This is a genomic window from Pseudomonas sp. H1h (assembly GCF_000633255.1).
In the GTDB taxonomy this organism is placed as follows: Bacteria; Pseudomonadota; Gammaproteobacteria; order Pseudomonadales; family Pseudomonadaceae; genus Aquipseudomonas.
Genome location: NZ_AYMJ01000015.1, coordinates 1 through 114,401 on the forward strand (window position 1 = coordinate 1; position 114,401 = coordinate 114,401).

Sequence of the window (114,401 nt, forward strand, 5' to 3'; positions counted from 1 at the left end):
GACGCACTGGGACGCCGCCTGCACAAAAACTCCCGCGCCCACTACAAACAGCGGCCTGAGGCAGGCTCTCTCTGGAACAGAAACGAGCACGTGCGCAAACAGCGCGAATTCGGCTGCGGCTTTACCTTGTACGGCTGGGATGGCGACAACCTCGCTTGGGAAAGCAGCCCGGCGCAGAGCGATGGCGAGCCGGGACGCACGGTGCACTATGTTTTCGAGCCGGGCACTTTTGTCCCAGTTGCGCAGGCTGTACGGCATGCGCCGATCAATCTGATTGGGCTACCGGATTACAGCGGTGAATACAGCCTCGATGAAGACCCGGTGTGGAATCACAAGGCAACGGCATTACCGTTTGATGCGTTGGTCTGGTATCAGTGTGATCACCTGGGAACGCCGCAGGAACTGACGGATTCGCAAGGCAACTTGGCCTGGACCGCGCAGTACAAGGCGTGGGGACAGATGACGGAGCAGCGTTCTGAATGGGCGCGGCAGCATTGCGTGATGAATCCGATACGGTTCCAGGGGCAGTATCACGATCATGAGACGGGGCTGCATTACAACCGGTATCGGTACTATGATCCGGGGGTTGGGCGGTTTGTTAGTAAGGACCCGATTAGCTATGCGGGGGGACTCAATCTTTATGCTTATGCCCCTAACCCGACAGGCTGGATCGATCCGCTCGGGTTAACTCCATCGTGCTCTCGACGTACTCAGTTACCAGGAGACCAAACATTTCCTTCAAAGAGAGCGGCACGAAGGGCTGCAATGCGTTCGAAAAACATTCCCACGTCTCAAAGTTATAACTCTAGAACTATCAAGGATCCAGAGGACACACGCAAAGGCATTCACCCTAGTGAGAGATATAAAGTTGAAACCCTCACCACTGGTGGTCAGAAATCTGGTGGTGAAACACCAATAGGCTCTGTAAAAATACACGACGCCGGGCACGAATTTAAGGATAATGACACATATGAACTCCCTCACTACCATGGTGTGAACGGAGAGCATTATTCATACGAGAATCAAAAACCTAAAGGATGCCCACGATGAAAGCTGTAGTTGATACCGGGTCAGTTTTTGCTTCGAAGGCTGCTGGATTTCGCTTTGATAATTCATGCGACTCGATATGGTATCTGGCTACAGGCTATGATTATGGATTGATTTTTGATTATTTGGCTCCCGTTTTCTTTCGGCATAATACATATGCTGTGCTTGCTGCCGAGCTCGATTCGAGTAGCACTATAGCGAAGAAACTAGGCCTGCATAAAAGAGCGTTTGGGAAGCTTGGTTTGGCCGCAGCGAACAAAAGAAGACACTTGGAATTAAACATAGACATTGAGGGGAAGCATAATTTCTGCGACCTCTCTATCCTCTCCAGCAGCGAAGAAATAAAGACCCTTTTGACGGCCATATACAAAGGATGGAATGCATTAATATTTTTATCAGAAAAAGAACTAAATGAAACTGATAAAAAAGAAATCCTCAGTGTAATTTCTGAAATGTATAGAGCCTCAGGCACAGATTTCTCTCAAGCCTCTTCGTTAAAGTTATTTCATAAAATAGCAGCAATACTGTTTTCAAAAAAATGTATTGTCGTCATGCTAGGCGAGGATCTCTCTGATACTCGAGCAATACTAATCTCAGGTCATCCCGAACAGATAATCGAGTTTTCAGAGCTTGCAAATACTTTGATTCAAACCGACTCCGATCCAACTCCAACACCGCTAACTCGAAACTTTACAATTAAAACCCCTTTCGCGAGAAGGCGTATGTTTGAGGTATAAATAATAATCGCAACAAAAAATGAGCTTTTTTATGTTTCTTATATGCCCAAATGACAAGCTTCACTCTTATAAGCAGGCTCAGATAACCCCTCGCAGACAGACCGTGTTGTTGAAGATCAATCAAACGATGTCTATATCAAATAAAATCGACACCCTGCCACTTGGTCATGATCCGCGCGCCGTCCAACTCGAACCGAGTAAAGTTCTTCACTGCTGGATAACGATCCCTTCTGGCATACAGACTTCAATACCTATAGATAATTAGAGAGTGAAATGACCGACCCATTTGTGAAGATTGATGTGTTTTTTCTGAAGATAAAAAGTACATATTCACACGCTGCTTTTTTAATTTTTAGTCGGTAACCATTGGCGATTTCGACCAAATCATCGTAGGAAAAACTCTGATTGGAGCCTTGGAAGATTTGGTTTTTCGACTCGGAGAATACAGATCAATTGATTGCGCGCCAGACAAGCTGGAGCAAACGTTTTCCGCACTTATAAACAGCAATATTAAACACCCCTGTTTACCTCTCGGAGTTGAAGCCTTCGATGGCGACATGGGTGCGTTTTTATTGTCTCGGGTGAAAGCTATATCGCTGTGAAGCCATAAATCAGAAACAACTCCTACTTAACACACTTATTATTCAAGGACTGAATATGAAACATACAACATCAACTCTCATCATCGCAAGCGTCATTGGCTTCCTCAATCCAGCACACGCTGAAGGCGTGGACCCTGCGGTCATTAAAAGCGTATATGACACTGGCCGCAATGGCAGCGGCCTGATTAATTACTGTGTCGATAAGGGCTTCCTCAAATCGGACAGTACTGAAAGCGCCAAGAAGATGAATACTTATCTAGCCGGTCTTCCGGGAGTTGATACACGCGATGGAGAGCAATACGAACGTTATGGACGCAAGGGTAAGATCAAGCAGAAAGATGGGAAGATCGAGCGTGTGGAGACTGCTCCCCAAGGCGTTGAAGCCTGGTGCAAAGGCGCCGATGAAGGCCTTCGTCGTGGGTTGAAATCAGTCGGTCTCTGAGTGAATCCAGCCTCACTCCACCTTAAGATAAACGCTCGCGGACTCGCGAGCGTTTCTGGACTGTGCACCGAGTTCCAAGCCTATTTCGAGTATCATCTGCGCCTTGCCCTCAAGACCTCAATGCAGGAAGCATACCCATGACCAACAAAGCAGTTATCGTATTCAGCGGCGGACAAGACTCAACCACCTGCTTGATCCACGCCCTGACCCACTACGATGAAGTCCACTGCATCACGTTCGACTATGGTCAACGTCATCACGCGGAAATTGAAGTGGCGCAGCAGCTGTCGAAAAAGCTCGGCGTGACCGTGCATAAAACGCTGGATGTGTCCTTGCTCAATGAGTTGGCCATCAGCAGCCTGACCCGCGATAACATTCCGGTTCCGACCGTGAACAGCTCCGGCGAGAGCTTGCCAAGCACCTTTGTTCCGGGGCGGAATATTCTGTTTCTGACCCTGGCCTCTATCTATGCCTATCAAGTCCAGGCCAAAACGGTCATTACCGGTGTTTGTGAAACCGACTTCTCGGGCTATCCCGATTGCCGGGATGAGTTCGTCAAGGCCTTGAATAAAGCCCTTGAATTGGGCATGGATTACAAGCTGCAACTGGACACGCCACTGATGTGGCTGAACAAGGCAGAGACCTGGGCCTTGGCTGATTACCACAATCAACTGGAGCTGGTTCGCGAAGAAACACTGACTTGCTACAACGGCATCAAAGGCGTTGGATGTTCCGATTGCGATGCCTGCAACCTTCGCGCAAAAGGCCTGAATGAGTTCCTGAATAACAAAGCGCAGGTGACCCAACGCTTGAAAGATAAACTTGGCTTAAAGTAAGCCACGACCAGAAGCGCTCACTCGAGCATGCCGAGTGAGCGCCCTCCTCTGCTTACTGCGTCTGTGCACCCGTCAGGTATTTCTTGAACAAAGACCTTGCCCCGTAGGCCGGCAAGATATTGAAGAAGGCAAACCCCACTTTGATTGCGATCTGAACGTAGATCATGCCCAGTATTGCGCTGTTTTCCATCGTCCCGTAAAAGGCGATGTAGCAGAAAAGAAAGCTGTCGATGATCACAGCAAACAAAGTGCTTAAAAACACTCGCAAAAACAGAAATCGGGAGCTCGTGAGCTCTTTAATCTTGCACAACAGATATGAATTTATATTCTCGGAAACCAGAAACGATACAGAAGACGCTACCAGGACCGCGGACAACTGACTGATAACATCATTGTAAGCCCCATCGAGTTTCCAACCCGGCAGCCCCGGAAGATGGGTAGTGATGGCGAGCAGAATGATGATCGCGGCGTTGCTGATGAACGCGAACAGGATCGCCTTTCGCGCGAGCCTCAGGCCGAACGTTTCATTGAGCAAGTCGACGATCAGAAATGTCAGCGGATAGAGGAAGGTGCCTGGCGTTACGACAATATCGAAATACTCCAGATAAATCGGCTTTGTCGCCGCAATGCTGGTAAAAATGTAAAGCGTGAACAGCATCAGGTTCAGGATGATGTAGATCATCCAGGAACTCTCATGACGGTCATTTATTTCGTAAGCCGTGAGAGCGCCGCCCTGCGAGTAAAATTTTTTATAGAGGTTTTTCACTTCGATTTTATTCAGATTATCCATAATCTCACTATTCAACACTTCACTTAACTTTATCTTAATTATTTTACCTGTCGCGATAACCATGATGACGGCCAGGCTTTTCCCATTCTCGAACCCCAGCAACTTGTACTTGCTGTTTTCCACTTCAACACTGCAATCCATTAAATCGTTCCTCGATTACCTCTCCGACCACGCACACACGATCCGTATCGAAGCTGCCTTCATGGCTTATAGATAACTTCATTGTCACTTTGTCATACACCAATTTTTCCCTGTCGCTGGTCGACGCTCCTTTCTGCACGATCAACAGATCGCCGGGTTCATTCATGCCACTTATTTCGTTTTCCAGAAGCACGCCAATCAGGTTGAAGGACGCGCCAAAGTAGTAAGTCAGTGGATAAATCGTGGCCAACTCACCAATTCTCTTATCCAGACTTTGCAGCAGCATACTTTCCTTGATGACAGGCACCGCCGCCGGGTTCATATTGCCCTGCGGAGAAATACTGCTTTCGATTATTTCCTTTTCTTCAAAATCAATCGTCTCTATTTCTTCATAAGACACGCCGAAGAAATCAGAAATCTTGCGAACAGTGGACTGTTGTACATTGACCACCTTGCCTTCAAGAATGTTATAGATGGTCGTTCGGGTCAAACCACTGGAGTGGCACAGGGATAACTGAGTCTCCCCGCGACTCTTTATCAGGTATTTGATGTTGTTCTTCAGATTCTCCGATCTTTCTCTTCTGTGCATCACATGCTTACCATCCGTTGTTAACTGCAATCAATGTCACGCCCCGAATGATCATTCCGGGCATACACAAGTGAGGTAGGAAATTGCAGTTTTATCCCTGTCAGTGCCGCGCAGGATCATAGCACTCTCCCTCCTTGGGTTCGGTATAAAAAGTCAGCTTTCACAGACCACTTCCTGCCAACTTGCAGGATCATTTCAGCCTCTGTACTGACTCGTTAGTTCCTGTTGCCTTTCACCCGGCGCCTGAAGATCAGCACCGGGCCATGACTGTTTTACACCCGCAACGACGACGAAAAGAATCATTTTCTTTGAAGAATGTTCATTTTTTTGATTAATTCTGTGGCGTTCCTCTCTGAAAAATCTATGATGCGTCAAACCGGCGCCTCATCACTCGAGAGTGAAAGAACGAAAGACCGGGGGGGCCTGTACAGGGTTTAGTTTTGCGCGCACAGCGGCCAGAACACGGATTCGCCTGTACAGATCTGGCAGCACGGACGTGCGCATATCACGCAAAACCAGGGAAGGAATCAAGCAATGGCAGTTATTACTGAACCGCTCCAGAACCAGGCTGACTTGTTGCGTCGTGGCCTGGCGGATCTGCGTACCGAAGATGCCGAACTGGCGGCCATTCTCGATGCTGAAGTCAGGCGCCAACAGCACACGCTTTCGTTGATCTCATCCTCTTGCGTCGTCCATCCACGTACCTTGGTGGCATCCGCTTCAGTGCTGGTCAACGTGACGGCTGAAGGCATGCCCGGCAAGCGCCACAACGCTGGGTGCGAGAATGTCGACTTGGTCGAATCGCTGGCCATCCGCAGGGCTCGGGAACTGTTCGCAGCGCAATACGCCAACGTGCAACCCCACTCGGCGTCGAACGCGGTTTATCAGGTGCTCACAGCCTTGCTTGAGCCTGGCGATACCTTGCTGGGCATGGCGGTGGAACACGGTGGTCATCTGACTCATGGCAGCCTCACCGCGTTTTCCGGCGCCTACTACAAGGCGATCCAGTACGGCACGACATCAGACGGCCTCATCGATTACGACAAGGTACGCCTGCTCGCACTCGCCCATCGCCCACGCATCATTCTCTGCGGCGCCACCGCTTATTCGCGGGCGGTGGACTTCAAGCGGTTTCGCGCAATTGCCGATGAAGCCGGCGCCATCTTGCTCGCCGACATTTCGCATATCGCCGGGCTTGTCGCCACCGGGCGACACCCAAGTCCGATCGACGCCGCACACGTCACCGTCACGTGCACGCACAAACAACTCGCCGGGCCTCGCGGCGGCCTGATCCTCAGTGGTGGCGATGCCAACACCAAGATTCCCGGTTTGAGAACCACCTTCAGTCGCCTGCTTGATCAAGCGGTTTATCCGCGAATGCAGGGCGCGCCCGCTGCCAACATGATCGCGGCAAAGGCTGCCGCGCTGGGTTACGCACTGTCCGCAGAATTCGATGCCTGCATGGCGCAGGTCCGCAGTACCGCGGATGAAATGACCAAAGCGTTTCAGGCCCGGGATTATGAAGTGGTCGGCGGCTGCAGTGAAAACCACACGGTTCTGGTTTGCTTGCGTGGCGGTATGACAGGCGCCATAGCACAGGCGGCGCTGGGGCATTGCGGGATCATCGTCAGCAAACATCGCGTACCCGGCGATCCCCGCTCTTCCCTTGTTACCAGCGGGCTGCGAATCGGCACAGGTGCTCTGGCGCAACGCCGGGTCGATGTCCACGGCAGCCGCCAGATCGTCGATTTGATAGACCGGATTCTCAGTACTGTGGCGCCGCTCGGCGAGCAGGATTACACACTGGAACCCATACTCCTCGCGCAGTTTCGTTCAGAGGTCGAAACCTTGTGCAGGGACTACCCTCTCGCGGACTGTCTATAGCCTCCGACTTACAGCATTTGTACCCATAAAAAACCCGGCACTCAGGCCGGGTTTTGTGTTTCTGCGTCAGCGCCTACTTGGCAGCACCTGCCGCGTGCACGGCCTGCTGCGCACCGCGCTTGTTCTTGATCACGTAGCAGACCCACATGAACACGACCCACACCGGAATCGCGTACACCGAGATCTGGATGCCCGGGATCAACAGCATCACGCAGAGGATGAACGCCACGAACGCCAGGCAGATGTAGTTGCCGTACGGGTACCACAGCGCCTTGAACAGCGGCGTCTGTTTCGTCTTGTTCATGTGCTGGCGGAACTTGAAGTGCGAGAAACTGATCATCGCCCAGTTGATCACCAGTGTCGCAACCACCAGCGACATCAGCAGTTCCAGCGCCTGTTGCGGCATCAGGTAGTTGAGCAGCACGGCCACCAGCGTGACCGCTGCGGACGCGAGGATCGAACGCACCGGCACGCCGCGCTTGTCGATCTTCGACAGCGCCTTCGGCGCATCGCCCTGCTCGGCCATGCCCAGCAGCATGCGGCTGTTGCAGTAGGTGCCGCTGTTGTACACCGACAGTGCCGCGGTCAGAACCACGAAGTTGAGGATATGCGCGGCGGTGTTGCTGCCGAGCATCGAGAACACCTGCACGAACGGGCTGCCGCTGTAAGAGTCACCGGATGCATTGAGAGTGGCCAGCAGGCTGTCCCATGGGGTCAGCGACAGCAGGATCACCAGTGCGCCGATGTAGAAAATCAGAATCCGGTAGATCACCTGATTGATCGCTTTCGGGATCACGGTCTTCGGCTTGTCGGCTTCGGCTGCGGTAAAACCGAGCATTTCCAGACCGCCGAAGGAGAACATGATGATCGCCATCGCCATCACCAGGCCACTGACGCCGTTGGGGAAGAACCCGCCGTGCGACCACAGGTTGCTCACCGAAGCTTGCGGGCCGCCATGGCCGCTGACCAGCAGGTAGCTGCCCAGCGCAATCATGCCGACGATGGCCACGACCTTGATGATCGCGAACCAGAACTCGGCTTCACCGAAGACTTTGACGTTGGCCAGGTTGATCGCGTTGATCAGGACGAAGAAGGCCGCTGCAGACACCCAGGTCGGAATGTCCGGCGCCCAGTAGTGAATGTACTTGCCGACTGCGGTCAGCTCCGACATGCCCACCAGAATGTACAGAATCCAGCAGTTCCAGCCCGACAGGAAGCCGGCGAAACCGCCCCAGTACTTGTGCGCAAAATGGCTGAAGGAACCGGCCACCGGCTCTTCGACGATCATCTCGCCGAGCTGGCGCATGATCATGAAGGCGATGAAGCCGCAGATGGCATAGCCGAGGATCATCGACGGGCCAGCGGATTTCAGGACCCCGGCAGACCCCAGGAACAATCCGGTACCGATCGCGCCACCGAGGGCGATCAGTTGAATATGGCGATTTTTCAGGCCGCGTTTCAGCTCGCCTGATTGCGAGTTTTGTCCACTCATGAAAAAGGTCTCACGCAAGGTTTGATGATGTTCAGTAGACGTTGCTGCAAGGTTGCGATTTCAAGCAGCCCCGATCAAACCCCAGCGCAGGCACCAGGAGTTCAGCGTTCTTACAACGGTCATGCGTCACCTGTTTGTTTTTATCTGTGACGAAATCGAACCCGACACGCTTGTGACGCGGCGGAGTGAACAAGGCGGATAGCCTTGAGGTTTGCGCGATTACGCAGGGAGTCACAGTAAAACGCGGCGCATTGTACACCGCTAACCCCCTGCTGCCAGACCCCGCTGGATCAGCGTGGCGCTTGCCGGGATTGCGTGGGTCCGCCTCGAGATAATCGGGCGACTGCAAAAAATGAGTCAGGCCTTTGCAGACCATCGACGGGGACGAGCGAAAAATCGCCCCACGGAGAGAAGTGAAGATCCATCACGGCGTTCATTGCGCCTCCTTCTTGTTATGCACCTGCACGACAGGCATGAGGCGCATCTCACCCTTCAAACGTTGCTGAAACAAGCGCGCCAGAGCCTCGCGCAGCGCCCGGCTGATCGGGCTCCGGCAGTTTTTCCTTACAGCGTCGAAAGCGTTGCTGATCCACTGGGTTTTAACGCGCATTTCGTAAATATTTCTTTACGAGCCGTAACGTAAATTTTCCATTTCAGAAAAATCCGTAGGACGTCTGCAAATTGACGGTAGCAAGCTTGCTAATGAAAGTGGCTGCTTAGTTTTTTGTTTTCAAATAAGAAAACGCTCGATAAAAAACAGAATAAAAAGTCTATTTAAATTTTAAATAAATAATTTTTTGCATTACAAAACACCCTGAACTAGGTTCTTCACGTCTTGCCGGCCACCTCGACCGGCCAGTCACAACCGTGAAAGTCATCTAGGAGATCGACCATGCAAGCACTGGAAAAAGACTTGGATACCGAACTGCAACTGGACGAATGGTTTGAAGCACCGACCCATGAGGCCGCCGTGGAAATGATGCAAGCCGACGCGGTGGTTCCGTTCGGCACGGCGATGTGGCCTCTGTAAGACATCCCGGGCAGGCACGCTCCGGCCGGTCGTGCCTGCCACTTTCTTCTCGGTCAGTCAGGGAGGACTCATGGATAAGCCCCGCGCGATCTCGCATTTCCTTTACTACCTCGAACATCACCCTGCCCTTGCCGGCCTTGAGTCCGCCAGGGTATTGCTCGGCCACACTGCCGATTATGAAGCGCTGACCGGCGCCATCACCGAACAGGCCGGCGATCATCCGCGTTTCAACTTCAGCGCCCGTCGGCTGGACCTGGAAAGCACCGCAGCGCTGGCGTCGGCGATTATTGACAGCGATCTGTACATTTTCTTCTACGACTCTTCCACGCTGCCCAACCCGCGTCCCGACGGACCGGAGTTTGTCCGTGCGCTGCAAGGCGTGATGGCGGAAAACTGGAAGAAGTCGCTGCTGTTCAAGGATTACGGCGACTATTTCTACGACACCTTCAGCGTCACCCCGCAACGCATCGCGGGGCTCAACAGCCACTTGATCCAGCGTATGTCCCAGGCCACGACATTGAGCTTCAAGGACGACCACGGCTCATGGTTCGAAACGCCGCTGAGCAGCATCAAGAAGTGGACCGACATCAACGGCGTCGGCAACTTCGACCTGGCCCCCGGCGAAATTGCCACCCACAGTGAAGCCATCAACGGTCATGTGAAATTCAAGGGCACGTTCCTCAGCACCATCCCGTTTGCGCGCAAGTACGGCGTGCTCGAATCGCCGCTGGAACTGTGGATCGAGAACTCGACCATCAGCCGCATCGCCACCGAGGTGCCGGGGCTGGAGCACGATTTCAACAAGTATCTGGACGCCAATCCGTCGAATCGGCGGATTGAGGAGTTGGGGATTGGCACCAACGAAGGCGTGAAGGATTTGTATGCGCGCAATGCCGGGTTCGAGGAGCGGCATTGTGGGTTGCATCTGGGCCTCGGCGGCGGGGCCAAGGGCAGTCATCATCTGGACCTGATTTTTTCCGGCGGGGTGTTGGCGCTGGATGACAAGCCGGTGTTCGATGGGCGGTTTGTGTTTTAGGCGACTGACGCCTTCGCGAGCAGGCTCGCTCCCACAGGGATTCATGTTCGACGCAATTCCAATGTGGGAGCGGGCTTGCTCGCGAAGGGGCCGGACCAGGCAGCCCCCATCTTCTTGCAGACGAAAAAAAACGCCAACCCTGCGGTTGGCGTTTTTCATTCAGGCACTCGAGCCGATCACTCAGGCTTCTTGCGCCCAAAACCCGGACGCTGGCCGGAACCGGCCGGTGCGCCGCGGCGCTTGCCCGATGGCTTGTCACCGTCGACCAGTTTGATCCCCGGACGCTTCGGCGCAGGCTTGGCCGGACGCTTGTTGGTGGTGTCCGCTGGACGATCCGCCACTGGCGTACCGCGACCGGCAGGGGCACCACGCTCGCCACGCTCAGTGCGACCGTTGGCTGGGCGCGGAGCGCGCTCGCCATCACGAGCAACCGGCTTGCGGCCCGGACGCTCGCCTTCGATCTGTGGCTCACGACTCGGGCGTGGGCCGGTCGGCGCGCCAGCCGCTGGACGCAGAGTGCGTACGCGCTCGGTCTTGGCCATCGGCCGCGACGATTTGCGCTGCATACGCTCAAGTTTGTCTTTGCTCTTGGCGTTCAGTTGCGGCATGGCCACAGGCGTCAGACCCACTTCGGAACTCAGCGTGTCGACTTCGTACTGGCTCATTTCGCGCCAGCGGCCCATCGGCAGGTCGGAGTTGAGGAACACCGGACCGAAACGCACGCGCTTCAGACGGCTGACCACCAGACCTTGCGATTCCCACAGACGACGAACCTCACGGTTACGACCTTCCATCACCACGCAGTGATACCAGTGGTTGAAGCCTTCGCCGCCCGGCGCCTGTTGAATGTCGGTGAAACGCGCAGGGCCGTCTTCCAGCACTACGCCAGCCTTCAGGCGTTCGATCATCTCGTCGTCGACTTCACCGCGTACACGCACGGCGTACTCACGGTCCATCTCGTAGGACGGGTGCATCAGGCGGTTGGCCAATTCACCGTCGGTGGTGAACATCAGCAGACCGGTGGTGTTGATGTCGAGACGACCGATGTTGATCCAGCGGCCTTCTTTCGGACGCGGCAGCTTGTCGAACACGGTCGGACGGCCTTCCGGGTCGTCACGGGTGCAGATCTCGCCATCGGGCTTGTTGTACATGATCACGCGGCGGACCGACTCGGCAGCCTCTTCGCGCTTGATCACCTTGCCATCGATGGTGATGGCGTCGTGCATGTCGACGCGCAGACCAAGGGTGGCGTCTTTGCCATTGACCTTGATCCGGCCCTGGCTGATCCAGGACTCCACGTCACGGCGCGAGCCGACGCCGATACGGGCGAGGACTTTCTGCAGCTTTTCGCCTGCTGGGCCGATTTCCTGGTCGTCTTTCTGATTGATGTCACTCATCTGGGCACCTCCCGGTGTGGTCTGTTCAGGCGGCGCCTGAAGCTTTGAAAACTGTTTTTCGGGCGAAGGGATCGCCGAAGGGTCGCGAATCATACGCGGATGTGCGCCATCGCGCATCAGAGACTAGCTGATCAATCGGCAGTTATTTCTTTTTCCGCCGACCGGCGCCACCCAGTTTGATCAGGCGCAGTGCGGCTTCGGCCAGTACGGTGCGCTTGTCGTCCTTGTCGAGTTTCTTCCAGGCGCGGATCTCGCGCTTGCTGCGGCCACAGCCGAGGCAGATGTCGTCGGTGAATTTGCAGAGGCTGATGCAGGGGTCTTTGGTGGAACTCATCGCCATCTCCCGGCGTGTACATAGATCCAAATGTGCGGGCTTGCTCGCGAAAGCGGTGTATCAGACACGAATGTATTGCCTGACACACCGCTTTCGCGAGCAAGCCCGCTCCCACAAGGGACTTTCAGTGTTCGTTGGATCGGGGTCAGCCCTCGAACTCGCGGCGTTCGGCTTCGATGGCTTCGGCCAGCGCTCGGGCTTCGGCCTCTTCTTCACTCAGTTCTGGTTCCGGCGCCGGCTGTTCGAGGGCGGCGACAGCAGCCAGGAGTTTTTCCCGAGCTTCGGCAACGCCAAGCACGTCTTCTTCCGGTTCGACTTCAGGCTCAATTTCAACTTCAATTGCCGGCTCGGCCATCTCGGCATCAGGCTCAGTCGATTGCGCTTCACCGTCCGCCGCATCACGCAACAAATCATCAAAGTCGGTCTTGATCCCCTCCTCCATGCTGTCCAGCTCAAGCAGCAAGGTGTGGAAACTGGTTTCTTCTTTCGGTTCTTCCGGCTCGGCACTGGCGTCGGCCAGCTCTTGCAGGCCCGCAGGCACCGGCGCGTCGTCGAAATCGAGCACCGGTTCGGCTTCCATCTCGCGCAGTTCGGCCAGCGGTGGCAGGTCTTCGAGGTTCTTCAGGTTGAAGTGATCGAGAAACGCCTTGGTGGTGGCGAACATCGCCGGTTTACCCGGGACGTCGCGGTAACCGACGATGCGGATCCACTCACGCTCGATCAATGTCTTGACGATGTTGGTGTTGACCGCCACACCCCGCACGTCTTCGATCTCGCCCCGGGTGATCGGCTGGCGATAGGCAATCAGCGCCATGGTTTCCAGCAGCGCACGGGAATAGCGCTGTGGGCGCTCTTCCCACAAACGACCGACCCACGGCGAATACTTCTCGCGGATCTGCAAGCGATAGCCGGAAGCAACTTCCTTGAGCTCGAACGCCCGCCCCTCGCAGGACTTGGCCAGCAAGCTCAGGGCTTTCTTGAAGACCGCAGGTTCGGGCCGTTCACCCTCTTCGAACAATTCGAACAGGCGTTCAAGCGATTGCGGTTTTCCCGAGGCCAACAGAAAGGCTTCAAGCAGGGGCGCCAGCTCGCGGGGTTCAGTCAGGTTCATGTTTCGACTCGTTATTCGGCTCGGGCTCGCACGTGGATCGCGGCGAACGGCTCATTCTGCACCAGCTCGACCAAGGATTCCTTGACCAGTTCAAGGATCGCCATAAAGGTCACCACCACGCCGAGGCGACCTTCCTCGGCGGTGAACAGCTCGACAAACGGCACAAAGCCGCCGCCCTTGAGCCGTTCCAGCACATCGCTCATGCGCTCGCGGGTCGACAGCGCCTCACGGCTGACCTGATGGCTCTCGAACATGTCGCCACGGCGCAGCACCTCGGCCATGGACATCAGAATCTCTTCCAGCGCGACATCCGGCAACAGCTTGCGCGCGCGGGCCTCAGGGGCGTCGAGCCTGGGCACCACCACGTCGCGGCCAACCCGGCTCAAGCCGTCGATGCCTTCGGCGGCAGCCTTGAAGCGTTCGTATTCCTGCAGGCGCCGGATCAGCTCGGCGCGCGGGTCGTCTTCCTCTTCTTCGACGGTTTCGGCTCGCGGCAGAAGCATGCGCGACTTGATCTCGGCCAGCATCGCGGCCATCACCAGGTACTCGGCGGCCAGCTCCAGGCGCACCGACTGCATCAGTTCGACATACCCCATGTACTGGCGAGTGATTTCCGCCACCGGAATGTCGAGGATGTTGATGTTCTGTTTGCGGATCAGGTACAGCAGCAGGTCGAGCGGGCCTTCGAAGGCATCAAGGAACACTTCCAGCGCATCCGGCGGGATGTACAGGTCCAGCGGCATTTCCATGACGGCCTGGCCATAGACCATGGCAAACGGCAGTTCCTGCTGGGCGCCGGCCTGGGGATCGACAACGGTTTCCACTGCGGACATTCAGGCCTCGACCATGAACGGCGCGGGGTCGCCGCAACCGACGCGGATCACTTCCGGGTCGTCGCCGGTCAGGTCGATCACGGTTGACGCTTTGATCCCGCCGAAACCGCCGTCGATGATCAAGTCCACCTGATGTTCAAGCAATTGGCGCATTTCGTACGGATCGCTCAACGGGTCTTCATCGCCGGGCATGATCAGGGTCACGCTCATCAGCGGCTCACCGAGCTCGGCCAGCAAGGCCAGCGCGATGGGATGACTCGGCACCCGCAGGCCGATGGTGCGCTTTTTCGGATGCAGCAGCAGGCGCGGCACTTCGCGAGTGGCGTTGAGAATAAAGGTGTAAGGCCCCGGCAGATGGGCCTTGAGAATGCGGAAGGTGCCGGTGTCGATCTTGGCATAGTTGCCCAGTTGCGACAGGTCGCTGCAGATCAGCGCAAAGTTGTGTTTTTCATCGAGCTGACGCAGGCGTCGTACACGCTCGATGGCCGTCTTGTCACCGATCTGGCAACCGATCGCGTAGGAAGAGTCCGTGGGATAAATCACCACCCCGCCTTTGCGGATGATCTCGACCGCCTGTTTGATCAGGCGCGCTTGCGGGTTTTCCGGATGGATCTGGAAAAATTGACTCACATTTTCTACCTGTTCAGACGGCGGCAATAACTGTGTCATGTTTGAACCGACCCCACAGGGGTGGAAGGTCCTCGGGAATCGGCCGGTACTGGCCGATCTCCGACCAGCCGCCCGGGCCATGAAAATCACTGCCGGCGCTGACCAGCAGACCGAACTCACGGGCAAGGATTGCCAGGCTGCCTACCTGTTCTGCGGGCTGAAAGCCATTGACCACTTCGATCGCATGCCCGCCCGCTTGAATATAGTCGGCAATCAGCTTTCGGCGCTTGCTGCGGGTGAAATCATAGTGCCAGGGATGCGCCAGGCTGACCCACGCCCCGGCGGCGCGCAGGGTGCCGACGGTGTCTTCGAGGGTTGGCCAGTGCAGTTTGACGTCACCCAGCTTGCCGGCGCCGAGCCATTTGCGGAACGCCTCGGCGCGATCCTTTACAAACCCTTCACGCACCATCCAGTCGGCGAAATGCGGACGGGCCGGGGCGTTGCCGCTGTCGCCCAGCTCCTGCTGGACTTGCCGGGCACCGTCGAGGGCACCGGGCATGCCCTTGAGGGCGAGCTTGCGGCTTATTTCTTCGGACCGCAGCCAGCGGCCATCGTGCAATTTGGCGATGGCCTCGACCAGCGGCGCGGCATTGACGTCAAACCCGTAACCCAGCACGTGAATGGTCGCCCCGCCCCAAGTGCAGGACAATTCGACGCCATTGACCAGTTGCATACCCAATTCGTTGGCGGCGGTGCGCGCTTCGGCGAGGCCTTCGAGGGTGTCGTGGTCGGTCAACGCCAGGACTCGCACGCCGTTCTCGAACGCACGCGCAACCAGAACCGCAGGCGCCAGGGCGCCATCGGAGGCCGTGCTATGGCAGTGCAAATCAACATTCACAGAGAGTTGTAACCTCAAATCAGCTGGCGCTATCGCGCGTCCATATGTTTGTTATTATGCCGCCACATCCAGCTTCTGGCTCTCACTGTGAAACAATTCATCGATTTCATTCCGCTTCTGCTGTTTTTCATCGTTTACAAACTTGATCCACGGGTCGTCGACATCGCTGGCCATGAAGTGACTGTAGGCGGTATTTACAGCGCCACCGCGATGCTCATCATCAGTTCCCTGGTGGTCTACGGCGCACTGTTCATCAAACAGCGCAAGCTGGAAAAGAGCCAATGGCTGACCCTGATCGCCTGCCTGGTGTTCGGCAGCCTGACGCTGGCCTTCCACAGCGAGACCTTCCTGAAATGGAAAGCCCCGGTGGTCAACTGGCTGTTCGCCCTGGCCTTCATCGGCAGCCACTTTATCGGTGACCGCCTGCTGATCAAACGCATCATGGGCCACGCGCTGACGCTGCCGGACCCGGTCTGGACCCGTCTGAACATTGCCTGGATCGCCTTTTTCCTGTTCTGCGGAGCCGCCAACCTGTTCGTGGCGTTCACCTTCCAGAGCATCTGGGTCGACTTCAAGGTGTTCGGCAGCCTGGGCATGACCGTGCTGTTCCTGGTCGGTCAGGGCATCTACCTGTCCCGTCATCTGCACGACGCCGAAACCACAACGCCAAAAACCGAGGACTGACATGCTCTACGCAATCATTGCCACCGACGTCGCCAACTCGCTCGAAGCCCGCCTCGCCGCGCGCCCGGCCCATCTGGAACGCCTGCAAGTGCTCAAGGGCGAAGGCCGCATCGTGCTGGCCGGCCCGCACCCGGCGGTCGACAGCAATGATCCGGGCGCTGCGGGTTTCACCGGCAGCCTGATCGTCGCCGAATTCGACTCCCTGAGCGCCGCCCAGGCCTGGGCCGATGCCGATCCGTACATCGCCGCCGGCGTGTACGCCAGCGTGATCGTCAAGCCGTTCAAGCAAGTCCTGCCATAAGGCTATCTCTCCCCTGTGGCGAGGGGGCTTGCCCCCTTTTGGTTGCGCAGCAACCCCAAAGCCATCCAGCGCGGTGTACCTGACGCACCGCGCACTGTTATCGACGACTGCCGCGCAGCCGAACGGGGGCAAGCTCCCTCACCACAAAAGCTCCTATGTCCGATACAAGTCTTTCTCCGCACTGAACCTTCCTGATTCTCGCCGCTCTCAATCGCTCATTATTCTCGTTTGCCTGCCGACAACCTGCCCACTATCCATTTGCTAGCAGGAGTCGCAATGCGCAAAGGTCCGTTGTGTCTGATGTGGGTCACGTTGTCGATCATGGCGCCCGCCCATGGTGAGGAAACCACCGAAAGCGGCAGCTCCACGCCATTGTCGTTGAGTGCCGGCAGCCAGATTACCGAGTTGCAGCAACGCCTGAAGGCCAGCGAGCAGCAGCGGGAAGAACTGAACAAACAACTGCAAAATGCCGACAACACCCGCGAAAGCGCCCAGCTTGCCCGGTTGCGTCAGGAGAACCAGCGCCTGAAGCTGCAACTCAAGGAAGCCCAGGCCAGCCCGCTGCCGCGTCTGTTGACCGAACAGCAGCAATGGTTCGTCACGGGCGCCGGGGTAGCGCTATTGGCGCTGCTCTGCGGTATCTTTGCCAGTGGAGCAAGCCGAAAACGTCGGCAATGGCTAAATTGAGTGAGTCATGAGCGAGCTGTTACTGATTGATGATGACCAGGAGTTGTGCGAACTCCTGAGTAGCTGGTTGAGCCAGGAAGGCTTCCAGGTGCGCGCCTGCCACGATGGCCAGAGCGCCCGCAAAGCCCTGGCCGAATCGGCCCCGGCGGCAGTGGTGCTGGACGTGATGCTGCCCGATGGCAGCGGCCTGGAACTGCTCAAGCAACTGCGCAGCGAACACGCTGATCTGCCGGTGCTGATGCTCTCGGCCCGTGGCGAACCGCTGGATCGCATCCTCGGCCTGGAGCTCGGTGCTGACGACTATCTGGCCAAGCCCTGCGATCCGCGTGAACTCACCGCCCGTCTGCGCGCCGTGCTGCGCCGCAGTCATCCGGCCGCCGTGTCGACCCAGCTCGAACTGGGCGACCTGAGCTTCAGCCCGATGCGCGGCGTGGTCAGTATCGACGAGAAAGAACTGACCCTCACCGTCTCTGAGAGCCGCCTGCTCGAAGCCCTGCTCAAGCAGCCCGGCGAGCCGCTGGACAAACAGGAACTGGCGCAACTGGCCCTCGGCCGCAAGCTGACCCTGTACGACCGCAGCCTCGACATGCACGTCAGCAACCTGCGCAAAAAGATCGGCCCGCACCCCGATGGCCGCCCGCGCATCGTCGCCCTGCGCAGCCGCGGTTACTACTACAGCCTATAAGCCTGCCACTGCAGGCCAAGGCCTGCATGGGTGCATTTGTCAGGTTGGCGCTCGAACGTCTTTACCCAAGCTTTACGCAGCGCTGACCGCCGCTGACCTTGATCTCCGTAATCTGTACTCATCCGGAACGTACCGGGAACGAGACAAGGAGATACACCATGCGCAAGACTCTTATCGCTCTGATGTTCGCTGCCGCTCTGCCAACCGTCGCCATGGCCATGCCGCAGGATGGCGGCCCGATGGGTGGCCCGATGGACGGTGCACGCCACGGCGGTCAGATGCACGGCATGCACGGCAAAGGCCCGTACAGCCAACTCGATCTGTCCCGCGAACAGCGCGATCAGATCCGCAAGATCATGGGCGAGCAGATGCACGAGCGTCGCCAGGTGGTCGAGAAGTACCTGGAAAAACTCTCGGCGGCTGACCAGAAAGCCATGAAGGACGAGATGGCGGCCAACCACAAGAAAGCCGAAGCCGACGTGCGTAACCTGCTGAAACCGGATCAACAGAAGAAATTCGACGAGATCCAGAAGAAACAGGCCGAACGCCGCGCCGAGTGGGCCGAGTTCAAGGCGTGGAAAGCGCAACAGCCGCAAAAAGCGCAATAATGCGATAACCCCGGACCCGACGGCTAAATGCCGTCGGGTCTGTTGCCACTCAATCCGAATGTGGGAGCGGGCTTGCTCTCGAATGCGGTGTATCAGACAAAGTAATGTTGACTGACACACCGCATTCGCGAGCAAGCCCGCTCCCACATTGTTGAGATTTATGTTTGATTGAGGAATTTCTGTGCGCTCATTGTTCTGGCGTATTCTCGCGAGCTTCTGGCTGGCCATTACACTGGTTGCCGGCTTATCCATTCTGCTCGGGCACATGCTCAACCAGGACGCGTGGATCCTCAGCCGCCATCCGGGCCTCAACACGCTGGCCGCCGAATGGACGCAAACCTACGAAGCGCAGGGCGAAGACGCCGCGCAGGACATCCTCGAACAGCGCAAACGCCAATATCACATCGACGTCCAGGTGCTGAACGAGAGCGGCGACCCGGTGGTGCGCGGCACCTTCCCGCGCCGCGCCGCCGCGTTCGAAGCCCGGCAGAACAACGATGACCGGCGCCTGCCATGGCGGCGCCTGACCGACGAGTTCACCAGCGAAAAAACCGGCGATACCTACCTGTTCATTTTCCGCATCCCGCACCCGGAACTCGACGCCTGGCACCGCGAAAGCCTGCTCTGGCCCCTGAGTGCGCTGGGCATCGCATTGGTGGTGCTGACCCTGTTCAGCCTGCTGGTGACCTTCTCCATCACCCGCCCGCTCAGCCGTTTGCGCGGCGCGGTGCATGATCTTGGGCAGACCACCTACCAGCAGAACAGCTTGGCGAAACTGGCCAACCGCCGCGATGAATTCGGCGTGCTCGCCACTGACTTCAACCGCATGGGCGCGCGCCTGCAAAGCCTGATCGGCAGCCAGCGCCAGTTGCTGCGCGATGTTTCCCACGAACTGCGCTCACCGCTGGCACGGCTGCGCATTGCGCTGGCACTGGCGGAACGTGCCAGCCCGCAAGAACGCGAAAAACTCTGGCCGCGCCTGACCCGTGAATGTGATCGCCTCGAAGCGCTGATCAGCGAAATCCTCGTACTGGCGCGGGTCGATGCCGACAACGCCAGCGCTGAAGCGGTGGATCTGAACTCATTGCTCGGCACCTTGCAGAAAGACGCGCAACTCGGCTCGCCGGAACAAACCGTGCGCCTGAACGCCGAGCCTCAGCTGAATCTGACCGGCTGGCCGACCATGATCGAGCGCGCCGTCGATAACCTGCTGCGCAACGCCCAACGCTTCAACCCCGAAGGGCAGACGATCGAAATGCAGGCCTTGCGTCAGGGCGAGCGGATTGTGGTAAGCGTGCGCGATCACGGGCCGGGCGTGCAGACCGAGCATCTGAGCCAGCTGGGCGAACCGTTCTACCGGGCGCCGGGGCAGACCGCGGCCGGGCATGGTCTGGGTCTGGCGATTGCCAAGCGCGCGGCGGAGCGGCATGGCGGGAGTCTGGTGCTGGCCAATCATCCCGACGGCGGGTTTGTGGCCAGTCTGGAATTGCCCTTGGTGCCGGGCGCCATTGTCCAGCCGTAAAAACCAATGTGGGAGGGGGCTTGCTCCCGAAAGCAGTGTGTCAGGCAACATTATCTTGTCCGATACGCCGCTTTCGGGAGCAAGCCCCCTCCCACATGGACATCAAAGTGTCAGGCCTTGGCGGGCCAGGCGCTGACGGGTTTGTGGCCAGTCTGGAATTGCCCTTGGTGCCAGGTGCCATTGTCCAGCCGTAAAAACCAATGTGGGAGGGGGCTTGCTCCCGAAGGCAGTGCGTCAGGCAACATCATTTTGTCTGATTCGCCGCTTTCGGGAGCAAGCCCCCTCCCACATGGACATCAAAGTGTCAGGCCTTGCCGGGCCAGCCGCTGACGGGTTTGTGGCCAGTCTGGAATTGCCCTTGGTGCCGGGCGCCATTGTCCAGCCGTAAAAACCAATGTGGGAGGGGGCTTGCTCCCGAAGGCAGTGCGTCAGGCAACATCATTTTGTCTGATTCGCCGCTTTCGGGAGCAAGCCCCCTCCCACATGGACATCAAAGTGTCAGGCCTTGCCGGGCCAGGCGCTGACGAATTCGGCCAGATCTGCCTTCTCGGCCACTCGCGGCTCTTTCTGCGGCGTGCCCAGGTACAGGAATGCAATGACTTCCTCGCCTTCCGCCAGACCCAGGCCTTGGGCGACGTGCTTCGAATACGCCAGATCACCCGTGCGCCACACCGCACCAATCCCCTGCGCGTACGCCGCCAGCAGGATCCCGTGGGCGGCACAGCCGGCCGCGAGCAATTGCTCGGACTTCGGATACTTGACGTGGTCCTGCAGTTTCGCGATCACCACCACCACCAGCGGCGCCCGCAGCGGACCGTTGCGCGCCTTGTCGATCATCGCTTCGGTGACTTCGCCGTCCTGCATCTGCGCCGCTTCGGCCAGTAACTCGCCCATCTGCTCGCGCGCCGCGCCTTCGACAGTCAGGAAACGATACGGCTGCAGGTGGCCGTGATCCGGTGCACGCAGGGCCGCACCGAACAGGGCTTCGCGCTGCTGCGCGGTGGGGGCCGGTTCGACCAGTCGTGGAACGGAAACACGGTTGAGCAACGCGTCGAGAGCCTGCATCGGCCACCTCCTGAGAAAAATGTGCGGCTATTCTAGCGGTATCTGCTCACCGGGTGCCGGTTTACATGCCTGCCTCCACGGGTAGAATGGCGCCCTTCTTACCTCAGCCCGAGCGGACTTCATGGCGTTGCCGACCTTACGGATCATTGGTTTCATCATCGGCATCTTCCTGATCACCCTGGCCATCGCCATGGTCGTGCCCATGGCCACCCTGGTGATTTTCGAGCGCACCGGCGATCTGCCGTCGTTCCTCTGGGCAAGCATGATCACCTTCCTTGCCGGCCTTGCCCTGGTGATCCCCGGGCGCCCCGAACACATCCACCTGCGCCCGCGCGACATGTACCTGCTGACCGTCAGCAGCTGGCTGGTGGTGTGCATTTTTGCCGCGCTGCCGTTCCTGCTGACCCAGCACATCAGCTACACCGATTCGTTCTTCGAAAGCATGTCCGGCATCACCGCCACCGGCTCGACCGTGCTCAGCGGGCTGGACACCATGTCGCCAGGAATCCTGATGTGGCGCTCGCTGCTGCACTGGCTGGGCGGTATCGGCTTCATCGGCATGGCGGTGGCGATTCTGCCACTGCTGCGCATCGGGGGCATGCGCCTGTTCCAGACCGAATCGTCCGACCGCTCGGAAAAGGTCATGCCGCGTTCGCACATGGTGGCGCGGCTGATCGTGGCGGCGTATGTCGGCATCACCATCCTCGGCAGCCTGGCGTTCTGGTGGGCCGGGATGAGTCCGTTCGATGCGATCAACCACGCGATGTCGGCGATTTCCACCGGCGGTTTCTCGACCTCCGACCAGTCGCTGGCGAAGTGGACACAACCAGCGGTGCACTGGGTGGCGGTGGTGATCATGATCCTCGGCAGCCTGCCGTTCACGCTGTATGTGGCGACCATGCGCGGCAACCGCAAGGCGCTGATCCGCGATCAGCAGGTGCAGGGTTTGCTCGGCATGTTGCTGGTGACCTGGCTGGTGCTCGGCACCTGGTACTGGTGGACCACCAATCTGCACTGGCTGGATGCACTGCGGCATGTGGCGCTAAACGTGACGTCGGTGGTCACCACCACCGGTTTTGCCCTCGGCGACTACAGCCTGTGGGGCAACTTCTCGCTGATGCTGTTTTTCTATCTGGGTTTTGTTGGCGGGTGCTCCGGCTCGACCGCGGGCGGGATCAAGATTTTCCGTTTCCAGGTTGCCTACATCCTGCTCAAGGCCAACCTTAACCAGTTGATTCACCCGCGCGCGGTGATCAAGCAGAAGTACAACGGCCACCGTCTCGACGAAGAGATCGTGCGTTCGATTCTGACCTTTTCGTTCTTCTTCGCCATCACCATCTGCGTGATCGCCCTGCTGCTGTCGCTGCTCGGCGTCGACTGGATGACTGCGCTCACCGGCGCCGCCAGCACCGTGTCCGGCGTCGGCCCGGGCCTGGGCGAGACCATCGGCCCGGCGGGCAACTTCGCCACCCTGCCGGATGCGGCCAAGTGGATCCTGTCGTTCGGCATGCTGCTCGGCCGACTGGAGATCATTACGGTGTTTGTACTGTGTATTCCGGCCTTTTGGCGTCACTGATCGGCGCTTGCAGCAGCCGCGCCCGGTAATCGCCGGGCGTGGTGTCGAACCAGCGGCGGAAGGCGCGGAAGAAGTTGCTCGGATCGGCAAACCCCAGCAGATAGGCAATCTCCAGCAGGGTCATGCCTGGCTGCGCCAGATACTGCTCGGCCAGCTCGCGGCGAGTGTCATCGAGCAACTGTTGAAAACTTGTGCCCTCCTCCTGTAATCGCCGCTGCAAGGTGCGCTGCGACAAATGCAGGGTCTGCGCCACGGTATCGCGCTTGGGTTCACCCTGAGGCAATAAACGACACAACACCTGCCGCGCCTTGTGGGTCACGCGACTTTCAGAGAACCGCGCCAGGTATTCCCCGGCAAACCGGTCGTGCAGCAGCGCCATGGCTTCGTTGGCGGTGGGCAGCGGTGCCTCCATATCGGCGCGCTCGAAGATCAACGCATCGTACGGCGCGTTGAACATCAGCGGCGCATGAAAGGCTTGTTTGTAGGGCTGCAGATCATCGGGCTCATCGCCCTGAAACAACACTTTGACCGGGTGCAGCGTGCGCCCGGTGAGCCAGCCGCACAGGCCCAGCGCACAGGCCAGCGAAGCTTCGGCGCTCTGTCGGGTCGGCGGCAGATGATCGCCATGCACCGTCAGAATCAGCGCATAACCTTCCTCGATCAGACGAAAACTCAGGTCGGCACTTTCAGCGATGATCCGCTGATAACGCACCAGGCGTTGAAAGCCTTCGGCCAGGGTGTTGCTCGACATCAGCGCGTAGCCGGCGACATGGAACGACGCCGGGCGCACCACCTTGCCCATGTTCAGGCCGATCGCCGGGTTGCCGGACAACTCGACTGCCCGCTGCCAGAGTCGGGTCATGGAATCTTGCGGGAAGCGCGCATCCGGATCGTCCAGGGCGGCGTAATCGAGCCCCAGCTGCTTGAACAGTACCCGGCAATCCAGGCCGTCCATCTCCAATGCTTTGACAATCCCCATCGCCCAGCTTGCAGAAGTCGTTCGTTCGCTCATGGCGTTATTCTTTTACATGATGGATCGCCTGTGACGACCCGATTTGCGAAGGATACTAAAGTGGCGCCCATTGTCACTGGCTGTTGTCAGTGTTCACTCTAGACTCAAATAAGCTACCCGCCGAACAACTTGCCGTCAGAACAATAACCACAGAGATCGCGGTCGTGGAAAACATCAAGCAATTCAATACCTTCGCTGAGTTCTATCCGTATTACCTCAGCGAACACAGCAACAGCACCTGCCGTCGGCTGCATTTCATTGGCACCACGCTGGTGATATTCATTCTGGCCATGACCATCGCCAAGGGCGCCTGGCTGCTGTTGCTCGCCTTGCCGCTGGCCGGTTACAGCTTTGCCTGGGTCGGGCATTTCTTCTTTGAAAAGAACCGCCCGGCGACCTTCCAGCATCCGCTGTACAGCCTGCTCGGCGACTTCGTCATGTACCGCGACATGATTCTTGGCCGCGTGGCGTTCTGAACCCCAAGACACCTGGAGGCTGGCCAATGAACGCCAATGCCCGTTTCACCCACATGCAGGATGGCACGCAGGAAGACTGGGCGATCATCGCCGCGGACTTCAGCGCCTACGCCCGGCAACTGCCGTCCCGGATCGTCGCGCACCTGAAGTTGCTCGAAGGCGATTTCGGCGGCTTCCCGGTGGATCGCCTGACCCACTCGCTGCAAACCGCGACCCGCGCCTATCGCGATGGGCGTGATGAGGAATACGTGGTGTGCGCGTTGCTGCATGACATCGGCGACACCCTAGGTTCCTACAACCATCCGGACATCGCTGCAGCGATACTCAAGCCGTTCGTCAGTGCCGAGAACCTGTGGATGGTCGAGAAGCACGGCATCTTCCAGGGCTACTACTTCTTTCATCACCTGGGCATGGATCGGCACCTGCGCGAGCAATTCGCCGCGCATCCGCAGTATCAGGCCACGGCGCAGTTCTGCGCCAAGTACGATGCAGCGGCGTTCGACCCGGCGTATGACACCCTGCCGCTGAGCTTCTTCGAGCCGATGATGGAGCGGCTGTTTGCGCAGCCCAGACATTCGATCTACAAGGCGGCAATGGAAGAACACAATCCGGCTTGATGACTGCCACCGTTGAAAAATGTGGGAGGGGGCTCGCTCCCGAAGACGGCGTGTCAGATAAACATGTAATGACTGATACATCGCCTTCGGGAGCAAGCCCCCTCCCACAGGGGATCTCTGGTGTCTAGGCGATCTCGGCCACTTTGGCAGCCTTGAGCTCTGCCTCCCGCGCCTGCGCATCCGCCAGTCGATACAACTCGATCGTGCCGTCCCAGTGCTCGATCAACGCCGTGCACGACTCCACCCAATCACCGCAGTTGAGGTAGTCCACCTCGCCGACCTTGCGGATCTCGGCATGGTGAATGTGCCCGCAGACTACGCCGTGCAGCTCGCGCTTGACGCATTCGTGGGCAATGGCTTCTTCGAAGTCGCTGATGAAGCTCACCGCAGTCTTGACCTTGTGCTTGAGGTACGCCGACAGCGACCAGTAACCGTAGCCATAGCGGGCGCGCCAGTGATTGAGCCAGCGATTGAGAGTCAGGGTGAATTCGTAGGCCGAATCGCCGAGAAACGCCAGCCAGCGGTGATAACGGGTGATGACGTCGAACTGGTCGCCGTGAATCACCAGCAGGTGCCGGCCATCCGCCGTGACGTGTACCGCCTCGTCGACCAACTGAATGTTGCCCAGGATCAGTTTCGAATAACGGCGCAGAAACTCGTCGTGGTTGCCGGTGACGTAGATCACCTCGGTGCCGCGTTTGCTCATGGTCAGCAGGCGGCGAATCACGTTGGTGTGCGCCTGCGGCCAGTACATGCCGCCGCGCAGCTTCCAGCCGTCGATGATGTCACCGACCAGGTAGATCTTGTCGGCGTGGTAGCCCTTGAGAAATTGCGACAAGTGCTCGGCCTGGCAATCCCGCGTGCCCAAATGCACGTCGGAAATCCACAGGGTACGCACCCGTTGTTTACGGCTGGGTCTGGCGAGCTCGGCGCTGGTCATGGGCAACCCTCTGCGATGTTTTCGCAAGAGTGCGCCCGCCGGGTTAATCGACCATGACAGGCGTGCGTCAGTCGTGTGACAGCGCGCAGGCCGGTGGCCCCGGTGTAGACTGGCGCTCACTTCGGAGACTTCTGCCATGCGCCCGATCCTTACCCTGCGCCAGTACACCCACGATCTGATCGTCCACAGCCACGACCACGCCCAGTTGGTATTCGGGTTGTCCGGCGCGCTGGATTTCGAAGTCGAGGGCCGTGGCAGTCAGGTGCGCCAGCAGAGTTTCGTGGTTATCCCGTCCGGCGCCCATCACGCCTGCGGCAGTCCGCAAGGCAGCCGTTGCCTGGTGTTGGACATCCCCGACGAGCAATGGCTGGCGGACTCGCTGGGCGAACATGCCGAGGCCAGCCGTCAGTTACTCGACCGCCCGGCCCGATTGGCACTGGATGCCGGGCAAAGTCAGCTGGTCAGCTGGCTGGCGAACAGCCCGGTCAGCGATCCGCTGATCGCCCGCCAGGGCGCGGTGTTGCTGCTGGCCAGCCTGAATCACGCCCGCCCTGCCGAACTCGGCGCCCGCCGCCTGCCTTACGCAGCCCTCGATGCCCACATCGAGCAATACGCCGCCTATCCCCTGCAAGTGGCGGATCTGGCCCGGATCGCCGGATTGTCCAGCGCCCGTCTGCATGCGCGCTTCATGGCCGAATGCGGACAAACGCCGATGGACTACATCCGCAGCCGGCGCCTGCACAAGGCCGTTGGCTTGCTGCGCGAGACCGCGTTACCGATCGGCGAAATCGCCAGTCGGGTCGGTTACAGTTCGCAAAGTGCTTTCGCTGCTGCAGTGCTGCGTGAGTTTGGTGCCTCGCCGGGCACACTGCGGCGCGAGGCTGGCGATAAAGGACGATAGTCTGGCGACAGACACCCGCCGGTGCACCTCTTTAAACTGCTGCGGTGATGGTGCTGACTTTCAAGGATTGCAATGACTCCGCGTACCGCCCTAGGCGCCCTGCATATCGGCGCTCTGATGTTCGGCCTGACCGGTGTGTTCGGCAAACTCGCTGCCGCGTCGCCGGCGGTAATCGTCTTTGGACGCGCCGCGTTTGCGGTACTCGCCCTGGCCTTTTTCGCCCGCTTCGCCAGCCTGAATGGCTGGCAGAAACTGCAAGCGGTCGATTGGCGGCGCCTGACGCTCAGCGGCGTGTTGCTGGCCGGGCACTGGGTGAGTTTTTTCATCGCAGTGAAGGTGGCCGGCGTGGCGATTGCGACGCTGGGCTTTGCCAGCTTCCCGGCCTTCACGGTGATTCTCGAAGGGTTGATCTTCCGCGAACGCATCCGCGCCAATGAAATTGTGCTGGTGGTATTGGTCAGCGTCGGCCTGGTGCTGGTAACCCCTGCATTCGATCTTGCCAGCGGCGCCACCACCGGGTTGCTCTGGGCGGTGCTGTCAGGCCTGTTGTTCGCCCTGCTCTCGCTGACCAATCGCGCCAGCTCCGGACGTATTCCGGCGGTGCAGGCAGCGCTGTGCCAGAACGTAGTGGTGGCGCTGTGTCTGCTGCCGGTCGCCGCCCCGCAATTAAGCACAGTGCGTGCCCTGGACTGGCTATGGATCGGCCTGCTCGGGGTGTTTTGTACCGGCGTCGCGCACAGTTTGTTCGTCGCCAGTCTGGCGGTGATCAAGGCACGCACCGCCGCCGTGGTGTTCGCCATGGAGCCGGTGTACGGCATCACCGTCGCCTGGCTATTGTTCGGCGAGAACCCGACCGTACGCATGTTGATCGGCGGCGCGCTGATCATCGTCGCCATCGTGGTCTCGGCGCGGATGTCAGGCAGCGCTGACAAGAAAACCGTCGCCGCCGAAGCCGCGTCTCACTGAGTGCGGTCGTTGTGGCCGAGGTCGCGGTCAGGGTCGATCTGATCGCGCACCCGCTGCTTGATCACCTTGGCCTCGGGAAAGCCGCCGTCCGCCTTGCGTTCCCAGATCTGTACGGCGCCGCAGCTGATATGAAACACCCCGCCGGTGCCGGGCACCAGCGAGACCTTGCCGAGGTCATCGCCGAAGGTGCTGAGCAGCTCCTGCGCCAGCCACGCGGCGCGCAGCAGCCACTGGCATTGGGTGCAATAGGTGATGACGACTTCGGCTTTTTCGACGGTCATGTTCGCTGAAACTCCTGAGACAGAGGGCGCCGCTATAATAGCCGGCTTTATCGCTTGCCCCGAGACTCACAATGCACCGTCTGCTGTTCTGCCTGCTGCTTGGTTTTCTTCCTTTGCTCGTCCACGCCAGTGAGGCATCGCGCCCGAAAGTCGGCCTGGTGCTGTCCGGCGGTGCCGCCCGTGGCTTGGCGCACATCGGCGTGCTCAAGGCACTTGAAGAACAAGGCATCAAGATCGACGCAATTGCCGGCACCAGCATGGGCGCGGTGGTCGGCGGCCTGTATGCCTCGGGCTACAAGATCGATGAGTTGGAAAAACTCGCGCTGAACATCGACTGGCAGCAGGCGCTGTCCGACGCTCCGCCACGGGAAGACGTGCCGTTTCGACGCAAGCAGGACGACCGCGATTTTCTGGTGAAACAGCAACTGAGCTTTCGCGATGACGGCAGCCTCGGCCTTCCTCTGGGGGTAATTCAGGGCCAAAACCTGGCGCTGATGCTCGAAAGCCTGCTGGCGCATACCAGCGACACCCGGGACTTCGACAAACTGCCGATCCCCTTTCGCGCTGTCGCCACTGATATCGCCAACGGCGAAAAGGTGGTGTTCCGCAAGGGCCATCTGCCCCAGGTGATCCGCGCCAGCATGTCGATCCCGGCGGTATTCGCTCCGGTCGAGCTGGACGGCCGACTGCTGGTGGACGGCGGCATGACCGACAACATCCCGCTCGACGTCGCGCGGGAAATGGGTGTCGACGTGGCCATCGTGGTCGACATCGGCACCCCGCTGCGCAACCGCAAGCAACTGACCACCGTGGTCGATGTGCTGAATCAGTCGATCACCCTGATGACCCGGCGCAACTCCGAAGAACAGCTGGCCGCCCTCAAGCCCTCCGATGTGTTGATCCAGCCGGCGCTGGCGGCGTTCGGTGTCACTGATTTCGGCAAGGCCCAGGAGATGATCGACGCCGGTTACCGCGCCACGAAGATTCTCGACGCGCGCCTCGCATTGCTTAAACCCCGCGAATCCCAGGACGCCGAACTCAATGCTGCCCGCGCCCCGGGTCAGCGCACGCCGATCATCACCGCGATCAAGGTCGAGAACGACTCGAAAGTCGGCGACGACGTGATCCGCTACTACATCCGCCAGCCCATCGGCGAGCCACTGGACCTGGGCCGACTGCACTCGGACATGGGCACGCTGTACGGCCTCGACTACTTCGAACAAGTGCAATACCGCGTCGTACACAAGGGCCAGGATCACACTCTGGTAATCAGTGCCCGAGGCAAGCGCAGCGGCACCGATTACCTGCGCGTCGGCCTGAACCTGTCGGACGACATGCGCGGTGACAGCGCCTTCAACCTCGGCGCCAGTTACCGCATCAACGGCATCAACCGCCTCGGCGCGGAGTGGCTGACCCGGGCACAGATCGGCGACAAACAGGAACTCTACACCGAGTTCTATCAGCCGCTGGACGTCGGCTCACGTTACTTTGTCGCCCCGTATGCGGCCTTTGAAGCGCAGAACGTCGATGCCGTGCTCGACAACGACCCGATCGCCCAATACCGCGTCGAACGCTACGGTTTCGGCCTCAACGTTGGCCGACAGATCGGCAACAACGGCGAAATCCGCTTCGGGGTCGGTGAAGCCTGGGGCAAGGCGGATGTGCGGATCGGCGATCAGGACCTGCCGAGCGAAAACTTCAAGGAAGGTTTTTATTCACTGAAGTATTCGTTCGACTCGCTGGACAACGTCTACTTCCCCCACGAGGGCAAGGACGTCAGCCTGACCCTGCAGCAATTCGAGCCGAGCCTGGGTTCGGACACGCGCTATCGCCAGTGGGAATTCAAACTCGACAAAGCCATGAGCCGTGGCCCGGACACATTGATTCTCGGCGGGCGCTATGCCCGCACGCTGGATGATGCCAACGTGGTGACCTCAAGCTTCCTGCTCGGGGGCGCGCGGCAGCTGTCGGGGTTCCGCGAGGACTCGATCTCCGGACAGAACATCAGCCTCATGCGGGCGGTGTATTACCGCCGGTTGACGCCGCGTTCGTATCTGCCGCTGGACTTCCCGCTGTATGCCGGTGCGTCGCTGGAACGTGGTCGGGCGTGGAACAACGACAATCAGTTCGACAGCGGCTATATCAATGCCGCCAGCGTGTTCATTGGTTTTGATACGCCGCTGGGGCCGTTGAATTTCACCTATGGCTTGAATGATGCGAATGAACAGGCGGTTTATCTGAATCTGGGGCAGACGTTCTGAGCACTCAGCGGGATTGATGTTGCCGGGCAGGCCGCCTTCGCGAGCAAGCCCGCTCCCACAGGAGAACGCATTCCAACGAGCCTGCTCGCGAATCCGTCAGGACAGGCACCGCATCAGTAGCAGACACACTGGTTAGCGAATCCCCGCCAGCAAAGTTCTGGCAGTTTGCTTAAGGGGTTCATCGCCTTCCTTGAGCAACTCATTGAGCAGCGCAATGGCGCTGTCGATGTCGCCGTCATCAATGCAGGTCTGCGCCTGCTCCAGTTTCCCTGATCCAGAGGCGGGTTCCGGTTCCTGCAACGTCAGTGGCTCCAGCCCCAGTGATGGCGGCGGATCGCCAAACTCATTGAGAAAGTCATCGTCCAGCGGCTGTGCGTCCGGTTCGGGAATCCATTCCAGCTCCGCCTCATCGTTCACTGCGGCTTCGGGCAATTCGAAGTCCGCCGGCAGCACTTCAAAACTGGACGCTGACACCGTGGGGTCTGCTGACGGCTGATCGGCTGCTGCACGGCCGTCCTCCAGATCCCAACTGGACGCCATCGACAGCTCGCCCAGGTTCAATTCGAAATCATCCTCAGGCGCCGGTTGCGCCGCAGCAATCGGTACGGCGACGGCCGGCATTACCGGTGCCATGGGTGCGGCACTGTTGAGCTTTGGATGACGCGCCCGGATCGCACCCAGTTGCTGAGGATCGACACCTGCCCCACGCAACTGGTTTTCCTGTTGTTCGTAAGCCGCGCTGTCGCCCTGGCGCCCCAGCACTTCGAGCAATTGCACGCCCAGATCGGTGCGCTCCGGCTCCTTGTCCAGGGCATTGCGCAGCAGGCCGGCGGCCTCGTTCAGGCGTCCATACGCCAGGTAGATCCCCACCGCTTCCAGCACATCGCCCGCGGCGGGTTCTTCACGGTGTTCGGTCGCTGCACTGATATTGGCCGGGGGTGCCGTTTGCGTGTCATCAAGCTCAGGTTGATGACCTTCTGAAGCAATAGGCAGCGGCGCAGCATCCTGGGCCAGTTGACGTCGACGGCGCACGAATAGCCCGCCACCCAACACTCCCAACAACAGCAGCAAGCCGCCGAGCAACGGCCCGTTGAGACCCTCGTCTTCGGCTGGCGGCGCTACGGTTGCAGGCGCCGGCACCGGCTGCGTAATGACCGCTGCCGGGGGCTTTTGCAGCTCGGTCAAACGCGTTTGCAAATCGCTGACCTGCTTTTTGCCATCGGCAATCTGAGCATCCTGCGCCTGCAGTTTCGCGTTCAACTCATCGACGGTCTTCTGCAGTTGCTGGTTCTGCAACACGCTGGCCGCCAATTGTTCGGTCAGTGCCGCGTTGGCCGGTGCAGCAGGTGCGGGTGGCGCTGAAGGTGCAACGTCGCGTTTGCCCTGGGCAGCCTGCGGTGGCGCCGTGGCCGGTTCGACGGTAGGGAATTCAGAAGATTGCGGACGTGGGTCGGGCTCATCCGTGGCCGGCACGATGCTCGGCGAACCCGGCGGATCGATCAGCACCGTGTACTCGCGCAACAAATGGCCATTGGGCTGATTGAGTTGCACCAGAAAATTCAGAAAAGGTTCTTTGACCGGTTTGCGCGAGGTCACCCGGATCATCTGGCGATTGCCATGCAGGATCGGAGTGAACCGCAGGTCATTGAGGAAAAACACCCGCTCGACCCCGGCGCGACCAAATTCATCCGCCGTGGCCAGACTGGCCGAGAGGTCGCTGGCGCTGAGGCCGCCGGCATCGACCAGCGCGATATCGGCCTTGAGCGGCTGATTGAGGCCTGAGTGAACAGTGATGTCACCCAGTCCCAGTGCCATCGACCAGGTCGAATAGCTGAATACGCCAGCGACCAGCAGCCATTTGGCGCCACCGCGCAGTACCACGTGCCGACTTGCGAGCATGAGCATCCCTTAAATAAGCAAAACCGACTTCTATGCGTTCGCACATCCGGTACGAACACGATATTGCCCAGTAGTTCTTATAGTCTGCTCTGCGCGATCCCTCAAAAAACCGGCGCGCGGTTATGCCTCAAGATTTTTCCAGATTGGCCAGAATGTGCCCGTGAACCCGCATGCACACCTTCATATCCGCTTCGTCGATACCGACGAACAGCTCACTGCGCAGTTGTGCGGCAATGGTTTCGATTTGTTCGATCAGCGGCAGCGCCGGGGCGCAGAGAACGATTTTTTTCGCCCGACGGTCTTCCATCACGGACTGGCGTTGCACCAGGCCCTGGCTTTCCAGGCTATCGAGCAAGCGGGCCAGGGTCGGCCCTTCGACGCCGACGCTTTGCGCCAGCTCGCGTTGGGTCGGTGCGTCTTCGAAACGCGCCAGATGCAGCAGCACCAGCCAGCGTGCCTGGGACAGACCCAGACCCGCCAGCCGGCGATCCAGTTCGGCACGCCAGCCACGGGACATCTGGGCCAGTTGCATGCCAAAGCGGTGTTGATCGGTTAACGGCATAAAACACTCATGAGTAGACTGACAAATAGAGAAAAACTAATTATTAGTCAGCTAAGCATGACATTTGGCTATAGGCAAGAGCCGACCTGTACTGAATCGTTACAACTGCCTGACGGTTGGCGCAAACGTCGTCTTACATTTCGAATTCAGATTGCAGCGCAGCCCTTACGCAATACAGCACGCCCTCCGGAACCCGCCCCGCAAACAGCTCGGCCACTTCAGCGACCGACGGCAATTCGCCCTCGCCATCGAGGAACGCGTCCTGCACTTCGCCCATCAGCTCTTCCGGCAGATCCAGCGCCTGCTCCAGCGACAATTGTTGTTTGCCGATGGCTTCGGCGAGCATGGTGTAGACGTTCTTTTCCGAGCATTGCAACTGCCCGGCGATCTGCATCGGAGTCATGCCGGCGCGGGCCAGAGTGATCAGTTCGTGGCGTACGTCGGCCACCGCTTTCGGCGCCTCGACTTCGCCGCCAAGCACTTCGAGGAAGGCCTCGCCGTAGCGCTCCAGCTTGCGTGCACCGACGCCGCTGACCGTGGCCATTTCCGCCAGCGAGGTCGGCTGGCTGCGAAGCATTTCCAGCAGCGTCGAGTCGGGGAAGATGACGTACGGCGGCACACCGTGTTCTTCGGCGAGTTTGCGCCGCAGCGCGCGCAGCGCTTCCCACTGTTCGCGCTCTTCGCCGCGCACCAGTTGGCTGGCCGGGCTCTTGCTGTTGCTCTTGGCGGCGACTTGCGGCTTGAGGTCGCGGCGCAGCTCCAGGCTCACTTCGCCCTTGAGTAATGGCCGGCAACTGTCATTCAGACGCAGACCGCCGTAACCTTCGTGATCGACATCGGCCAGACCACGGGCCACCAACTGGCGGAACAACGAGCGCCATTCGCTCTCGCTCAACGCTTTGCCGACGCCCCACACCGACAGGTGCTGATGGCCGAAACTGCGAATTTTTTCGTTGTCCTTGCCCAGCAGCACATCCACCAGATGGCCGACGCCATAACGCTGGCCAGTGCGGAAAATCGCCGATAACGCCTGACGTGCAGGCTCGGTGGCGTCCCAGGTCTGCACGCCGTCGACGCAGTTGTCGCAGTGGCCGCACGGCTCGGGCATGTCTTCGTCGAAATACGCCAGCAGGGTCTGGCGCCGGCAACGCGTCTCTTCGCAGAGCGAGAGCATGGCGTCGAGCTTGTGCTGCTCCAGACGCTTGTGCCGCTCGTCGCCTTCGGAGTTCTGCAGCATTTGCTTGAGCATCACCACGTCTTGCAGACCGTAGGCCATCCACGCGTCCGCCGGCAGGCCATCACGGCCGCCGCGACCGGTTTCCTGGTAATACGCTTCGAGGGATTTCGGCAGATCGAGGTGCGCGACAAAACGTACGTTGGGCTTGTCGATGCCCATGCCGAACGCCACGGTGGCGACCATGATCAGGCCTTCCTCGTTGAGGAAGCGTTTCTGGTTGAAGGCTCGCAGATCGTTGGGCAGGCCGGCGTGATATGGCAGTGCCGGGAAGCCCTGCTCACTGAGGAACGTCGCCACTTCCTCGACTTTCTTGCGCGACAGGCAGTAGACGATGCCCGCATCGCTGCGGCGCTCGGCGAGAAATGCCAGCAACTGCTTGCGCGGCTGCTCCTTGGGTACGATGCGGTAGAAAATGTTCGGGCGGTCGAAGCTCGACAGGAAGCGCTCGGCATTTTGCAGATGCAGGCGGGTGACGATTTCTTCGCGGGTACGTTTGTCTGCAGTGGCAGTCAGGGCGATACGCGGTACGTCGGGGAACATTTCCGCCAACTGGCCAAGTTGCAGGTATTCCGGACGAAAGTCGTGGCCCCATTGCGAGACGCAGTGCGCTTCATCGATGGCGAACAGGGCGATATTCAGCCCTTGCAGGAACGACAGCATGCGCGGCTGCACCAGACGCTCGGGCGCCAGATACAGCATTTTCACTTCGCCGCGCTTGATCCGCGCCGCCAGATCGCGCTGCTGTTCGGCACTCAGCGTGGAGTTCAGCGCCGCAGCGGCCACACCCAGCTCTTCGAGGGTGGCGACCTGATCGTCCATCAAGGCGATCAACGGCGACACCACCACTGCCAGGCCGTCGCGCAACAGCGCCGGCACCTGGAAGCACAGGGACTTGCCGCCACCGGTAGGCATCAGCACCAGCGCATCACCGCCGCTGGCCACGCGCTCAATGATTGCACCCTGACGGCCACGGAAACTGTCGTAGCCGAAGATGTCCTTGAGGACGCGTTGAACCTGTTCGAGCATAAAAACTCCAAAAATCTACCGAAACATCCCTGCACAGGCTGGTTCAGGACAGCCAGGGCTGCTTAAACAAAACGTAAGAGCGCATTGCCAGACCACCGCAATACGAGCAGGGAGCGAAAACGCGGCAGTATACCCGAGCCCTCCCCGGCAAGGGGTGCCGCTGAGAAGACACCGATTAATCTGCCACCATAACTCCCTGTAGGAGTGAGCCTGCTCGCGAAGGCGGCGTGCCAGTCAATACAAACGTGCCTGATACAGCGCATTCGCGAGCAAGCCCGCTCCCACAGGGTTATTCGTGTTGCCTGTAATTACGGCAAATCTGCCGTGCGGCTGGCTTGAGCGCGCAAGAAGGCCTAGAATTCCCGCATTGTTTATTCCCCCAAGGTAGCCCCGTAATGTCCTTCGCTGAGCAACTAACCCGCCTGCAAGTCTTTCTCGACGCCGACGAGCTGCACGAAGAGGCGCTGGATTACGTGGCCGCCCACGGTTACCTGACCGCATTGTCGATCTGTGCCGAAGACGTACCGGAGCGCGAATGGATCGACGCCCTGTTCGCCGAAGAGCCGCATTACAGCAGCGACGCGCAGCGCGAAGAGATCGAAGCCACCCTGATCGGCCTCAAGGCACACATCGCCCGCCAACTGGCGTCCGACGAGGAATTCGAACTGCCATGCGATCTGGACCTCGGTGACGAGCCGGACGATTCCGAACTGCGCGGCTGGTGCATCGGTTTCATGGAAGGCGTGTTCCTGCGTGAAGCCGCCTGGTTCGAGACCGCCGAAGAAGAAGTCAGCGAAATGCTCCTGCCGATCATGGTCGGTTCGGGCCTGTTCGACGAACAGCCAGAATTCGAAGACATCGCCAAGGACGCCAACCTGATGGACGACATGATCGTGCAGATCCCGGAAGCCCTGACCGCGCTGTACCTGCTCTGCCAGGCGCCAGACGAAAAACCGGCGATCCTCAAGCCACGTCACCACTAAGACCCGGCCTATGGACAACCCCATAGGCAACCGCCCCCTGATGCTGCGCTACATCCTGCTGGCCATCGGCTGGCTCAGCGTGGCATTGGGGGTGATCGGCATTTTCCTGCCGGTTCTGCCCACCACCCCTTTCCTTTTGCTCGCGGCGGCGTGTTTCGCCCGCAGCTCTCCGCGTTTCTATCGCTGGCTGGTCGAGCATCCGCGACTCGGGCCATGGATCCGCGACTACCTCGACGGCAACGGCATTCCGCTCAAAGGCAAGGTCTACGCGATCGGGCTGATGTGGGCGAGCATTCTGTTCTCGTGTTACCTGGTGCCGCTGCCGTGGGCGCGGGGGTTCATGCTGACCAGTGCGGTGTTGGTGACGGTTTATATCTTGCGGCAGAAGACGCTGCGCAAGTCTTGAAGTATTAATCGATCGCTCCCTGCTCGCGAAGCCCCATTCAGCAGCAACGCCTGCCTTCAAATAAAAACCGCCACCCGGCTCGACCAGGGTGGCGGTTTTGTCGTTGCAAATACAGCGTAACGACCGCTTGTCTTAAACCTGCCTGTCCCTGTCAGATCTGACAGTAGGCAGCCGCTGCTACCTGATGTGAGATGGGACACGTCCGTCTGGACAGACTCTTATCACTCCAAGGTGCACACCATGGATATTCAGTCGTCAACATTGAACGCAATCTTTGAGTTGGTTGCGGTTTTCGTACCAGGCTGGGTTTCGCCGATCAAACCACCTGCACGTGCCCATGGTGGTATCCCCAGATCGCTCTACGACGACAAACCCTCGGGCCTTCAAGTGGTGATTGATCCGTGGTCTGAACTGCAACGACGCAACCAAATCATGGAGGCGTACGATTCGGTGGCCCTGTATGTCAATGACGCCCCTACTTCAGTGGCCGGGGCAATCGTACAACCCGGCGACGAGCAAAAACGCATCTCGCTGAATGTACCCCACGGACACTTGATTCACGGCGTCAATCGCCTGCATTACAAGGTAACCCGGCTTAGCGGTAACGTTGAGTCTTCGCGCGACCTGCTCGTGCTCTATCATCTGCGCCCCCTGAGCAGTCTCGACCTGGTGATTCCACCCAATGTAGTCACCAACGGAGTCAGCGCCGCACTGGCGGCACTCGGGGTTGTATTCGGTTTCACCTACAACACCGCACACCCCTATGACCTCGTGCGCTTTCGGATTGGCAACGAGTCGTTCACCAAAGAAGTCACCGACCCACCGACGCCGCTGACCATCACGCTGTTTACCGCTGACTTCCTGAAAGTCGGTGACGGCAAGATCGTCGTCGACTTCGTGGTAACCGACCAATTGGGCAACTCTGCCACCTCGGGAACCAAGACCCTCGACGTACACGTCGCCCATATCGACCTGCAACCCCCGACCGTCATCGGCCAGACCGGCAACAACTTCAGCCCGACCCAAACGCAAATCCGCGTGTTGGTACCCACTGGCCCGCTATTGCCCACCGACCAATTCACTGTGACCTGGACCGGGGCGACTTCAACGGCTGCCGGCTCCTACACCAGCCCGCCGCAATCGGTCAGTGCCGGACTGGAAATCGCCGTACCGCGCTCGGTACTCGCCTACAGCCTGGGCAAAATCATCACAGTGACTTACACCCTCATCCGCAATGGCGTACCCAGCACCTCACTGGCACTGCTCTTGAACATTCTGGTGTTGCCGGCTGCGGCACTGATCACGCCGAAAATCATCGACGCCGATACCAGCAACGTGCTGGATTTAATCGCGCTCGGCAGCAAAGACGGGACCATCCACGGCTTGCTCTGGACGTTGATCGAAGTCGGTCAACAGGTGTGGCTGACGCTGGAGGGCAAGAAGGCCGATGGCAGCCCGCATACCCTGAATGTCTGGAATGGCGGAGCCAGCAAAGTCAATACGGCGTGGGTCAATCAGGGCTTTTGGCCCAAGACGGTTGCCAACAGCTACCTCAACCAACTGGGCGACGGGTCCACCCTGACGATCAAATTCAAGGCAGCACTGGATCAAAGCAACATCGAAGCCAATGCAGTGGTGTTTCCGGATCGCACCTACACCATCAGATCGGTTGCCTTGGTCGCCCCAACGATTACTTCGGTCAAAGGCTCGCCCAGCGGCGTGGAAATTCCGCAGGGTGGCAGCACAGTCGAAACAGCGGTCACCTTGACCGGGGCGGCCAGCAAAGGGCTGCAGGTCGAAGTCTTCGACGGTGCGGTCTCAAAAGGAAAGGCCACCGCTAATGCCTCGACCGGAATCTGGACGTTGACGGTCAGCGGGTTGGCTGTCGCTGAACATAGCCTGACGGCGAAAGCGCTGTATGGCAGTGGGCAGGTATCGGCGGCACGGACTTTAACGATAATTACTATGAGCTGGACGGAAAATTTTGATCTTTATCCTAGAACCGAATTATATCCAGGCAACCCCCTTAATACGCCTGACCTGTCAATCTCTGTAGTGATGTATGCTGGGAACGTAATAATCATGCAAAGCACTGCATTTATTCCTACGCCCCTGCCTGGAAAGTTTTCAGGAATGGTACTTATGCTCAGAAGTGATGATGGAACGCCTACCAGTATCAGATTCGAACTGAAGAAGAAATGTACGCGTATCAATTTCTGGCTCTATAACTATGGCAGCTATTCTTCAAGAAGCAGCATATTCATTTATGACTCAGACGGAAAACTAATAAAACAAGAGTCTCTTCCAGACTTTTATCCGGAAAGCACTCCTGAACAATACGACTTCGCCAGCTCTGACATCGCAAGTTTTGAAATCCACACCACAAACTTAATAACTGTTGATCACTGCTCTTTTTGGGGCTAGTAGACAGTGGGACAACTTCAAGCCTCCCCGAATCTCATAAGATATGTTTAGCTGACAGAGCACCCGTTGGAGACGCGGTCAACTGTGGGAGCGAGCCTGCTCGCGAAGGCTGTCTCACCGGCAACACATCGCTTCAGGCATAAAAAACCCGCCGTCCCGGTTAATCGGGACGGCGGGTTTTGTCGTTTCAGACCTCGCTACACCGTATCCACCTTCAACGAATGATCATTGAGCATGCCGCTGATGATCGTCGCCGTGTCGTGCCCGCTGGCGATCACCCCGCCCGCCCCCGGGGTCACGCCGTAGTGGCTGGCGAGGTTGACGCCGGCCAGGTCGATGGTCTGGTTCGGCGTGGCGCCGGCCAGGGCACTGACGTCGATGCTGGTGAGCACCGAAGCGCCGCTGCCGGTGACGGTGAAGTGCAGGTAATCGTCCAGCGACGCCGTGGTGCCGTTTTCACCTTGCAGCAGTTGCGACAGGTCGAGCTTGTCGGTGCCCGGGGTGAAGTCGGTGATGGTGTCGTGGCCCGTGTTGCCCTTCAGGTACTGGAAGGTATCGGCGCCCGGCCCGCCGGTCAGGGTGTTGTTGCCCATGCCGCCGATCAGCAGGTCGTCACCGCCGCCACCGTTGAGGATGTCGTTGCCCAGCCCGCCGTTGATCACGTTGTTATTGTTGTCGCCGGTCAGGGTGTCGTTGAAGTTCGAACCGACCAGGTTTTCGATATTGCTGAGGGTATCGGTGCCAGCGCCGATGGTGTTTTGCGCCCCCAGCAGACCGAGGTTGACCGTGACTCCGGCAGTGGCGTGGGCATAGCTGACCGTGTCGATGCCGGTGCCGCCATCGAGAATGTCATTGCCCGGGCCGCTGTAGAGCAAGTCGTTGCCCGCGCCGCCGTGCATTTCGTTGTTGCCGGAGCCGGCGGTCAGCACGTCGTTACCGTCGCCGCCATTGAGGATGTTGTTGCCGGTGCCGGCCACCAGAATGTCATCGCCTGCGGTACCAGTGAGGGTATGACCATCCTGATAGGTGATGCTGACGTTGGCCGTGTCGCTGCCGCCATGGTTGTCGTTGGCGGTGTAGGTGCCGTTGAAGTCCGGCGTCACGTCGTGCGCGCCGGCGTAGTTGACCGTCATGGTCAGTTGGTAGTTTTCCGCCGCAGTGGGGTTACTGCCGCTGGTGTTGCTGATGTTGGTCACGTGGATCTGATAGGTGCCATCAGCGCTGGCAGTGATGGTGCCGCCGTCGGCGATGCTGGTGAACGCACCACCGTTGACCGAGTACTCCATGGTGATGTGCCCGGCCGCCAGGTTGTGATCCAGGTTCAGCGTTTCGCCCTGTTTCAGTTTGACGGTGATCAGGTCCTCATCGTTGGCATTGGCGGTGGTTACCGCGCCGAGGTATCCGCTGACCACCAGCACAGCCGTCATCGCTGCCGTGTTGGCCGCGAACGCATTGCGCACGTCGGCCAGGTTCTGGTTGGCGGCGGTGTTACCGGTGCCGTTGAACGTGATGGCGCCGGTACCGCTGAAGTCAGCGCCCTTGGCTGCCCACCCGGTGTTGAAGGTGGTCGGCGAGGCGTTGAGCGGGTCGCCGTCCGGGTCGGTGTCGTTGGCCAGCAGCAGTTCGCCCGGCACCGTGACGCTGCTCGACAGCACGTTGGTGATGACGTGGTCGTCCATCGCCACCGGTGGCGAGTTGGGGATCACTTTCACCGTCAGCGTCGAGCTGGCAAGGTCGCCATCGTTATCGCTGAGGGTGAAGCCGATGTTCTCGGTGATCACCGTGGTGGTGGTTTTCTGCGAGGTGTAGCTGTAGTCGCCAGTATCGAGGTTGATCACCAGCGTGCCGCTGTTGTTGGTGGCGATGCTCAACGTGTTGTTCACCGTGTTGAACGTGCCGTGGTTGGTGCCACCGCTTGGGGTCAACGACCCCTGGCCGCTGTTGGCGCGCGGGTCATAGGTGTAGGTGGTGCCGTCGATCACGATGGATTTGATGAAACCGCCATCGGCACCGAACGTGCCACCCTCGCCCAGCAGCGAACCGGTGACCGGCGCACCTTCCACGGTGCCCGAGAGCACCGAGTTGAGCTGATTGAGATCGGTGACCACCACGGCGTTGGTGTTGGTGTGGCTGATGCCGTCATACGCCAGCGGGTCGAGGTTGGCGTTGCTCACGCCGCTGCCCAGGCCGATCGCGTAGTTCTTGATGTTGTTGGCGTCGAGGAACGCTTTGAGTGCGGTCTCGTCAGCGGTGCCGATTTCCTGGCCTGTGGTCGGTTTGCCGTCGGAGAAGAAGTAGCCGACGTTCTGCGCTCCGGTGAGTTTGCCCGAGGTGTTGAAGGCGGTTTGCATCGTCGCCACCGCCGCGTCGTAGTTGGTGCCGCCACCCGCCGTGAGGCCGGCGAGGAGCGATTTGGCGGTCGCCACGTCAACCCATACCGACGTTCTGTCGGTGGCGCTGCTGCTGAAGGTGACGAGTTGCACCTTCACGTCGCCGAGGTCGTCGTATTTGTCGAGCAAGGCACTGATCGCCTGTTTCGCCAGATCCAGCCGCGACAGCCCCGGCACGCCGGACGGATCGACCATGCTGCCGGAAATGTCGAGGACGATGAGGATGTTGGAATCGATCTCCACCGCTGCCACGGAGCGATCCGACGGCACCGCTTTCGGCACGTCATCGACGATGTTGACCACGATGGTGCTGGTGGTGCTGTTGCCCAGTGCATCGGTGGCTTTGTAGGTGAAACTTTCGCTCAGGGTATTCGCGCCGTCGTTGGCGTTCGGCGTGGTTTTCGGCGCCGAGGTCAGGGTGTAGGTGTAGGTGCCGTCAGCGTTGAGCTGGATCTGCCCGTAAGTGCCGGTGGCGCTGCCAACCAAGGTGTAAGTGATCGCCCCGCTGCCGCCAGTGACCGCGCCGACCAGCGTGCCGGTGGCAGTTTCGCCGGTATTGGTCGGATCGCTGCCGGTGACCGTACCCGGGGCCAGGTCCTGGCCGTCCTTGGTCAGGTCGAGGGCTTTTTCATAGACCGTCACGTCCTGATCGACCGAGGCCACCAGTTTGCTGTCGGCGACGTTGATAGTGATGGTGGTGGTGCTTTCGTCGCCGTCACCGTCGCGGATGGTGTAGGTGAAAGTATCGGTGGCACCCGGTGGGCTCACCGAGTTCGGGTTGCTGTGGTAAATGGCGTTGCCGGCCGCATCCAGGGTCAGGAAACCGTAGGTGCCGTTGATGTTGCTGTTGAGGCCGCCGATCGCCGAACTTGAGGTGTCACCGCCGGCACGCACGCCAACCACTGCACCGCCCGCTGCGGCGCCGTCCGCACCGGTAACGTCATTGCCCAGCACGCTGACATTGACCGTACCGCCCTCCACCACCGAACCGGTGTCGGCCTTGGCGGTCGGCAGGTCGTCGATGATGTTGACGTTGATCTGCCCGGACGCAGTGCTGCCGTCGCCATCGGTGGCGACCACGTTGAAGTTCTCGGTGAGACTGTTGGCACCGTTACCGGTGGGGTGGGCGTCGTTGTGATCCAGCGTGTAGCTGTAACTCACAACACCTGTAGCCGCGTTGAAACCAGTGATGGTCAGCGTGCTGCCGAGCGGTGTGGTGACCGATTGCGGGAAGCCTGCCGCCACACCGTTGGTGACCACGGCGATGCCGCCGACGGTGAGGGTTTGCAGACCATCGAGCGCGGTCACGGTGAATGTGCCGCTCTGGGTCAGGGCATTGGCATCAGGCGCGCTGCCGGTGCTGAGGTTTTTTTCGTAGACGGTGAGTTCGCCGCCGTTCACATCCAGGCCGCTGATGATCACAGGATCGTCGTTGTTGTGAATCTGCAGGACAAGGTTGGCGGTGCTGGTGTCGCCGTCCGAATCGGTGATGGTGTAGGTGAACGTCTCGGTTCCATTACCGCCGCCGTGCAGGTTTTTGAAGTCGGCATCGGTGGGGTTGAGCGTGTAGGTGTAGGTGCCGTCGGTGTGCAGTTCCAGGGTGCCGTAAGTGCCGGTGAAGGTGCCGGCAGTGACGGGGCCAGTCGGTACGCGGTCGGCGCCCTGCACGTCGTTGGTCAGGACGTTGCCGGTCAGGGTCAGGTTGGTTTCCGAGGCGGTGCCAGTGTTGCTGTCGTTCACTGCTTTTGGCAGGTCATCGATGATGTTCACATCGAGCGTTGCGTTGGCGGTCGTGCCGTTGTCGTCGACTACGGTGACGGCGAACTGTTCGGGCAGGTTGTTGGCGCCGTTGGCCGTTGGGTGGGCGTCGTTGTGGTCGAGGGTGTAGCTGTAGCTGACGACACCGGTGGTCGCGTTGAAGCCAGTGATGGTCAGCGTGCTGCCGAGCGGTGTGGTGACGGATTGCGGAAAGCCTGCGGCGACACCGTTGGTGACAACCGCGATTCCACCGACGGTCAGCGTCGTGACACCGTCCAGTGCGGTAATGGTGAAGGTGCCGCTCTGGGTCAGGGCATTGGCATCAGGCGCGCTGCCGGTGCTGAGGTTTTTTTCGTAGACGGTGAGTTCGCCGCCGTTCACATCCAGGCCGCTGATGACCACGGGGTCGTCGTTGTTGTGGATCTGCAAGACAAGGTTGGCGGTGCTGGTGTCGCCATCCGAGTCGGTGATGGTGTAGGTGAAGGTTTCGGTGCCGTTGCCGCCGCCGTGCAGGTTTTTGAAGTCGGCATCAGTGGGGTTCAGCGTGTAGGTGTAGGTGCCGTCGGTGTGCAGTTCCAGGGTGCCGTAAGTGCCAGTGAAAGTCCCGGCAGTGACGGGGCCAGTCGGTACGCGGTCGGCGCCCTGCACGTCGTTGGTCAGGACGTTGCCGGTCAGTGTGAGGTTGGTTTCTGACGCCGTGCCGGTGTTGCTGTCGTTCACTGCTTTTGGCAGGTCATCGATGATGTTCACATCGAGCGTTGCGTTGGCGGTCGTGCCATTGTCGTCGACTACGGTGACGGCGAACTGCTCAGGCAGGTTGTTGGCGCCGTTGGCCGTTGGGTGAGCGTCGTTGTGATCGAGGGTGTAGCTGTAGCTGACGACACCGGTGGTCGCGTTGAAACCTGTGATCGTTAACGTGCTGCCGAGCGGTGTGGTGACCGATTGGGGGAAGCCCGCAGCCACGCCGTTGGTGACCACGGCGATGCCGCCCACCGTGAGCGTCGTGACACCGTCGAGTGCGGTAATGGTGAACGTGCCGCTTTGGGTCAGCGCATTGGCATCAGGCGCGCTGCCGGTGCTGAGGTTTTTTTCGTAGACGGTGAGTTCGCCGCCGTTCACATCCAGGCCGCTGATGATCACGGGGTCGTCGTTGTTGTGGATCTGCAGGACAAGGTTGGCGGTGCTGGTGTCGCCGTCCGAATCGGTGATGGTGTAGGTGAACGTCTCGGTGCCGTTGCCGCCGCCGTGCAGGTTTTTGAAGTCGGCATCGGTGGGGTTCAGCGTGTAGGTGTAGGTGCCGTCGGTGTGCAGTTCAAGGGTGCCGTAAGTGCCGGTGAAAGTCCCGGCAGTGACGGGGCCAGTCGGTACGCGGTCGGCGCCCTGCACGTCGTTGGTCAGGACGTTGCCGGTCAGCGTGAGGTTGGTTTCCGAGGCGGTGCCGGTGTTGCTGTCGCTCACTGCTTTTGGCAGGTCATCGATGATATTCACATCGAGCGTTGCGTTGGCGGTCGTGCCGTTGTCGTCGACTACGGTGACGGCGAACTGCTCGGGCAGGTTGTTGGCGCCGTTGGCCGTTGGGTGAGCGTCGTTGTGGTCGAGGGTGTAGCTGTAGCTGACGACACCGGTTGCCGCATTGAAACCTGTGATCGTTAACGTGCTGCCCAATGGTGTGGTGACCGATTGGGGGAAGCCTGCGGCGACGCCGTTGGTGACCACGGCGATTCCGCCCACCGTGAGCGTCGTGACACCGTCGAGTGCGGTAATGGTGAACGTGCCGCTTTGGGTCAGCGCATTGGCATCAGGCGCGCTGCCGGTGCTGAGGTTTTTTTCGTAGACGGTGAGTTCGCCGCCGTTCACATCCAGGCCGCTGATGACCACGGGGTCGTCGTTGTTGTGGATCTGCAAAACCAGATTCGCCGTGCTGGTGTCGCCGTCCGAGTCGGTGATGGTGTAGGTGAACGTCTCGGTGCCGTTGCCGCCGCCGTGCAGGTTTTTGAAGTCGGCATCGGTCGGGTTGAGCGTGTAGGTGTAGGTGCCGTCGGTGTGCAGTTCCAGGGTGCCATAAGTGCCGGTGAAGGTGCCGGCAGTGACTGGGCCAGTCGGTACGCGGTCGGCGCCCTGCACGTCGTTAATCAGGACGTTACCAGTCAGCGTGAGGTTGGTTTCCGAGGCGGTGCCAGTGTTGCTGTCGTTCACTGCTTTTGGCAGGTCATCGATGATGTTCACATCGAGCGTTGCGTTGGCGGTGGTGCCGTTGTCGTCGACTACGGTGACGGCGAACTGTTCGGGCAGGTTGTTTGCACCGTTGGCGGTTGGGTGGGCGTCGTTGTGATCCAGCGTGTAGCTGTAACTCACAACACCTGTAGCCGCGTTGAAACCAGTGATGGTCAGCGTGCTGCCGAGCGGTGTGGTGACCGATTGGGGGAAGCCCGCTGCCACGCCGTTGGTAACGACAGCGATGCCGCCGACGGTCAATGTGGTGACGCCATCCAGCGCCGTGATGCTGAAGGTGCCGCTCTGGGTCAGCGCGGTGGAATCCGGCTCGCTGCCGGTGCTGAGGTTTTTCTCAAAGACCGTCAGCTCCCCGCCTTCAACGCTCAACCCGTTGATCACCACCGGATCGTCGTTGTTGTGAATCTGCAAAACCAGATTCGCCGTGCTGGTGTCGCCATCCGAATCGGTGATGGTATAGGTGAACGTCTCGGTGCCGTTACCACCGCCATGCAGGGCTTTGAAATCCGCATCGCTGGTGTTCAGGGTATAGGTGTAAGTGCCGTTGGCATTCAACACCAGGGTACCGAAAGTGCCGGTGAACGTACCCGCGGTGACGGGGCCAGTGGGTACACGATCGGCGCCCTGCACGTCGTTGGTCAGGACGTTGCCGGTGAGGGTCAACAGGGTTTCCGAAGCGGTGTTGGCGTTGCTGTCATTCACCGCTCTGGGCACGTCGTCGATGATGTTGACGTCCAGCGAGCCGGTGGCGCTGTCGCCATTGTTGTCGCCGGCGGTCACGGTGAAATGTTCGCTGAGGCTGTTGGCGCCATCACCCGCTGGATGGGCGTCGTTGCCGTTGAGGGTGTAGCTGTAGCTGACGACCCCGGTCGAAGCGTTGTAGCCGGTGATGGTCAGGGTGTTGCCCAGTTGCGTGGTGATCGACTGCGGAAAGCCCGCCGCCACGCCGCCGCTGATCACGTTGATCCCACCGATGTTCAGGCTGCTCAGACCGTCCGGTGCCGACACCGTGAAGCTGCCACTCTGGGTCAGCGCACCAGGATTGGCAGAGGAGCCGTCCGGCAGGTTGGCTTCGTTGAGCGTCAGCTCCCCGCCGGGTACCGCGAGGCCGCTGAGTGTCACCGGATTATTGACCGGCGGCACGATTGGCGTGTTGTCGCCATTGTCGACCACCACAAATGGCCGCACTTGCGGAAACTCGGGAATCCCGTTGAAACCGGCGGTGGGAAAACCGATGACCGGGTCCACTCGCCCGCCGACTTCGGTCAGCAACACAAAACTGTGGCCGCCGCCCGCCTCGCCTGGCACGCCAGTCGGTGCATTCGGCCCCGCAGCGGTCGCTTCCGCGGCTTTGGTCGGGTCTTCGCCAGCGGCGATGGCTTTCTGGATCTGTTCGACATCGGTCAGTTGCGCTTCGCTCGGCGTCAGCGCTTCAGGGGAATCGATGTGCACCGCCTGGTTGGCCAGCAGTTGCCCGGACATGGTCATGCTGCTGTCGCGGCCCAGGGTCAACTCATGGCCGTTTTGCAGATGAACGGCGACGGCGCCTTCAGCGCCGGTGATCACTTGATCGCCGGCATACAAGCGGTCGCCCTCGACCAGGGCGCGGCGCATGCCGTCGGTACCCTGCGCAAAAACCTGACCTATGACTTTAGTGACGATCCCGATGAGCGTTGCCATGTGAATTTCCTCCGCTGCCGACCACCGTCGGCACTGGTTCGCGAAGCAGCCCATGGCTCAAGCGGGTTGCCGGGGTGACGCTCGCACCTCGGCAGTTCGTTTCGCAGGTTTGCGCGAATAAGGAAACTTCAGTGCTTTCAAGCACTTCGGTTCCCTGATCGATGCAGCACGCCCACTAACGCTACGTAACGGTGGTGAATCACCCGAGTGACAAAAAACTGTCGCTCATCAACCGCTACGCGTCCCTCCCCTTCAGCAGTACTTCGCCGTATGTCGCAAAGTGAGTGGAACTTTCCTCAAGCCTTTCCGTGCTCCCTAAAGCGCATGAAACAAAGGCTTTCGTCCTGAACAATGTGCCGGTTTTTGCCAAGCGCATAAGTTTTTTTCGGCATAAGCCTTATGAAAATTTTTTCTTAGCTACGCTTCAGGATGTTCTTAGCTCTGTTGTTACAAGAGTGAAACGCTTACACCTCAAAATATCGTCAAATATTTGGCGACAGTAACACACCATCAGGACCAGGGAGATGCACCCCATGCGCGTTTTAACCCCCCTCTGCAGCGCGGTTTTGCTGGCCATGGCTTGCACTTCCCAAGCCCAGGCCATGAACCTGACCGAAGCGATTCAAAGCACCATCGCCACCCACCCGGAACTCGCCTCGCGAGTCGACGCCAAACTGTCGGCCGATGAGCAGGTGAAGGTGGCCAAGGGTGGCTTCTATCCTTCCGTCGACCTGAATGCCGCCTACGGGCGTGGCTACAGCGACAACACCAACACCCGCTCGCTGACGCCGAGCGGACACAACACCGAAATTCTCAACTACACCCAGTCCGAGTTACGCCTTCGGCAAATGATCTTCGACGGTTTCAACACCGCCAACGAGGTCGAACGCACCAAGGGCGTGTCCAACTCGCGCGCCTACTACGCGCAAGGCACCGCCCAGGATCTGGCCCTGCGCACCATCGAGGTTTACCTCGAAGTGCTCAAGCGTCGTGAACTGGTGACCCTGGCCAAGAACAACCTGCAAGCGCACTTGCGCGTGAATGATCAGATCGGCCTGCGTACCCAGCGCGGTATCGGCAGCACCGCTGACTCCGATCAGTCGGTCGCCCGTAAGGCGCTGGCGCAGAACAACCTCGACACCGCTGAAGTCGATCTGGCCGACGCCGAATCGAACTTCTACGCCGTGGTCGGGCGCATGCCCGATGAACTCGAAGCGCCACCGTCGACCCGCGGCGAAATCCCCACCAGCCTGCCGGAAGCCCAGCAGAGCATGGTCGAGAACAACCCCTACCTGAAATCCGCGCAGGCGGACGTGCAGTCGGCCGAGAGCCAGTACGAAGTTGCCAAGTCGCCGTTCTACCCACGCTTCGATGCCGAAGCGGCAGTCGGTGCGAACAACAACGTGCAAGGCGATGAAGGCCACGACAACGAATGGCGCGTCGGCGTGATCATGAACTACAACCTGTTCCGCGGCGGCAGCGACAAGGCCCGTCTGGCGTCCGATGCGCACCAGATCAACCAGGCAATGGACATCCGCAACAATGCCCTGCGTCAGTTGAACGAGAACATTCACCTGGCCTGGAACGCCATGGTCAACGCGAAGAAGCAGACCCCGACCGCCCGCGAATATGCCGAGACCACCAAACGTGTGCGCGCGGCCTATCAGGATCAGTTCGGCCTTGGCCAACGCACCCTGCTCGACTTGCTCGACAGTGAAAACGAGCTCTACAACGCCAACCGTCGCTACACCGAAATCCGCTATACCGAGGAGTATTCGATGTACCGCGTGCTGGCAAACATGGGCCAGTTGCTGAGCAAGCAACGGGTGGTGCTGCCGGCAGATGCGATCGCGGCGACCGAGGTGAAGAACGAGGCGCGCCTGCCTGAACTGAAGTAAGCAAAACGCTGTGGTGGGGGAGCTTGTCGGATCGCCGCACCGGCGCGCTCGAGTGCGCAGCGCTCACACTGCCGATTCCGTTAGTTGCACAGGGCTGCTGCGCAGCCCAACGGGAGCACGCTCCCTCGCCACAGGTTTTGGGCAAGTCTTACGGAGGCGATCAATATGACCAGCATGGAACCCGGTAGCACCGGGATCGATCCGCGGTTGAGCTTCGATGACCCGTTACTCGACGGTCTGTTGATCCTCTGCAAACTCCACGGCGCGACTGTCAGTCGCGCCAGCCTGAGTGCCGGGCTGCCCCTGAACAAGCAACGCCTGAGCCTGGACCTGTTGCCCCGTGCAGCGGCCCGGGCCGGTCTGCAGGCGCGCTTGCTGCGGCGTGAACTGAAAGATGTCTCAGCGCTGAATCTGCCGATTCTGTTGTTGCTCAAGGATGGGCGTACCGCTGTGCTGCGGCGTTTCGCCGACGACGGCAAGGTGCTGATTCTGCCCAGCGAAGCCGATGGCGGCGAGCAATGGGTCAGCCGTGAAGAGTTGGCCGAACACTACAGCGGCCAGGCCTTGTTCGCCCGTCCGCGCCACGAACTCGAAGACTTGCGTTCACCGCTGGTGCCGCGGGTCCATGCCTGGTTTCGCGACACCCTGAAGCTGTCGAAATGGCTGTACAGCGATGCGATCCTCGCCAGTTTCCTGATCAATCTGCTGGGCCTGATGGTGCCGCTGTTCGTCATGCAGACTTACGACCGCGTGGTGCCCAATCAGGCCACCTCGACCCTGTGGGTATTGGCGATCGGCCTGTTGATCGGCACCGGTTTCGAACTGGTGCTGCGGGTGGTGCGTGCGCACCTGCTCGACACCGCCGGCAAGAAAACCGATGTGATCCTTTCCGCGACATTATTTGAACGCATCACCGGCATGGCGATGAAAGCACGGCCAGCCACCATCGGTGGTTTCGCCCAGAGCATTCATGACTTTCAGGGCCTGCGTGAATTCCTCACGGCGGTGACCCTGACCAGCCTGATCGACCTGCCCTTCGTGGTGTTGATGCTGGTGGTGATCGGCCTGCTCGGCGGCTGGCTGGTGGTGATTCCGCTGCTGGCGTTTCCGATCACGATCATTTTTGCCCTGGCCATTCAGGTGCGCCTGCGTGACACCGTGCAAAAAAGCCTGAGCCTGGGCGCCGAACGTCAGGCGTTGCTGATCGAAACCCTCGGCGGCCTCGAAACCCTCAAGGCCTGCAGCGCCGAAAGCGAGCGCCAGCACAAGTGGGAAAGCACCCACGGCGCGCTCACCCGCCTCGACAGCCATGCGCGCAACCTCTCGGCGCTGGCGACCAACGGCACGCTGTTCATCCAGCAGTTTTCCGGGATGGCGACGATTGTCGCCGGGGTCTACAGCATCATCGCCGGCAACCTCAGCGTCGGTGCGCTGGTCGCCAGCTACATGCTCGGCAGCCGCGTGCTCGCGCCGCTGGGGCAGATCGCTGGCCTGATCACCCGCTACCAGCAAGCGCAACTGACGATGAAAAGCACCGACGCGCTGATGGGCCTGCCGCAGGAGCGCGACGGCAAGCAGCGGCCACTGGAACGCACGCAATTGCAAGGTGCGCTGGACGTCAGCGGCGTGACGTTTCACTACAACGGCCAGAACGCGCCGGCGTTGAGCAACGTCAGCTTCAGCATGAAACCCGGCGAGCGGATCGGCATCATCGGCCGCAGCGGCTCGGGCAAAAGCACTTTGGCGCGGCTGGTGATGGGGTTCTATGAACCCGAAGAAGGCCAGTTGCTGCTCGATGGCCTCGACCTGCGACAACTGGATGTCGCCGACCTGCGCCAGCAGATCGGTTACGTCGCCCACGACCTGCCGCTGCTGGCCGGCAGCCTGCGCGACAACCTGACCCTCGGTGCACGCTACATCAGCGATTCGCGCATGCTCGAGGTCGCCGAACTGACCGGCGTCACCGAACTGGCCCGCCAGCATCCGCAAGGTTTCGACCGCCCGGTGGGCGAGCGCGGACAACTGCTCTCCGGCGGCCAACGCCAGGCCGTGTTGCTGGCCCGGGCGCTGCTGCTCGACCCGCCGATCATGCTGCTCGACGAACCCACCAGCGCCATGGACAACAGCAGCGAAGACCTGCTGCGCCAGAAGCTCCACGGCTGGGTGCAAGGCAAGACGCTGCTGCTGGTCACCCATCGCACCTCGATGCTGAGCCTGGTGGATCGGTTGTTGGTGCTGGACAACGGACGGGTCGTCGCTGACGGCCCGAAAGAAGCGGTCATCGATGCACTGCGCAAGGGCCGTGTCGGCTCGGCGGCGGTCTAGGAGTTGCCCATGTCAGCTGCATCCGATGGCAAATCACGCGGCTACTTCGACAGTTTCGGCAAAAGCGCCGAAGCCGAGTTCATGCCCGAAACCGCCGGCGCGTCCTTGCAGGACTCGCCGCGCTGGTCGCGGATCACCGTGTGGCTGGCGGCGGCGCTGTTGATCAGTGCGCTGGTCTGGGCCAAGTTCGCGGTGCTTGAAGAAGTGACCATGGGCGAAGGCAAGGCGATCCCATCGAGCAAGGTCCAGGTGATCCAGAACCTTGAGGGCGGCATCGTTACCGAGATTTTTGTGCGTGAAGGGCAAATGGTGAACAAGGGCGACAAGCTGTTGCGCCTGGATGACACGCGCTTCCTGTCGAACAAGGGTGAGAGCGAGGCCGACCGTTACGCCCTGACCGCGCAAGTCGAACGCCTCTCCGCCGAAGCCGAGGGGCGCCCGCTCAAGCTGTCTGACGAGGTGGTTGCCAAGGCACCACAGGTCGCCGAAGACGAACGGGCGCTGTACGACCAGCGCCAACGGCGCCTGGCCAGTGAGCAACGCACCCTCACCGAACAGCTGCGGCAGAAGACGCAGGAGCTGGCGGAGTTTCGCTCCAAACAAGGTCAGTACAGCTCCAGCCTGGCGCTGCTGCAGCAAGAGATGAACATGTCCGCGCCGCTGGTCGGCACCGGCGCGGTATCGCCAGTGGAAATCCTGCGGCTCAAGCGCAGCGCGGTGGAGATTCGTGGCTCGCTGAACGCGACGACGCTGGCGATCCCCCGTGCCGAATCGGCGATCAACGAGATCAAGAGCAAGATCGACGAATCGGAACAGACCTTCCGCTCCGACGCCGCCAAGGACCTCAATCAGAAGCGCACCGACCTGTCGAAAATCACCGCCTCGAGCATCGCAATCGACGATCGCGTCAGCCGCACCACCGTGACCTCGCCGGTGCACGGGGTGATCAAGCAGCTCAAGGTCAACACCATCGGCGGCGTGGTGCAGCCGGGCAGCGACATGGTGGAAATCGTGCCGCTGGAAGACAACCTGCTGATCGAAGCCAAGGTTCGTCCGCAGGACGTTGCGTTCCTGCACCCGGGCCAGAAAGCCATGGTCAAGTTCAGTGCCTATGACTACACGATCTACGGCGGGCTGAGCGCGAAACTGGAGCTGATCGGCGCCGACACCATCACCGATGACAAGGGCAACAGCTTCTATCTGATTCAGGTCAGGACCGATAAAAACCATTTGGGCGGGGATGTGAAACCGCTGCTGATCATCCCGGGGATGGTGGCGACGGTGGACATTATTACCGGGGAAAAAAGCGTGCTGGATTATCTGCTGAAACCGGTGCTGAAGGCGCGGACCGAGGCGATGCGCGAGCGGTAGACACTGCGAACAGTGCACAGATAGATCTGACGCATTCGCGAGCAGGCTCGCTCCCACAAGGGGATGTGAGGTGAACACAGCGTTTGTGCGCACCTTCGATCAAATGTGGGAGCGAGCCTGCTCGCGAAGAGGCCAGCTCAGGCAACGACTATCTGTCCCCATGATTACGCTGAAAAACCTCCTCCCCCATCGCCGCAATCTGCCCCTCGATCAACGCCTCGAACGGCTTGAGCAACGGCGTAAACGTCGTCGGCGCCTCGAGGGTTTCCAGCGCCTGCACGATCGCCTCGATGGTCGACAACGCCCCCGGCCCCGGCGCCTTGCGCAACCGATACCGCGACACCCCGCCCTCGGCCAGCGTCACCCGGGGCAGCGCCGCCAGCAGCGGATTGAGATGGAGCATCTTGCGCGCCTTGCGCCAGGTGCCATCCGGCACCACCAGCAGCAGCGGCTCAGCGGATTCGCTGTAAGCCTGCATCGGCTGCGCATCGTCGGCAGGAAACAGCAACCGCGTCTGATACCCCGGTCGGCTGAGCAGCGCCGGCAGATCCTCGAATACCTCACCGACGATCAGCTCGGCGTTAGTCAGACCCAGCGCCGCCAGTCGCGCCGTGTTCAGCGCGTGATTGACCTCGCTCGGGTGCTGCAACAGCAACACCCGGGTGCGGCTGTCGAGGCTCGGGATCAGCGGGCACAGGCAATGGGTTTGTGGGCGCAGGCAGCGCGGGCATTGGGGTCTGGACATGTTCTCAGGCCTGATTGAGCTGTGCTTTGAGCAAGTCACGGAAAGTCTGGATCAGCGGCTCGCGGCTGCGGCCCCGGCGCATGATCATCGAAAACGGCGCCTGATAACCGAAGGTCGCCGGCAGCAACACGCGCAGGTCACCCTTGTCGGCCCAGGCCTGAGCGTAGTGCTCCGGCAAGTAACCGATGTAGGCGCCAGACAGCACCAGAATCAGTTGCGCCTCCATACTTTCCACAGTCGCCGCGCTGTGTTTGAAACCGTGCCGCGCCAGTTCCGCCTGGCTCCAGTAACCCCGGCCGACCATGCGCTGCTGGGTGATGACCTGCTCGGGAATCCGCCGCTCGTTGAACAACGGGTGCCGGCTGCTGCAATACAGCCAGTGCTGCTCGCGGTACAGCGGCATGTAGACCAGACCGCTCATGCGCGTCGAGAACGCGCCGATGGCCAGATCGAGGCGGTTGTCCTGCACGCCGAGTTGCAGCTCATACGGGCTCATCACCGAAAGATGCAAATGCACCGCCGGGTGTTCCTGACTGTAGGCGCCGATGGCTTCGGCGAACGGCAAAGCCTTGTCACTGACCGTGGAGTCGATCACCCCAAGGTTGAGCGTGCCACGCAGCTCACCCTTGAGCGCGGCGGCGTACTGCTCGAAGCCTTCGAGTTCGGCCAGCAGGCGCAGGGTTTCCTGATGGAACAGCTCACCCTTGCTGGTCAGGCTGAACCCGCCCCGCCCGCGATGGCACAACACCAGACCGAGCGCCGCTTCGAGCTGGCTCATGTAGGTGCTGATCGCCGAGGTCGACAGGTTGAGTTCCTGCTGCGCATTGGCGAAGCCCTGATGCCGCACGACGCTGACGAAGATGCGCAATAGTTTCAGGTCAGGTAAAGCGTTGGCCATGTCTACTCCATCACAAGAAACACACGGTGCGTCTGGAAACACACCCTCCCTGTGGGAGCGGGCTTGCTCGCGAAGGCGTCGTGTCAGTTGACATCCATGATGCTGACACACCGTATTCGCGAGCAAGCCCGCTCCCACAGGGGCATCCTGTTCACCCCGGTGAACAGCACTGAGTCTATCTCCAGCCTCGGCATTAGTTTAGAAAAATCTGAACTAAGTATTTGCCCGTAGCGATTCTTCCCCCCCACTACATTTCGCAGAATCGACCCCACAGCGGCGTCCGAACCTGTGTTGAACGGTGCGCCGACATAAATAAAACAAAGACGATGAGGCCCTACCCGTGGACAAGATTCTTCACCAACCACTGGGCGGCAACGAAATGCCGCGCTTCGGCGGCATCGCCACCATGCTCCGACTCCCCCATGTACCGACCGCTGCCGGCCTGGACGCTGCCTTCGTTGGCGTGCCTCTGGACATCGGTACTTCGCTGCGCCCAGGCACCCGCTTCGGGCCACGCGACATCCGCACCGAATCGGTGATGATCCGCCCGTACAACATGGCCACCGGCGCCGCCCCGTTCGACTCGCTGTCGGTCGCCGACATCGGTGACGTGGCGATCAACACCTTCAACCTGCTCGACGCCGTGCGCATCATCGAAGAAGCCTACGACAACATCCTTGAGCACAACGTGATCCCGATGACCTTGGGGGGTGATCACACCATCACCCTGCCGATCCTGCGGGCGATTCATAAAAAGCACGGCAAGGTCGGTCTGGTGCACATCGATGCACACGCTGACGTCAACGATCACATGTTCGGCGAGAAGATCGCTCACGGTACGACCTTCCGTCGCGCCGTCGAAGAAGGTCTGCTGGACTGCGACCGCGTGGTGCAGATTGGTCTGCGCGCGCAGGGCTATACCGCTGACGACTTCAACTGGAGCCGCGATCAGGGCTTCCGCGTCGTGCAAGCCGAAGAGTGCTGGCACAAGTCGCTGGCACCGCTAATGGCCGAAGTGCGCGAAAAAGTCGGCGGCGGCCCGGTGTACCTGAGCTTTGACATCGACGGCATCGACCCGGCCTGGGCGCCGGGCACCGGCACCCCGGAAATCGGAGGTCTGACGACCATTCAGGCGATTGAAATCGTCCGTGGCTGCCAGGGCCTCGACCTGATCGGCTGCGATCTGGTAGAAGTCTCGCCCGCTTATGACACCACCGGCAACACCTCGCTGCTGGCCGCCAACCTGCTGTACGAAATGCTCTGCGTACTGCCTGGCGTGGTCCACCGCTGAGGGTTCGGTCATGAACGAACGTGATCAGGTTCTGAAGGCGGCCGCCGGTCTGGTGTCGGCTTTCGCACGCAACGATCGCGAGGCTTACTTCGGCGCGTTCAGCGCCGATGCGAGCTTCGTGTTCTACACCCTCGAACAGCCCCTGCTGTCGCGCGATGCCTATCAGGCGTTGTGGGACAGCTGGCGCGCCGAGGATGGCTTCGAGGTGCTTTCCTGCACCTCAAGCAACGCCTTCGTCAGCCTGCAGGGTGACGTGGCGGTGTTTATCCATGACGTGGCCACCGAGCTGCGCATGCAAGGGGAGCAACACTTCAGCCAGGAGCGCGAGACGATTGTTTTCAAGAAACAAGCGTCGAGCCTAGAACAACAAGGCCATTGGCTGGCCTGCCATGAACATTTGTCCGCAATGCCGGAAGGGCTGCCATCCCCTAGGGTCTGCTGACGTTGGGTGACGACCGCGACGGAGACCCATTTGGCGCAGGGCAAGGCGCGAGGAACGCAGTTTGGTTGTTCCAAATAAGTTCCGAGCAACGCAGCCCTGCGCCAAATGGGTCCCGTCCCTTCGGGTTGCGCGCCAAAGTGCGCGAGGCTGCGTTGCGGGATTTGCCAAGGGAACAACCATGGGCGGCATCCCGCGCCTTGCCTCGCGCACTTTGGCGCAGCAACGCGGTTCGCCACCCAACGTCAGCAGACCCTATCCAAGACAGGTGACGCTCACGCACGATGAGCGCGCCTTTATGATCGGAGCAGATCATGAATAACAACAACAACGACCAAAGCCTTACGCAAATTGAAACTCACGGGGTCGAGCAGATCCCGGACAACGAACGCACCGCAGGCCCGACGGATCTGTTCCGGATGATCTTCGGTGGTTCGAATACCTTTGCCACCGCCGTGCTCGGCAGTTTCCCGGTGCTGTTCGGTCTGTCTTTTCAGGCCGGCGTCTGGGCGATTGTGTCGGGCGTGCTGCTCGGCTCGCTGATCCTCGCACCGATGGGCCTGTTCGGTCCGATCAACGGCACCAACAATGCCGTGTCGTCTGGCGCACACTTTGGCGTGCACGGGCGGATCGTCGGTTCGTTCCTGTCGCTGTTGACCGCTATCGCGTTTTTCTCGCTCTCGGTGTGGAGTTCGGGGGATGCGCTGATCGGTGGTGCGAAACGCCTGATCGGTCTGCCGGAAACCGACCTGACCCTGGGCCTGGCCTACGGTCTGTTCGCGATTCTGGTACTGACCGTGTGCATCTACGGCTTCCGCTTCCTGCTGTGGGTGAACAAGATCGCGGTGTGGAGCGCCAGCCTGTTGTTCCTGCTGGGCATCTTCGCCTTCGCCGGCCCGTTCGACGTCAACTACGCCGGTACCGTGAACCTCGGTCAGCCGGGCTTCTGGGCAGCGTTCATCGGCGCGGCGCTGGTCGCGATGAGCAACCCGATTTCCTTCGGTGCGTTCCTCGGCGACTGGTCACGCTACATCCCGCGTGACACGTCCAAGCAGCGGATCATGGCAGCGGTGGTGCTGTCGCAGATCGCCACGTTCATCCCGTTCCTGTTCGGCCTGGCCACCGCGACCATCGTCGCGATCAAGGCGCCGGACTACATCGCGGCCAACAACTACGTGGGCGGCTTGTTGGCGGTGTCGCCGAGCTGGTTCTTCCTGCCGGTGTGCCTGATTGCGGTGATCGGCGGCATGTCCACCGGCACCACCTCGCTGTATGGCACCGGGCTGGACATGTCCAGCGTGTTCCCGCGGGTGCTGTCGCGGGTCAAGGCAACGCTGCTGATCGGCGTGCTGTCGATTGCCTTCATCTTCATCGGACGCTTCGCGGCCAACCTGGTGCAGAGCGTGTCGACCTTCGCCGTGCTGATCATCACCTGCACCACGCCATGGATGGTGATCATGATCATCGGTCTGCTGGTGCGTCGCGGCTTCTATTGCCCGGATGACCTGCAAGTGTTCACTCGCGGCGAACAGGGCGGACGCTACTGGTTCAGCCACGGCTGGAACTGGCGTGGTCTGGGTGCGTGGATTCCGAGCGCAGCGGTCGGCCTGTGCTTCGTCAATCTGCCGGGGCAGTTCGTTGGCCCGCTGGGTGAAATGGCCGGCGGTATCGACATCAGTTTGCCGGTGACGCTGGGCCTGGCGTCGGTGGTGTACCTGACGTTGCTGAGCCTGTTCCCGGAACCGCGGGAAGTGTTCGGCCCGCAGGATGCGCGCAGCCAAGGCGCGTCAGCACCGGCCAAATCGGCACTGCGCCAGGCGGCCTGAAGAAACACACACCTTCTGTGGGAGCGGGCTTGCTCGCGAAAGCGATCTGTCAGTCACATCACGTTTGAATGTGCCTACGCCATCGCGAGCAAGCCCGCTCCCACAAGGGCAAATCGAATTCAGCCTCACATAAAAAAGACAATCGGAGACACGCCATCATGGCTTTGGATTTATTCGTCGTCCTCATCTACGCCGCCGGCATGCTCTTGCTCGGCTACTTCGGCATGCGCAAGGCCAAGACCAACGAGGACTTTCTGGTCGCCGGACGTAATCTGGGCCCGAGCCTGTACATGGGCACCATGGCCGCGACCGTGCTCGGTGGTGCGTCCACCGTCGGCACCGTACGTCTGGGCTACGTCCACGGCATCTCCGGCTTCTGGCTGTGCGCGGCACTGGGTAGCGGCATCGTCGCGCTGAACCTTTTCCTCGCCAAACCGCTGCTGAAACTGAAGATCTACACCGTTACCCAGGTTCTGGAAAAACGCTACAACCCGATGGCCCGCTCGGCGAGCGCGGCGATCATGCTGGCCTACGCACTGATGATCGGCGTGACCTCGATCCTCGCTATCGGCACCGTGCTGCAAGTGCTGTTCGGTCTGCCATTCTGGGTCTCGGTATTGCTCGGCGGTGGTGTGGTGGTGATCTACTCGGCCATCGGCGGCATGTGGTCGCTGACCCTGACCGACATCGTCCAGTTCATTATCAAGACCGTGGGCCTGATGTTCATCCTGTTGCCGATCTGCCTGTACCGCGTTGGCGGCTGGGACGAGTTGGTGCTGAAACTGCCGGCGACCGCCTTCAGCTTCACCACCATCGGCTGGGACACGATCATCACCTACTTCATGATCTACTTCTTTGGCATCCTGATCGGTCAGGACATCTGGCAACGGGTGTTCACCGTCAAGACCGCCAAAGTCGCCCAGTACGCCGGCAGCATCGCGGGCATCTACTGCATCGTCTATGGCCTGGCCTGCGCACTGATCGGTATGGCCGCGCACGTGCTGATCCCCGATCTGGACAACGTCAACAACGCCTTCGCCGCCATCGTCAAACTGTCGCTGCCGGACGGCATCCGTGGCCTGGTGATCGCCGCTGCTCTGGCAGCCATGATGTCCACTGCCAGCGCCGGCCTGCTCGCCGCCGCCACCACCCTGACTGAAGACCTGCTGCCGAAACTGCGTGGCGGCAAGCAATCGAGCCTGGCCATCAACCGCTTGTTTACTTTGCTCACCGGTGTCGTCGTGCTGGGTATCGCCCTGGTGGTGAATGACGTGATCAGCGCCCTGACCCTCGCTTACAACCTGCTGGTAGGCGGCATGCTGATCCCGCTGATCGGTGCGATCTTCTGGAAACGTGCGACCACCGCCGGCGCCATCGCCAGCATGGGCCTGGGCTTTGCTACCGCGCTGCTGTTCATGTTCAAGGACGGTCTGGACGCCAACACCCCGATCTACTACAGCCTGGCTGTGGGCCTGATCAGTTTTGTGGTGGTCAGCCTTTTCTCACGCCGTCCTGCGACGATGGCGAGCGCGATCTAAGCTTTGATGTAACGACTTGATGCTTTCTTCGACGGGTGTGGCGCGGGCGTGTCCTCCCTTATTTACTGCACCGGCTCGCTTTTAGGCACAACCCGGAGGGCCGGAGCGGATGTCGTGCAGGGCTGCGTTGCTCGGAGCTTATTTGGAAAAACCAAACTACGCTCCTCGCGCCTTGCCCTGCACGACATCAGATCCGGCGCGGTGCAGGAAATAAGGGAGGACACGCCCACTTGCCACACCCGTTTTTTTCGTCTGGAGAAAAGGCCTTATGAAGATCGTTTCGCGCGATCAATGGTTTGAAGTGCAAAACCTGAGCGACGGCATCCGGCTGATTCACGAGCCGTACATCCGCCCGTTCTACCGCTGCAACCTGTGGCATGTGCAGGGCCGCGACAAAGACCTGCTGCTCGACAGCGGCTCGGGGCTGGTCAGCCTGCGCGAACAGTTGCCGTGGCTCACCGAACGGCCGCTGGTGGCCGTCGCCAGTCATTGCCACTTCGACCACATCGCCGGGCATCACGAATTCGCCGAACGCCTGGTGCATCGCGCCGAGGCGGATATTCTTGCCGCGCCGGATGGCGAGAACGACTTGAGCCGGGCCTTCGTCGGTGACGACATGTTCGAAGCACATCCGGACTGCCCGTTGTGCTACGCCGAATACCGGGTCAAGGCCGCGCCGGCTACCGGGTTTGTCGAGGACGGCGACGTGCTCGATCTGGGTAATCGCACGCTGCAAGTGCTGCACACGCCGGGACATTCGCCGGGCGGGATCAGCCTGTATGAGGCGGCCAGCGAAACCTTGTTCAGCGGCGACATCATCTACGACGGGCCGCTGATCGAAGACGCTTACCACTCCAATCTGCAAGATTACGCCACCAGTCTGCGGCGCTTGCAGGCATTGCCGATCCGCACGGTGCATGGCGGGCACTTCGGCAGTTTTTCCGGTGGGCATTTGCGCTCGATGATTGACGAATGGTTGCGCGGCCACGCTTGAGGCCTGCTGTAATCAGTCAAAACAACGACGAATATATCTGCCATGAGAAGAGCCGCCGTGCGTGCCGCGGTACACCGCTACATCCGGCGCCTGCTGGAAACCCGCGAATTCAACGACCACACCAGTCTGGTGCAATTAGGGCTGGAAACGGCGGATATCGAAGACCTGATCTTCCATCTGGAAGATGAATTCGGACTGACGGCATTCACCGCCGAAGAGGATCACATGCTCAAGACCGCGAAAACGGCGAATGACTTGAGCAGGTTTCTGATTGAGATCGGACGCCACTGAGAGGCAGTGCCAAACACATCTATCGGGATGAGATGAAACCCTGTGGCGAGGGAGCTTGCTCCCGCTCGGCTGCGCAACAGCCGCAAACACAGAACATGCGATTGATCATATACAACCGGGCCGAATGGTTTTGGCGCCGCTTCGCAGCCCAACGGGAGCAAGCGCCCTCGCCACAAATAGCCCGGTGCTTTTTGGCTTAACGGCGACGCGGCTGGCGCCGGCGCTGTTCGTCATCGGTGCGGATTGGTACGGGTTGCAGAGGCGGTTCGATCAAGCCGAGGGCAACACCCAAATCGTGTAGCCAGTTCTGAATTTTCTCTTTCATCGTCATGCCCCCTTCAGGGTAGTGCTGAGCGACCGGAATTCTGAGGCCGCTTCGCACTGATAATAGTCCGAAGTCCTACGCAATGCTCGGCCAAATCCGCAATGATCTGTTACTGAATTGAACAGAATTCCGATCGGTTGGTTCACCCCGCCTGCCGGGGTTCATCCGATGCCACGGGATAGAGCGCCTGCTGCTGTTCAATCCAGGCATTGAGGTTGGCCCCGACCATGCCCTTGCGCCACATGAGCCACGTTGTCGCACTGGCGAACGGCTCGGCCAACGGGTGCACCGCAACGCTCTCGCGCCCCGGCAAACTGGCAAGCATCGACTCCGACATCAGCGCCACGCCGCTGCCGGCAATCACACAGGCGAGCATGCCCTGATAGGACTCGATCTCCATCGCCCGGCCCATCGCCGCCTGGTAATGAACAAACCACGCCTCCAGCCGTGCGCGATAAGCGCAGCCATGGCGAAAGGTGAACACCGCCCTGCCCTCGACCTCCTTGGCGCTGCGGATCGGCGGGTGATCGGCCTCGCTGATCAGCACCAGACGCTCGTCGCACAGCGGCACGCCGTCAATGCCCGCCAACTGTGGAGGGCCGTCCACCAACGCCGCATCGAGGCGCCCGGACACCAGACCTTCGAGCAACTCACCGCTAGGCCCCGACTGCACTTGCAGGTTCACCGCCGGGTATTGCTTGTGATAGCGCGCCAGCAACGCCGGCAAATGGATCGCCGCCGTGCTGTACAGCGTGCCGAGGACAAAATCCCCCGCCGGTTGCCCGCCCATCACCGCCGCACTGGCCTGATCGCGCAGGGCGAACAGTTTGCCGGTGTAGTCCAGCAGGACTTTTCCCGCAGGCGACAGCTGCAAACGCTGACGCTCGCGGACGAACAGTTCGACACCCAATTGCTCTTCCAGCTGCTTGAGCCGGGTCGACAGGTTGGACGGCACCCGGTGCAGACGCTCGGCGGCGCGGGTGATCGAACCTTCCTCGGCCACCGCCTGAAAGATCCGCAATTGGCTGAACTCCACAAACATTCTCCAGAACAGAACAAGTTACTCACTATTATTCAATTTTAAAGAAAGTCAATCGGTTCTAGCCTGACGGTCATTGCTCCTTCAAAGGAATCCAGACCATGTCGCCACTGATTCGCTTATCCGCCTGTTTCGTCGCCCTGATGATGGCCATGGGCATCGGGCGCTTCGCCCTCACCCCGCAAATGCCGCACCTGCTCAGCGAAGGCCAGGTCGACCTGACCGCCGCCGGTCTGATCGCGGCGGCCAACTACCTCGGCTACCTGCTCGGCGCGGTGGACGCAATGTTCGCCCATCGTCCGCAGCAAGTGCAGCGCCGTTTGCACGGTGGCTTGTGGCTGTGTGTGCTGCTGACCCTCGCATCGTTCTGGGCCAACGGCTTCTGGTCGCATTTGTTGCTGCGCTTTGGCACCGGGTTGGCGAGTGCCTGGGTGCTGGTGATGATTACTGCACTGAGCCAGCCACTGGCGGCTGCGGCGGGTCGGCCACGGCTGGGCGCGCTGGTATTTGCCGGGCCGGGGCTGGGAATTTTTCTGACAGGGTTGCTGGCGCTGGTCTCACACCTGCTGAATCAGACGTCGGCCACGCTGTGGCTGATTTACGCCGCCGTGGCGCTGCTGATGTTGCTGGGGATCGTACGGATCCTGCCGCAACCGGGCATTCACACGCCGGCCACCACGCTCAATGTCAGTCACTCGAATCGCGGCATCCCGCGACTGGCAGCGGTGTATGCACTCTACGGTGTGGGTTACATCATTCCGGCCACGTTTCTCTCGCAAATGGCCAATGCGCAGTTTCACGGACAATGGCAGGCCGACCTGTTCTGGCCTTGCTTCGGCCTCGGCGCCGCGGTTGGTGTGCTGCTGGTGAGCCTGCGTCGCCACGACCCGAACACCACGCGCCACTGGCTGACGGCAACCTTGTGGCTACAGGCGCTTGGGGTCTTTGCCTGTCTATTGGGCAGCGGTTATGGCCTGGCGCTGGGCGTGATGTTGTGCGGCATGCCGTTCCTGGCCTGCATGCAACTGGTGATGCAACGTTCGCGGGAACTGGCGCCGCACGCCACCCAACGCAACGCCGGCCTGCTGACCGCGTGCTTCGCCGTCGGCCAGCTCAGCGGTCCGTTGCTGGCGGCGCTGAGCAGCCATTTCAGCGGTGGCCTGCAACCGGCACTGGTAATCGCCGGCAGCGGTTTGCTGATTGCCGGCGGGTTGGCCCTGCAAGCATCTACTGCTGACCGAGCGCTTTGCGCAAACGCCGACGCACCCACTGCTCAGCACTGACAAAAGTGATGCCGAGCAACACCAGCACCGCGCCGATGACGAAGTTCGCGCTCAGTTGTTCACCGAGCAATACCACACCGAAGGTGACGCCAAACAACGGCGTCATGAACGAAAACACCGCCAGATTGGCCGCCAGATAACGCCGCAGCAACCAGAACCAGGTCAGGTAACTGAAGAACGACACCACCAGGCCCTGGAACAACACGCTGGCAACCGCCACGGTGGTCAGGCTGACGTGAGTGATCTGGCCGCTGAACAACGCAATCAACAACAGGCCGACGAAGCCGACGATCAACTGATAGAACAGGGTCAACGTCACCGGTGCTTCCGACAGCCGCGAAGCGCGCACCACCACGGTGGTCGCGCCCCAGCAGGCGCCGGCCAATACCCCGAACGCATCACCCAGCAGCATGCGCCGGTCGAGGTTGTCCCACGACACACCGCCGGCGAAGGCAATGGCGATACCAATGAATGCCAGCAGAATCCCCATCCACTGCAGCGGCCGCAGGCGTTCGCTGGCCAGCAGAAAGTGCACGCCGAGTGCAGTGAATATCGGCGCGGTGTAGAGGAACACCGACATGTGCGCGGCCGTGGTCAGTTGCAGGCCTTCGGCGATGAAGAAGAACTCCAGGCCAAACAGTGCGCCGGCCAGCAAACCTCCGCGCCAGGTATTGCCCACCTGATCCCAGCCACCCTTCCAGCACAGCAACAGGCCGACCAGTAACGCGGAAATCCCCGAGCGACCGGCCGCCTGCATCACTGGCGCGATGTCCGGCGCGGCCCACTTGATCATCACTTGCTGCACGCCCCAGATCAGGCACAGGCCGATCATTACCTGCAAGGCAAAACCGTCGGCATTGCGCCGCTCGACACTCACCGCAACACCTCGAACACACACAACATGGCAGCCATCCAATGGTCAAAAATCGGTGTCGGGGATTATCAATCAGCCGGGCAGAAAAAGCCGTCTGGAAAAGACATTTAGTTTGTCTGTTGCGTCAGCGGTGAATGGCTGTCGGCTGTGCCGCCATTCGCGAGCAGGCTCGCTCCCGCAGTAGACCGCATGCCCCTGTGGGAGCGGGCTTGCTCGCGAAGGCGTCGGTCAAAACAACAAAAATTACGGGGCTGACTACATAAATCGCTTCGCTGCTAGAAAACCGACCGAGCAGGCAACAGCCGTGGCAAACGTCCCCCACGCCCAATCCATCAAACTCACCTGCACCGACCAGCCACGCAACGTCGCCCAATTGGTCAGGTCATACGTGCCGTACGCCACCAGCCCCAACAACGCCCCCATGCGCGCCGCGCGTTGCCAGCTCAGCGCCGGCAACACCACAAATTGCACGCAACCAAAAACGTACAGGCAATAAAAAACCGCTGCCGGTAACAGCAGCGGTTTTTCGAGCATCAGCGAACCGAGCAGTTCGCGGTAGGTCGGCGCCATCAACAGGCCAAGCCAGAGGCCATCGAGCAGAAGAAACGCCACCAGGGTGGCGCCGTAGGCAATCAGTGCTTTTTTCATCTGCCCGACCTCAAGTGAACCCATACAACATGGGCTCCGCAGGGCTCAGGTTAGTTCAATGCGATCGGCGTGAATGACGATCTTGCCGTCCTTGTACAGCGAACCAATGGCCTTCTTGAAGTTGCCCTTGCTGACCCCGAACAGGCTGCTGATCAGGGCCGGATCGCTCTTGTCACTGACCGCCAGCGTGCCGTTGTTATCGCGCAGTTTGGCGAGGATCTTCGAACTCAGGCTGCTCGCCGCTTCCTGGCCAACCGGTTGCAGGCTGAGGCTGATCTTGCCATCGGCGCGTACTTCCTTGATGAACCCCTTCTCACTCATGCCGGAACGCATGAACTTGAAGATTTCATTCTTGTGGATCAGGCCCCAGTGCTTGTTGTTGATGATCGCCTTGAAGCCCATGTCGGTGGCTTCGGCAACCAGCAGGTCAACTTCCTGCCCGGCACTGTAGTTGGCCGGGGTCTTGTCGAGGTAGCGATCCAGACGTGCAGTGGCGGTGATGCGGCGCGTGTGCTTGTCGAGGTAGACGTGCACCACACAGTATTCGCCCGCGGTCATCTGGCGCTTTTCTTCGGAGTACGGCAGCAACAGATCTTTCGGCAGGCCCCAATCGAGGAACACGCCAATGCTGTTGACTTCAACTACTTTCAGGCTGGCAAATTCACCGACCTGAACTTTTGGTTTTTCAGTGGTGGCGAGAAGTTTGTCTTCACTGTCCAGATAAATAAAAACGTTGAGCCAGTCTTCATCTTCGCTGGGAATATCTTTAGGGATATAACGGTTGGGCAAAAGAATTTCGCCGTCGGCACCGCCGTCCAGATATAAACCGAAGTTAGTGTGTTTAACCACTTGCAAACTGTTGTAACGCCCGACTAAAGCCATTTTCCAAAACCCTCATTGCGTGGCGGCATTCTACCCGGTTTTGCCCGTTTCGTTCGCTGACCGAGCACCCGGTTCAAGAAAATCGTCGGGACGCCTTGATTTTCCTCGGGTTGGCACGGGCGACTCGCCATTCGTCTGGCCAACGCACGGCCTGCTGCGCCGTTTCATTCGAGATAATTTCAGTTACGACAAATAAATGTTCTTATTTAAAACAGTAGCTTAGGGGGATATTTCGGATAATTAATCGAGAATAATCCACCCACGCACTTGGTTATTCCCGGGGATATTTATCAAGCAATTGTCAAGTGATTCCTGTACGATGCCTGGCCGAGTTACTTTTCTACAGGTTAATGGCCGCCATGCGTGTAAAAGCATCCACCAGCAAAGCAAAGCCAGCTCCAGCCGTTGAAACCAGCGAATCGATCAACGATCAGATCGCAGCGTTCCTCAAGTCCGGCGGCGAAATCCAGCAAATTGCCAAAGGCGTCAGCGGCCAGACGTTCGGCCCGTCCAAGCAGATCAGCCTGGGCAAGAAGTAATACCCGGTAATACACCCGTCCTGAGACGCTTTGAGCTTCGAAGCGTCTGGACTGGCACCCGCGCCACACCCTTTCTGTTTAATTAATCCGCAAAAATCGACGAACGGCCATCGACCCCGATGATTCGCCGGTATCCTTTCACGCGTCTAGATCAAGCGTTTCAGCAGGCCCGACGTCCTGCGCTCGCTGTTCATGGAGTGACGCATGCTCAAATCCATCTGTTTATTGTTTGTAGGCCTGCTGGCCTGCTCATCGGCGCACGCGCAGATTTTCCAGCGCGAGCTCGGCGACTTCGACCTCAAACTCGGCACCACCCCCAGCCGCAGCATGGCCCAGGGACTGGTCAAGCCGTCCGCAGTCGGCTCCTTCCACGGCGGCCTCGACCTCAGCCACGACAGTGGCCTGTATGTCGGCCAATACGCGCCCAGCATGGGCATCACTCCCGGCAAAAACCTCGAAATCGATTCCTACGTCGGCTTTAAACAACCTTTCGATCAGACCCTCGGCTACGAAGTCGGGATGATCCACTACAGCTATCCCAAGGTAGACACCCTCGACAGCCAGGAGCTGTTCGGCGGTCTGACCCTGCTCGGCAGTCGCTTTGGCGTAGCGTTCAGCAATGATCCGGATAAACAGAACAACACGCTGTTCGCCGACCTTGGCGGCAACCAGCCGTTCGGCATCGGAATCAGCATGAAATACACCACCCATCAGCTGAACTCGCCGGTCTCGGTGGACGGTGGCTACGTCAGCAGTTTTACCGATTGGTCGGTGAAACTTTCCCGGCCATTCATGGGCATCGACCTCGACCTGATCTACAGCAACTCCAGCCTCAGCGGCAGCGCTTGCTCGGCCTACTCCGGACACAACAGCGAGTGCGACGGGCTGGTCACACTCAAGGCCGCACGCGCGTTCTATTGATCGGCTGAACTGCCGGGAGCATCCTGCGTTCACATAAGAATCAGACGCCAGGCTTTCGCAAGGATCCGCTCATGTCTCGCTGGTTCAAACACCTCGCCACCCTGCTGATCTTCACCCTCGCCCTCGGCGCCTGCAGCCGCGTCGGCCTGGCCTATCGCAATCTCGACGTGATTATCCCGTGGACGCTCGGCGACTACCTGGACATGAACGGCGAGCAAAAGGACTGGTTCAACGAACGTCTCAAGGAACACCTCAACTGGCACTGCACCACGCAGTTGCCGGGTTACCTCGACTGGCTGGATCGCTTGCAGGGCATGGTTGAAACCAATCAGGTGACCGACGCCGCACTGCAAGCACGCACCGTGGAGGCCAAAAAGGCCATCGCAGACACCGCGCGCCAGATCACGCCATCGGCCATCGAATTGTTGCAAGGGCTGGACGACAAACAGGTCGCTGAAATGAACGACGCCTTTGCCAAGGATCTGCGCAAGCGTCAGCAGGAATACGTCAAACCGCCACTGGCCCAGCAGATCGCCGAACGCGGCGCACGCATGGACAAGCGCCTGACCGATTGGCTCGGCCCATTGAGCGTCACCCAGGAGCAACGGGTGATGGCCTGGTCAACCGCGCTGGGCGATCAGAACACCCAGTGGATCGCCAACCGCGCGCACTGGCAGCAGCAATTCAGCGCGGCCGTTGCCCAGCGTAAAAGTCCCGAATTCCCACAACGGATCGAGACGCTTCTGGTCAATCGCGAGCGTTTATGGACACCGGACTATCAAAAGGCCTACGCCAACACCGAAGCCCAGGCGCGTGCGCTGGCGGTTGATCTGATGGCGCAGAGCACGCCGCAGCAACGGCAGCGGTTGTTGAAGAAGATCGAGGGGGTACGCAAGGACTTCAATGATCTGAAGTGCCTCAAGGCTGCGCAAAAACCTTAAACAAGATGCCAGTCCAATGTGGCAGCGGGCTTGCTCGCGAAGGCGCTGGGTCATTCACCATTAATGTGTCTGATGCACCGCATTCTCGAGCACGCCCGCTCCCACTGGAGACCTGTCAGGCAATCTGCGCTTTGGACGCCACTTCATCAAACGTCGCTTCATCCAGCGCGTCCTGCTGATCGTCCAGCACCTGCCGCGGGTGGTCATTGCCGGGAATGCTGCTATCGATCAGGCTCAACAGGCTAGCGCCACGCGCCGTCAGCACGAAATTGTTGCCCGTGCTGCCCTGATCATCTGGACGAGGTTCGATATACCCGCGCAAAAGCAGCAACCGTTCATATTCACAGGCCAGCGTTTTCAGGTGATCCAGATTCTCGATCGGCTCGCCCGCGCTGGCTTTTTGCGCCGCATAGTCCTCGGCGTACGCCCGAGGGGCGAAGCTGTGGCCGGCGCTGTTCTGCACTTCGTGCAGCAAGCGTTCAATCAAATCCCAGTTATAAGTCGTCATCCTGATTCAACCTCCGGTGCGCGTGATTAATGGCGCGTTCATAGGTTGTGACCGGAGCCTGTCGCAGCCGTTCAGCTGCATTTCACGCCTCGAGGTCTGTCGATTTGCCCATGGGTTAAACGACTAGTCTGACAAACACGGTTTGAACTCCCGCAGGAGAAATCATCATGAACATTGAGAATCATCCGGTGGTGTCGCGTGAAGAATGGCTTGCTGCACGAAAACAACATCTGGCTGACGAGAAAGCCTTCACCCGGGAGCGCGACCGCCTCAGCGCCCGGCGTCGCGCCCTGCCGTGGGTGAAAGTCGACGAGGACTACCGCTTTCACGGCCCCAACGGCGAACTGAAGCTGGCCGACCTGTTCGGCAAACACAGCCAACTGATCGTTTACCACTTCATGTTCGCCAAGGACTGGGAGGAAGGCTGTCAGGGCTGCTCGTTCCTGTCCGACCACATCGACGGCGTCAACCAGCATCTGGCCCATCACGACATTGCCGTGGTGGCCGTCTCCCACGCGCCATTCGGACAGTTTCAGGCCTTTAAACGGCGCATGGGCTGGAAATTCGACTGGGTGTCGTCAGACGGTTCCGATTTCAACTACGACTTTGGCGTGTGCGCCCGGGAGGGCGACGCCAAGGCCGGAAAGGCGACGTACAACTACGAAAAAACTGACAGCGCCGAAGAAGAAATGCCGGGGCTGAGCGTGTTTTATCGCAATCAGGCCGGAGAGATTTTTCACACCTATTCAACCTACGCCCGTGGGCTGGACATGCTGGTCGGTGCCTACAACTACCTGGACCTGACGCCCAAGGGCCGCAATGAAGACGAGATCATGGAGTGGGTGCGCCATCATGATCAGTATGAGCGTGCCAGCAAGTCCGGTTGCTGCCACGGCGGCGAATAGCAACCTGCAGCGGCGAGACTGACTGAACTTTTCAGCGCCCCAAGGCCTCCACCGGTTAACCCGCCTTATCCGGAACGGAGGCCTGCCCCCATGAAAACCCTGCTCAAGCTGACCCTCGCCGCCACCTTCGCCTGCTCCCTGCCCGTGTGGGCCTGCACGCCCGAGGAAGCCACCGCCAAACGTGAACAACTGGCCAAGGAAGTCTCCAGACTCACCGAACAGAATCCGGCGAAGGCCAAGGAAATCAACGCCGAGCTGCAGAAGATGGACCTTGGTAGCGCCAGCGCCGATCTGCCGGACAAGTGTCAGCTGATTGATCAGCGCTTGAAAGAACTCGACTCGGCCGAGAAGAAAACCGAGGGTTGATCATAGCTAATCAACAAATCGCAGCCTGCGGCAACGCCCGTCCGGCTGCGTTTTTTTACCCTTGAAAATGCATTTGTGCATTTATTTATTTGCACAAATGCATATACGTGACTACGGTTAGTTCGAGCAAGGAGATCGGCACCAGCCATCGAACATGGCAACCGTTAGCCACCGATCGCTCGGCAATACCGCAACACCCCACACAAGCTGGATGCTTGTTTTCATTCATGGAGGACTGAAAAATGTTAACCACTCAAGCAACATCGTTCACCGGCGAGAGCCTGCCAAGGTGCCTCGTCGGCCACCTGCTCGACCCGCAACTGGTCGAAGTTGAAGCCGCAGCGCATACCGCTGCACTGGCCGCCGCCAGCCTCAACTTCACGATGCAGAAACAGACTCAGACCAACTGGTGCTGGGCAGCCGTTTCCGCCTCGGTCGGCAACTACTACGGCACCGGGTCCTGGACCCAGTGCGGTGTCGCCAGTACCCAACTGGACCGCAATTGCTGCAATCAGCCGGGACCGTGCAACGTCTACGGCTATCTGGATTCGGCCCTGCAAACCACCCGTAGCTACAACGGCATGAATCAGGGTTCGCTGCAGATGTCGGCCATCCAGAACCAGATCAACATGGGCCGCCCGGTCGGCCTGCGCTGTGCCTGGTACGGCGGCGGTGCGCACTTCCTGACGATTTATGGCACCAACGGCAACTACGTGCTGGTTGCCGACTCGATCTACGGTTACTCGACCCGTGCACTGAACGCGTTCCCCGGTTCATACAACGGCGGCGGCAACTGGACCCACACTTACTTCACCGCAAAAAACTAGGAGGGCGACATCATGCAACTGACTTATCCAAAGGCGCCTTCCAACGGCGTTCAGACCCTGCGTCCGGCGCTGCAAGCCGCACTGCAAACCCAAGGCTTGGGCATCAATCGCCAATTCGCCAACGCCACACCGGCGAAGATCAGCCTGAGCGAAGCCTATCGTGGTTATTCGCTGACACTGGACGACCTGAGCCAGGGCAAAGGCCTGCGGGATGCGCGTATCGGTGACTGGCACTACCTGGTGTTTGCCGACGGCGTGACCATTGCCGATGCGCAACTGGCGGAGGTTCGCGGCCACGTCGAGTTCTCTTCGCTGAACCATGGCAGCCGGGCCACCGACACCGTGGGCGCATTGAAACTGGCAGAACAGGCGCCGCAACTGCAAGGCAAAACCGTCGAATTGCGCGTGCTGTTTGTTTCGGCCCTGCACGTCGTGGCGATCTGGCTGCATGCGGACGGCGAGGATGTGCTGATTCCGATCGAGCCGACGCCCAAGGCGCTGGGCGACTCGCGGTTGTACAGCGAAGCGGCACTGCTGGCACTGCTCAAACCGGCGGCTGATCGCGCCAAACAGCGCTTTGACGCCGATACCAGTGGGCAACTGGGCAGCTGACAAACGCTGCGTATAAAAAAACCCGGACACTGTCCGGGTTTTTTATTGGCCGCTGAAGGCGACTTACTCAGCCGCAGGCTCTGCTGGCTTGCGACGCTTGAGCGGTGCCATGCCGTCGCTGCTCACCAGTGAATCCGGCTTCGGACGGTTGGCGCTCTTGCGCTTGGTCGGGGTCTTGGCGGCGGTTTTCTTCTTGTCGCCCTTGGCGTCGGTCTTTTTCTTCTTCACGCCGACAGCCTTGCCCGAGGCCTTGACCTTTTTCGGCCCGCCGTAGGTGCCTTTGACTTCCTTGATGGTGCGGCGCTCGAAGCTCTGCTTCAGGTAGCGCTCGATGCTCGACATCAGGTTCCAGTCACCGTGGCAGATCAGCGAGATCGCCAGACCGTCGTTGCCGGCACGGCCGGTACGACCGATACGGTGCACGTATTCGTCGCCGCTGCGTGGCATGTCGAAGTTGATCACCAGGTCCAGGCCATCAACGTCCAGGCCACGGGCCGCCACATCGGTAGCCACCAGAATCTTCACGCCGCCCTGCTTCAGACGGTCGATCGCCAGTTTGCGATCCTTCTGGTCTTTCTCGCCGTGCAGCACGAACGCCTTGTATTCCTGAGCCACGAGGCGGCCGTAGATGCGGTCGGCCATGGCGCGGGTGTTGGTGAAGACGATGGCCTTCTGGTAGGTCTCGTTGGCCAGCAGCCAGTTCACAATCTGCTCTTTGTGCTGATTGTGATCAGCGGTGATGATCTGCTGACGGGTGGTCGAGTTCAGTTGGCTGACCGCATTGAGCTGCAAGTGCTCAGGGTTGTTCAGCACCTTGGCGATCATGTCGCGCAGGCCGGAACCGCCGGTGGTCGCGGAGAACAGCATGGTCTGCTGCCGGTTCGGGCATTCGTCGACCAGACGCTGTACGTCTTCGGCGAAACCCATGTCGAGCATGCGGTCGGCTTCGTCGAGTACCAGCACTTCGACTTCTTTGAGGTCGAGGTTGCCGGCGTTGAGTTGCTCGATCATCCGGCCCGGGGTGCCGATCAGGATATCCGGCACCTTGCGCAACATCGCGGCCTGGACCTTGAAGTCTTCACCACCGGTGATCAGGCCGGACTTGATGAAGGTGAACTGCGAGAAGCGTTCGACTTCCTTCAGGGTCTGCTGGGCCAGTTCACGGGTCGGCAACAGGATCAGCGTCTTGATGCTGACGCGGATCTTGGCCGGGCCGATCAGGCGGTTGAGGATCGGCAGGACAAAAGCGGCGGTCTTGCCGCTACCGGTTTGCGCCGTCACCCGCAGGTCACGCCCCTGGAGCGCCAGCGGAATGGCCGCTGCTTGCACCGGCGTTGGCTCGACAAATTTCAGCTCGGCCACGGCTTTGAGCAGGCGTTCGTGCAGGGCGAATTGGGAAAACACGGGTGCTACCTCGAAGATATGCAAAAAAACAGCTGCATAGGTTACCGGTTTCGAGCGCTCAGGCCGAGTTTCTTTATACAAACGGGCGTAATCAGTGGCTTTTTTGTTGCTCGATTTGTCTCCATCGGTAATACACAGCGTCTTAAATGCTCTAATCGCCCATCGCGTCTTACAGAAGAATCGTTGCTCACATGGATTTCAAACAGCTCTGGCTCAACGCCCAAGACCTCTGGGGTGCCCTCGAACAGCACCCGTTCCTGCAATCCGGCCTGGCGCTGATGCTGCTATTAGTCATCGCGCTGGTCCTCGGACGAGTGGCGCGCTATCTGATCCTGCATGCCAGCCGCATGCTCGGTCGCCAGCCGGCGCTGCACTGGATCAACGACTTTCGCCACAACAAGGTGTTTCAGCGCCTGGCGCAGATGACGCCGTCGCTGGTGATCCAGTTCGGCCTGCACCTGGTGCCGGAACTGAGCAAAACCGCGATGACCTTCCTCGGCAACGTGGCGCTGTCCTTCACCATCCTGTTCCTGCTGCTGTCGGTCAGCGCCCTGCTCAACGCGTTGCTGGACATCTATGCGCGCACCGAACACGCCCGCACCCGGTCGATCAAAGGCTATGTGCAACTGGCGAAAATGGTCTTGTACGTGTTCGGCGCGATTATCATCGTCGCCACCCTGATCGACCGTTCACCGCTGTTGCTGCTCTCCGGTCTGGGTGCGATGTCGGCGGTGATTCTGTTGGTCTACAAGGACACCCTGCTGTCGTTCGTCGCCAGCGTGCAACTGACCAGTAACGACATGCTGCGGGTCGGCGACTGGATCGAAATGCCCCAGGTCGGCGCCGATGGCGACGTGGTCGACATCACTTTGCACACGGTCAAGGTGCAGAATTTCGACAAGACCATCGTCTCGATTCCGACCTGGCGCCTGATGAGCGAGTCGTTCAGAAACTGGCGCGGCATGCAGCAGTCCGGTGGGCGGCGGATCAAACGCAGCCTGTTCATTGATGCCAGCGGCGTGCGCTTCATCCGCGACGATGAAGAGGAAAAGCTCTCCCAGGTGCACCTGCTGACCGACTACATGAGCCGCAAGAAAGCCGAACTCAAGGCGTGGAACGAGGCGCAGGGCAACGTCGCGGCGATGTCGGCCAACCGGCGGCGCATGACCAACATCGGCACTTTCCGCGCTTACGCACTGGCGTACCTGAAGAGCCACCCGGAGGTCCAGCCGAACATGACCTGCATGGTCCGCCAGATGCAGACCACCGCGCAGGGCATTCCACTGGAAATCTACTGCTTCACCAGCACCACGGCGTGGGCCGACTATGAGCGGATTCAGGGGGATATTTTCGATTACCTGCTGGCGGTGCTGCCGGAGTTTGGGTTGAGCCTGTATCAGCAGCCGAGTGGCGGGGATTTGCGGTCGGGGTTGTTGCCGGCGGTGTTGGGTTCGGCGCACATTCCGCAAACCCAGAAACACTTGATGTAACGCCACCGATCAAAACTGTGGGAGTGAGCCTGCTCGCGAAGGCGTCAAATCAGTCAACATAATCTTTGAATGACACATCGCTTTCGCGAGCAAGCCCGCTCCCACAGGGGTTATCCGGTGGTTGGAACTTTGCGGATACCTAAACGGCTAATCCATACGGCTGTGAGGATGACACTCCCGCCAAGGAACAACCTGCCCAGTTCCTCGTGCTGATTCCAGATCAGCAGATTCAGCAGCAAGCCCACCGGCACATGCAGGTTATTCATCACTGCCAGCGTGCCGCCATTGACCAGGCACGCGCCCTTGTTCCACCAGTACAGACCCAGCGCCGTCGAGACCAGCCCGAGAAACAGCAACACGCCCCACTGCAGCGGCGCTTCAGGCAGAAAGTCGGCTTTGCCGAACAGCAGAAACGCCGGCAACACCACCGCCAATGCACCGAGATAGAAGAAGCCGAAACGCCGGTAATGCGGCAGGTCGCTTGGGTGTTTCGCCACCAGGTGCTTGTACAGCACCTGTCCGGCGGCGTAGGTGAAGTTGGCCAGTTGCAGCAGCAAAAAGCCCATGAAGAAGTCCGGGTTGATCCGGTCAAAGCGAATCACCGCCGCGCCACCTACTGCGACCAATGCGGCCACCAGCGCCCACGGGTTGAAACGGCGGTTCAGCGCATCTTCGATCAGCGTCACGTGCAGCGGCGTGAGGATGGTGAACAGCAGCACCTCCGGCACCGTCAGCACGCGGAAGCTCAGGTACAGGCAGACGTAGGTGATGCCGAACTGCAGCGCGCCGATCAGCAGCATGCCGCGCATGAACGCAGGTTCCACCGAGCGCCAGCGGGTCAGCGGGATGAACACCAGCCCGGCCAGCACCACACGCACCAGCACCGCAAAGTAGCTGTCGACATGCCCGGCGAGGTATTCGCCGATCAGACTGAAGGAAAACGCCTGGATCAGCGTGACAAAAAGTAGATAGCCCATGGTCGCCTCTGTTTCGAATGGCGGCGACGATAGCGGGTTTTACGCCTGATCGCGAACCCTGTGCAAAGGCTGCCGCCGTGGGGACGACGCTGCTCGCCCCCACAGGACCAGAGTCATCCTTTGACGCAGTGCTCCATGCCGTGTCCGCCGCCTTCGTACTCAGGGCCGTAATAGTATTTGTTGAACGAGAGTTTGCCGTCAGACCCTGCCTCTACCTTGGCGGCACCCACACCATAATCTTTCAGTGCCGGGTCGGTGTGAGCGAAGTAAATGGCCAGTGAATCGGCGTTGGCAGCCGCAAAACCGTCGTACACGGATTTGTCTGCCAGCGTCAGCTTGAAACTGTAGGCGCCGTAATGACCCGTGCTCTGCTCGGCGTTGAGCTTCATGTCAACCGTGCCTTTGAACTCGCCAATGTGACTGTCAGTGCCTTTGCACTGATAGACACCACTGAAATCGGTGCCGGTGAACGGCGGTGGACTCGCCCAGGCGGGCGCCGAAATGAATGCGATTGCGGCAATGACTTTCTTCAACATCGTGATCTCCCTGTCTTGTTTGTCAGCGGTGTCGGCTCGTAGCTCACCAAGCGGTTCACCCCTGATCGCTGACTGTTCAGCTGACGCAAAAGCCTAAAGATGCCGCGTCCGACGAACAACCTGAAAACCATGTAGGAACTTTCTGTTTTTGCGTTCCCCATAAAACGACAACAGGCAAAAAAAAGCCCGATCTCGCTAAAGCGTTCAATCGGGCTACAGCACTCAGGAGCAACAAGTGCAAAGGGAGGTTCGATGCGCGTAGAACCTTGAAGGGGTTGCGCCAGGTCACTAAAACAATCGGCGATTATCTGGCGATTAACCGATCAAGCGACTTGAGACAGTTTGGCGTTGGCCTGATTCAGGCCCTTCTCCTGGAAGTCGCCGCCCAGGTTCATGCCTTCGGCGTGAATGAAGGTCACGTCGTGGATGCCGATGAAGCCCATGACCTGACGCAGGTACGGTTCCTGATGATCCGCCGGGCCGCCGGCGTAGATGCCGCCGCGAGCGGTGAGCACGTAGGCACGTTTGCCGCTGAGCAGGCCTTGCGGGCCGGTTTCGGTGTACTTGAAGGTCACGCCGGCACGCAGCACGTGGTCGAGCCAGGCCTTGAGGGTGCTCGGGATCGCGAAGTTGTACATCGGCGCAGCCATTACCAGCACGTCGGCGGCCAGCAACTCATCGGTCAACTCGTTGGAGCGGTCCAGCGATGATTGCTCGTTGGCGTTGCGCTGCTCGGCAGGCGTCATCCAGCCGCCCAGCAGGTTGGCGTCCAGGTGTGGCACCGGGTTCACGGCGAGGTCACGCACAGTGATCTGATCGTTGGGATGCGCCGCTTTCCACTGACCGATAAAGGTCTGGGTCAGTTGACGGGAAACCGAGTCTTGCTGGCGGGCGCTGCTTTCGATGATCAGAACGCGGGACATGGTGTGTAGTCTCCATCCGAGAATGTTGTAGGTCGATGGAGTGAAGGTTAAACAGGGTTGGATCGATGAAAAAGCGCAAATAATTGCTGCAAAGCATCGAATAATTCGTTTAGATGCGTCTAAGCCTTTGTGGGAGCGAGCCTGCTCGCGAAAGCGGTGCATCAGTCAGAGACTGTGTCGACTGACCCTACGCCTTCGCGAGCAGGCTCGCTCCCACAGGGATCGATATTATTTCGGGCTGCAGCTCAGTTCGATGCGCAGCCTGATGATCTCGCGTGAGAACTTGGCCGTGGCGTTTGTATGTTTGCCGGCCGGCACCTCGATGTTGCGTGTACGCGGTGCTTCCGGGCCATTGCTGAACACGGCTTTGCACAGCGCATCGACATCGCCGTAGTTGGCGACGCGGATCGAGCCAATGTCTTTATCGGTGTCGTAGGTTTCGTAGTCGATCTTCAGGCCATTGAGGCTCTTCTGCACATCGATCGGGTAAGCAAACGCAGTCAGCGGCAGCAACGCTAGCACCACACAACAGAATTTTTTCATTCGCCAGTCTCCATGAGGGACGGCCAGCTTAGGACAAGAGGAGCTATTGATGAAAGCGCCCCGCGTGACCCTTGATCAATGGCGAACACTGCAGGCCGTGGTCGACCATGGCGGATTCGCCCAGGCCGCCGAGGCACTGCACCGTTCGCAATCGTCGGTGAGTTACACCGTCGCCCGCATGCAGGATCAGCTCGGCGTGCCTTTGCTGCGCATCGACGGGCGTAAAGCGGTGCTTACCGAGGCCGGTGGCGTGCTGCTGCGCCGCTCACGGCAACTGGTGAAACAGGCCAGCCAACTGGAAGACCTCGCCCACCATATGGAGCAAGGCTGGGAGGCCGAGGTGCGACTGGTGGTCGATGCCGCTTACCCGAGCGCGCGCATCGTCAGGGCCCTGACCGCGTTCATGCCGCAGAGTCGCGGCTGCCGCGTGCGCCTGCGCGAGGAGGTGTTGTCGGGTGTAGAAGAAGTGTTGCTTGAAGGCGTGGCCGATCTGGCCATTACTGGTCTGAGCATCCCCGGCTACCTCGGCGCGGAATTGAGCGACGTCGAGTTTGTCGCCGTCGCCCACCCTGATCACGCCCTGCATCGGCTCAACCGCGAGCTGAGCTTCCAGGATCTGGAAACCCAGATGCAGGTGGTGATCCGCGACTCCGGTCGCCAGCAACCGCGCGACGTCGGCTGGCTCGGCGCCGAACAGCGCTGGACCGTCGGCAGCCTCGCCACCGCCGCGACATTCGTCAGCAGTGGCCTGGGCTTTGCCTGGTTGCCACGGCACATGATCGAACGGGAATTGAAGGAAGGCACGCTCAAGCTGCTACCGTTGGATCAGGGCGGCAGCCGTAACCCGAGCTTCTACCTGTATTCGAACAAGGACAAACCACTGGGCCCGGCGACGCAAATCCTCATCGAACTGTTGCGCACCTTCGACACATTACCGCTGGACGCGCCGTTCGCCGCCCCCGAACAAGCCTGACACGGAGTTCACCGATGGCCTATTTCGAGCACGAAGGTTGCAACCTGCACTACGAGGAATATGGCCACGGTACGCCGTTGCTGCTGGTTCACGGGCTCGGCTCGAGCACCCTGGACTGGGAAATGCAGATCCCGGCGCTGTCGGCGCACTACCGGGTGATCGTTCCGGACATACGCGGTCACGGTCGCTCGGACAAACCTCGCGAGCGCTACAGCATCGCCGGTTTCAGCGCCGATCTGCTGGCATTGATCGAACACCTGAACCTCGGTCCGGTGCACTACGTGGGGCTGTCGATGGGCGGGATGATCGGCTTTCAGTTCGCCGTCGATCAGCCACAGAGGCTGAAAAGCCTGACCATCGTCAACAGCGCCCCCGAAGTCAAAATCCGCAGTCGCGACGATTATTGGCAGTGGTTCAAGCGCTGGAGCCTGATGCGCGTACTCAGCCTGGCGAGCATTGGCAAGGCACTGGGTGGCAAACTGTTCCCGAAACCCGAGCAGGCCGATTTGCGGCAGAAAATGGCCGAGCGCTGGGCAAAAAACGACAAACGTGCTTATCTCGCCAGCTTCGATGCGATTGTTGGCTGGGGGGTTCAGGAACGACTTTCGCGCGTGACCTGTCCAACGCTCATCGTCAGCGCCGACCGTGATTACACGCCGGTGGCGCTGAAAGAAACCTATGTAAAACTGCTGCCCGATGCGCGGCTGGTGGTGATCGCCGATTCGCGCCACGCCACCCCGCTTGATCAACCCGAACGCTTCAACCAAACGCTGCTGGAGTTTCTTGCCGCAGCCGATATTCAATCTCAGGATCACTGACCCATGCTGAAAAAACTTGCCCTCGCCGCCGGCACTGTGCTGTTTGCTGCCAACCTGATGGCTGCCACGCCTGCCAAAGCACCGCACGTGCTGCTGGACACCACCAACGGCCAGATCGAAATCGAACTGGATCCGGTCAAGGCGCCGATCAGTACCAAGAACTTTCTGGATTACGTCAACAGCGGTTTTTACACCAACACCATTTTCCACCGTGTGATCCCGGGCTTCATGGCTCAGGGCGGTGGTTTCACACCTCAGATGCAGCAGAAAGAAACCAAGGCGCCGATCAAGAACGAAGCCAGCAATGGTCTGCATAACGTTCGCGGCACCTTGTCGATGGCCCGCACCTCCGATCCAAACTCGGCCACCAGCCAGTTCTTCATCAACGTGAAGGATAACGACTTCCTCGACCCGGGCCGTGACGCCGGTTACGCGGTGTTCGCCAAAGTGGTGAAAGGCATGGACGTGGTCGACGTCATCGTCAACTCGCCAACCACTACCAGGCAAGGCATGCAAAACGTGCCTTCCGACCCTGTGATCATCAAGTCGGCCAAAGTCATCGACTAAGTTGTACAGGGCGTTTCGAGCGGCGTGAATTCAACCCCACGCCGCTCACACCGATAAAAGGAGAGCCCGGCTTCCGGGCGGTTATCTGATGCTCTATCGCCGTTTCGAACAACTGATCGACATATTCCGCGACGCCCCGACGGCGTCCCCGCCCGATCGTGTCTGGCCCTTCTACACCTATTACCTCAAGCAGGTCTGGCCGAGTTTTGCTGCCCTGCTGGTGGTCGGCCTGTTTGCCGCACTGATCGAAGTGGCACTGTTCAGTTACCTGAGTCGCATCATCGACCTGGCCCAAGGCACGCCCAACCCGAATTTCTTCAGCGACCACGCCCTCGAACTGACCTGGATGGTGGTGGTCGCGCTGGTGCTGCGGCCGATCTTCTTCGGCCTGCACGACCTGCTGGTGCATCAGACCCTGAGCCCGGGGATGACCAGCATGATCCGCTGGCAGAATCACAGCTATGTGCTCAAGCAGAGCCTGAACTTCTTCCAGAACGACTTCGCCGGGCGCATCGCCCAACGCATCATGCAGACCGGCAACTCACTTCGTGACTCGGCGGTGCAGGCGGTGGATGCACTGTGGCACGTGCTGATCTACGCGATCAGCTCGCTGGTGCTGTTCGCCGAAGCCGACTGGCGCCTGATGATCCCGCTGCTGACGTGGATCGCCGCCTACATCGGCGCACTGTATTACTTCGTGCCACGGGTGAAAAATCGCTCGGTAGAAGCCTCCGACGCACGCTCCAAACTGATGGGGCGAATCGTCGACGGCTACACCAACATCGCCACCCTGAAGCTGTTCGCCCATACCAATTTCGAACAGCACTACGCCAAGGAAGCCATCGAAGAGCAGACGGTCAAGGCGCAGATGGCCGGTCGCGTGGTCACCAGCATGGACGTGGCGATCACCACCATGAACGGCCTGCTGATCGTCGGCACCACTGCGCTGGCGCTGTGGCTGTGGACGCAGTCGCTGATCACCGTCGGCGCAATCGCCCTGGCGACCGGCCTGGTGATTCGCATCGTCAACATGTCCGGCTGGATCATGTGGGTGGTTACCGGCATCTTCGAAAACATCGGCATGGTCCAGGATGGCCTGCAGACCATCTCGCAACCGGTCAGTGTCACCGATCGCGAGCAGGCCAAACCGCTGGCCGTGGCCCGTGGTGAAGTGCGTTTCGAGCACGTGGATTTTCACTACGGCAAGAAGAAAGGCATCATCGGCGACCTCAATCTGACCATCAAACCGGGTGAGAAAATCGGCCTGATCGGCCCGTCCGGTGCTGGCAAATCGACCCTGGTCAACCTGCTGCTGCGCCTGTACGACGTCGAAGGCGGACGGATTGTGATCGATGGGCAGAACATCGCCGAAGTCGGCCAGGAAAGCCTGCGCGCGCGGATCGGCATGATCACTCAGGATACGTCGTTGCTGCACCGCTCGATCCGCGACAACCTGCTCTACGGCAAACCCGATGCCACCGATGCCGAACTCTGGGACGCGGTGCACAAGGCCCGCGCCGATGAGTTCATTCCATTGCTGTCGGACGCTGAAGGCCGCACCGGTTTCGATGCGCACGTCGGCGAGCGCGGCGTGAAACTGTCCGGTGGCCAGCGCCAGCGCATTGCGATCGCGCGGGTACTGCTCAAGGACGCGCCAATCCTGATCATGGACGAAGCGACCTCGGCACTCGACTCGGAAGTCGAAGCGGCGATCCAGGAAAGCCTGGAAACCCTCATGCAGGGCAAGACCGTGATCGCCATCGCCCACCGCCTTTCGACCATCGCGCGCATGGACCGGCTGGTGGTACTGGAAAACGGCAAGATCGCCGAGAGCGGCACCCATGCCGAACTGCTGGCCCATCGCGGGCTGTATGCGCGGTTGTGGGCACATCAGACCGGAGGGTTTGTCGGCATCGATTGATCATTGGGTCAATTCAATTGCAATGTGGGAGCGAGCCTGCTTGCGAAGGCGGAGTGTCAGATACCACCATTGTTGTCAGACATGCCGCTTTCGCGAGCAGGCTCGCTGCCACAGGGTCCGCAGTGATCCTGAACGCCTGAGAACCGCCACAGCCCTCTCCCCACAGGCTCTGGCGGTTTTTTTGTGCCCGCTGGAAATCCGTCCAAAGCCTGCTGTACTCAGCCAAGGTTCCAGCAGGGAACCTGTCGTAAATTGGCAAGGAAGCACAAATCGATTCAGTCTCGATAGCACGCCTATCAAGGACACTCTCATGTCTCTGTTCAAACGTTCAGTTACTGAGTTGTTGGGTACGTTCTGGTTGGTTCTGGGTGGTTGTGGCAGTGCGGTGCTCGCCGCGTCTTCGCCTCTGGGCATCGGGGTGCTGGGGGTGGCCCTGGCATTTGGTCTGACCGTGTTAACCATGGCGTTCGCCATCGGCCACATCAGCGGCTGTCATCTGAACCCGGCCGTTTCCGTGGGTCTGGTGGTCGGCGGCCGGTTCCCGGCCAAAGAGCTGCCCGCCTACATCATCGCGCAAGTGCTGGGTGCGATTCTCGCAGCGGCGTTGCTCGCGCACATCGCCAGCGGCAAGGAGGGTTTCGACATCGCTGCGGGCCTGGCGTCCAACGGTTATGGCGAACACTCACCGGGCAAATACTCAATGGCCGCAGGTTTCGTCACCGAGCTGGTGATGACTGGCATGTTCGTGATCATCATCCTCGGCGCCACCGACAAACGCGCCCCGGCGGGACTCGCACCGATTGCCATCGGCCTGGGCCTGACGCTGATTCACCTGATCTCGATCCCGGTCACCAACACCTCGGTCAACCCGGCGCGCAGCACCGGGCCGGCGCTGATGGTGGGCGGCTGGGCGATCGCGCAGTTGTGGATGTTCTGGGTCGCGCCGCTGCTGGGCGCGGTGGTGGGCGGGACGATTTATCGCTGGCTGGGCAAAGACGAATCTTGAAGACGCCACAACTCACCTTGTAGGAGTGAGCCTGCTCGCGATAGCGGTCTGTCGGTTAGCTCATCACTGGCAGACAGGCCGCTATCGCGAGCAGGCTCACTCCTACAGGGGATCTATGTTTGCCGGTAGGGCAAGGCTGTTCTGGCTTCCTCGGCGTAGGCCAATACGCCGGCGCGCTCCTGGTGTAGGAAGTCTTTGACCGCTGCCTTCAGGCCAGGATGGCGCAGGTAATGCCACGAGTGCGTGATCACCGGTTCAAAACCGCGAATCAGTTTGTGCTCACCTTGGGCACCCGCATCAAAGCGTTGATAACCCTGGGCAATCGCGTAATCCATGCCCTGATAGAAACAGGTCTCGAAATGCAGCCGGTCGAACTCGGCCAGGCAGCCCCAATAGCGACCGTAGAAGCTGTCGCCTCCCACCAGACTGAAGGCCATCGCCACTGGCCGTGAATCCTGTCTGGCCAGCACTACCCGAATCGACTCCGGCATCCGCTCGGCCAGCAGACTGAAAAACTCGCGCGTGAGGTACGGCGTCTGCCGACGCACCGCGTAAGTGTTGGCATAGCAGGCATAGACAAAATCCCATTGCGACTCGTCCAGCTCACGCCCCTCCAGCCATTCGAATTCGAAGCCCTGCCCCGCCACTTGCTCGCGCTCCTTGCGCATCTGCTTGCGCTTGCGCGAACTGAGCCGGTCGAGAAAGTCCTGGAAGTCCCGATAACCGCGATTCTGCCAGTGATACTGACAGCCGATGCGCTGCAGCCAGCCCGGCTGCTCGGCCATGGCGGCGTCGGTGAACGGGTCGGTGAAATTGATGTGCGCGCTGGAAAGTTCTTCGATTTCCAGATAACCCGGCAGGCTCTTGAGCAGTTCGAAACCATCCTCGACATTCACCGCCAACAGTCGCGGGCCACTGACCGGACTGAACGGTACCGCCGTCAGCAACTTGGGGTAGTAATCGATGCCGGCTCGGGCGCAGGCATCGGCCCAGCCGTGATCGAACACATACTCGCCGTAGGAATGCCACTTGCGATAGCTGGGCAGCGCCGCGATCAACTGCCCGTCTTCCAGGTGCAGCAAATGCTCAGGCTGCCAACCGGTATGGGGGCCGACGCTGCCACTGTCTTCCAGTGCACTCAGGAACGCATGCCGCAGAAACGGCTGGTTCTCGGGCACCAGCGCATCCCATGTCGTCGGGGCGATTTCTGACAGGTTTTGCAGACGTTGCAACGGCATCAACTGGCTCTCCACATCTTGGCGTCAAAGCCCCGCGAGTATCGCTGATCGGCAACCATTGCACACGCTCAATCGGCCGACAGCGCTCTGGCTCAATAGTTCACGCCGCCTTTGTATCGTCATCGACATGACATCACTTAGCCACTGCTCTGTCATAAACCATCGCGATACTCGCTCCTGTTTTTAGAGCGCCGGGTTCTACCCGGACACTGTTTTCCGACGTGCGCGTCGGTGTGCCCAGGATGGTTCAGCCATCCCCTCTCATCTTCGGAGATTGCTATGCGTCTTGCTTCCACGAAAACTGCGGCGGCCCTGTGCGGTGGCCTGTTGCTGGCCATGAGCGTTCCGGCCAGTGCTGCAGTCGACGCCAAACTGCTCGACATGCTCAAGGCCAACGGTTCCATTTCTCAGGCTCAGTACACTGAACTGCAAGCTGAACTGGCCAAGGATCAGAAGGCTCAGCAAATCGCGCAGCAGGCGCAGCAAGAGACCAACGAGCAAATCGCGGCAACCGCGAAGAAAACCAACGAGCTGAGTTCCTTCGACCAGAAACTCGCCTGGGCTGCCAAGACCCAGTTCAAGGGCGATGTGCGTTTCCGTCAGGAGACCGTCAAGAACGATGGCGTGCCGAACAGCAAGGACCAGGACCGTCAGCGCATTCGTGCCCGCCTGGGTGCCTACACCGAAATCAACCCGCAGGTGGACACCGGTATCCGTATCGCCACCGGCAGCAGCGACGATGCCCGCTCGACCAACCAGGACCTGAACAACTACTTCGACAAGAAACAGATCTGGCTCGACCAGGGTTACGTCGACTACCACCCTGACGCGATCAAGAACCTGCACCTGATCGCCGGTAAAATGAACCAGCCTTGGGTCAGCATGGGCGACATCATCTGGGACAGCGACATCAACCCGGAAGGTCTGGCCGTCACTTACAAGTACCCGCTGAGCGGCAGCACCGAGCTGTTCGGTAGCGCCGGTCATTACACCCTCAAGGACAACGTCGACGGCGAAGGCGTGCAGTTCAAGCACGACCTGCGTCTGTACGCCGGCCAGTTGGGCGGTCGCTTTGCACTGACCGACAGCCTCAAACTGACCCTGGGCGGCAGTATCTATTCCTACGACAACGACAAGGACAGCGCCTGCCCGACCACCGGCACCGTTACTGCGCCATGCGCCCTGGCGGTCAATGGCAACAGCCCGAACGAAACCTTCAAGTTGTATGAAGGTTTTGGTCAGCTGGACATCGCCAACCTGCCCGTTCCGCTGTCGATCTACGGTCAGTACGTCAACAACAAAGACGCCAGCAACGACCAGGACACTGGCTGGCTGGCCGGCGTCAAGACCAAGGTTTATGGCTTCGGGATCGACTACAACTACCGCGACGTGCAGCGTAACGCGGTGGTCGGTGCCTTCACCGACTCCGACTTCGCCAACGGCTACACCGGTTCGCGCGGCAGCAAGTTGAAAGTCAGCTACGAGCTGGACAAGAACTTCACTCTGGGCGCGACCTACTTCATGGCCAACTCGGACTACACCAACGCCAGCCTGAAAAAGACCGACTCCGACATCAACACGCTGCAACTGGATGCCGAAGCGAAGTTCTAAAAAGCGTCACCTTATAGCCTGATGCGGGCGGGACGATCCCCATCATCCGTTCGTTTCGTCCGCGCCGGGCTATTGCGCGACCCTGTGGCGAGGGAGCTTGCTCCCGCTGGAGTGCACAGCAGTCCTCTGCTTCTAAGTAAAGCGAGGGTTGCTGAGCGTCCCAGCGGGAGCAAGCGCCCTCGCCACACATCATTTTTCAGGAACGGTCCTTGCGCCGTTGCTCGGCCAGACTTTCGGCCAGCGCATCCACACCCTCTTCAGGTTTCTGCGGCATCGCTTTCAGCGTGGCCTGCATCAAACGCATCTGGCGAATGAATCGCCGACAGTTGGGGCAGAACATCAGGTGATGACGCACCATCAGTTTCTCGCGAAAGCTCAGTTGGCCATCGAGATAATCGCTGGAGCGCGCCACTTGCTCTTTACAGGTCAGCATTCGCCGGTCTCCTCAAAATGCTCCACCGTGGCGAAGACTTTCAGCCGCGCACGATGCAGCAGCACACGGACATTGGAGAGCGAGATCTCCAGAAGATTACAGATCTCTTCCAGCTCCAGCCCCTGACGCTCGCGCAGCAGCAACACGCTGCTTTGCAGTTCCGACAGGCTGAGCAAGGTGTGTTCCAGGCAATCGCGCAATTCGCTTTCGGTGAGCAAGGCTTCCGGCGTGTCCTGATGCCAGGCGAACGGCGCCACCAGCCAATGGCCGTCACCGGGGGAAAAGCGATCGTCATCGATGGTGCCGTGCGGCGAAGGCAGGTCATCCATCAATACTTCGCGGCGGTTCTGCTTGTAGCGGCTCTTGGCCGAGTTGGCGGTGATGGTCAGCAGCCAGGTCTTGAGGCTGGAGCGGCCCTCGAAGCCACCGATATGGCGCACCACCGACAACCAGGCGTCCTGCACCACTTCTTCGACATGACGCTGGCCGACGATGGCATACGCCACGGCGCGCATGGCGCTCTGGTAAGTGCTGACCAGTTCCTTGAAGGCTTTTTGCTCACCGGCCAACAGGCGCTCGAGCAGTTGGGTGTCGTCCGTTGCGGCCATTCACACCTCGTTTTCAGATGGTCGAAAGCAAAAGATCGCAGCCTGCGGTAGCGCCTACAACGGCGGATCAATACCGTCAGTGCAGGAGCTGCCGCAGGCTGCGATCTTTTGTGGCGAACTCAGCGCTTGCGCAGAATCACGCTGCCGATCGAGTAACCGGCGCCGAACGAGCTCAGCACGGCCAGCGAACCGGCAGCCAGGTCATCCTGATGCTTGTGGAAGGCAATCACGGAACCGGCGGAGCTGGTGTTGGCGTAGGTGTCGAGAATCACCGGCGCCTCTTCTTCAGTGGCTTCGCGGCCCAGCAGCTTGCGCACGATCAGATGATTCATGCTCAGGTTGGCCTGGTGCAGCCAGAAACGCTTGACGTCACCGACGTTGAGCTGGTTTTCCTGCAGATGCTCGCCGATCAATTCCGCGACCATCGGGCAAACATCCTTGAACACCTTGCGACCTTCCTGCACGAACAGTTTGTCGCGGGCACCGATGCCCTCTTCCGCCGCACGATTGAGGAAGCCGAAGTTGTTGCGGATGTTGTTGGAGAACTTGGTCAGCAGTTTGGTACTGACCACGTCGAACTGGTACCTGGACGTCGCCAGGTCGGCACGCTCGATGATCACGGCAGTCGCGGCGTCACCGAAGATGAAGTGGCTGTCGCGGTCGCGGAAGTTCAGGTGACCGGTGCAGACTTCCGGATTGACCATCAGGATCGCCCGGGCCTGGCCCAGTTGCACGCTGTTGGCCGCAGCCTGAATGCCGAAGGTCGCCGAGGAGCACGCCACGTTCATGTCGAAACCGAAACCCTGAATGCCCAGCGCTTCCTGGACTTCAATGGCGATGGCCGGATAGGCGCGCTGCAGGTTGGAGCAGGCAACGATCACGCCGTCGATGTCGGCGGCGGTCTTGCCGGCACGTTGCAGCGCCTGTTCGGCAGCGCCGATGGCCATCTGGCAGAGTACCGACCATTCGTCGTTGGAACGCTCCGGCAGGCGCGGAGCCATGCGTTGCGGGTCGAGAATGCCGTCCTTGTCCATGACAAAGCGGCTCTTGATGCCCGAGGCCTTTTCGATGAACGCGGCGCTGGATTCGGTCAGCGCCTGGATTTCACCGCTGGCGATGGCTTCGGCGTTGTCGGCGTTGAACTGCGCGACATAGGTATTGAAAGACTGCACCAGCTCTTCGTTGGAGATGCTGTTGGCCGGGGTGTACAGGCCGGTGCCGCTGATGACGACGTTATGCATGGTCGTTTCTCTAATCTGTTCAGGCAGAAAGCGCTGGCACCGACGTACCAACACACAATGGGTCTATTCCCGTCCGAGGACGCTGACCTGGCATCTTTATATTGCCGTTTGTGACCTCGCTGAAGGCTCTGGGTCGCGAAAACGGCATTTATGGTCGCGAAGTTTGCCATAAACCCAAGGTTTTGGCGCCATTCTCAAGCACCACCCCATTTCCCTGTAGGAGTGAGCCTGCTCGCGATTGCGGTGTGTCAGGCCTCGACCTGACTCCACTGCTTGCTCAGCCGCTTGTCCGAGATCGGCGCTTTCGTCCCCAACTGCTGAGCGAACAGCGAAACCCGGTACTCCTCCAGCCACCAGCGGTACAACTCAAGCTGCGGATCGCGCTTGCCTTCCTGAGCATGCTTGGCGGCGCGGGTTTGGTATTGGCTCCAGAGACCGGCCAGTTCGCCGCTCCATACGCGATCCTTCTGCACCTGCGCGCCCAGTTTCTCGAAACGCTGCTCGACGGCCTTCAGATAACGCGGCAACTCCTTGAGCCATTGCATCGGCGTTTCCCGGACAAAACCCGGGTAGACCAGATGGCTGAGTTGCAGCTTGATATCGTTGAGGGCCACGGCCTGAGCCAGGTCGATCTTGCCCTTGAAGCGCTTTTGCAGACCGTGCCACAGCTTGAGAATCTCCAGCGTCAGCCGCGCCACGCGCTCGGCGTGCTCGGTCCAACTGCCGCGCTTGCGTTCGGCCAATGCGGCGAGACCCACACCGTCACGCGGCAATGGGTCTTCGCCTTCCAGAATGCAGCTGTCGAGGCTGGCCAGCAGAATGTCTTCGACCAGCGCATCGACCCGCCCCAGCTCGCGGTACAGCAAGCCCAGCTCGGTAACGCCCGGCAACTTGCCGCGCAGGAACTTCGCCGGCTCGGCCAGTTGCTGCATCAGCAGACGCTGCAAGGCACGGCGATGCTGGAACTCGGCTTCTGCCGGGGTCGAGAAACGCCCTTCCTTGACCGTACCGCCCTCTTCCACCAGCGCCGGATACACCGTCATCGACAGCCCGGCGATCTTCTGTTGAGTCTTCTCCGCCACCGGGGCGAAGACCTTGGCCTCCACCGGTTGCTGACTTTTCGCACTTTGCGGTACGGCCAACGCGGCCTGGCTGGCCTCGGCGAAACGTGCGGTCAGCTCGGCCAGATCCCGGCCTTCGCCGAGGAACTTGCCCTGACCGTCGACGATTTCCAGGTTCATCCGCAAATGGCTTTCGACCTGCTGCGCGGCTTCCACCCACGCCTCATCGCTGACCCGCGCACCGGTCATGCGCAGCAGCTCGCGACCGAGCGCCTGCGGCAACGAACCTTCGGCGAAGGTCATGCGCTGCAACGCCGCTTTGATGAAGTCCGGCACCGGCACAAAGTTCTTGCGCAAGGCCTTCGGCAGGTTGCGCACCAGGGCAATGCACTTGGCCTCGATCAGCCCCGGCACCAGCCACTCCAGACGTTCCGGCGGCAGCATCGGCAACAGCGGCGCCGGTACGCGCAGGGTCACGCCGTCGCGCGGATGATTGGGCTCGAAGTGGTAACTGAGGGCCAGTTCCAGATCACCGATGTGCAGCGTGTCCGGATAGTCGCGTGCGGTGACTTCACTGGCCTCGCGGGCCAGCACGTCTTCCTCGCGCATGATCAGCAGTTGCGGGTCTTTCTGGCTGTTGACCCGATACCAACTGTCGAAGGTTGCGGTCTGGTGAATCTCCGCCGGCAAGCGCGCATCGTAGAACGCGTAGAGGGTTTCTTCGTCCGCAAGAATGTCACGACGACGAGCCTTGGCTTCCAGTTCGTCGAGCTGTTCAAGCAACTGTTTGTTGGCCGTCAGGCACTTGGCTTTTGACTGAATTTCGCCCCGCACCAAGCCTTCGCGGATAAACAGCTCGCGCGAGACCACCGGATCCACCGGGCCGTAATGCACCGGGCGGCGGCCGACCACGATCAGCCCGAACAGGGTGATCTGCTCGTACGCCACGACCTGGCCGCGCTTCTTCTCCCAGTGTGGCTCGAAGTGGTTCTTCTTGATCAGGTGCCCGGCCAGCGGCTCGATCCAGTCGGGGTCGATCTTGGCGACCATGCGCGCGTAGAGCTTGGTGGTTTCCACCAGTTCGGCGGTCATCAGCCATTGCGGACGCTTCTTGCCGATGCCCGACGAGGGATGAATCCAGAAGCGCCGCTGACGGGCGCCGAGGTAATCACCGTCCTCGGTTTTCTGGCCGATCTGGCTGAGCAGGCCGACCAGCACCGCTTTGTGCAGTTTCGGGTAATCCGCTGGTTCTTTGTTGAGGCTCAGCTGCATGTCGCGGCAGATCAGGCTCAACTGGCGATGGGAGTCACGCCACTCGCGCAGGCGCAGGTAGTTCAGGAAATTCTTCCGGCACCAATTGCGCAGCGGGCTGGCGGTCAGCGCCTGGCGCTGCTCTTCAAAGCCACGCCACAGATTGACCAGCCCGGCGAAGTCCGAATCAGTGTCCTTCCATTGCGCGTGCGCCTGATCCGCAGCTTGCTGACGCTCCGGCGGACGCTCGCGCGGGTCTTGAATCGACATCGCACTGGCGACGATCAACACTTCCTGCAGGCTGCCGAGCCTGGCCGCTTCGAGCAACATGCGCCCCATGCGCGGATCCACCGGCAGGCGCGCCAACTGGCGACCCAGGGGGGTCAGCTGACTGTTGCGGTCCACCGCCGAGAGTTCTTGCAGCAGGTTGAAACCATCGCTGATCGCCTTGCCGTCGGGCGGTTCGATGAACGGGAAAGCAGTGATCTCGCCGAGGCGCAGGTGCAGCATCTGCAAAATGACGGCGGCAAGGTTGGTGCGCAGAATCTCCGGATCGGTAAATTCCGGACGGCCGAGGAAATCCTCCTCGCTGTACAACCGCACGCAAATACCCGGTTCAACCCGGCCGCAGCGACCTTTACGCTGGTTGGCGCTGGCCTGGGAAATCGCCTCGATCGGCAGACGCTGCACCTTGGCGCGGTAGCTGTAGCGACTGATGCGCGCGGTGCCGCTGTCGATCACGTAACGGATGCCCGGCACGGTCAGCGAGGTCTCGGCGACGTTGGTCGCCAACACCACACGACGCCCCGGGTGTGACTGGAAAATCCGCTGCTGCTCGGCCGGCGACAGACGCGCGTACAGCGGCAGGATTTCGGTATGTTTGAGCTGGGCCTTGCGCAGCATGTCGGCGGCGTCGCGAATTTCGCGCTCGCCCGGCAGGAACACCAGCACATCGCCAGGGCTGCGGCGTTCGCTGCGCTCGTACGCGGCGATTTCGTCGAGGGTGGCCAGAATCGCCTGATCCACGGTCAGGTCGTCCTCGACACGGTTGCCCTCTTCGTCCTGCTCCAGGGTCAGCGGGCGATACCAGGTGTCCACCGGGAAGGTGCGGCCGGAGACCTCGACAATCGGCGCGCCGCAAAGGCCGTCCCCATCGAAATGCCTGGAAAAGCGCTCCAGGTCGATGGTCGCCGAAGTGATGATGACTTTCAGGTCCGGACGACGCGGCAGCAGGGTTTTCAGATAACCGAGCAGAAAGTCGATGTTCAGGCTGCGTTCGTGGGCTTCGTCGACGATGATCGTGTCGTAGCGTTCGAGGTAGCGGTCGTTCTGGGTTTCCGCCAGCAGAATGCCGTCGGTCATCAGCTTGATCAGGGTGTTGGAGTCGCTCTGATCCTCGAAACGTACCTGATAGCCGACCAGCGAACCCAGCGGTGTACCAAGCTCTTCGGCAACCCGACTGGCGACGCTGCGTGCAGCGATTCGACGCGGCTGGGTGTGACCGATCAGACCGTACTGACCGCGACCGATTTCCAGACAGATTTTCGGCAACTGAGTGGTTTTGCCCGAGCCGGTTTCGCCGGCGATGATCAGTACCTGATGCTTCTCCAGCGCAGCCTTGATTTCATCGCGCTTGGCGGCAATCGGCAGGCTGTCGTCGTAACGAATCACCGGCAGGCTGGCCTTGCGGGCCAGCACCTGGTCACAGGACGCCTGCATGCGCGCCACCCACTGGGCCAGTTTGGCCTCGTCGGGTTTCTTGCGCAGCTCAAGCAACTGCCGCCGCAGCCGGTGACGGTCGGCGAGCATGGCGTGATCAAGGTTTTTCAGCAGTTTGTCGATGGAGGGCGATTCGTCGGTCATCGGGTACGCAATTCGGTCGTCTGTTTATGCAGGGGGCCGATTGTCGCAGAAAAGCAGCTACAAGCGGCAAGCTACAAGCGGCAAGTTAAATCAGTTTCCGGCTTGAGGCTTGTAGCGTGCCGCTCATCGCTGCTGTTATTCGTTGTCCAGGCCCTTGCGCCGATACGGGAACACATCGATGACCTTCCCCGCACGAATCGCCTCTTGCAGACTCTTCCAGTAATCGGCGTTATACAACTCACCATGTAACTGATCGAACAGCTTGCGTTGCGCCGAATCAGCAAACAAAAACGGTGGAAACTCCTCGGGAAACACATCCAGTGGCCCGATCGAGTACCACGGCTCCGAGGCCATTTCGTCCTCCGGTGTACGCGGCGCGGGGATATGGCGGAAGTTGGCTTCGGTCAGGAAACAGATCTCGTCGTAGTCATAGAACACCACGCGCCCGTGCCGAGTGACGCCGAAATTCTTCAGCAGCATGTCGCCGGGAAAGATGTTCGCTGCCGCCAGTTGCTTGATCGCCAGGCCGTAATCCTCCAACGCCTCACGCACCTGCGCCTCGTTGGCGTTTTCCAGATAAAGGTTGAGCGGGGTCATCCGCCGTTCGGTCCAGCAGTGGCGGATCAGCACCGTATCGCCTTCGACCGAGACCGTCGACGGCGCGACCTCAAGCAGTTCTTCAAGGCACGCCGGATCGAACTTGCTCAGCGGAAAACGGAAGTCGGCGAACTCCTGGGTATCGGCCATGCGCCCGACCCGATCGACGCTTTTCACCAATCGGTACTTTTCGATGACCGTTGCCCGGTCGACGTTTTTCGACGGCGAGAAGCGGTCCTTGATGATCTTGAACACGGTATTGAAGCCCGGCAGGGTAAACACGCTCATGACCATGCCGCGCACGCCGGGGGCCATGATGAACTGATCATCTGTGTTGGCCAGATGATTGATCAGCGCGCGGTAGAACTCGGATTTGCCGTGCTTGTAGAAACCGATCGAGGTGTACAGCTCGGCGATGTGCTTGCCCGGCAGGATGCGCCGCAGAAATCCGATGAATTCCGCCGGCACCGGCACATCGACCATGAAATACGAGCGGGTGAAGGAAAAGATGATCGACACATCGGCTTCGTCGGTGATCAACGCATCAATCTGGATCCCGCGGCCCTCACGGTGCAGCAGTGGAATCACCAGCGGCCATTGTTCGTCGCGGGTGTAGATGCGCCCGACCAGATAGGCGCCTTTGTTGCGGTACAGCACCGAGGAAAACAGCTCGACGGCCAGCTCCGGATCCTTGCACACCCAATCCGGCAGGTTCTCGCGCAACTGCGCTTCGAGGCGCTGCAGATCGCCCGGCAAGTCGGCGTAATCCTCGCTGAAGCGATAGTCGGCAAAGATGCTCGCGAGCATCGATGACAACTGGCCCTGCGGCTTGTAGGTACGGGTTTGCGCGGCCCGGGCGCGGCGCAGGCTCGGGCGGGTGGTGTGGATGAACATGCAGCCGTCGCTGATCAGATCATGACTGAACAGCCCGCAGAAGATCGAGTTGTACCAGGTCTCGGACAGTTCATCATCAAAGCGCAGGTCGATCACGCTGATGTAGGCGCTTTTCACCAGCGGCCAGCAACTGACATTCATCAGCGTCTCATCGTCGAAGTGCTCGCGCAGGCGGGCAATGGTTTCACCGACCTTTTCCTCGTAAAGGTTGATCCGCGCAGCCGACGCGGTCTGCGTCTCCTGCCAGCGCGCCTGCTCGAAGCGTTCGCGCGCACCGTCGGTGATCCGCCGGAAATGCTCGCGGTAATCGTCAAAGCCATCGAGGATCATGCGGGCGATATCGGTGGCTGGCCATTGCTGCGGCATAGGTTGAGACCTCGGCGTACAAGTGGAAATCTGTGCCTGAGCTTAGCCACGGAACCGTGTGCAGGTGAAGTGCAATTTCTGCCAAAAGCCAAGCACTGGCGTCCATCGCCGGATTTTTCCGTGGGTAAAACCGCGTGCGTAATTAAATGCCCGATTAGCGGTTGCCATTGCCTGAGCGCTCGGCAACACTCTCGTCCCGATCAAGGAAGGAGTGCCATCGTGAGCGCTGTCGATATTTTCCGCATGCTGTCGCTGGCAGCCATCTGGGGCGCAAGCTTCCTGTTCATGCGCATCATTGCGCCGGTGATAGGCACGATTCCGACCGCATTCTTTCGGGTGTCGATTGCTGCCGTGGGCTTGCTGGTGATTCTCGGCCTGATGCGCATCAGCTGGGATTTCAAGGGCAAACTGAAAACCGTGATGTTGCTGGGCGTGATCAACTCGGGGATTCCGGCAACGCTGTATTCGGTGGCGGCGCAAGTGTTGCCGGCCGGTTACTCGGCGATCTTCAATGCCACCACGCCATTGATGGGCGTGTTGATTGGCGGGCTGTTTTTCAGTGAAAAGCTCACTGTCGCCAAACTGGCGGGGGTGTTCCTCGGCTTGTTCGGTGTCGGTGTGCTGACGCGTGCTGGGCCGGTGGCCTTCGACATGCAATTGCTGATGGGCGCCCTCGCCTGCCTGCTTGCCACCACTTGTTATGGTTTCGCAGGATTTCTCACGCGGCGCTGGCTGGATCATAGCGGTGGGCTCGACAGTCGCCTCTCGGCCGTGGGCAGCATGCTCGGCGCCTCGCTGTTTCTATTGCCGCTGTTCGGCTACAGCGTGATCACCGCACCACCAACAAGCTGGGGCGGATGGAATGTCTGGCTGTCGCTGCTGGGCCTGGGCCTGGGTTGCACGGCGTTCGCCTACATCATTTATTTCCGCCTGCTCAGCTCCATCGGCCCGGTCAAATCGATGACCGTGACCTTCATGATCCCGGCGTTCGGCGTGTTGTGGGGGGCGTTGTTGCTGGATGAACCGTTGTCGATGGCTCACCTGTATGGCGGGGTGTTGATTGCGCTGGCGTTGTGGCTGGTGCTCAAGCCTGCGGTGGTGAAGCCCTCTGCAGCGACAGCCCGATGATTTTGCGGCGTTGATCAGTCCGTCGTCGCGAGCAAGCCCGCTCCCACAGGGTGATGCGCCATTTTCAAATTGGCGCTGACCCTGTGGGCTTGCTCGCGAAGAGGCCGGACCAGACACTGGAAATGCCTGGCCCACTTGCGTTTATCCAGCAGATTTACGGAACACAAACGCCAGACCAACGATGATCAGCAGCATCCCCAGCACACTCAACGCCGCCAGGCGATTGCCGAAAATCAGATAGTCCATCACTGCCGTCACCGCCGGCACCAGATAGAACAGACTGGTGACATTCACCAGATTGCCCCGGGCGATCAGGCGATACAGCAACAGTGTCGCCAGCACCGACACCACCAGCCCCATCCACAACACCGGCACGATGAAACCTGCGCCGTGTTCAAAGTGGAACGGCTGAAACGGCACGAAAATCCCGCACAACAGCAGTCCGGACAGGTACTGCACCGGCAGCGTACCGAGGGGATTTTCAGTGATGCGTTTCTGCATGATCGAGCCCAGGGTCATGCTCGCCAGCGCCAGCAAGCCAAACAGCATGCCCTGCCAGGACATGCCCGCCAGACCGATCCCCTGGTAAACCACCATGATCAGACCGGCCAGGCCCAGGGCCAGACCGAACATTCGGCTCGCCGAACGCTGGCGCTCCATCAGCACCACCGTGAGGATCGGTTGCACGCCCATGATGGTCGCCATCACGCCAGGCGTGATTCGGGTGTTGAGCGCCAGCAGATAGAAAATCTGGTAAGCCCCCAACAGCACTACCCCGGTGGCGATCGCATACAGCATCGGCCTGCCGCCCTTGGGCAACTTCAATTTGAGCAGAGGCGCCAACAGCAGCAGCCCGCACAGGGCGATTACAAAGCGAATCAGCAAAAAGGCAAAGGGCGAAGCGTGGGCCAGGCCCCATTTGGAGAAAATCGCCCCGCTGCTCCACAGCAGAACGAACAGGCTCGTGGACGTCGCCGCGAGCGCGGACTTTTTCGAAAGGACAAACATGAATACCACCTGTAGTCAGGCAAAAAGCCAACTCAGCCAAAGCTGAAATTCAGTAGGTTTTTTCTGGCGGGCGCAGGGGTCGGCAGAGAACGCCGATCAGCCCGAAACGCCAACGCCCGGCGGTGATACGACTGCGCACACCGGCGTGCTACTGACAGGTGGAGGGTAATGACTGATCTGTCCAGGCTGCTGATTCCCGCACGACACGACGCCAGCGTTGACCGCTGAATCGACTACCGCGTTGATGAGGGATGCAGGCATTGGCACTGATCTTTTTTGAGGGGGTTGGGATGTGAATCCTCTGATTCACCAGCGCCGACTATAACCAGCGCCGGACATGGATTGCAACGGTTTGGCCAAAGGGCCAGCAGGGACAGCTCGATAGCAGGCGCATAGGCTGATGAGCAACGGCTACGCCCATTGATGGGGAGACAGGGAATGCTCGAGATCACATGCCAAGGGAACGGAGTTATCTGCGCTATCAACTGTACAGGTCGCAGGCCAGGAAACAGGCAAGCATCGCCAAAGCTCTATTACAGCTACCAGCGGGACAAGACTTGTCGAAAGTACGCTTCGAACCCATCGATGCCATAGCACTGAACGCGTTTGAACTTTGGGAGAATCCACTTTTTTGCTGGCAAGAGGTTGCTGCATGGAAGTCACGAGAACCCCTGTCCCTGGATATCGCGATCTGGTTTGAAGAACAGCTGTGCGGACTGTGTTTCGTCAATCCGAACAAAAGCCGCCAACGTATTCGAATCGTACGATTGGAGGGGCGACCCGGAGATTCTCACCCGCTAAAGAATCGTATCGGGACCCTGGCGATGATGGTCATCGATGAGTTCGCCCAAATAATTGGCAGCAACTTCATTGAAGTCCAGGAGCCAATGCAGGGAGCAATTCCTGTTTATACAAAGCTTGGCTTCAAATTTGATTTGGAAGGTCGTCTTGTCCTCGCAGTGGAGAGTAACGTATCGTGAAAACAGTTCAAGTAATGAACAATGAGGGAGGGAGCATGCGCAAATCAGTCAAGAAATCCCCCACCAAGAAAAGATCAATCAAAACGGAAGACAAAATTGTCTCCTCCGAGCTATCAGCCAATCAGCGGCGCTTTCTGCAGTTGCTGATTACAGGCATTGAAGACGAACCCAACGTTCTCGCTGGACGCCGTTGACTCACAGACAATAAAAAACCGCTCATACGAGCGGTTTTTTTAGTTATAGCATCCAGCCTCAACCAAACAGCCAATACCCCAACAGCGTCAGCACCACCACTGCCAGAATCGGGCGCAGGATGCGGTAGGCCTTCGGATTACGGCGCTTCCACTGCTTGACCACGCCGCTGAACTTGTCGCTGAAGTTCTTGCTCCAGGCATAAGCCTGGTTAATCCCGCCGACGCGTTCATCATCAAGATTCTGCGGAGCGGTGGCACGACCCAGCCAAGCGCTGATGGCGCGGTTGATGCGGGTCATCAGGCGATTGCTCAGCGGGCGTTCGACGTCGCAGAACAGGATGACGCGGGTCTGTTCGGTTTCGTTCTTGACCCAGTGGACGTAAGTCTCGTCGAACATCACGTCTTCACCGTCACGCCAGGCGTAGACCTGACCGTCCACGAAGATCCGGCAATCGTCGGAGTTCGGCGTCGACAGGCCCAGGTGATAACGCAGGGAGCCGGCAAACGGATCACGGTGCGGGTTCAAGTGGCTGCCACCCGGCAACAGCGCAAACATCGCGCCTTTGACGTTGGGAATCGCACTGACCAGCGCCACGGTTTTCGGGCACAGGGTTTCGGCCGACGGCAGCGGTTTGTCGTACCACTTGAGGTAGAAACGCTTCCAGCCCTTCTTGAAGAACGAGCCGAAACCGGCGTCATTGTTCTTCTCGGCGGCGCGGATGTAGCCCTCGTCGAACAGGTGCATGGCCTCGTCGCGAATGGTTTCCCAGTTGTCGCGCAGCACATCCAGTTCCGGAAACTTGCTGCGATCCAGATACGGTTTGGACGGCACGCCGGAGAACAGGTACATCAGGGCGTTGTACGGAGCGAACAGCGCCGAGTGGTTGACGAACTGACGCAGGACCGGCAAACGCGCCTTGCCGCGCAAATGCACATAGAGGATGCTGCCCACAAACAGCAGCAACACCAACACCTTGGCGGCTAACGAAAAGGTCATCAACGACTCCTTGAATAAAGACAACGCTGCGCAAGGCCCATTACTCGGCATGGCAGCCGGCCATGATAAACACTACCGGCCTCGGGCAAAACCCGCCCAACCCAAGATTCAGTGTTAAGAATTGCGCAACAAAGCATTTATTAGCATAACGATCCTGAACTCCGGCTGATCTGAATCAATTCGCTTACTGCTGGTTCTCCTGTTCAGTGAACAAATCGCTGAACAGCATGCTCGACAGATAACGCTCCCCGGAGTCCGGCAGAATTACCACGATGGTCTTGCCCTGCATTTCCGGAGTCTCTGCCAGTCGTACCGCTACAGCCATCGCCGCGCCGCAGGAAATACCGCACAAGATCCCTTCTTCCTGCATCAGGCGCAGCGCCATGGTCTTGGACTCGTCATCGGTGACCTGCTCTACCCGATCGACCATCGACAGATCGAGGTTCTTCGGCACGAAACCGGCGCCAATCCCCTGAATCTTGTGCGGGCTCGGCTTGATCTCCTCGCCTGCCAGTGCCTGGCTGATCACCGGCGATGACACGGGTTCCACCGCCACCGACAGAATCGGCTTGCCCTGGGTATTCTTGATATACCGCGAAACGCCGGTGATGGTTCCACCGGTTCCGACGCCAGCTACCAGTACATCCACCGCACCATCGGTGTCGTTCCAGATTTCCGGACCGGTGGTCTTTTCGTGAATCGCCGGGTTGGCCGGGTTATCGAACTGCGATGGCATGAAGTATCTGCCGGTATCGCTGGCAACGATTTCGGCGGCCTTCTCGATCGCGCCTTTCATGCCCTTGGCCGGTTCAGTCAGGACCAGCTCTGCGCCCAGCGCCTTGAGCACCTTGCGCCGTTCGATACTCATCGAGGCCGGCATGGTCAACATCAATTTATAGCCACGGGCCGCCGCAACAAAGGCCAGGCCGATACCGGTATTGCCGGAGGTCGGCTCGACGATGGTCATGCCTGGCTTGAGTTTGCCGCTGCTTTCGGCGTCCCAGATCATGTTCGCGCCGATCCGGCACTTGACCGAGTAACCGGGGTTGCGCCCCTCGATCTTGGCCAGGATAGTCACGCCACGCGGCGCGATGCGGTTGATCTGCACCAGCGGCGTGTTGCCGATGGAATGGGCGTTGTCAGCGAAAATACGGCTCATGGCTGGGTCCTTATGCAGCGTTGAATTCAGCCTTCCAAGGTATGCCTGTTGCCTGGCGCAGTCCAGTCGGGTCGAACGTCTGCGTCACGCAACAGTCAATCGCTTACATCGTTCGGGAATTGCCGCCATGAAGCGTCGCTACAGCTGGCCATTAGGGATTTTCGCCGTCGTCGTTGTGTTGCTGATTGCCCTGCACATCGCCCTGCCCTACGTGGTGCGTGACTACCTGAACGACAAACTGGCGGACATGGGCGATTACCGGGGCCAGATCACCGACGTCGATCTGGCCTTGTGGCGCGGCGCCTACAAGATCAACGGGCTGAAAATCGTCAAGGTCGACGGCAAGGTGCCGGTGCCGTTCGTCAACGCGCCCGTGATCGATCTGGCAGTCAGTTGGCACTCGCTGTGGTACGACCATGCCGTAGTGGCGCAGGTGAAGTTCTTCAATCCCGAGGTCAACTTCGTCGATGGCGGGGCCAACAAGCAGAATTCCCAGACCGGTAAAGGCACCGACTGGCGCGCGCAACTGGGCAAACTGCTGCCGATTACCCTCGACGAAGTGCAGATTCATGAGGGCAAAATCAGTTTCCGCAATTTCAATTCCAAGCCGCCGGTCAACATGAACGCCACCAGCGTCGAGGCCAGCATCTATAACCTGACCAACGTGGTCGACAAACAGGGCAAGCGCGACGCCCGTTTCGAAGGCAAGGCCAAACTGCTTGGCCAGGCACCGCTGGAAAGCACTGCGACTTTCGACCCGCTGAGCAACTTCGAGGACTTCCAGTTCCGCCTGCGCGCCCGCGATATCGAACTCAAGCGCATGAACGACTTCGCCTCGGCCTACGGCAAGTTTGATTTCAACGCCGGCCACGGCGACGTGGTTATCGAAGCCCAGGCGAAAAAAGCCCAGGTCAGCGGCTACATCAAACCGCTGCTGCGCGACGTCGAAGTGTTCAACTGGCAGCAGGATGTGGAAAACAAGGACAAGAGCATCTTCCGCTCAGTCTGGGAGGCCATCGTCGGCGGCTCGGAAACCGTATTGAAGAACCAGGCGAAAAACCAGTTCGCCACCAAGGTCGAACTCAGCGGCAACGTGCACCAGCAAAATATCAGCGCGTTCGAAGCGTTTTTGCAGATTTTGCGCAATGGTTTCATACAAGCATTCAATGCCCGGTATGAGCGGCCGAAGCCGGATGCAGGTTAGTTTTGACGTTTGGGCTGCTTCGCAGCCACCGGGGATGAATCCTCGCCAGGGCGATGTTCGGCATCAGGCCGAAACCGAGTCAACATGTGACGCCCCATTCAGAGACTGAATAAGCCGTCTGCGTTCACAGTCGACCGGGCTGCGCGTTATAGTCGGTGCATCCGATTTTTTCGCCCCCGCCCTGCCCGCGCAGGTCGGCGTTACCGTTCGAGGATTAGCAGATGAAGTTCGAAGGCACCCAGGCCTACGTCGCCACCGATGACCTGAAGCTGGCGGTCAACGCCGCCATCACCCTGGAGCGGCCGCTGCTGGTCAAGGGCGAACCGGGCACCGGCAAGACCATGCTCGCCGAGCAACTGGCCGAATCGTTCGGCGCCAAGCTGATCACCTGGCACATCAAATCCACCACCAAGGCCCATCAGGGCTTGTACGAGTACGATGCAGTCAGCCGTCTGCGCGACTCGCAACTGGGCAATGAAAAAGTCCACGATGTGCGCAACTACCTGAAGAAAGGCAAACTCTGGGAGGCTTTCGAGTCCGAAGAGCGCGTCATTCTGCTGATCGACGAGATCGACAAGGCCGACATCGAGTTCCCCAACGACCTGCTGCAAGAACTCGACAAGATGGAGTTCTACGTTTACGAGATCGACGAGACCATCAAGGCCAAGAAGCGCCCGATCATCATCATTACTTCCAACAACGAGAAAGAGCTGCCGGACGCTTTCCTGCGCCGCTGCTTCTTTCACTACATCGCCTTCCCGGACCGCACCACCCTGCAGAAAATCGTCGACGTGCACTACCCGGACATCAAGAAGGATCTGGTCAGTGAAGCGCTGGACGTGTTCTTCGATGTGCGCAAGGTGCCGGGCCTGAAGAAGAAGCCGTCGACCTCGGAACTGGTCGACTGGCTGAAGCTGCTGATGGCCGACAACATCGGCGAAGCCGTGCTGCGCGAGCGCGATCCGACCAAAGCCATTCCGCCACTGGCCGGTGCGCTGGTGAAGAACGAACAGGACGTGCAACTGCTTGAGCGCTTGGCGTTCATGAGCCGTCGTGGCTCTCGCTAAGCACTTGTAAGCAGGGGCCATCGTTATGCTGCTCAACCTCTTCAATGAAATGCGCGCAGCCAAGGTGCCGGTTTCGGTGCGCGAACTGCTCGACCTGATCAACGCGCTGAAACAGCGCGTGACCTTCGCCGACATGGACGAGTTCTACTACTTGTCGCGGGCGATCCTGGTGAAGGACGAACGGCATTTCGACAAGTTCGACCGCGCGTTCGGCGCCTACTTCAATGGCCTGGAAAAACTCGACGATCACTTGCAGGCGCTGATCCCCGAAGACTGGCTGCGCAAGGAGTTCGAGCGCTCCCTGAGCGATGAGGAGCGCGCGCAGATCCAGTCCCTCGGCGGCCTGGACAAGCTGATCGAAGCGTTCAAGAAGCGTCTGGAAGAACAGAAGGAACGCCACGCCGGCGGCAACAAATGGATCGGCACCGGCGGCACCAGCCCATTCGGCTCTGGCGGTTTCAACCCGGAAGGCATTCGGGTCGGCGATGCCGGCAAGCGCCAAGGCAAAGCGGTAAAGGTCTGGGATCAGCGCGAGTACAAGAACCTCGACGACTCGGTGGAACTGGGTACGCGCAACATCAAGGTCGCGCTGCGTCGTCTGCGCAAATTCGCTCGCCAGGGTGCGGCGGAAGAGCTGGACATCGACGGCACCATCGACCACACCGCCAAGGACGCCGGTCTGCTGAATATCCAGATGCGTCCCGAGCGTCGCAACACGGTGAAGCTGCTGTTGCTGTTCGACATCGGCGGTTCGATGGATGCGCACGTGAAGATCTGCGAAGAGCTGTTCTCGGCCTGCAAGACCGAGTTCAAGCATCTTGAGTATTTCTACTTCCACAACTTCGTGTATGAATCGGTGTGGAAGAACAACATGCGCCGCACCTCCGAGCGCACTTCAACCCAGGACCTGCTGCACAAGTACGGCGCCGATTACAAAGTGATTTTCATCGGTGACGCCGCCATGGCGCCCTACGAAATCACCCAGGCCGGCGGCAGCGTCGAGCACTGGAACGAAGAGCCGGGTTATGTGTGGATGCAGCGTTTCATGGAAAAGTACAAGAAACTCATCTGGATCAACCCGTATCCGAAGGACACGTGGGGCTATACCTCGTCTACCAATATCGTGAGGGATCTGATCGAGGACCAGATGTATCCGCTGACCCTTCGCGGGTTGGAAGAAGGGATGCGGTTTCTTTCCAAATAACCTTCGTTAGCAGTGATGGCCTCTTCGCGAGCAAGCCCGCTCCCACAATTGGAATGCATTCCAGTGTGGGAGCGGGCTTGCTCGCGAAGCGCTTAGCTATTTCGAAAACGCTGCAAATACTCGACGTGCTCCCGGTGCGCGACTTCCTGTACCACCGGCCTTAATCGCACCTGCGCCCCCGGCAGGCACTGCGCCAGCCGCGCCAGCGCCAACGGCGTCAACGCCCCCAACCGCGGATACCCACCAATGGTCTGCCGATCATTGAGCAAGACAATCGGCTGCCCGTCCGGCGGCACCTGCACCGCGCCCAAGGGAATGCCCTCGGAAATCATCGGCCGGCCCTGATACTGCAACGCCTTGCCCAACAGCCGAATGCCCATGCGGTCGGCGCGACTGTCGAGCGTCCACTGACTGTTGAACACATCAAACAGACTCTGCCCGCTGAACTGACCGATCTGTGCACCGAGCACCAGATCCAGCGGCGTATCGAGTTTCAGATCCGGTCGCAACGCTACCGGTACTTCACGCACCTGCAGCGTTTCGCCGCGATAGTTCAGCGTCGCCCCTTTGGTCAGCGGCAATCCCAGACCATCAAGACCACCAAGTTCTTCGCGCACCACCGTTGCACTGCTGCCCAGTACCTGCGGCGCGTCAAAGCCGCCGGGGGCCGCCAGATATGCCCGGGCACCGAGCAGCGGTTGGGTGAACCGTAACGTCTGCCCTTTGCTCAGTTTGAAACTGCGCCACGGCGCCAGCGCCTGCCCATCGATTTGCGCACCGAGATCCGCGCCGGCCAGCGCCAGCAAACAATCCTCCTGCGCAACCACGGCAAACCCGCCGAGGGTGATTTCGATCACCGGCACATCCAGGCCATTGCCCAGCAACCAGTTGGCCCAACTCATCGAACGCCAATCCGCTGCGCCGCCCTGGGTTACACCCAAATGGCGCACGCCAAAGCGTCCGGCGTCCTGCAACAAACACAGCGCTGTGCTCGCTTCAATCAACAGTCGGCTCATGCCAGCACCTCCAGCGGTGTGTCGTCGCCGCCAAGGTTGATGAATTCGGCGTGACTCACCGCTTCGAAGCGCACGGTGTCGCCGGGCTGCATCAGGCTGTAGCCGTCACGATTGCGGTCGAACAGTTTCGCTGGCGTGCGGCCGATCAGGTTCCAGCCACCAGGTGATACCACCGGGTAAGCCGCGGTCTGCCGTTCGGCGATGCCGACGCTGCCGGCCGCGACCTTCTTGCGTGGAGTGTCCAGACGCGGCGCGGCCAGTTGCTCTTCCACCAGCCCCATGAAAGCGAACCCTGGAGCAAAACCGAGGGCGAACACCTGATATTCACGCGCGCTGTGACGGCGGATCACCTCTTCCACCGCCAGACCGCTGCGCTGCGCCAACAAGCTCAATTCGGGGCCGACACTGAGGTCGTACCAGACTGGCAACACATGGCACTGACCGCCGGTGCGCGCATTTGGCGACAGGTCGATCAGCGCTTGCGCGATCAATTCACGGGCCTGATTCGGGCTCAACGCGGTCAGGTCGTAATGCACCATCAACGTGGTGTAGGACGGCACCAAGTCGATCAACTGCGCGCCGAACGCTGCCCGCAGGCGCTCACTGGCGGCGAGCATCCACGGCATATTGGCTTCGGCGATTTCATCGAACAGGCGCAGCATCAGGCAGTCCAGGGCCACCACTTCAATCCGTGGATTCATGGCGCGCTCTGCTGATTCAGGGCCTCGCGAATGCGCTGCACCGCGACCACCGAACTGGCGTTGTCGCCATGTACGCACAAGGTGTTGGCCTGCAGGTGCAACGCGCTGCCGTCACTGGCGACGAGATCGCCGCCACGGGCGATGGTCAGGGCCTGTTCGATGATTGTTTGCGGATCGTGGTGCACCGCGCCCGGCAGTTGCCGCGAAACCAGTTTGCCGGCGCTGTCGTAGGCGCGGTCGGCGAAGGCTTCGAACCACAGCGTCACGCCGTATTCGTCACCCAGTTGTTGCGCCGAAGCATTGTCGCGGGTGGCCATCAGCATCAGCGGCAAGCTGCGATCGTAAGCGGCGACGGCCTGAATCACTGCGCGCAACTGCGCCGGGTTGGCCATCATGTCGTTGTACATCGCGCCGTGGGGTTTGACGTAGCTGACCCGTCCGCCCTGCGCCCGGCAAATCCCGTCGAGCGCGCCGATCTGGTAATGCAGGATGTCCTGCAGCTCTTGTGCGGAATACGCCATGGAGCGACGGCCGAAACCGACCAGATCCTGATAGGCCGGGTGCGCACCGATCTGCACGCCGTGGCTCAGGGCCAGGCTCACGGTTTTGCGCATGATGCCTGGGTCGCCAGCATGGAACCCGCAGGCGACGTTGGCGCAATCGATGTAGGGCATGACCTCGGCGTCCAGACCCATGGTCCAGCTGCCGAAACTCTCGCCAATGTCACAGTTCAATAACAGGCGGCTCACGGTAAACACTCCTGTAGCTTCTTGTCTTTCTATCCGTAGGACAAATGCCCGTTGGGCACTGCCCCCGCAGGTTATCAGTTACTGCGCATCCAGTTGCTTGCCACGGGTTTCCGGCAGGCTCAACGCCGCGAGAATCACCACCCCGTACGACACCGCAGCGAACGCGCCGATGCCCACGCTCAGCGGCACTGTCTGGCTGAGCAGGCCGATCAGCAGCGGAAACAACGCCGCCAGCGCCCGCCCGATGTTGTAGCAGAAACCCTGCCCGGAACCCCGAATTCGCGTGGGAAACAGCTCGGTGAGAAACGCGCCCATGCCGCTGAAAATCCCCGAGGCAAAGAAGCCCAGTGGAAAGCCCAGCCACAGCATCACGCCATTGCTGACCGGCATCTGCGTGTACAGCAGCACGATGGTGAACGAGCCGACGGCGAACAGGATGAAATTCTTTTTACGCCCCAACAGGTCGGTGAGATAAGCGCTGATCACGTAGCCGACGTAGGAACCGACGATCACCATCGCCAGATAACCGCCGGTGCCAAGCACACTCAAGCCGCGCTCGTTCTTGAGGAATGTCGGCAGCCACGAGGTGATCGCGTAATAGCCGCCCAGTGCCCCGGTGGTCAGCAAGGAAGCGCGGAACGTGGTGAAGAGCATGCCGGGAGCGAAGATCTCGTAGAACTTTGCCGGGTTCTCCGGGGTTTGCGCAGCTTTGGCTTCGCGGTAGATCTGCGGGTCTTTCACCAGCCGACGGACGAAGATCACAAAGATCGCCGGCACGATGCCGAGGATGAACAGTGCACGCCACGCGTCTTCGGGTGGCAACAGCGAGAACAACAGCGCATACAGAATCGCCGTCAGGCCCCAGCCCAGGGCCCAGCCGGATTGCACCATGCCCACCGCCTTGCCACGGTCCTTGGCGCGAATCACTTCACCGATCAGCACCGCGCCGGCGGTCCATTCACCGCCGAAGCCGAAGCCCATCAGGGTGCGGGCGATCAACAGCTGTTCGTAGCTCTGGGCGAAACCGCAGAGGAAGGTGAAGAAGGCGAACCACAGCACCGTCAGTTGCAGGGTGCGCACGCGGCCGATGCGGTCGGAGAGAATCCCCGCCACCCAGCCACCGATGGCCGAGGCGATCAGGGTGCTGGTGTGAATCAGTCCGGCCTGCCCGGTGGTGATGCCCCACATGGCGATCAGGGTTGGCACCACGAAGCTGAGCATCTGCGTGTCCATACCGTCCAGGCCATAGCCGATCTTGCAGCTCCAGAAGGTGCGACGCTCTTGCTGATTGATGTTGCGATACCAGTCGAACGGCCCGGGACGGGCCGTACTCTTGGGGAGGTCGAGGGTGTCGGGCGCACGCATGGCAAGTCTCCGCAGGCTTTTATTGGTCTTGTTCGAAGTTCCGACGACGCCTATCGTGGGAACCGGATGCGCCGATTTTTGGGCGCGCCGCCCTGCTGCGTCCAACGAATAAAAACCCGCCTTAGGCATAAGAAAAATTTGTCACCCGAGCCGTTGCCATGAACCTGAAGTTTCTCGAGACCTTTGTCTGGGTCGCCCGGCTGAAGAGTTTTCGCCTGACCGCCGACAAGCTGTTCACCACCCAGGCCTCGATTTCCAGCCGTATCGCGGTGCTCGAAGGCGAGCTGGGGGTGAAGCTGTTTCTGCGTGATTCCCGTGGTGTCAGCCTGACGCCCGAAGGCCTGAAAGTGCTGGATTACGCCGAGCAGATGCTCGACACCATGTCAGCGTTGAAGCAATCGATCGAAACCCGTTCGAGCAAGGTCGGCCGGGTGCGCATCGGCGTGATGGACACGGTGATTCACACCTGGCTCAGCCCGTTGGTGGCGCAGATGACCGATCTGTACCCGCGAGTGGAAATCGAGCTGGTGGCGGATACTTCGCTCAACCTCTGCGATCAGTTGCAAAAAGGCTTTCTCGATCTGATTCTGCAAACCGACCTGGTGCGCCACGAGAGCGTGCGCAGCCTGGAACTGGCCAGCCATCCGCTGGGCTGGATCGTCGCAAGCAATTCGATCTACAACCGCAACTACACCGACCTTGGCGAGCTGGCGCAGGAACGGATCATCACCTACTCGAAAAACTCCCGACCGCACCAGGACCTGCTGGCGCTGATGCAGGCCAACGGCGTGCTGGCGCCACGCTTGAACTGCGTGAACTCGGTGTCGGCGATTACCCGGTTGCTGCGCGATGGCTTTGGCATCGGTGTGCTGCCGCCAGTGCTGGTGGCGGAAGAGCTGGCCCGGGGTGAGCTGATTTTGCTCGACATCGACCAGCGGCCACCGAACTTGCAGGTGGTGGTGTCGTGGCGAGTTGGCGTGGAATGGGTCGAAGAGATTGTGACGCTGTGTCAGCAGGTGCTGGGGGAATATGCACGCAAGGTCGGTGAAAATTACATCACGCTCGCCGACTGATACTGGTAGTGAGGGGATTTATCCCCTCACCCCATAGGTGCCGCAAGCCTTAAAGACCACGCACGTCGCGGTCTTCAATTGGCCGGCTCTGACGCAAACGTCGGCCGCCCAGCACCACCCAGTCAATCAGACGAATCAGGCACTCGATGCCGAACGACAGCAGCAACGCGCCGCTCATGCCCCAGATCATCGCTTGCGGAGTCAGCAGAATCTGATAGCTGTAGCCGTTCCAGGTTTCCTGGCGAATGTCCGGATCAGCGGCCAGCACCACTTGCAGGAAGCGGATATACCACGGGCCCTGCATGGCCTGGAACTGTTTATCCAGCGCAATCTGCCGGTTGAGCAAGGTGCTCAGGCTGTCGGCATCGCTGCGAAACACCGGGTCGTCGCTGGCGCGGTAATGCGCGACCAGCGCCTGCAAGTCGCCCTTGAAGAACTGCTCGGCCGTGCCCTGGAAGCCACGCAGACCGGTCTGCGCTTCGATCAGATGGGCTTCGACGCGTTTGGCGTAATCGTTGATGAAACCCGGCACTTGGACACCGATCAACAGGCCCGCCGCAAACAACACCAGCCGTAGATAACTGAGCAACATCGAGGAGAGATCCTTTATTCGGTCGTGCCCTGGCTGACGCATTCGCCGCGTCGCCACAGGCTCCATTGGCCCGGTTCGTAACGGGTCCAGGTTTCATTTTCGGTCAAAGGCTCGGTGGCGATCACCGTGACCACGTCGTTGGGCGTGGTTTCCGCCTGGAAATCGACGATCACATCGACATCCTTCAGCCGCGCCGGGCCGAACGGTGCGCGCCGGGTGATCTGTGCCAGTTTGGTCGAGCAATAGCAGAACAGCCAGTCGCCATCGCTGAGCAGGCAGTTGAATACGCCTTTGCTGCGATATTCGGCGCAGGCGGCGACCAGATCCGGCAGCAGCACCTCTATATCGACCGGTTCCGGGAAGGCTGCACGCACACGGTTGAGCAAATCGCAGAATGCCGCTTCGCTGTCGGTGTCACCCACCGGGCGGTAGAAACTCTTGATCGGGGTGAAATCGGCGAGCTGGCCATTGTGCGCAAAACACCAGTTGCGCCCCCACAGTTCGCGCACAAACGGATGGGTGTTGGACAGACAGACCTTGCCGACGTTGGCCTGGCGGATATGGCCGATGACCACTTCGCTCTTGATCGGATAGCGCTGCACCAGATTGGCGACTTCTGACTCGCTGCTGGCGGCCGGGTCCTGAAACAGGCGCAAGCCGCGACCTTCATAGAAAGCGATGCCCCAGCCGTCGCGATGCGGGCCGGTACGCCCGCCGCGCTGCATCAGACCGGTGAAGCTGAACACGATATCGGTCGGCACGTTGGCACTCATGCCCAGTAATTCACACATGTGCGGACTCTCGGGATTACAGACGCGGCTCGACCCGCATGCGCTGCGGATTGTTCGGCAACGGCGGACGACCGTAGCGGTCATCACCGGCACCGCCGAACGGCTGATCGTCGTCGCGATCATCGGCACGGGCTGCGGCCTTGGCGGCCTCGGCCTGCGCGCGACGGGCGCGGGAGGCGCGTTCGATCGGGAAGCGGATCAACACAAAGATCAGGTAAATGCCGAACGCGATCATGCCGTACATGAACAGGTCGGAAATCGCCCGCCAGGCGTTGTTGCCGACCTTGAAGGCCAGGTCCAGCGCGGTGATGGCGATCGACGGCGCGACCTTGGCCTTCACCGGGTCAATGATGGTCGGGCTGAACAGCAACACTGCCATCAGCACCCGCAGCGGTTCACGCAGCCAGCGCCACATCCAGCGGGTCAGGCGCATCCATACCAACAGGCAGCCTACAGCGGCAAAGGCGTAGAGGCCCCAGGCGATCAGATAGTCGTTCTCGGTCATGGTGTCCATGGCAAGGCAGGCAAAGAGGCGCTTATAGTAACGACTTTTCGCCCGCCAGGCTTGTCCCAATGCCAGACGGCCAGCTGCCATCCCTGTAGGAGCGGGCTTGCTCGCGAAAGCGCTGTCTCAGCCAAATAAATATTTACTGACAGGACGCCTTCGCGAGCAAGCCCGCGCCCACAGGATCTACAGTGGTTTCACGAGCGGCGACCACCATTTCCGAACATTGTCCGAGAGCCTTCCATGCCCCAATCCGCCAACGTCAGCAGCGCCCCGATCGCCCACAAGGCTGCCGGTGCCGACCCGTATGCCTGGCTGCAGGAACGCGACACCGATGCGGTGCTCGACTACCTCAAGGCCGAAAACACTTATCAGGAAGCGCAAACCGCTGATCAGGCCTCCCTGCGCGAAAGCCTGTTCGAAGAGATCAAGGGCCGGATCCTCGAAACCGACCTGTCCCTGCCCTCGCCGTGGGGTCCGTACCTGTATTACACGCGCACCACCGCTGGCGACGAATACGCCCGCCATTACCGCTGCCCGCGTCCCGCCGACGACAGCCTGACCCTCGACGAGAGCCGCGAGCAATTGCTGCTGGACCCGAACGTGCTGGCCAACGGCGGCTTTTTCTCCCTCGGCGCGTTCAGCATCAGTCCCGACCACCAGCGTCTGGCCTACAGTGTCGACGCCTCGGGTGATGAGATCTACACGCTGTTCGTCAAGGAACTGGCCAGCGACAAGGTCAGCGAACTGGAGTTCGAGGACTGCGACGGCAGCATGACCTGGGCCAACGACAGCCTGACGCTGTTTTTTGGCGTGCTCGACGACACTCACCGCCCGCACAAACTGTTTCGCTACCGCCTCGACGGCACCGCGGCCGAAGAGGTGTTCCACGAGCCGGACGGGCGTTTCTTCCTGCATTGCTACCGCGCAAGCTCCGAGCAGCAGTTGCTGCTGACCCTGGGCAGCAAGACCACCAGTGAGGTCTGGGTGCTGGATGCCCATCAGCCGCATCTGCCCTTCACCTGCCTGGCGCCACGGGTCGAGGATCACGAATACGACGTCGACCACGGCATGCTCGATGGCGCGTGGACATGGTTCATTCGCACCAACCGCGACGGCATCAACTTCGCCCTGTACCAGGCACCGGACAGCGGCGTCGCGCCGAGTGAAGCCGACTGGCAGAACCTGATCCCGCACAGCGACACGGTGATGCTCGACGGCGTGACCCTCAACGCCGAGGCCATGACCCTGAGCCTGCGCGAAGGTGGCTTGCCGGTCATCGAGGTTCACCCGCAAGGCCTGACGCCGTATCGCGTGCAATTGCCGGACGCGGCCTATAGCCTCTATGTGCAAAACAGCCTGGAGTTCGAGAGCGACCGCATCCGTCTGCGCTACGAAGCGTTGAACCGTCCGGCGCAGGTGCGCCAGTTGAGGCTGGCCACCGGCGAGCAAACCGTCCTGAAAGAGACCCCGGTGCTTGGCCCGTTCGACGCCGACGCCTACGTCAGCCAACGCCTGTGGGCCACTGCACCGGACGGCACGCAGGTGCCGATCAGCCTGGTGATGAAACGCGAAATGGTCGGCAAAGCGGTGCCGCTGTACTTGTACGGTTACGGCGCTTACGGTTCCAGCCTCGACCCGTGGTTCTCCCACGCACGCCTGAGCCTGCTGGATCGCGGCATGGCCTTCGCCATCGCCCACGTGCGTGGCGGCGGTGAGCTGGGCGAGGCCTGGTATCGCGCCGGCAAGCAGGAACACAAGCACAACACCTTCAGCGACTTCATTGCCTGCGCCGAATTCCTGATCCTCAACGGCATCACTACGCCCGAGCAGCTGGCAATCAGCGGCGGCAGCGCCGGGGGCCTGCTGATCGGCGCGGTGCTCAACCAGCGCCCGGACCTGTTCGGCGTGGCGATTGCCGAAGTGCCGTTCGTCGACGTGCTCAACACCATGCTCGACCCGGACCTGCCGCTGACCGTCACCGAGTATGACGAGTGGGGCAATCCCGAAGAGCCGCAGGTTTATGAGCGGATCAAGGCCTATGCGCCGTACGAAAACGTCACCGCGCAGGCCTATCCGGCGACGCTGGTGATCGCCGGCTACAACGACAGCCGCGTGCAGTACTGGGAAGCGGCCAAGTGGGTGGCGAAACTGCGTGCGACCAAAACCGACGACAACCTGCTGCTGCTCAAGACCGAACTGGGTGCCGGACACGGCGGGATGAGCGGGCGTTATCAGGGATTACGTGACGTAGCGCTCGAATATGCATTTGTATTCAAGGTTTTGGGGCTGGCCTGAGGAACTCCGTCGGTCACTTGGGTCTTAATTCCAGACCCCGGTGGTCGATACACCACAGATCCCCTTTGTGGGAGCGGGCTTGCTCGCGAAGGCGCCCGGTCAGTCAAGACTGATATTGGCTGACCCACCGCCTTCGCGAGCACGCCCGCTCCCACAACGGTCCGTGTAGTGCCTGAAAACCGTGAAAACAAAAAGACCGCAATGACATGTCAGAACCAACCCTACTGAACAACGAAATCCGCGACTGGCTGATGGACTGCGGCCTGTTCGACCAATTGCAACTGGCGGACTTTGCCGCGGCCTCGGGCTATTTCAGCATCAGCACCGTGGCAGAAGGCGAAGCGATTTTCCGCGAGGGCGATGCCGGCAGCTTCATGTGCATCATCCACACCGGCCAGGTGGCCGTGCAGAAAACCGGCAGCGATGGCCAGGTAGTGACCATGGCCATCCTGCGCAGCGGTCGGGCGTTCGGCGAAATGGCCGTGCTCGATGGCGAACGGCGCTCGGCCACCTGTATCGCCGCGAGCAACTGCCAACTGCTTAACCTGGGCAAGGACTCGCTGGAAAAAATGCTCAACGACGCGCCGAAGATCGCCGCGAAGATCATCCGCGCCCTCGCTGTCTCCCTGTCCAAACGCCTGCGCATGGCCGACGGCCAACTGGCGGCGCAGCAGATCTAGCCGCCGGGGGATTTGGCCTTGGTGCCGCTCGGTTCGACACCCGGTACCGGTTGATCCTTGCTTGGCGGGCTGGGCATTTCGATCGGCACCAGCGGCGGACTGCCACTGCCCGCACCTGACTTGGGAATGCTGATCGGGGTGATTTGCGGATACGGCGTCGGCGTTGCGGTACCGGGCGACCCGGGTTGCGGCGTCGGGCTGACCGGAATGGTCTGCTGCGCCTGCACTGCAGTAATCGTGAGCGCGGCCAGGGCAATGACCGTTAGAATGGTGCGCTTCATCAAGGGCTCCGTTTGGCCTCTAGTCTGCGCTCAGGCTACTCCCAACGGGCCTGCTTGCCTTCCCCCTTGTAGAGATTTCCATGAAACGTTTCGTTCTGCTCGACACCACGCCGATCCCTGACAACGGTGGCGCCCTGTGCCTGTTCGAGTATGGCGAGGATTTCGTCATCAAGATCCAGGGCGGCGACGGCGGGCAATTGATGAACACGCGCATGCACGGTTCCGAAGATGCGCTGGCCGAAATTCCATGCCGCAAGGTCGCCGGACGGCCGAATTCGCGGGTACTGATCGGCGGTTTGGGCATGGGCTTCACCCTCGCTTCGGCGCTCAAGCACCTGGGCAAGAGCGCCGAAGTGGTGGTCGCCGAACTGGTGCCCGGCGTGGTGGAATGGAACCGAGGGGCGCTGGGTGAAAAGTCCGGTCGGCCGCTGCTCGATCCACGCACGGTGATCCGTCAGGACGACGTGGCCAAGGTGCTGCAAAGCGAGCCGAATGGCTTCGACGCGATCATGCTCGACGTCGACAACGGTCCCGAAGGCCTGACGCAGAAGGCCAACAGCTGGCTGTATTCGGCTGCCGGGCTCAACGCCTGCGCCAAGGCCCTGCGGCCCAAAGGCGTGCTGGCGGTGTGGTCAGCCAGCGCTGACCGGCAGTTTTCCGACAAATTGAAGAAGGCTGGTTTCAAGGCTGAAGAAGTCCAGGTCTTCGCCCACGGCAACAAGGGCACCCGCCATACGATCTGGATTGCCGAGAAGCTCAAGGGCTGAGCTAAACTGGCGTCATAACCGTCATTAGTCTTTTTTACAAAGGTGAACCCATGAGTTCGTCCACCCCGACCAACACGTCGAAGCTCGATCGCATCCTTGCCGACAACCAGCGCGACAAGGAAATGGGCTACCGCGACAAGGCCCTGAAGATGTACCCGCACGTGTGTGGCCGCTGCGCACGTGAGTTCTCCGGCAAGCGCCTGAGCGAACTGACCGTGCACCACCGCGACCACAACCACGACAACAATCCGCAGGACGGCTCGAACTGGGAGCTGTTGTGCCTGTACTGCCACGACAACGAACACTCGCGCTACACCGACCAGCAGTATTTTGGTGACGGCTCACTGAGCACGCCGAAGATTGCCAAGGCAACGCATAACCCGTTTGCCGCCCTCGCCGGGCTTATGAAGAAAGAAGACTGAAGATCTTCAGCGCCTGAACTGGCCCCTTCGCGAGCAGGCTCGCTCCCACAGGATCCTCTGACGACCGAGACCTCTGTGGGAGCGGGCTTGCTCGCGAAGAGGCCAGAACAGCCACCACAAGTCCTGAATCTGCCCGCCCTCCCCCAATCCCCGTATAATCGCCCTCTTTTTCCCGAAGGCACCCCGCTCGTGGCAGACAAACGTTACAGCTGCATTGGTTTGTACAACCCCAAGTCACCGGAGAACGTCGGTTCGGTGATGCGCGCCGCAGGCTGTTACGGCGTGGCGTCGGTGTTCTATACCGGCAAGCGTTATGAACGCGCCGCCGACTTCGTCACCGACACCAAGCGCGTGCACTACGACATCCCGCTGATCGGCATCGACGACCTGAAGAAGATCCTCCCGCTCAACTGCGTACCGGTTGCTGTGGAACTGGTCGAAGGCGCCCGTCCGCTGCCTGAATACACCCACCCGGACCGCGCGCTGTACATCTTCGGCCCGGAAGACGGCTCGCTGGACAAAGAGATCCGCGACTGGTGCGAAGACGTCGTTTACATCCCGACCACCGGCTGCATGAACCTCGCTGCCACGGTCAACGTCGTGCTCTACGACCGCATGGCCAAGGG

General features: G+C 60.0%; 106 protein-coding genes (1 of these 106 running past the window's edge). 58 read left to right on the forward strand and 48 right to left on the reverse strand.

Annotation, left to right across the window (positions count from 1 at the left end; all coding sequences use genetic code 11):
* From U862_RS29565 to queC, 4 genes are all read left to right on the forward strand, one after another.
* A partial coding sequence (locus U862_RS29565) for an RHS repeat-associated core domain-containing protein (protein WP_256214670.1) occupies positions 1-1,050 on the forward strand: 1,050 nt, incomplete at its 5' end.
* Positions 1,047-1,784 carry a hypothetical protein gene (locus tag U862_RS0111575; RefSeq protein ID WP_025110549.1) on the forward strand — a complete coding sequence of 246 codons (738 nt, stop codon included), beginning with the start codon at positions 1,047-1,049 and terminating at the stop codon, positions 1,782-1,784. The genes U862_RS29565 and U862_RS0111575, both read left to right, overlap by 4 nt.
* A 657-nt stretch (positions 1,785-2,441) precedes the next feature.
* Positions 2,442-2,828 (forward strand): hypothetical protein, encoded by a 387-nt coding sequence (locus U862_RS0111580; protein ID WP_025110550.1) that lies wholly within the window; start codon positions 2,442-2,444, stop codon positions 2,826-2,828.
* 137 nt (positions 2,829-2,965) lie between these two features.
* Positions 2,966-3,664, forward strand: coding sequence for a 7-cyano-7-deazaguanine synthase QueC (queC, locus tag U862_RS0111585; RefSeq protein ID WP_025110551.1), 699 nt, complete (start codon positions 2,966-2,968; stop codon positions 3,662-3,664).
* 52 nt (positions 3,665-3,716) lie between these two features.
* Here the strand turns inward: queC and U862_RS0111590 are convergent, their stop codons facing one another.
* Positions 3,717-4,595 carry a queuosine precursor transporter gene (locus U862_RS0111590; RefSeq protein ID WP_025110552.1) on the reverse strand — a complete coding sequence of 293 codons (879 nt, stop codon included), beginning with the start codon at positions 4,593-4,595 and terminating at the stop codon, positions 3,717-3,719.
* Positions 4,579-5,184, reverse strand: coding sequence for a helix-turn-helix transcriptional regulator (locus tag U862_RS0111595; protein ID WP_025110553.1), 606 nt, complete (start codon positions 5,182-5,184; stop codon positions 4,579-4,581). Before U862_RS0111595 ends, U862_RS0111590 begins: the two co-directional genes overlap by 17 nt.
* Before the next feature lie 534 nt (positions 5,185-5,718).
* Between U862_RS0111595 and glyA the strand changes: the two genes are divergently transcribed.
* Positions 5,719-7,068, forward strand: coding sequence for a serine hydroxymethyltransferase (glyA, locus tag U862_RS0111600; RefSeq protein ID WP_025110554.1), 1,350 nt, complete (start codon positions 5,719-5,721; stop codon positions 7,066-7,068).
* 73 nt (positions 7,069-7,141) lie between these two features.
* On the opposite strand, the gene U862_RS0111605 is transcribed toward glyA, so the two are convergent.
* Together U862_RS0111605 and U862_RS30780 are read right to left on the reverse strand one after the other, a co-directional pair.
* Complete coding sequence (locus tag U862_RS0111605; RefSeq protein WP_025110555.1) at positions 7,142-8,560, reverse strand: amino acid permease; 1,419 nt, start codon at positions 8,558-8,560, stop codon at positions 7,142-7,144.
* A 433-nt stretch (positions 8,561-8,993) separates the two neighbouring features.
* On the reverse strand, positions 8,994-9,170 hold the full coding sequence (locus tag U862_RS30780) for a hypothetical protein (protein WP_157836071.1): 177 nt from the start codon (positions 9,168-9,170) through the stop codon (positions 8,994-8,996).
* A gap of 282 nt (positions 9,171-9,452) precedes the next feature.
* Between U862_RS30780 and U862_RS30870 the strand changes: the two genes are divergently transcribed.
* Both U862_RS30870 and U862_RS0111620 read left to right on the forward strand, forming a co-directional pair.
* Positions 9,453-9,590 carry a hypothetical protein gene (locus U862_RS30870; RefSeq protein WP_003222780.1) on the forward strand — a complete coding sequence of 46 codons (138 nt, stop codon included), beginning with the start codon at positions 9,453-9,455 and terminating at the stop codon, positions 9,588-9,590.
* Between the two features lie 70 nt (positions 9,591-9,660).
* Positions 9,661-10,626: a hypothetical protein gene (locus U862_RS0111620; protein ID WP_025110556.1), complete on the forward strand. Its 966-nt coding sequence runs from the start codon at positions 9,661-9,663 to the stop codon at positions 10,624-10,626.
* A gap of 176 nt (positions 10,627-10,802) precedes the next feature.
* Here the strand turns inward: U862_RS0111620 and rluB are convergent, their stop codons facing one another.
* The 6 genes from rluB to U862_RS0111650 all read right to left on the reverse strand — a co-directional run bounded on the left by rluB (position 10,803) and on the right by U862_RS0111650 (position 15,808).
* Positions 10,803-12,023 carry a 23S rRNA pseudouridine(2605) synthase RluB gene (rluB, locus tag U862_RS0111625; RefSeq protein WP_025110557.1) on the reverse strand — a complete coding sequence of 407 codons (1,221 nt, stop codon included), beginning with the start codon at positions 12,021-12,023 and terminating at the stop codon, positions 10,803-10,805.
* 142 nt (positions 12,024-12,165) lie between these two features.
* Complete coding sequence (locus U862_RS0111630) at positions 12,166-12,357, reverse strand: DUF1289 domain-containing protein (RefSeq protein ID WP_003222773.1); 192 nt, start codon at positions 12,355-12,357, stop codon at positions 12,166-12,168.
* Positions 12,358-12,502: 145 nt separating this feature from the next.
* A complete protein-coding gene (gene scpB, locus U862_RS0111635) occupies positions 12,503-13,468 on the reverse strand; it encodes an SMC-Scp complex subunit ScpB (protein WP_025110558.1) in 966 nt (321 codons plus the stop codon).
* Between the two features lie 11 nt (positions 13,469-13,479).
* A complete protein-coding gene (locus tag U862_RS0111640; RefSeq protein ID WP_177327337.1) occupies positions 13,480-14,178 on the reverse strand; it encodes a ScpA family protein in 699 nt (232 codons plus the stop codon).
* Positions 14,179-14,301: 123 nt separating this feature from the next.
* Positions 14,302-14,931 carry an L-threonylcarbamoyladenylate synthase gene (locus U862_RS0111645; RefSeq protein ID WP_007966016.1) on the reverse strand — a complete coding sequence of 210 codons (630 nt, stop codon included), beginning with the start codon at positions 14,929-14,931 and terminating at the stop codon, positions 14,302-14,304.
* Positions 14,932-14,944: 13 nt separating this feature from the next.
* On the reverse strand, positions 14,945-15,808 hold the full coding sequence (locus U862_RS0111650; protein ID WP_025110560.1) for a PHP domain-containing protein: 864 nt from the start codon (positions 15,806-15,808) through the stop codon (positions 14,945-14,947).
* A gap of 87 nt (positions 15,809-15,895) precedes the next feature.
* Between U862_RS0111650 and U862_RS0111655 the strand changes: the two genes are divergently transcribed.
* The 6 genes from U862_RS0111655 (at position 15,896) to U862_RS0111680 (ending at position 20,295) form a co-directional block, all read left to right on the forward strand.
* Positions 15,896-16,492: a septation protein A gene (locus U862_RS0111655; protein ID WP_025110561.1), complete on the forward strand. Its 597-nt coding sequence runs from the start codon at positions 15,896-15,898 to the stop codon at positions 16,490-16,492.
* Between the two features lies 1 nt (position 16,493).
* A complete protein-coding gene (locus tag U862_RS0111660) occupies positions 16,494-16,793 on the forward strand; it encodes a YciI family protein (protein WP_025110562.1) in 300 nt (99 codons plus the stop codon).
* 276 nt (positions 16,794-17,069) lie between these two features.
* The gene (locus U862_RS0111665) at positions 17,070-17,480 is read left to right on the forward strand and encodes a translation initiation factor 2 (protein WP_025110563.1); all 411 of its coding nucleotides are present in this window, start codon (positions 17,070-17,072) and stop codon (positions 17,478-17,480) included.
* A gap of 7 nt (positions 17,481-17,487) precedes the next feature.
* Positions 17,488-18,165: a response regulator transcription factor gene (locus U862_RS0111670; RefSeq protein ID WP_025110564.1), complete on the forward strand. Its 678-nt coding sequence runs from the start codon at positions 17,488-17,490 to the stop codon at positions 18,163-18,165.
* 158 nt (positions 18,166-18,323) lie between these two features.
* Positions 18,324-18,773 (forward strand): LTXXQ domain protein, encoded by a 450-nt coding sequence (locus U862_RS0111675; protein WP_025110565.1) that lies wholly within the window; start codon positions 18,324-18,326, stop codon positions 18,771-18,773.
* A gap of 181 nt (positions 18,774-18,954) precedes the next feature.
* Entirely contained in the window at positions 18,955-20,295 is a 1,341-nt protein-coding gene (locus U862_RS0111680) for a HAMP domain-containing sensor histidine kinase (protein WP_025110566.1), read from the forward strand.
* A gap of 498 nt (positions 20,296-20,793) precedes the next feature.
* Here U862_RS0111680 and U862_RS0111690 read toward each other — a convergent pair whose 3' ends face one another.
* Entirely contained in the window at positions 20,794-21,360 is a 567-nt protein-coding gene (locus U862_RS0111690) for a nitroreductase family protein (RefSeq protein ID WP_025110567.1), read from the reverse strand.
* Between the two features lie 121 nt (positions 21,361-21,481).
* Here U862_RS0111690 and U862_RS0111695 point away from each other — a divergent pair, with 121 nt between their 5' ends.
* Positions 21,482-22,936, forward strand: a complete 1,455-nt coding sequence (locus U862_RS0111695) for a TrkH family potassium uptake protein (protein WP_025110568.1) — start codon at positions 21,482-21,484, stop codon at positions 22,934-22,936.
* Here the strand turns inward: U862_RS0111695 and U862_RS0111700 are convergent.
* On the reverse strand, positions 22,893-23,948 hold the full coding sequence (locus U862_RS0111700; protein WP_218187649.1) for an AraC family transcriptional regulator: 1,056 nt from the start codon (positions 23,946-23,948) through the stop codon (positions 22,893-22,895). The two genes, U862_RS0111695 and U862_RS0111700, sit on opposite strands and share 44 nt — an antisense overlap.
* Positions 23,949-24,112: 164 nt before the next feature.
* Between U862_RS0111700 and U862_RS0111705 the strand changes: the two genes are divergently transcribed.
* On the forward strand, positions 24,113-24,424 hold the full coding sequence (locus U862_RS0111705) for a DUF962 domain-containing protein (RefSeq protein WP_025110570.1): 312 nt from the start codon (positions 24,113-24,115) through the stop codon (positions 24,422-24,424).
* A gap of 26 nt (positions 24,425-24,450) precedes the next feature.
* Positions 24,451-25,041, forward strand: a complete 591-nt coding sequence (locus tag U862_RS0111710) for an HD domain-containing protein (RefSeq protein ID WP_025110571.1) — start codon at positions 24,451-24,453, stop codon at positions 25,039-25,041.
* Between the two features lie 124 nt (positions 25,042-25,165).
* On the opposite strand, the gene U862_RS0111715 is transcribed toward U862_RS0111710, so the two are convergent.
* The gene (locus U862_RS0111715; protein ID WP_025110572.1) at positions 25,166-25,981 is read right to left on the reverse strand and encodes a UDP-2,3-diacylglucosamine diphosphatase; all 816 of its coding nucleotides are present in this window, start codon (positions 25,979-25,981) and stop codon (positions 25,166-25,168) included.
* A 136-nt stretch (positions 25,982-26,117) separates the two neighbouring features.
* Here U862_RS0111715 and U862_RS0111720 point away from each other — a divergent pair, with 136 nt between their 5' ends.
* On the forward strand, positions 26,118-26,882 hold the full coding sequence (locus U862_RS0111720; RefSeq protein WP_025110573.1) for an AraC family transcriptional regulator: 765 nt from the start codon (positions 26,118-26,120) through the stop codon (positions 26,880-26,882).
* Positions 26,883-26,954: 72 nt separating this feature from the next.
* Positions 26,955-27,848, forward strand: coding sequence for a DMT family transporter (locus U862_RS0111725; protein WP_025110574.1), 894 nt, complete (start codon positions 26,955-26,957; stop codon positions 27,846-27,848).
* Here the strand turns inward: U862_RS0111725 and U862_RS0111730 are convergent.
* The gene (locus U862_RS0111730) at positions 27,842-28,129 is read right to left on the reverse strand and encodes a SelT/SelW/SelH family protein (RefSeq protein WP_025110575.1); all 288 of its coding nucleotides are present in this window, start codon (positions 28,127-28,129) and stop codon (positions 27,842-27,844) included. The two genes, U862_RS0111725 and U862_RS0111730, sit on opposite strands and share 7 nt — an antisense overlap.
* A gap of 71 nt (positions 28,130-28,200) precedes the next feature.
* Here U862_RS0111730 and U862_RS0111735 point away from each other — a divergent pair, with 71 nt between their 5' ends.
* Positions 28,201-30,390, forward strand: a complete 2,190-nt coding sequence (locus tag U862_RS0111735; RefSeq protein WP_025110576.1) for a patatin-like phospholipase family protein — start codon at positions 28,201-28,203, stop codon at positions 30,388-30,390.
* 132 nt (positions 30,391-30,522) lie between these two features.
* On the opposite strand, the gene U862_RS0111740 is transcribed toward U862_RS0111735, so the two are convergent.
* The 3 genes from U862_RS0111740 to recQ form a co-directional block, all read right to left on the reverse strand.
* Positions 30,523-32,289 (reverse strand): FimV/HubP family polar landmark protein, encoded by a 1,767-nt coding sequence (locus tag U862_RS0111740; protein ID WP_025110577.1) that lies wholly within the window; start codon positions 32,287-32,289, stop codon positions 30,523-30,525.
* A gap of 127 nt (positions 32,290-32,416) precedes the next feature.
* Positions 32,417-32,851, reverse strand: coding sequence for a MarR family transcriptional regulator (locus tag U862_RS0111745; protein ID WP_025110578.1), 435 nt, complete (start codon positions 32,849-32,851; stop codon positions 32,417-32,419).
* A 133-nt stretch (positions 32,852-32,984) separates the two neighbouring features.
* Entirely contained in the window at positions 32,985-35,114 is a 2,130-nt protein-coding gene (recQ, locus tag U862_RS0111750; protein ID WP_025110579.1) for a DNA helicase RecQ, read from the reverse strand.
* A gap of 395 nt (positions 35,115-35,509) precedes the next feature.
* Here recQ and U862_RS0111755 point away from each other — a divergent pair, with 395 nt between their 5' ends.
* The 3 genes from U862_RS0111755 (at position 35,510) to U862_RS30875 (ending at position 38,927) form a co-directional block, all read left to right on the forward strand.
* Complete coding sequence (locus tag U862_RS0111755) at positions 35,510-36,097, forward strand: YecA family protein (protein ID WP_025110580.1); 588 nt, start codon at positions 35,510-35,512, stop codon at positions 36,095-36,097.
* A 10-nt stretch (positions 36,098-36,107) separates the two neighbouring features.
* Positions 36,108-36,503, forward strand: coding sequence for a YbaN family protein (locus U862_RS0111760; RefSeq protein ID WP_025110581.1), 396 nt, complete (start codon positions 36,108-36,110; stop codon positions 36,501-36,503).
* Positions 36,504-36,743: 240 nt separating this feature from the next.
* Entirely contained in the window at positions 36,744-38,927 is a 2,184-nt protein-coding gene (locus tag U862_RS30875; RefSeq protein ID WP_025110582.1) for an Ig-like domain-containing protein, read from the forward strand.
* Between the two features lie 197 nt (positions 38,928-39,124).
* On the opposite strand, the gene U862_RS0111775 is transcribed toward U862_RS30875, so the two are convergent.
* Positions 39,125-46,987 (reverse strand): retention module-containing protein, encoded by a 7,863-nt coding sequence (locus tag U862_RS0111775; protein ID WP_025110583.1) that lies wholly within the window; start codon positions 46,985-46,987, stop codon positions 39,125-39,127.
* A gap of 533 nt (positions 46,988-47,520) precedes the next feature.
* Between U862_RS0111775 and U862_RS0111780 the strand changes: the two genes are divergently transcribed.
* From U862_RS0111780 to U862_RS0111790, 3 genes are all read left to right on the forward strand, one after another.
* Complete coding sequence (locus U862_RS0111780) at positions 47,521-48,885, forward strand: TolC family outer membrane protein (RefSeq protein WP_025110584.1); 1,365 nt, start codon at positions 47,521-47,523, stop codon at positions 48,883-48,885.
* A 165-nt stretch (positions 48,886-49,050) separates the two neighbouring features.
* Complete coding sequence (locus U862_RS0111785; RefSeq protein WP_025110585.1) at positions 49,051-51,210, forward strand: type I secretion system permease/ATPase; 2,160 nt, start codon at positions 49,051-49,053, stop codon at positions 51,208-51,210.
* 9 nt (positions 51,211-51,219) lie between these two features.
* Positions 51,220-52,581 carry an HlyD family type I secretion periplasmic adaptor subunit gene (locus tag U862_RS0111790; RefSeq protein WP_025110586.1) on the forward strand — a complete coding sequence of 454 codons (1,362 nt, stop codon included), beginning with the start codon at positions 51,220-51,222 and terminating at the stop codon, positions 52,579-52,581.
* A 148-nt stretch (positions 52,582-52,729) separates the two neighbouring features.
* Here the strand turns inward: U862_RS0111790 and U862_RS0111795 are convergent, their stop codons facing one another.
* Both U862_RS0111795 and U862_RS0111800 read right to left on the reverse strand, forming a co-directional pair.
* The gene (locus tag U862_RS0111795) at positions 52,730-53,326 is read right to left on the reverse strand and encodes a tRNA-uridine aminocarboxypropyltransferase (RefSeq protein WP_025110587.1); all 597 of its coding nucleotides are present in this window, start codon (positions 53,324-53,326) and stop codon (positions 52,730-52,732) included.
* A gap of 4 nt (positions 53,327-53,330) precedes the next feature.
* Entirely contained in the window at positions 53,331-54,224 is an 894-nt protein-coding gene (locus U862_RS0111800) for a LysR family transcriptional regulator (RefSeq protein WP_007956593.1), read from the reverse strand.
* Positions 54,225-54,564: 340 nt separating this feature from the next.
* On the opposite strand from U862_RS0111800, the gene speB reads away from it, so the two are divergent.
* The 6 genes from speB to U862_RS0111830 all read left to right on the forward strand — a co-directional run bounded on the left by speB (position 54,565) and on the right by U862_RS0111830 (position 60,603).
* Positions 54,565-55,515 (forward strand): agmatinase, encoded by a 951-nt coding sequence (speB, locus tag U862_RS0111805; RefSeq protein ID WP_003222717.1) that lies wholly within the window; start codon positions 54,565-54,567, stop codon positions 55,513-55,515.
* Positions 55,516-55,525: 10 nt separating this feature from the next.
* A complete protein-coding gene (locus U862_RS0111810) occupies positions 55,526-55,957 on the forward strand; it encodes a nuclear transport factor 2 family protein (RefSeq protein ID WP_025110588.1) in 432 nt (143 codons plus the stop codon).
* 311 nt (positions 55,958-56,268) lie between these two features.
* On the forward strand, positions 56,269-57,780 hold the full coding sequence (locus U862_RS0111815) for a cytosine permease (protein ID WP_025110589.1): 1,512 nt from the start codon (positions 56,269-56,271) through the stop codon (positions 57,778-57,780).
* Between the two features lie 158 nt (positions 57,781-57,938).
* A complete protein-coding gene (locus U862_RS0111820) occupies positions 57,939-59,318 on the forward strand; it encodes a sodium:solute symporter (protein ID WP_025110590.1) in 1,380 nt (459 codons plus the stop codon).
* 268 nt (positions 59,319-59,586) lie between these two features.
* Positions 59,587-60,312, forward strand: coding sequence for an MBL fold metallo-hydrolase (locus U862_RS0111825; RefSeq protein WP_025110591.1), 726 nt, complete (start codon positions 59,587-59,589; stop codon positions 60,310-60,312).
* 42 nt (positions 60,313-60,354) lie between these two features.
* Entirely contained in the window at positions 60,355-60,603 is a 249-nt protein-coding gene (locus U862_RS0111830; protein ID WP_025110592.1) for a hypothetical protein, read from the forward strand.
* A 196-nt stretch (positions 60,604-60,799) separates the two neighbouring features.
* Here the strand turns inward: U862_RS0111830 and U862_RS31150 are convergent, their stop codons facing one another.
* Together U862_RS31150 and U862_RS0111840 are read right to left on the reverse strand one after the other, a co-directional pair.
* Positions 60,800-60,928, reverse strand: coding sequence for a PA1414 family protein (locus U862_RS31150; protein WP_003184145.1), 129 nt, complete (start codon positions 60,926-60,928; stop codon positions 60,800-60,802).
* A gap of 142 nt (positions 60,929-61,070) precedes the next feature.
* Positions 61,071-61,964 (reverse strand): LysR family transcriptional regulator, encoded by an 894-nt coding sequence (locus tag U862_RS0111840; protein ID WP_025110593.1) that lies wholly within the window; start codon positions 61,962-61,964, stop codon positions 61,071-61,073.
* Positions 61,965-62,068: 104 nt separating this feature from the next.
* On the opposite strand from U862_RS0111840, the gene U862_RS0111845 reads away from it, so the two are divergent.
* The gene (locus U862_RS0111845; RefSeq protein ID WP_029977627.1) at positions 62,069-63,250 is read left to right on the forward strand and encodes an MFS transporter; all 1,182 of its coding nucleotides are present in this window, start codon (positions 62,069-62,071) and stop codon (positions 63,248-63,250) included.
* On the opposite strand, the gene U862_RS0111850 is transcribed toward U862_RS0111845, so the two are convergent.
* The 3 genes from U862_RS0111850 to U862_RS0111860 form a co-directional block, all read right to left on the reverse strand.
* Positions 63,195-64,127 carry a DMT family transporter gene (locus U862_RS0111850; RefSeq protein WP_025110594.1) on the reverse strand — a complete coding sequence of 311 codons (933 nt, stop codon included), beginning with the start codon at positions 64,125-64,127 and terminating at the stop codon, positions 63,195-63,197. The genes U862_RS0111845 and U862_RS0111850 overlap by 56 nt on opposite strands.
* A 252-nt stretch (positions 64,128-64,379) precedes the next feature.
* Entirely contained in the window at positions 64,380-64,772 is a 393-nt protein-coding gene (locus U862_RS0111855) for a DUF2177 family protein (protein WP_029977628.1), read from the reverse strand.
* 45 nt (positions 64,773-64,817) lie between these two features.
* Positions 64,818-65,654 carry a S1 RNA-binding domain-containing protein gene (locus U862_RS0111860; protein WP_025110595.1) on the reverse strand — a complete coding sequence of 279 codons (837 nt, stop codon included), beginning with the start codon at positions 65,652-65,654 and terminating at the stop codon, positions 64,818-64,820.
* Positions 65,655-66,004: 350 nt separating this feature from the next.
* On the opposite strand from U862_RS0111860, the gene U862_RS0111865 reads away from it, so the two are divergent.
* From U862_RS0111865 to U862_RS0111875, 3 genes are all read left to right on the forward strand, one after another.
* Entirely contained in the window at positions 66,005-66,193 is a 189-nt protein-coding gene (locus U862_RS0111865) for a hypothetical protein (protein ID WP_016985943.1), read from the forward strand.
* 204 nt (positions 66,194-66,397) lie between these two features.
* Positions 66,398-67,114, forward strand: coding sequence for a TorF family putative porin (locus U862_RS0111870; protein ID WP_025110596.1), 717 nt, complete (start codon positions 66,398-66,400; stop codon positions 67,112-67,114).
* 71 nt (positions 67,115-67,185) lie between these two features.
* Positions 67,186-68,055 carry a DUF6279 family lipoprotein gene (locus tag U862_RS0111875; RefSeq protein ID WP_025110597.1) on the forward strand — a complete coding sequence of 290 codons (870 nt, stop codon included), beginning with the start codon at positions 67,186-67,188 and terminating at the stop codon, positions 68,053-68,055.
* Positions 68,056-68,170: 115 nt separating this feature from the next.
* On the opposite strand, the gene U862_RS0111880 is transcribed toward U862_RS0111875, so the two are convergent.
* The gene (locus U862_RS0111880) at positions 68,171-68,563 is read right to left on the reverse strand and encodes a hypothetical protein (RefSeq protein WP_025110598.1); all 393 of its coding nucleotides are present in this window, start codon (positions 68,561-68,563) and stop codon (positions 68,171-68,173) included.
* 167 nt (positions 68,564-68,730) lie between these two features.
* On the opposite strand from U862_RS0111880, the gene U862_RS0111885 reads away from it, so the two are divergent.
* The 4 genes from U862_RS0111885 to U862_RS0111900 all read left to right on the forward strand — a co-directional run bounded on the left by U862_RS0111885 (position 68,731) and on the right by U862_RS0111900 (position 71,273).
* Complete coding sequence (locus U862_RS0111885) at positions 68,731-69,468, forward strand: thioredoxin family protein (protein WP_025110599.1); 738 nt, start codon at positions 68,731-68,733, stop codon at positions 69,466-69,468.
* Between the two features lie 90 nt (positions 69,469-69,558).
* Positions 69,559-69,834 (forward strand): hypothetical protein, encoded by a 276-nt coding sequence (locus U862_RS0111890; protein WP_025110600.1) that lies wholly within the window; start codon positions 69,559-69,561, stop codon positions 69,832-69,834.
* Between the two features lie 242 nt (positions 69,835-70,076).
* Positions 70,077-70,661, forward strand: a complete 585-nt coding sequence (locus tag U862_RS0111895; protein WP_025110601.1) for a papain-like cysteine protease family protein — start codon at positions 70,077-70,079, stop codon at positions 70,659-70,661.
* 12 nt (positions 70,662-70,673) lie between these two features.
* Positions 70,674-71,273 (forward strand): hypothetical protein, encoded by a 600-nt coding sequence (locus tag U862_RS0111900; protein WP_025110602.1) that lies wholly within the window; start codon positions 70,674-70,676, stop codon positions 71,271-71,273.
* Between the two features lie 63 nt (positions 71,274-71,336).
* On the opposite strand, the gene U862_RS0111905 is transcribed toward U862_RS0111900, so the two are convergent.
* A complete protein-coding gene (locus U862_RS0111905; protein WP_025110603.1) occupies positions 71,337-72,677 on the reverse strand; it encodes a DEAD/DEAH box helicase in 1,341 nt (446 codons plus the stop codon).
* Between the two features lie 191 nt (positions 72,678-72,868).
* On the opposite strand from U862_RS0111905, the gene U862_RS0111910 reads away from it, so the two are divergent.
* Positions 72,869-74,167: a mechanosensitive ion channel family protein gene (locus U862_RS0111910; RefSeq protein ID WP_025110604.1), complete on the forward strand. Its 1,299-nt coding sequence runs from the start codon at positions 72,869-72,871 to the stop codon at positions 74,165-74,167.
* Between the two features lie 110 nt (positions 74,168-74,277).
* Here the strand turns inward: U862_RS0111910 and U862_RS0111915 are convergent, their stop codons facing one another.
* From U862_RS0111915 to U862_RS0111930, 4 genes are all read right to left on the reverse strand, one after another.
* On the reverse strand, positions 74,278-75,144 hold the full coding sequence (locus U862_RS0111915) for a carboxylate/amino acid/amine transporter (protein WP_025110605.1): 867 nt from the start codon (positions 75,142-75,144) through the stop codon (positions 74,278-74,280).
* Positions 75,145-75,257: 113 nt separating this feature from the next.
* Complete coding sequence (locus U862_RS0111920; protein WP_025110606.1) at positions 75,258-75,680, reverse strand: hypothetical protein; 423 nt, start codon at positions 75,678-75,680, stop codon at positions 75,258-75,260.
* A gap of 323 nt (positions 75,681-76,003) precedes the next feature.
* Positions 76,004-76,603: an FMN-dependent NADH-azoreductase gene (locus U862_RS0111925; RefSeq protein WP_025110607.1), complete on the reverse strand. Its 600-nt coding sequence runs from the start codon at positions 76,601-76,603 to the stop codon at positions 76,004-76,006.
* Between the two features lie 228 nt (positions 76,604-76,831).
* Positions 76,832-77,146, reverse strand: a complete 315-nt coding sequence (locus tag U862_RS0111930; protein WP_025110608.1) for a hypothetical protein — start codon at positions 77,144-77,146, stop codon at positions 76,832-76,834.
* A gap of 49 nt (positions 77,147-77,195) precedes the next feature.
* Here U862_RS0111930 and U862_RS0111935 point away from each other — a divergent pair, with 49 nt between their 5' ends.
* The 5 genes from U862_RS0111935 to aqpZ all read left to right on the forward strand — a co-directional run bounded on the left by U862_RS0111935 (position 77,196) and on the right by aqpZ (position 82,431).
* Entirely contained in the window at positions 77,196-78,119 is a 924-nt protein-coding gene (locus U862_RS0111935; RefSeq protein ID WP_025110609.1) for a LysR family transcriptional regulator, read from the forward strand.
* 14 nt (positions 78,120-78,133) lie between these two features.
* Positions 78,134-78,937 carry an alpha/beta fold hydrolase gene (locus U862_RS0111940; RefSeq protein ID WP_025110610.1) on the forward strand — a complete coding sequence of 268 codons (804 nt, stop codon included), beginning with the start codon at positions 78,134-78,136 and terminating at the stop codon, positions 78,935-78,937.
* Positions 78,938-78,940: 3 nt separating this feature from the next.
* Positions 78,941-79,504: a peptidylprolyl isomerase gene (locus U862_RS0111945; RefSeq protein ID WP_025110611.1), complete on the forward strand. Its 564-nt coding sequence runs from the start codon at positions 78,941-78,943 to the stop codon at positions 79,502-79,504.
* Between the two features lie 88 nt (positions 79,505-79,592).
* Entirely contained in the window at positions 79,593-81,425 is a 1,833-nt protein-coding gene (locus tag U862_RS0111950; RefSeq protein WP_025110612.1) for an ABC transporter ATP-binding protein, read from the forward strand.
* Between the two features lie 310 nt (positions 81,426-81,735).
* Entirely contained in the window at positions 81,736-82,431 is a 696-nt protein-coding gene (gene aqpZ / locus U862_RS0111955; RefSeq protein WP_025110613.1) for an aquaporin Z, read from the forward strand.
* Between the two features lie 113 nt (positions 82,432-82,544).
* Here aqpZ and U862_RS0111960 read toward each other — a convergent pair whose 3' ends face one another.
* On the reverse strand, positions 82,545-83,669 hold the full coding sequence (locus tag U862_RS0111960) for a GNAT family N-acetyltransferase (RefSeq protein WP_025110614.1): 1,125 nt from the start codon (positions 83,667-83,669) through the stop codon (positions 82,545-82,547).
* Positions 83,670-83,948: 279 nt separating this feature from the next.
* On the opposite strand from U862_RS0111960, the gene U862_RS0111965 reads away from it, so the two are divergent.
* Positions 83,949-85,280, forward strand: a complete 1,332-nt coding sequence (locus U862_RS0111965) for a putative porin (protein WP_025110615.1) — start codon at positions 83,949-83,951, stop codon at positions 85,278-85,280.
* Positions 85,281-85,476: 196 nt separating this feature from the next.
* On the opposite strand, the gene U862_RS0111970 is transcribed toward U862_RS0111965, so the two are convergent.
* The 5 genes from U862_RS0111970 to aceK all read right to left on the reverse strand — a co-directional run bounded on the left by U862_RS0111970 (position 85,477) and on the right by aceK (position 93,594).
* On the reverse strand, positions 85,477-85,713 hold the full coding sequence (locus U862_RS0111970) for an anti-sigma factor (protein WP_025110616.1): 237 nt from the start codon (positions 85,711-85,713) through the stop codon (positions 85,477-85,479).
* On the reverse strand, positions 85,707-86,321 hold the full coding sequence (locus tag U862_RS0111975) for an RNA polymerase sigma factor (RefSeq protein ID WP_025110617.1): 615 nt from the start codon (positions 86,319-86,321) through the stop codon (positions 85,707-85,709). Before U862_RS0111975 ends, U862_RS0111970 begins: the two co-directional genes overlap by 7 nt.
* 119 nt (positions 86,322-86,440) lie before the next feature.
* Positions 86,441-87,562: a beta-ketoacyl-ACP synthase III gene (locus U862_RS0111980; RefSeq protein WP_025110618.1), complete on the reverse strand. Its 1,122-nt coding sequence runs from the start codon at positions 87,560-87,562 to the stop codon at positions 86,441-86,443.
* A gap of 248 nt (positions 87,563-87,810) precedes the next feature.
* A complete protein-coding gene (hrpA, locus tag U862_RS0111985) occupies positions 87,811-91,737 on the reverse strand; it encodes an ATP-dependent RNA helicase HrpA (RefSeq protein WP_025110619.1) in 3,927 nt (1,308 codons plus the stop codon).
* Positions 91,738-91,872: 135 nt separating this feature from the next.
* Positions 91,873-93,594 (reverse strand): bifunctional isocitrate dehydrogenase kinase/phosphatase, encoded by a 1,722-nt coding sequence (gene aceK, locus U862_RS0111990; protein WP_025110620.1) that lies wholly within the window; start codon positions 93,592-93,594, stop codon positions 91,873-91,875.
* Positions 93,595-93,813: 219 nt separating this feature from the next.
* Between aceK and U862_RS0111995 the strand changes: the two genes are divergently transcribed.
* Positions 93,814-94,722 carry a DMT family transporter gene (locus U862_RS0111995; protein WP_025110621.1) on the forward strand — a complete coding sequence of 303 codons (909 nt, stop codon included), beginning with the start codon at positions 93,814-93,816 and terminating at the stop codon, positions 94,720-94,722.
* Between the two features lie 141 nt (positions 94,723-94,863).
* Here the strand turns inward: U862_RS0111995 and U862_RS0112000 are convergent, their stop codons facing one another.
* Positions 94,864-95,730 carry a DMT family transporter gene (locus U862_RS0112000; protein ID WP_025110622.1) on the reverse strand — a complete coding sequence of 289 codons (867 nt, stop codon included), beginning with the start codon at positions 95,728-95,730 and terminating at the stop codon, positions 94,864-94,866.
* Positions 95,731-96,287: 557 nt separating this feature from the next.
* Here U862_RS0112000 and U862_RS0112005 point away from each other — a divergent pair.
* Both U862_RS0112005 and U862_RS30880 read left to right on the forward strand, forming a co-directional pair.
* A complete protein-coding gene (locus tag U862_RS0112005; RefSeq protein WP_371262573.1) occupies positions 96,288-96,710 on the forward strand; it encodes a hypothetical protein in 423 nt (140 codons plus the stop codon).
* 35 nt (positions 96,711-96,745) lie between these two features.
* The gene (locus U862_RS30880) at positions 96,746-96,904 is read left to right on the forward strand and encodes a hypothetical protein (RefSeq protein WP_177327332.1); all 159 of its coding nucleotides are present in this window, start codon (positions 96,746-96,748) and stop codon (positions 96,902-96,904) included.
* Positions 96,905-96,962: 58 nt separating this feature from the next.
* Here the strand turns inward: U862_RS30880 and U862_RS0112010 are convergent, their stop codons facing one another.
* On the reverse strand, positions 96,963-97,901 hold the full coding sequence (locus tag U862_RS0112010; protein ID WP_025110624.1) for an aspartyl/asparaginyl beta-hydroxylase domain-containing protein: 939 nt from the start codon (positions 97,899-97,901) through the stop codon (positions 96,963-96,965).
* Between the two features lie 184 nt (positions 97,902-98,085).
* Positions 98,086-99,060, reverse strand: coding sequence for a cysteine synthase A (gene cysK / locus U862_RS0112015; RefSeq protein WP_025110625.1), 975 nt, complete (start codon positions 99,058-99,060; stop codon positions 98,086-98,088).
* Between the two features lie 127 nt (positions 99,061-99,187).
* Between cysK and U862_RS0112020 the strand changes: the two genes are divergently transcribed.
* From U862_RS0112020 to U862_RS0112030, 3 genes are all read left to right on the forward strand, one after another.
* Complete coding sequence (locus U862_RS0112020) at positions 99,188-100,264, forward strand: DUF748 domain-containing protein (protein ID WP_025110626.1); 1,077 nt, start codon at positions 99,188-99,190, stop codon at positions 100,262-100,264.
* Positions 100,265-100,485: 221 nt separating this feature from the next.
* The gene (locus U862_RS0112025; RefSeq protein WP_025110627.1) at positions 100,486-101,331 is read left to right on the forward strand and encodes a MoxR family ATPase; all 846 of its coding nucleotides are present in this window, start codon (positions 100,486-100,488) and stop codon (positions 101,329-101,331) included.
* A 25-nt stretch (positions 101,332-101,356) separates the two neighbouring features.
* The gene (locus tag U862_RS0112030; protein WP_025110628.1) at positions 101,357-102,535 is read left to right on the forward strand and encodes a VWA domain-containing protein; all 1,179 of its coding nucleotides are present in this window, start codon (positions 101,357-101,359) and stop codon (positions 102,533-102,535) included.
* Positions 102,536-102,627: 92 nt separating this feature from the next.
* On the opposite strand, the gene U862_RS0112035 is transcribed toward U862_RS0112030, so the two are convergent.
* The 4 genes from U862_RS0112035 to U862_RS0112050 form a co-directional block, all read right to left on the reverse strand.
* On the reverse strand, positions 102,628-103,551 hold the full coding sequence (locus U862_RS0112035; protein ID WP_025110629.1) for a biotin-dependent carboxyltransferase family protein: 924 nt from the start codon (positions 103,549-103,551) through the stop codon (positions 102,628-102,630).
* Positions 103,548-104,252 carry a 5-oxoprolinase subunit PxpB gene (pxpB, locus tag U862_RS0112040; protein WP_025110630.1) on the reverse strand — a complete coding sequence of 235 codons (705 nt, stop codon included), beginning with the start codon at positions 104,250-104,252 and terminating at the stop codon, positions 103,548-103,550. Before pxpB ends, U862_RS0112035 begins: the two co-directional genes overlap by 4 nt.
* Complete coding sequence (locus tag U862_RS0112045) at positions 104,249-105,001, reverse strand: 5-oxoprolinase subunit PxpA (protein WP_025110631.1); 753 nt, start codon at positions 104,999-105,001, stop codon at positions 104,249-104,251. The genes pxpB and U862_RS0112045 overlap by 4 nt, the downstream gene beginning before the upstream one ends.
* A gap of 78 nt (positions 105,002-105,079) precedes the next feature.
* A complete protein-coding gene (locus tag U862_RS0112050; protein WP_025110632.1) occupies positions 105,080-106,366 on the reverse strand; it encodes an MFS transporter in 1,287 nt (428 codons plus the stop codon).
* Between the two features lie 158 nt (positions 106,367-106,524).
* Between U862_RS0112050 and U862_RS0112055 the strand changes: the two genes are divergently transcribed.
* Entirely contained in the window at positions 106,525-107,439 is a 915-nt protein-coding gene (locus U862_RS0112055; protein ID WP_025110633.1) for a LysR family transcriptional regulator, read from the forward strand.
* A gap of 49 nt (positions 107,440-107,488) precedes the next feature.
* Here the strand turns inward: U862_RS0112055 and U862_RS0112060 are convergent, their stop codons facing one another.
* Genes U862_RS0112060 through U862_RS0112070 form a run of 3 tightly spaced genes read right to left on the reverse strand, consistent with a single transcriptional unit; the run spans position 107,489 to position 109,336 of the window.
* The gene (locus tag U862_RS0112060) at positions 107,489-108,031 is read right to left on the reverse strand and encodes a DUF2937 family protein (RefSeq protein ID WP_025110634.1); all 543 of its coding nucleotides are present in this window, start codon (positions 108,029-108,031) and stop codon (positions 107,489-107,491) included.
* 14 nt (positions 108,032-108,045) lie between these two features.
* The gene (locus tag U862_RS0112065; RefSeq protein WP_025110635.1) at positions 108,046-108,822 is read right to left on the reverse strand and encodes a class II glutamine amidotransferase; all 777 of its coding nucleotides are present in this window, start codon (positions 108,820-108,822) and stop codon (positions 108,046-108,048) included.
* A 16-nt stretch (positions 108,823-108,838) separates the two neighbouring features.
* Positions 108,839-109,336 (reverse strand): hypothetical protein, encoded by a 498-nt coding sequence (locus U862_RS0112070; RefSeq protein WP_025110636.1) that lies wholly within the window; start codon positions 109,334-109,336, stop codon positions 108,839-108,841.
* 234 nt (positions 109,337-109,570) lie between these two features.
* On the opposite strand from U862_RS0112070, the gene U862_RS0112075 reads away from it, so the two are divergent.
* Together U862_RS0112075 and U862_RS0112080 are read left to right on the forward strand one after the other, a co-directional pair.
* A complete protein-coding gene (locus tag U862_RS0112075) occupies positions 109,571-111,625 on the forward strand; it encodes a S9 family peptidase (protein ID WP_025110637.1) in 2,055 nt (684 codons plus the stop codon).
* 206 nt (positions 111,626-111,831) lie between these two features.
* Positions 111,832-112,305, forward strand: a complete 474-nt coding sequence (locus U862_RS0112080) for a cyclic nucleotide-binding domain-containing protein (RefSeq protein WP_025110638.1) — start codon at positions 111,832-111,834, stop codon at positions 112,303-112,305.
* Here U862_RS0112080 and U862_RS0112085 read toward each other — a convergent pair.
* Entirely contained in the window at positions 112,302-112,586 is a 285-nt protein-coding gene (locus U862_RS0112085; protein ID WP_025110639.1) for a hypothetical protein, read from the reverse strand. The two genes, U862_RS0112080 and U862_RS0112085, sit on opposite strands and share 4 nt — an antisense overlap.
* A gap of 80 nt (positions 112,587-112,666) precedes the next feature.
* Here U862_RS0112085 and U862_RS0112090 point away from each other — a divergent pair, with 80 nt between their 5' ends.
* The 3 genes from U862_RS0112090 to U862_RS0112100 form a co-directional block, all read left to right on the forward strand.
* Positions 112,667-113,353 carry a spermidine synthase gene (locus tag U862_RS0112090; protein ID WP_025110640.1) on the forward strand — a complete coding sequence of 229 codons (687 nt, stop codon included), beginning with the start codon at positions 112,667-112,669 and terminating at the stop codon, positions 113,351-113,353.
* Between the two features lie 50 nt (positions 113,354-113,403).
* Positions 113,404-113,775: a YajD family HNH nuclease gene (locus U862_RS0112095; protein WP_003222612.1), complete on the forward strand. Its 372-nt coding sequence runs from the start codon at positions 113,404-113,406 to the stop codon at positions 113,773-113,775.
* Positions 113,776-113,964: 189 nt separating this feature from the next.
* Positions 113,965-114,401 carry the 5' portion of an RNA methyltransferase gene (locus tag U862_RS0112100; protein WP_007911337.1) on the forward strand. 34 nt of this gene lie beyond the right edge of the window, so 437 of the gene's 471 nt are visible here — the first part of the coding sequence; the start codon lies at positions 113,965-113,967; its stop codon lies off the right edge, out of view.

Excerpts from the sequence above, each read along its gene's own strand:
- U862_RS0111575 (WP_025110549.1), top strand. The coding sequence starts at position 1,047 with ATGAAAGCTGTAGTTGATACCGGGTCAGTTTTTGCTTCGAAGGCTGCT.
- U862_RS0111580 (WP_025110550.1), top strand. The coding sequence starts at position 2,442 with ATGAAACATACAACATCAACTCTCATCATCGCAAGCGTCATTGGCTTC.
- queC (WP_025110551.1), top strand. The coding sequence starts at position 2,966 with ATGACCAACAAAGCAGTTATCGTATTCAGCGGCGGACAAGACTCAACC.
- U862_RS0111590 (WP_025110552.1), bottom strand. The coding sequence starts at position 4,595 with ATGGATTGCAGTGTTGAAGTGGAAAACAGCAAGTACAAGTTGCTGGGG.
- U862_RS0111595 (WP_025110553.1), bottom strand. The coding sequence starts at position 5,184 with ATGCACAGAAGAGAAAGATCGGAGAATCTGAAGAACAACATCAAATAC.
- glyA (WP_025110554.1), top strand. The coding sequence starts at position 5,719 with ATGGCAGTTATTACTGAACCGCTCCAGAACCAGGCTGACTTGTTGCGT.
- U862_RS0111605 (WP_025110555.1), bottom strand. The coding sequence starts at position 8,560 with ATGAGTGGACAAAACTCGCAATCAGGCGAGCTGAAACGCGGCCTGAAA.
- U862_RS30780 (WP_157836071.1), bottom strand. The coding sequence starts at position 9,170 with ATGCGCGTTAAAACCCAGTGGATCAGCAACGCTTTCGACGCTGTAAGG.
- U862_RS30870 (WP_003222780.1), top strand. The coding sequence starts at position 9,453 with ATGCAAGCACTGGAAAAAGACTTGGATACCGAACTGCAACTGGACGAA.
- U862_RS0111620 (WP_025110556.1), top strand. The coding sequence starts at position 9,661 with ATGGATAAGCCCCGCGCGATCTCGCATTTCCTTTACTACCTCGAACAT.
- rluB (WP_025110557.1), bottom strand. The coding sequence starts at position 12,023 with ATGAGTGACATCAATCAGAAAGACGACCAGGAAATCGGCCCAGCAGGC.
- U862_RS0111630 (WP_003222773.1), bottom strand. The coding sequence starts at position 12,357 with ATGAGTTCCACCAAAGACCCCTGCATCAGCCTCTGCAAATTCACCGAC.
- scpB (WP_025110558.1), bottom strand. The coding sequence starts at position 13,468 with ATGAACCTGACTGAACCCCGCGAGCTGGCGCCCCTGCTTGAAGCCTTT.
- U862_RS0111660 (WP_025110562.1), top strand. The coding sequence starts at position 16,494 with ATGCTCTACGCAATCATTGCCACCGACGTCGCCAACTCGCTCGAAGCC.
- U862_RS0111665 (WP_025110563.1), top strand. The coding sequence starts at position 17,070 with ATGCGCAAAGGTCCGTTGTGTCTGATGTGGGTCACGTTGTCGATCATG.
- U862_RS0111670 (WP_025110564.1), top strand. The coding sequence starts at position 17,488 with ATGAGCGAGCTGTTACTGATTGATGATGACCAGGAGTTGTGCGAACTC.
- U862_RS0111675 (WP_025110565.1), top strand. The coding sequence starts at position 18,324 with ATGCGCAAGACTCTTATCGCTCTGATGTTCGCTGCCGCTCTGCCAACC.
- U862_RS0111690 (WP_025110567.1), bottom strand. The coding sequence starts at position 21,360 with ATGCAGGCTCTCGACGCGTTGCTCAACCGTGTTTCCGTTCCACGACTG.
- U862_RS0111695 (WP_025110568.1), top strand. The coding sequence starts at position 21,482 with ATGGCGTTGCCGACCTTACGGATCATTGGTTTCATCATCGGCATCTTC.
- U862_RS0111700 (WP_218187649.1), bottom strand. The coding sequence starts at position 23,948 with ATGAGCGAACGAACGACTTCTGCAAGCTGGGCGATGGGGATTGTCAAA.
- U862_RS0111710 (WP_025110571.1), top strand. The coding sequence starts at position 24,451 with ATGAACGCCAATGCCCGTTTCACCCACATGCAGGATGGCACGCAGGAA.
- U862_RS0111715 (WP_025110572.1), bottom strand. The coding sequence starts at position 25,981 with ATGACCAGCGCCGAGCTCGCCAGACCCAGCCGTAAACAACGGGTGCGT.
- U862_RS0111720 (WP_025110573.1), top strand. The coding sequence starts at position 26,118 with ATGCGCCCGATCCTTACCCTGCGCCAGTACACCCACGATCTGATCGTC.
- U862_RS0111725 (WP_025110574.1), top strand. The coding sequence starts at position 26,955 with ATGACTCCGCGTACCGCCCTAGGCGCCCTGCATATCGGCGCTCTGATG.
- U862_RS0111730 (WP_025110575.1), bottom strand. The coding sequence starts at position 28,129 with ATGACCGTCGAAAAAGCCGAAGTCGTCATCACCTATTGCACCCAATGC.
- U862_RS0111735 (WP_025110576.1), top strand. The coding sequence starts at position 28,201 with ATGCACCGTCTGCTGTTCTGCCTGCTGCTTGGTTTTCTTCCTTTGCTC.
- U862_RS0111740 (WP_025110577.1), bottom strand. The coding sequence starts at position 32,289 with ATGCTCGCAAGTCGGCACGTGGTACTGCGCGGTGGCGCCAAATGGCTG.
- U862_RS0111745 (WP_025110578.1), bottom strand. The coding sequence starts at position 32,851 with ATGCCGTTAACCGATCAACACCGCTTTGGCATGCAACTGGCCCAGATG.
- recQ (WP_025110579.1), bottom strand. The coding sequence starts at position 35,114 with ATGCTCGAACAGGTTCAACGCGTCCTCAAGGACATCTTCGGCTACGAC.
- U862_RS0111755 (WP_025110580.1), top strand. The coding sequence starts at position 35,510 with ATGTCCTTCGCTGAGCAACTAACCCGCCTGCAAGTCTTTCTCGACGCC.
- U862_RS0111760 (WP_025110581.1), top strand. The coding sequence starts at position 36,108 with ATGGACAACCCCATAGGCAACCGCCCCCTGATGCTGCGCTACATCCTG.
- U862_RS30875 (WP_025110582.1), top strand. The coding sequence starts at position 36,744 with ATGGATATTCAGTCGTCAACATTGAACGCAATCTTTGAGTTGGTTGCG.
- U862_RS0111775 (WP_025110583.1), bottom strand. The coding sequence starts at position 46,987 with ATGGCAACGCTCATCGGGATCGTCACTAAAGTCATAGGTCAGGTTTTT.
- U862_RS0111780 (WP_025110584.1), top strand. The coding sequence starts at position 47,521 with ATGCGCGTTTTAACCCCCCTCTGCAGCGCGGTTTTGCTGGCCATGGCT.
- U862_RS0111785 (WP_025110585.1), top strand. The coding sequence starts at position 49,051 with ATGACCAGCATGGAACCCGGTAGCACCGGGATCGATCCGCGGTTGAGC.
- U862_RS0111790 (WP_025110586.1), top strand. The coding sequence starts at position 51,220 with ATGTCAGCTGCATCCGATGGCAAATCACGCGGCTACTTCGACAGTTTC.
- U862_RS0111795 (WP_025110587.1), bottom strand. The coding sequence starts at position 53,326 with ATGTCCAGACCCCAATGCCCGCGCTGCCTGCGCCCACAAACCCATTGC.
- U862_RS0111800 (WP_007956593.1), bottom strand. The coding sequence starts at position 54,224 with ATGGCCAACGCTTTACCTGACCTGAAACTATTGCGCATCTTCGTCAGC.
- U862_RS0111810 (WP_025110588.1), top strand. The coding sequence starts at position 55,526 with ATGAACGAACGTGATCAGGTTCTGAAGGCGGCCGCCGGTCTGGTGTCG.
- U862_RS0111815 (WP_025110589.1), top strand. The coding sequence starts at position 56,269 with ATGAATAACAACAACAACGACCAAAGCCTTACGCAAATTGAAACTCAC.
- U862_RS0111820 (WP_025110590.1), top strand. The coding sequence starts at position 57,939 with ATGGCTTTGGATTTATTCGTCGTCCTCATCTACGCCGCCGGCATGCTC.
- U862_RS0111825 (WP_025110591.1), top strand. The coding sequence starts at position 59,587 with ATGAAGATCGTTTCGCGCGATCAATGGTTTGAAGTGCAAAACCTGAGC.
- U862_RS0111830 (WP_025110592.1), top strand. The coding sequence starts at position 60,355 with ATGAGAAGAGCCGCCGTGCGTGCCGCGGTACACCGCTACATCCGGCGC.
- U862_RS31150 (WP_003184145.1), bottom strand. The coding sequence starts at position 60,928 with ATGAAAGAGAAAATTCAGAACTGGCTACACGATTTGGGTGTTGCCCTC.
- U862_RS0111845 (WP_029977627.1), top strand. The coding sequence starts at position 62,069 with ATGTCGCCACTGATTCGCTTATCCGCCTGTTTCGTCGCCCTGATGATG.
- U862_RS0111855 (WP_029977628.1), bottom strand. The coding sequence starts at position 64,772 with ATGAAAAAAGCACTGATTGCCTACGGCGCCACCCTGGTGGCGTTTCTT.
- U862_RS0111860 (WP_025110595.1), bottom strand. The coding sequence starts at position 65,654 with ATGGCTTTAGTCGGGCGTTACAACAGTTTGCAAGTGGTTAAACACACT.
- U862_RS0111865 (WP_016985943.1), top strand. The coding sequence starts at position 66,005 with ATGGCCGCCATGCGTGTAAAAGCATCCACCAGCAAAGCAAAGCCAGCT.
- U862_RS0111870 (WP_025110596.1), top strand. The coding sequence starts at position 66,398 with ATGCTCAAATCCATCTGTTTATTGTTTGTAGGCCTGCTGGCCTGCTCA.
- U862_RS0111875 (WP_025110597.1), top strand. The coding sequence starts at position 67,186 with ATGTCTCGCTGGTTCAAACACCTCGCCACCCTGCTGATCTTCACCCTC.
- U862_RS0111880 (WP_025110598.1), bottom strand. The coding sequence starts at position 68,563 with ATGACGACTTATAACTGGGATTTGATTGAACGCTTGCTGCACGAAGTG.
- U862_RS0111885 (WP_025110599.1), top strand. The coding sequence starts at position 68,731 with ATGAACATTGAGAATCATCCGGTGGTGTCGCGTGAAGAATGGCTTGCT.
- U862_RS0111890 (WP_025110600.1), top strand. The coding sequence starts at position 69,559 with ATGAAAACCCTGCTCAAGCTGACCCTCGCCGCCACCTTCGCCTGCTCC.
- U862_RS0111895 (WP_025110601.1), top strand. The coding sequence starts at position 70,077 with ATGTTAACCACTCAAGCAACATCGTTCACCGGCGAGAGCCTGCCAAGG.
- U862_RS0111900 (WP_025110602.1), top strand. The coding sequence starts at position 70,674 with ATGCAACTGACTTATCCAAAGGCGCCTTCCAACGGCGTTCAGACCCTG.
- U862_RS0111910 (WP_025110604.1), top strand. The coding sequence starts at position 72,869 with ATGGATTTCAAACAGCTCTGGCTCAACGCCCAAGACCTCTGGGGTGCC.
- U862_RS0111915 (WP_025110605.1), bottom strand. The coding sequence starts at position 75,144 with ATGGGCTATCTACTTTTTGTCACGCTGATCCAGGCGTTTTCCTTCAGT.
- U862_RS0111920 (WP_025110606.1), bottom strand. The coding sequence starts at position 75,680 with ATGTTGAAGAAAGTCATTGCCGCAATCGCATTCATTTCGGCGCCCGCC.
- U862_RS0111925 (WP_025110607.1), bottom strand. The coding sequence starts at position 76,603 with ATGTCCCGCGTTCTGATCATCGAAAGCAGCGCCCGCCAGCAAGACTCG.
- U862_RS0111930 (WP_025110608.1), bottom strand. The coding sequence starts at position 77,146 with ATGAAAAAATTCTGTTGTGTGGTGCTAGCGTTGCTGCCGCTGACTGCG.
- U862_RS0111935 (WP_025110609.1), top strand. The coding sequence starts at position 77,196 with ATGAAAGCGCCCCGCGTGACCCTTGATCAATGGCGAACACTGCAGGCC.
- U862_RS0111940 (WP_025110610.1), top strand. The coding sequence starts at position 78,134 with ATGGCCTATTTCGAGCACGAAGGTTGCAACCTGCACTACGAGGAATAT.
- U862_RS0111945 (WP_025110611.1), top strand. The coding sequence starts at position 78,941 with ATGCTGAAAAAACTTGCCCTCGCCGCCGGCACTGTGCTGTTTGCTGCC.
- U862_RS0111950 (WP_025110612.1), top strand. The coding sequence starts at position 79,593 with ATGCTCTATCGCCGTTTCGAACAACTGATCGACATATTCCGCGACGCC.
- aqpZ (WP_025110613.1), top strand. The coding sequence starts at position 81,736 with ATGTCTCTGTTCAAACGTTCAGTTACTGAGTTGTTGGGTACGTTCTGG.
- U862_RS0111960 (WP_025110614.1), bottom strand. The coding sequence starts at position 83,669 with ATGCCGTTGCAACGTCTGCAAAACCTGTCAGAAATCGCCCCGACGACA.
- U862_RS0111965 (WP_025110615.1), top strand. The coding sequence starts at position 83,949 with ATGCGTCTTGCTTCCACGAAAACTGCGGCGGCCCTGTGCGGTGGCCTG.
- U862_RS0111970 (WP_025110616.1), bottom strand. The coding sequence starts at position 85,713 with ATGCTGACCTGTAAAGAGCAAGTGGCGCGCTCCAGCGATTATCTCGAT.
- U862_RS0111975 (WP_025110617.1), bottom strand. The coding sequence starts at position 86,321 with ATGGCCGCAACGGACGACACCCAACTGCTCGAGCGCCTGTTGGCCGGT.
- U862_RS0111980 (WP_025110618.1), bottom strand. The coding sequence starts at position 87,562 with ATGCATAACGTCGTCATCAGCGGCACCGGCCTGTACACCCCGGCCAAC.
- hrpA (WP_025110619.1), bottom strand. The coding sequence starts at position 91,737 with ATGACCGACGAATCGCCCTCCATCGACAAACTGCTGAAAAACCTTGAT.
- aceK (WP_025110620.1), bottom strand. The coding sequence starts at position 93,594 with ATGCCGCAGCAATGGCCAGCCACCGATATCGCCCGCATGATCCTCGAT.
- U862_RS0112000 (WP_025110622.1), bottom strand. The coding sequence starts at position 95,730 with ATGTTTGTCCTTTCGAAAAAGTCCGCGCTCGCGGCGACGTCCACGAGC.
- U862_RS30880 (WP_177327332.1), top strand. The coding sequence starts at position 96,746 with ATGCGCAAATCAGTCAAGAAATCCCCCACCAAGAAAAGATCAATCAAA.
- U862_RS0112010 (WP_025110624.1), bottom strand. The coding sequence starts at position 97,901 with ATGACCTTTTCGTTAGCCGCCAAGGTGTTGGTGTTGCTGCTGTTTGTG.
- cysK (WP_025110625.1), bottom strand. The coding sequence starts at position 99,060 with ATGAGCCGTATTTTCGCTGACAACGCCCATTCCATCGGCAACACGCCG.
- U862_RS0112020 (WP_025110626.1), top strand. The coding sequence starts at position 99,188 with ATGAAGCGTCGCTACAGCTGGCCATTAGGGATTTTCGCCGTCGTCGTT.
- U862_RS0112025 (WP_025110627.1), top strand. The coding sequence starts at position 100,486 with ATGAAGTTCGAAGGCACCCAGGCCTACGTCGCCACCGATGACCTGAAG.
- U862_RS0112030 (WP_025110628.1), top strand. The coding sequence starts at position 101,357 with ATGCTGCTCAACCTCTTCAATGAAATGCGCGCAGCCAAGGTGCCGGTT.
- U862_RS0112035 (WP_025110629.1), bottom strand. The coding sequence starts at position 103,551 with ATGAGCCGACTGTTGATTGAAGCGAGCACAGCGCTGTGTTTGTTGCAG.
- pxpB (WP_025110630.1), bottom strand. The coding sequence starts at position 104,252 with ATGAATCCACGGATTGAAGTGGTGGCCCTGGACTGCCTGATGCTGCGC.
- U862_RS0112050 (WP_025110632.1), bottom strand. The coding sequence starts at position 106,366 with ATGCGTGCGCCCGACACCCTCGACCTCCCCAAGAGTACGGCCCGTCCC.
- U862_RS0112055 (WP_025110633.1), top strand. The coding sequence starts at position 106,525 with ATGAACCTGAAGTTTCTCGAGACCTTTGTCTGGGTCGCCCGGCTGAAG.
- U862_RS0112060 (WP_025110634.1), bottom strand. The coding sequence starts at position 108,031 with ATGTTGCTCAGTTATCTACGGCTGGTGTTGTTTGCGGCGGGCCTGTTG.
- U862_RS0112065 (WP_025110635.1), bottom strand. The coding sequence starts at position 108,822 with ATGTGTGAATTACTGGGCATGAGTGCCAACGTGCCGACCGATATCGTG.
- U862_RS0112070 (WP_025110636.1), bottom strand. The coding sequence starts at position 109,336 with ATGGACACCATGACCGAGAACGACTATCTGATCGCCTGGGGCCTCTAC.
- U862_RS0112075 (WP_025110637.1), top strand. The coding sequence starts at position 109,571 with ATGCCCCAATCCGCCAACGTCAGCAGCGCCCCGATCGCCCACAAGGCT.
- U862_RS0112080 (WP_025110638.1), top strand. The coding sequence starts at position 111,832 with ATGTCAGAACCAACCCTACTGAACAACGAAATCCGCGACTGGCTGATG.
- U862_RS0112085 (WP_025110639.1), bottom strand. The coding sequence starts at position 112,586 with ATGAAGCGCACCATTCTAACGGTCATTGCCCTGGCCGCGCTCACGATT.
- U862_RS0112090 (WP_025110640.1), top strand. The coding sequence starts at position 112,667 with ATGAAACGTTTCGTTCTGCTCGACACCACGCCGATCCCTGACAACGGT.
- U862_RS0112095 (WP_003222612.1), top strand. The coding sequence starts at position 113,404 with ATGAGTTCGTCCACCCCGACCAACACGTCGAAGCTCGATCGCATCCTT.